Below are 115,343 nucleotides of genomic sequence, written 5' to 3'. Positions count from 1 at the left end.
TACGGCGGCGGTCACGCCCGGCAGGCGCTCGTCCGCTATCTGGAGCACGAGGCCGAGCCGATGCTGCGGGGCCTGTACGGGGAGACCACCGGGCGCAGACTCTTCGCCGCCGCGGCGGATCTGACCCGGCTGGCGGGCTGGACCTCGTACGACATCGCCGCCCACGGCCTCGCCCAGCGCTACTTCGTCCAGGCCCTTCGGCTCTCCCAGGCGGCGGGCGACCGCGCGTACGGTTCGTACGTCCTGACCACCATGAGCCGTCAGGCGGTCTACCTCGGCCACGGCCGGGAAGCCGTCCAGCTCGCCCGCGTCGCCCAGCAGGGCATCGGCGCGTCCGCACCCCCGGTCGTCCAGGCGCTGCTGCACTCCGCCGAGGCCCGGGGGCACGGCGTGCTCGGTGAGGTACGGGCCTGTACGGCCTCCCTCGTACGGGCGGAACGCGCCCTGGGTGCGGCACGCCCCGGCGACGACGTACCGCACTGGGCCCGCTTCTTCGACGAGGCGCAGCTCGCCGACGAGTTCGGGCATTGCCACCGCGATCTCCAGCAGTACCGCGCCGCCGTGCAGCACGCCGAACGCTCGCTCCAGCTGCGCTCCCCGGCGTTCGCGCGCAGCCGTCTCTTCTGCCGCGTCGTGCTCGCCTGCGGCCGTCTGGGCCTCGGCGAGCTCGACCAGGCGTGCCTGCTGGGCGCGGAGGCGGCGCAGCAGGCGACCGAGATGCGGTCGGCGCGGGCGGTGGAGTACGTACGGGACTTCGAACGGCGGCTGGAGCCGTACCGGGACGCGGCGGCCGTACGGAACTACCGCGAACGGGTCGCGGCGCTCGGCTGAACGGATCGGCGTCCGCCGGGACTTGAGCCGGTCCCGTCCGAGGTGAGTCGGCGCCCGGACGGGACCGGAGCCTTCGCGGTGCGTGGGTATGTGGGCGCGCGTCGGTTCGCCTTGGCCGGACTACGCCACCGCCGACAGCTGATCCGGTCCGTACGCGGGGCGTACGCCCAGGTCGCGCAGGATCGCGTGGGCGGCGCGGCGGCCCGAGAACAGTGCCCCCTGGACCGTGTTCGTATCGCGGTGATCGCCGCACACGTACAGCCCCGACAACAGCCGGACCGGGCGCCGCAGATCGTGCGGCGGAGACATCGCGGGCACCGCCTCCGGGTCGTGATGGACGGCCAGCAGCTCCCAGTCGTCGGTCGGCGTCCCGTAGAGCCGCGCGAGCTGCGCGCGGACCGTACGGTCGAGAACCGCGGCCGGGGGAGGGGGCCCCAGCACCGTCGACGAGATCAGTGCGCGGCCCTCCGGCGCGCGCGACGGGTCGACCGCGCTCATCACCGCCGTATGCGCCACCGGTCCGCTCCGGTCGGCGTCCAGCAGCAGCGCCGGATCGGTCAACGGGGCGGCGGGCGCGGTGTGGTGCAGCACCGTCACCGCGTGGAAGTCCGGCACCCGCAGGCCCGGCAGCAACTCGGCCGCGGCCCGCGCGCCGGTCGCCACCACGAGCGAGCGGCAGGTGATCTCGCCGTGCTCCTTGGTGGTGACGCCGGAGATCGACGCGTTCGTGACACACACATCCGTACGGACCGTGCCCTCCGGCAGCGTCCGCGCCAGCAGTTCGGGCAGTACGGAGGCGCCGCCCGCGGTGACACAGAGCCTGCCCCGGGCGAACGCGCGCAGCGCCAGGTCCGCGCACCGGCTCGACGTGGTCAGCTCCGGGTCGCAGAGCAGCGCGGACAGCAGCGGGCGGACAAAGCCGTTGACCGTACGTACGGGCAGTCCGCGGACCGACTGAGCCTCCCGCGCGGCCCGTTCGGGGCGGGCCAGCAGCCGGGAAGTGGGCGTGGCCGCGAGGCGGCCCAGGGCCGCGCCGAGCCGGGCCTGGTCGACCGCGCCGCCGAGCGGTGGACGGGGGGCGCTCGCCAGGGCGCGTGCCACTGTCAGTGCGCCACGCGCGCTCCCTATGGCCCCGGTCCGGTAGTTCCGCCCGTCGCTGTGCACGACCACACCCGGCGAGAACATCCGCAAGGCGGCGCCCTCCAGGCCCGGTGTACGGAGCAGCTCCGGATACGAGGTGGTGAGCAGCCGCCCACCCCGGTCGAGCCGGAAGCCGTCGACCCGGTCGGTGGCCATGCGACCGCCGACGTGGGGTGCGGCCTCCAGGACGCTGACTCTCACCCCTGCGCTGGTCAGATGATGAGCCGCGGCCAGACCCGCGAGGCCGGCTCCGATGATGACGACGTCTGCGTGGTGCGCGGTGCTGAGTGCGGTGCTGAGCACGTGCCCCTCCCCGAGGTCGGCGCGGTTGGGTCGAGAGTAGGGAGGGAGGGGGCGGGGGGCGTCCGCGCGCGTGGGGGTCACCGATGCATGGGGGGCGGTCGCCGGTGTGCGGGTGCGGGTGTGGGTTGCGGTCGTTGTGGCTGGGCCGGGGGTCGGGGCACCCCGGCGACCTGGGAGGGGTTGGGGGCGGGTGCGGCAACCGGCCCGAGCCGAAAACGAACGCACCCCGCACCACGCCCCCCCGCCGGACGGCGTACCGCCTACGCCACCCGCACCGCCTCCTCGATCGTGGGGAACGCGAACCGGAACCCCGACTCCAGCAGCCGCGTCGGCACCACCCGTTGGCTCCCCAGAACCTCCGCCGACAGCTCGCCCAGCACCACCCGCAGCGCCACCGCCGGGACCGGGAACGGCGTCGGGCGGTGCAGGACGCGGCCCATCGCCGCCGTGATCTCGCGGTTCGTGGCCGGTTCCGGCGCGGTGAGGTTCACCGGGCCCTCCAGAGTTTCCGTGTCGATCAGATGCCGCAGCGCGGCCACCTCGTCATGGAGCGCGATGAAGCTCCAGTACTGGCGCCCCGAGCCGAGCCGTCCGCCCAGGCCCGCGCGGAACAGCGGGAAGAGCCGGCCCCAGGACCCGCCCCCGCGCGCGACCACGAGGCCCGTGCGCGCGAACACCGTTCGTACGCCCGCCTCTTCCGCCGCCACGGCCGCTTCCTCCCACGCCACGCAGAGCGAGGGGAGGAATCCGTCGCCGGGAGGCGCGCTCTCGTCCACCCTCCGGTCTCCGGTCTCGCCGTAGAAGCCGATGGCGGACCCGCACACCAGCACCCGTGGCGGCTGGTCGAGGGTGGCGACGGCCTCCGCGATCGTGGCGGTGCCGAGGACCCGGCTGTCGCGGAGTTCCTTCTTGTACGCCTCGGTCCAGCGGCGGTCGCCGATGCCCGCTCCGGCGAGATGGACCACCGCCTCGCAGCCGTTGAGGCGGTGGCCGTCGATCCGTTGCCGCAGCGGGTCCCACTCGACCTCGTCGGCCGTCCGGACGGGGCGCCGCACCAGGCGGACCACCTCGTGGCCGTCGGCGCGAAGGGAGCGTGCGAGTGCCGTACCGATGAGCCCGGTGGAACCGGTGATCGCGATCCTCATGGACCCATCCTGCCCGGGGAACGCCCCATGGCACAGTTGCGCCATGTCCGACGCACAGATACGTCCCGCACTCCCTTCCGACGACGGAATCCTGGGCGAGCTCGACCGGGCGACCTGGTCGTCGCTGCACGCCGTGTCACCGCGGCCGCGGCCGCCGTACGGTCCGTTCTTCGACGCGCGGCACCGGCCCGAGGACTTCCTGGTCGCCGAGGTCGACGACGAGCGGATCGCCGGCTACATCCGGGTGGCGCGGCCGACGCCGCTCGCCGGCAACGCGCATGTGCGGCAGATCCAGGGGCTCGCGGTCCACGAGTGGGCGCGCGGGCGCGGTGTGGGCCGCGCGCTGCTGCGTGCGGCGGCGCTGCACGCGCGCAACCAGGGCGCGCGGCGGCTGACGCTGCGGGTGCTCGGGCACAACGCGCCGGCCCGCGCGCTGTACGAGGCGGAGGGTTATGTCGTCGAGGGGGTTCTGCCCGGGGAGTTCTGCCTCGACGGCGTGTACGTGGACGATGTGCTGATGGGGATCTCGCTGACGGACTGAGCGCGGCCGGAGTCAGGCCCACTTGGAGGGCCTACTCGCCGCCGAAGCGCTCCGAGAGCCGGGGGAAGCGCTCCGCGAGCGCCGCCTCGTCCTCGAAGTCCAGGGGTGTGCCCTCCGGCTCGGTCGGCTGCGCGGCGATGCCCAGGGCGGGTGCCACCACCCCGGTCAGCTGCTCGTACGCCTCGTCCGCCGCGTACCCCAACTCCTCGCCGTCCCCGTCGATGTCCGGGTCGAAGTCGTCCAGCAACTCGGCCAGCGCGTCCGGATCGTGCAGCGCGCCCTCGAAGATCTCGCGGCCCTGGCCGATGAGCCAGCAGCGGAAGTAGTCGAAGGCGTCGTCGCTGACGCCGCCGAGCAGTACGGCGGCGGCGCCCCACAGGTCCCAGCGGTACGCGCGGTTGTAACGCGACTCGAAGTGGCGCGAGAAGTCCAGTACGGAGTCGGGGTCGAGCTGTAGCAGCCGCTCGACCAGCTGATCGGCCTGGTCCTCGGGGTCGCCCTCGGCGGCCTCGCGGGTGCTGTCGACGATCTCCCAGAACTCCGTCTCGTCCATCACGGGTCCAGCATCGTGCTTACGGGAGGGCGGCGCACGCGGAGCCACGGATTGTGAGCCGTTTCGTTGCCGGGTGTTCGGGTACGTCACCCCGGACAGCCGCCCGGTCACCCGTACAGCGTCCGCATCCGCCGTGCCGCCTCGGCGAAGCGGTCGCGCAGGGCGGCCGGGTGCAGGACCTCGACGTCCGGGCCGAGCGTGAGCAGCTGGGAGTACGCCACGTCCTCCGACTCCACCGGCAGCGCGAGCGTGAGCAGGCCCCGGTCGTCCGGCGGTTCCGCCGAGGCGAGCGCCTCGCGGGCGGCCACGCGGTCGACGGCGTACGGCAGCCGGTGGGCGCCGTCCGCCGAGAGCCGGATCACGACCTCCGTCCGCAGCAGCGAGCGCGCGAACTCCGAGGCGCGCTCCTCCCAGAACCCGGGCAGATCAAAGGACTCATCCCTGGAAAATCGTTCCTGCAAGGTCTCCGCCGAGGCGAACCGGTCCACCCGGTAGACCCGGAAGGCCCCCTGGGAGCAGGCGCAGACGTACCAGACACCGGCCTTGAGCACGAGACCGTACGGGGCGAGCTCCCGCTCCACCTCGGTGTCCTGGCGCCGGTAGCGCGCCGCGACCAGCCGGTCGCCCCAGACCGCCTCGGCGAGGACCGGCAGCAGCTCGGGCGTCTCCGGCTCCTGGTACCAGCCCGGCGCGTCCAGATGGAAGCGCCGCGCCACCGAGTCCGGGGCGTCCCGCAGCGACGGCAGCAGCGCCGCGGACACCTTCAGCCGGGCCGCCGACGAGACATCGTCGAGGCCCATCTCCCGCAGCGCGCCCGGCACTCCGGAGAGGAACAGCGCCTCGGCCTCGCCGCGCGCCAGCCCGGTCAGCCGGGTGCGGTAGCCGCCGACCAGCCGGTAGCCGCCGCTCCTGCCCCGGTCCGCGTAGACCGGGACCCCGGCCTCGGAGAGCGCCTGGGCGTCCCGGGTGATGGTCCGCTCGGACACTTCGAGCTCCCGGGCCAGTTCGCCCGCGGTCATGGACGGTCTGGACTGGAGCAGGAGAACCATCTTGATCAGCCGAGCAGCACGCATGGATCCATGATGCAGGGAGCCCCCGCCACAACGTGACAGGGGCTCCCGGGGCGTGACCGGGCCTCAGGCCGGGAACTCGACCGCCGGGGCTCAACCGCCAGGGGCTCGGCGGCCGGAGGCTCGGCGGTCCGGGCTCAGAGGCCGTAGCGCTCGCGGGCCTCCACGACCCGCTCCGGCTTGACCTCACCCCGGCGGGCGAGCTGCGCCAGCGCCGCGACCACGATCGACCGGGCGTCCACACCGAAATGACGGCGGGCCGCCTCGCGGGTGTCGGAGAGCCCGAAGCCGTCCGTACCGAGCGAGGTGTAGTCCTGCTCGACCCACTGGCTGATCTGGTCGGGGACCTGACGCATCCAGTCGCTGACCGCGAGGACCGGACCCGGCGCGCCGGACAGCGCGCGCGTCACATACGGCACCCGCTCCTCGCCGCGCAGCAGCGCCTCGTCGGCGTCCATCGCGTCCCGGCGCAGCTCGCCCCAGGACGTGGCGGACCAGACATCGGCCGTGACGCCCCAGTCCGCGGCGAGCAGTTCCTGTGCCTCCAGGGCCCAGTGGATCGCCGTACCGGACGCCAGCAGCTGGGTGCGGGGGGCGTCGGCCGAGGCCGGGGTGCCCTCCTTGAAGCGGTACAGGCCCTTGACGATGCCCTCCTCGACGCCTTCCGGCATCGCGGGCTGCGGCATCGGCTCGTTGTAGACCGTCAGGTAGTAGAAGACGTCCTCGGCCTCGGGGCCGTACATCCGCCGCAGGCCCTCCTTGACGATCACGGCGATCTCGTACGCGAACGCCGGGTCGTAGTTGAGCGCGGCCGGGTTGGTGGACGCGATCAGGTGCGAGTGGCCGTCGGCGTGCTGGAGACCCTCGCCGGTCAGGGTCGTACGGCCCGCGGTGGCGCCGACGATGAAGCCCTTGCCCAACTGGTCGGCGAGCTGCCACATCTGGTCGCCCGTGCGCTGCCAGCCGAACATCGAGTAGAAGATGTAGAACGGGATCATCGTCTCGCCGTGCGTCGCGTACGACGTCGCCGCGGCGATGAAGTCCGCCATCGAACCGGCCTCGGTGATCCCCTCGTTGAGGATCTGGCCGTCCTTGGCTTCCTTGTAGTACATGATCTGGTCGCGGTCCACCGGGTCGTACGTCTGCCCCAGCGGCGAGTAGATGCCGGCCGAGGGGAACAGCGCCTCCATACCGAAGGTGCGGGCCTCGTCCGGGACGATCGGGACCCAGCGCCTGCCGGTCTCCTTGTCCCGCATCAGGTCCTTCATCAGCCGGACGAACGCCATGGTGGTCGCCACCGACTGCTTGCCCGAGCCCTTGTAGACCGCCTGGAACGGCTTGTCCGACGGCTCGGGGAGGGCTACGGCGTGCACCCGGCGGGCCGGGGCGGGGCCGCCGAGCTCCGCGCGGCGCTCCTGGAGGTAGCGCACCTCGGGGGAGTCGGCGCCGGGGTGGCCGTACGGTACGAGGCTGTCGTCCAGCTTCGCGTCCGGGATCGGCAGGTCGAGGAGGTCCCGCATGGCGCGGAACTGGTCGCCCGAGAGCTTCTTCATCTGGTGGTTGGCGTTGCGCGACTCGAAGCCGGCGCCGAGCGTGTAGCCCTTCACCGTCTGCGCCAGGATCACGGTCGGGGCGCCCTTGTGCGCCAGGGCCGCGCGATAGGCCGCGTACACCTTGCGGGCCTCGTGGCCGCCGCGCGAGGTGTAGAAACACTCGGCGATCTTCGCGTCGGGCAGCAGCTTCGCGAGCGCGATGAGGGCCGGGTCCACGCCGAAGAAGTGGTCGCGGATGTACGCCACATCGCGGGTCGCGTACGTCTGGAACTGCGCGTCGGGCACCTGGCGCAGCCGGCGTACCAGCGCGCCCGTGGTGTCCAGGGCGAACAGCTCGTCCCAGGCCGAGCCCCACAGCGACTTGATGACATTCCAGCCGGCGCCGCGGAACTGGGCCTCCAGCTCCTGCACGATCTTGAAGTTGGCGCGGACGGGACCGTCGAGCCGCTGGAGGTTGCAGTTGATGACGAAGGTCAGATTGTCCAGCTGCTCACGGGACGCGAGCGCCAGGGCCGCCGTCGACTCGGGCTCGTCCATCTCGCCGTCGCCGAGGAACGCCCAGACGTGCGAGGCGGAGGTGTCCTTGATACCGCGGTTGGTCAGATAGCGGTTGAAGCGTGCCTGGTAGATCGCGGAGAGCGGACCGAGACCCATCGAGACGGTGGGGAACTCCCAGAGCCAGGGCAGCCGGCGCGGATGCGGGTACGAGGGCAGGCCCTTGCCGCCCGCCTCCTGGCGGAAGTGGTCGAGGTCCGACTCGGTCAGCCGGCCGTCGAGGAAGGCGCGGGCGTATATGCCGGGGGAGGCGTGGCCCTGGATGTAGAGCTGGTCGCCGGAGCCGGGGGACTCCTGGGATTCCTTGCCGCGGAAGAAGTGGTTGAAGCCGGTCTCGTACAGCCAGGCCGCCGACGCGAAGGTGGCGATATGGCCGCCGACGCCGAGGCGGGCGCCACGGGTGACCATGGCCGCCGCGTTCCAGCGGTTCCAGGCGGTGATCCGGGACTCCATCGCCTCGTCGCCGTCGAAGGCGGGCTCGGAGGCGGTGGGGATGGTGTTCACATAGTCGGTCTCCAGCAGCGCGGGCACGGGGACCCCGGCCGTTCCCGCGTGCTGGAGGGTGCGCCGCATCAGATACGCGGCGCGGTGCGGGCCGGCGTGCTCGGTCACGGCATCGAGCGAGGCCGCCCACTCGGCGGTCTCCTCGGCATCACGGTCCGGGAGCTGGTCAAGCTCGCTCGGAAGTTTGCCTACGGGGTCGGGCATGGTCGCCGCCTTCCGGACAGGAGGGGGGTGGAGAAGAGCCTTGTCTGGCAGGACAGGGCGGAGGACTGGGTGCAGTCCGTCTAAGACTGTAAATCGCTGATCGATGATCGATCAAAGGGTTGAAGGGCAAAACTTCTCGATCTGGAGGAATTGGCATTCCGTGCCGCAGAAAGGGGCACCGAGTGACGGAGAGTGAGTCAGGACAGAAGCGGCGAATCAGGCGTGCGGCGCACATCCGAGCACATGGTCCTTCACCAGTGCGCCAATGCCGGGATCCCTTCTGCGGAACGCCTCGACCAGCTCCTCGTGCTCCTCGGCGTACGACTTCTGCACCGTTCCCAGCCAGCGGATCGACAGCGCGGTGAAGACCTCGATGCCCAGCCCCTCCCAGGTGTGCAGCAACACACTGTTACCGGCGGCCTTCACCAGCTCCCGGTGGAAGGCCACGGTGTGCCGCACCTGGCCGGTCCCGTCGGCTCTTCGGTCCGCCTCGTACAGCGCCAGTACGTGCGGCTCCAGCGCCGAGCAGTCCACCGCGAGGCGCTCGGCGGCCAGCTCCGCGGCGATCTGCTCAAGCCCCGCCCGTACGGGATAGCTCTCCTCCAGATCGGCCGCGGTCAGATTCCGCACCCGTACGCCCTTGTTGGGCGCGGACTCGATCAGCCGCAGACTCTCCAGCTCGCGCAGCGCCTCGCGTACGGGCGTCTGACTGACCTGGAGTTCGGTCGCGATGCGCCGCTCCACGATCCGCTCACCCGGCTTCCAGCGGCCGCTGACGATCCCCTCCACGATGTGCTCGCGGATCTGTTCGCGCAGCGAGTGGATGACGGGCGGGGTCATGAAGCGCTCCTGGGGGACAGCGGTCTATGGATGAACGATACGGAGGCGTGCACCATACGGCGGCGCCCCCGCCCGGAGAAAGATCCGGGCGGGGGCGCCGTTGCCGTACGTATTTTTGGTGCTCGGTTTATGGGTGCTCGGTTCGCCTCCGCCTACAGGCCGAGTTCGACCTCGAACTCGCCGGCTTCCAGAATCGCCTTGACGGCCGTCAGGTAGCGGGCGGCGTCGGCGCCGTCCACCAGCCGGTGGTCGTAGGAGAGCGCGACGTACGTCATGTCGCGCACCGCGATCGTCTCGCCGAGGTCCGGGTGGTTGATGACCACGGGACGTCGGACGGTGGCGCCGATGCCCAGGATGGCGGCCTGGTTCGGCGGCACGATGATCGTGTCGAACAGCGCACCGCGCGAACCGGTGTTGCTGATGGTGAAGGTCGCGCCGGCCAGGTCGTCCGGGGTGATCCTGCTTGCCCGGACCGCCGCCGCCAGCTCCGCGGTCTTCTTGGAGATACCGGCGATGTTCAGATCGCCCGCACCCTTGATGACCGGGGTCATCAGACCCTTCTCGGAGTCCACGGCGATGCCGATGTTCTCCGAGTCGAAGTACGTGATCGTGCCCTCGTCCTCGTTGATCCGGGCGTTGATGACCGGGTGGGCCTTCAGCGCCTGGGCCGCCGCCTTGACGAAGAACGGCATCGGGGAGAGCTTGACGCCCTCACGGGCGGCGAAGGACTCCTTGGCCTGGGCGCGCAGCCGCATCAGCTTGGTGATGTCCACCTCGACCACGGAGGTCAGCTGGGCCTGCGTGTGCAGCGCCTTCATCATGTTGTCGCCGATGACCTTGCGCATGCGGGTCATCTTGACGGTCTGACCGCGCAGCGGCGACGCCTCCAGCGTGGGCGCCTTCGACGCGGCGGCGGGAGCGGCGGCCGGGGCCGGGGCCTGTGCGGCGGCCTTGGCGGCCTCCGCGGCGGCGATGACGTCCTGCTTGCGGATACGGCCACCGACGCCGGTGCCCTTGACCGTGCCCAGGTCGACACCGTTCTCGGCGGCGAGCTTGCGCACCAGCGGGGTGACATACGCGCCGTCGTCACCGGTGGTCGCGGCGGGCGCCGGGGTGACCGGGGCCGGGGCCACGGGTGCCGGAGCGGCCGGGGCCGGAGCGGCCGGAGCCGGAGCCGGAGGGGCGGCCTGGACCGGCACGGGCGCCGGAGCCGGGGCTGGAGCGGCGACGGGTGCCGGGGCGGGGACCGGGGCCGCCTGGACCGGCGCGGGGGCCGGAGCGGCCGGAGCCGGAGCCGCGGCCGGGGCGGCCCCCGGCGCACCGATGACGGCGAGCTTGGCGCCGACCTCGGCGGTCTCGTCCTCGGCGACCACGATCTCCAGCAGCACACCGGCGACCGGGGCGGGGATCTCGGTGTCGACCTTGTCGGTGGAGACCTCGAGCAGCGGCTCGTCCTCCGCGACCTCCTCGCCGACCTCCTTCAGCCAGCGGGTGACGGTGCCCTCGGTGACCGACTCGCCCAGCGCGGGCAGCGTGACGTCGGTGCCGGAGGCGCCACCGGCCGGGGCGGGGGCGGGCGCGGGCTGGGCAGCCGGAGCGGGGGCCGCGGGCGCCTCGGCCACCGGGGCCGGAGCGGGCTCGGTGACGGGCGCCGGAGCGGCCTCCGCCGGCTGGGCCGCCGCGAGGCCGCCCGTACCGTCGTCGATGATGGCCAGCTCGGCGCCGACCTCCACGGTCTCGTCCTCGGCCACCTTGATGGAGGCCAGCACACCGCCGGCCGGGGCCGGGATCTCGGTGTCGACCTTGTCGGTGGAGACCTCGAGCAGCGGCTCGTCGGCCTCGACGCGCTCGCCCTCGGCCTTCAGCCAGCGGGTGACAGTGCCCTCGGTGACGCTCTCGCCGAGCGCCGGCAGGGTTACGGAAACCGCCATGGTTTCAGTTGCTCCTAACGATGGGGTCTCCCCAGCTCGCGCGGAGCGCTGAGCGAGGGGAAGTGCGGTAGTGGTCGTCGCGCTCGGACTGAAGCATCAGTCGTGGGAGTGGAGGGGCTTGCCGGCCAGGGCCAGGTGGGCCTCGCCGAGAGCCTCGTTCTGGGTCGGGTGCGCGTGGATGAGCTGCGCGACCTCGGCCGGCAGGGCCTCCCAGTTGTAGATCAGCTGAGCTTCGCCGACCTGCTCGCCCATACGGTCACCGACCATGTGGACGCCGACCACAGCGCCGTCCTTGACCTGGACGAGCTTGATCTCGCCCGCGGTCTTGAGGATCTTGCTCTTTCCGTTGCCCGCGAGGTTGTACTTGAGGGCGACGACCTTGTCCGCGCCGTAGATCTCCTTGGCCTTGGCCTCGGTGATACCGACGGAGGCGACCTCGGGGTGGCAGTACGTCACCCGCGGCACGCCGTCGTAGTCGATCGGAACGGTCTTCAGACCGGCCAGCCGCTCGGCGACCAGGATGCCCTCGGCGAAGCCCACATGCGCGAGCTGGAGGGTCGGGACGAGGTCACCGACCGCCGAGATGGTCGCCACGTTCGTGCGCATGTACTCGTCGACGACGACATAGCCGCGGTCGGTCGCGACGCCCTGCTCCTCGTACCCGAGACCCTCGGAGACCGGACCGCGGCCGATCGCGACGAGCAGTATCTCCGCCTCGAAGGTCTTGCCGTCGGCCAGCGTCACCCGGACACCGTCCGGGGTGTACTCGGCCTTCTCGAAGAACGTACCGAGGTTGAACTTGATGCCGCGCTTGCGGAAGGCGCGCTCCAGCAGCTTGGAGCTGTTCTCGTCCTCGACCGGGACGAGGTGCTTGAGGCCCTCGACGACCGTGACGTCCGTGCCGAAGGACTTCCACGCGGAGGCGAACTCGACGCCGATGACACCGCCGCCCAGGATGATCGCGGACTGCGGGACCCGGTTCAGCGTCAACGCGTGGTCCGAGGAGATGATGCGGTCGCCGTCGATCACCAGACCCGGCAGCGACTTCGGTACGGAACCGGTCGCGAGGAGGACGTGACGGCCCTGGACACGCTGCCCGTTCACATCGACGGAGGTGGGGGAGGAGAGCCGGCCCGCGCCCTCGATGTAGGTCACCTTGCGGGAGGCGACCAGACCCTGGAGGCCCTTGTACAGGCCCGAGACGACCTCGTCCTTGTACTTGTGCACACCCTCGATGTCGACACCGTCGAAGGTGGTCCTGATGCCGAACTGCTCGCTCTCGCGTGCCTGGTCGGCGATCTCGCCGGCGTGCAGCAGGGCCTTCGTGGGGATGCAGCCGTTGTGCAGGCAGGTGCCGCCCAGCTTGTTCTTCTCGATCAGTGCGACGTCCAGGCCCAGCTGCGCTCCGCGCAGCGCCGCGGCGTAACCGCCGCTACCGCCGCCGAGGATCACTAGGTCGAAAACGGTGCTGGCGTCGTTCGCCACGTCACGTCCTCCATGCATGTGCGCCGGGCGCGGTCCGGTGACCGGGCGGCGGCTGGTCTTCGGCCGCTATGTCTTCGGCCCTGTGGTGGGGGCCCTGTCCTGCCGAGAACCCATCTTCGCACTTGTCGAAGCAAGACGGGACGCGGGGCCCCGGAGGTGAGACGGGCGACATAGTTCTACCGCCCGCACCCACATCCGGAGCCCCGGTCCGCCGGCCGCCGCGTGGTCCGCGGTCAGCCCAGGTCGCCCGCGGCGGTGCGCTCGGCCAGCTTCACGAGCGTCCGGATCGAGGCGCCCGTACCGCCCTTCGGCGTGTAGCCGTACGGCGCCCCCTCGTGGAACGCCGGGCCCGCGATGTCCAGATGGGCCCAGGTGATGCCCTCGCCGACGAACTCCTTCAGGAAGAGCCCGGCGACCAGGCCGCCACCCATCCGCTCGCCGATGTTCGCCATGTCGGCGGTGGGGGAGTCCATGCCCTTGCGCAGGTCCGCGGGGAGCGGCATCGGCCAGGACGCCTCGCCGGCCTCCTCCGCGATCCCGTGGATCGAGGTACGGAACGCCTCGTCGTTCGCCATGATCCCGAACGTCCGGCTGCCCAGCGCCACCACCATCGCGCCGGTCAGGGTCGCCACGTCGACGATCGCGTCCGGATTCTCCTCGGAGGCCCGGGTCAGCGCGTCGGCCAGCACGAGCCGGCCCTCGGCGTCGGTGTTGAGGACCTCGACGCTCTTGCCGCTGTACATGCGCAGCACGTCACCCGGGCGGGTGGCGGTGCCGGACGGCATGTTCTCCGCGAGGGCGAGCCAGCCGGTGACGTTGACGGCGAGACCGAGCCGGGCGGCCGTGACGACGGTGGCGAACACCGCGGCGGCGCCGCTCATGTCGCACTTCATGGTCTCGTTGTGACCGGCCGGCTTCAGCGAGATGCCGCCCGAGTCGTAGGTGATGCCCTTGCCGACGAGGGCGAGGGTCTTCACCGCGTCGGGGTGCGTGTAGGCGAGCTTCACCAGCCGCGGCGGGTTGGCCGAGCCCTGGCCGACCCCGAGGATGCCGCCGTAGCCGCCCTTGGCGAGCGCCTTCTCGTCGAGGACCTGCACCTTGATGCCGTTCTCCTTGCCGGCGGCGGTGGCCACGGCGGCGAAGGACTCGGGCGTGAGGTCGTTCGGCGGGGTGTTCACCAGATCGCGGGCGCGGTTGACCTCCTCGGTCAGCGCGATCGCGCGCTCGGCCGCGGCCTTGTGCGCCTTGTCGCGCGGCCTGGCGCCCAGCAGCGCGACCTCGCCGAGCGGCTGCTTCGGGCCGTTGTCACCCTTCTTGGCCTTCTTCTCGCCGCCCAGGTACGCGGTGAAGGCGTACGCGCCGAGCAGCGCGCCCTCGGCGACGGCCTCGACGGCCTCGGACGCCTCGATGGGCAGCGCGAACGCGGCCTTCTTCACGCCGGACAGAGCGCGCGCGGCGACCCCGGCGGCGCGGCGCAGCGGCTCGGTGCCGTACGTCGCGTCCTTCACCGGGACCGGGCCGAGCCCGACCGCGAGGACGACGGGTGCCTTCAGACCCGACAGCACGGGCAGCTTGGTCACCTCACCCTCGGCACCCGAGGCGCCGAGGGTCTCCAGGACGGAGGCGAGCTTTCCGTCGAACGCCTTGTCCACGGCCTCGGCGCCCGGCGCCACGACCGGCCCCTTGGCGCCCTTCGCGACGCCGACGACAATCGCGTCGGCGCGCAGCGTCGCCGCCCCGGCAGTACTGAGAGTGAGAGCAGTCACGGTGGTGAAATCTCGCTTCCGTTAGGTTCGTTGGCGGTCGAGGGGTGGGCCGACCGTGCCCGCCGCATCGTATAAGCGGGCGACAGGCCCTGCGCGCGGCGGGAATGAGCCTACGCTCAGTGATATTCGTCGCTCACGGGGGCGGCGGTTCCTTCGGCTGTGGGCGGCTTTCCCACCTTTGCGGCCCGCCGGAGCGCGCCCCGGGCAGCGGGTGTCAGGAGCCCAGCGTCAGCGCGACCAGCGCCACGGTCGCGGCCGTCTCCGCGAGGGCGCCGAAGACATCGCCGGTGACCCCGCCGAAGCGCCGTACGCAGTGCCGCAGCAGCAGGTGCGCCGCGAGCAGTCCGGCCACGGCCGCCAGCGCGTGCCGCACGGCGCCGGCGGGACCGAACAGCGCGCCCGCCGCCGCGCACGCCGCCGTGACGAGCAGCGCGGCGACCGCGGCGGACCGTACCGGCACCGCCTCCGCGACCGCCGCGCCCAGACCGTCGGGCCGGGCCGGCGGCACCCCGGTACGGCAGGCCAGGGTGAGCGCGAGCCGCGATGTCACCCCGGCGACGACCACCGCCACCGCGCCGCGCGCCGCGCTCTCCGCGTACAGACCGGCCACCGCCGCGACCTGCCCCAGCAGCACCAGCACCAGCGTGACCACCCCGAACGGGCCGATGTCCGACCGCTTCATGATCCGCAGCGCGTCCTCGGCGGGCCTGCCGCTGCCGAGACCGTCCGCGGTGTCGGCGAGACCGTCGAGATGGAGCGCGCGGGTGAGGACGGCGGGTACGGCCACCGCCGCCACCGCCGCGAGCAGCGGTGGCGCGCCCGCGAGGAGCGGCAGCGCGCCGGTGCCCGCGGCGCCGGCGCCCACGACCAGCCCGGCGGCCGGCGCGCTCAGCATTCCGGTACGGGCGGCGCCGCGATCCCAGCGCGTCAGCCGGACCGGGAGCACGGTGAGGGTGCCGAAGGCGAACCGTATGCCGTCGGCCACCGGGGCGCGTGCGGCGTCCACGCGTTCGCCGTCGACGCGTTCGCCGTCCATGGGGGTCATCGCGCGAGAGTAGCCCCCCTGGGCCCGGTCCGGCCGATCGTCACGGGCCCGCGACGCCGCGGTGATCCGCGAAGATCGACCGGACAGGACCTGGTCAGCGACGCGTCTGCAGCCTTCTGCGGTGCAGCCACCCCGGCAGCCCCGGCGCTTCCAGGAAGCCCTCGGCGCGGCCCGCCGCGAGCCCGATGCGCAGCAGATCGGCGCTCTTCTCGAAGAGCATGAAGCGCGGTTCCCAGATCGGCCGGTACTTGGCGTTGGCGCGGTACAGCGACTCGATCTGCCACCAGCGCGAGAAGAAACTGAGCAGCGAGCGCCACAGCCGGAGCACGGGGCCCGCGCCCAGCCTCGCGCCCCGCTCGAAGACCGACCGGAACATCGCGAAGTTCAGCGAGACCTGCGTGATCCCGATCTCCCCCGCGCGCCGCAGGAGTTCGATGACCATGAACTCCATCAGTCCGTTCTCGCTGTCCCGGTCACGGCGCATGAGATCGAGCGAGAGCCCCTTGGGCCCCCAGGGCACAAAGCTCAGCACCGCCCTCAGATCGCCGTTCCTGTCATGGCATTCGAGCATCACGCACCGGCCGTCGCCCGGGTCGCCCAGCCGTCCGAGCGCCATCGAGAAGCCGCGCTCGGTCGCGCCGTCGCGCCAGTCGTCGGCGCGGCGCAGCAGCACGGCCATCTCGTCGGCGGGGATGTCCTCGTGGCGTCTGATCGTGACGTGGTAGCCGGCCCGCGCGACCCGGTTGTACGCCTGGCGCACGGTCCGCATCGCCCGCCCCTCCAGGGTGAAGTCGGCGGTCTCGACCAGCGCCTCGTCGCCCAGTTCCAGCGCGTCCATGCCGTGCCGGGCGTAGATCGTGCCGGCTTCCTCGCTCGCGCCCATCACGGCGGGCAGCCAGCCGTGTTCCCGCGCCTCGGACAGCCACGGTTCGATCGCGCCGGGCCATGCCTCCGGATCACCGATCGGGTCGCCGGAGGCCAGCGACACCCCGCCCACCACGCGATACGTGATGGCGGCCTTGCCGGTCGGCGACCACTTCACGCTCTTGTCGCGGCGCAGCGCGAAGTAGCCGAGCGAGTCGCGCTCCCCGTGCTTCTCCAGGAGCAGCCGCAGCCTCGCCTCGTCGTCCCCGGTGATCGGGTCGACGGCACGGCGCGAGCGGAAGGCCGCGTACAGCACGGCGAGCAGCAGCAGCGTGGACAGGACGTTGATGGTGACATTGACCCAGCCCGGTGTGGTGATCCCCGGGAAACGGGACCCGTCGGCCGTCAGCGAGACCAGCCGTGCCGTGCCGTACCGCCAGCGCTCGGTGAACGACGAGGGCCCCCCGGCGGTGTTGGTGACGGTGACGAGCAGCGCGGCCAGCAGCGAGGTGGCCAGCAGCCCGCCGATCGCCACGGCCGCCGCCAGCCGCGGGTTGGAGCGGTCGCCCTTCGCGTAGAACTCCCGCCGCCCCAGCAGCAGTGCGCAGACGAAGGCGCCGGTCAGCCCCAGCGAGATCCAGTTCTGCGGATACCGCCTGATCTCCGGAAAGACCATCACGAACGCGAACAGCATCAGGAAGGACCCGGCGAGAACGAGATTGAGAATCCAGGCGGCACGCTTGCGTCGGCGCATGGTGATCGCGAGGAAGAGCGTGCAGACACCGGACGCGAAGCCCGCGGTGAGCAGATACGGGGTGAAGAAGTTGTCGACGTTGTGCCGCCGCAGATCCTGTCCGAACGAGACCCACACGGCGCTCAGGAAGTTGACGAAGGTGACGGCGCGCAAATACCAGACCGCGAACGCCGCGCCGCGCCGCGCACGTTCGCTGGTCCGGCTCGCCCCGGTCGCCCGGCCCAATGGATAGACGGCCATGCGGACTTCTCCCATAAAACACGATCATATGGGGCATCGTGCTTCATGCAGACTGATACGGCCGCCCGTGGTAGCGACCGCACCGATGCCTCACTCGGTGACGTACTCCGCGGAGCCCTCCGCCGGCTCCGTCCCGGTCCGCTCCGGCAGCTCGGCCGCGAGAGCGGCGGCGGCCCGGACGAGCGGCAGCGCGAGCAGCGCCCCGGATCCCTCACCTACGGTGACGCCCTGGTCCAGCAGCGGGTTGAGCGCCATCCTGTCCAGCGCCTTCGCCTGCGCGGGCTCCCCGCTCAACTGCCCCGCGAGCCACCAGTCGGGAGCGCGGAACGCCGCCCGCTGGCCGACCAGCGCGCAGGCCGCCGAGACCACACCGTCCAGGATCACCGGCATCCGCCGTACCGCGCTCTGCAACAGGAACCCGGTCATCGCGGCCAGATCCGCGCCACCCACCGTCGCCAGCAGCTCCAGCTGATCCCCCAGCACCGGCCGCGCCCGGCGCAGCGCGTCCCGCACCGCCGCGCACTTGCGCATCCAGGCCAGATCATCGATCCCCGCGCCACCGCGCCCGGTCACCACGGACGCGTCCGTACCGCACAGCGCGGCGATCAAGGTGGCCGCGGACGTCGTGCCGCCGACGCTCAGATCGCCCAGTACGACGAGATCCGTGCCCGAGTCCGCCTCCTCGTCCGCGATCGCCATCCCGAGCCGTACGGCCCGCTCGGCCTCCTCGACGGTCAGCGCGTCCTCGATGTCGATCCGCCCGGAGCCACGCCGCACCCGGTGCCGTACGACCTCGTCGGGCAGCAGCGCCGGATCGCAGTCGAGCCCGGCGTCCACGATCCGCACCGGCACCTCCGCCAGCCGGGCCAGCACGGCGACGGGGCTCTCGCCCTCCAGCACCGCGCGCACCAGCGACTGCGCGCTGCCTGCGGGCCGTCCCGAGACATCGAGCGCGGCGACGCCGTGATCACCCGCGAACAGCACGACGCGGGGCTGCCGGACGGCCTTGACCGGTACGGACCCCTGCGCGGCGGAGAGCCACTCGCCGAGCTCATCCAGGCGCCCCAGCGCCCCGCTCGGCACGGCCAGCCGCTCACGCCGTTCCTCGGCGTCGCGCCGCGTACCGCTGTCGGGGCGCTCGATCAGATCGGAGAAGTCATCGAGATTAAGCGAGCTCATTTCGCTGAGAGTACCGTCCGCCGGGAGCGAGGTCCGGGGCGCGTTCGTCTTTGGCTGTGGCCGGTTTTCATGAGCGGGTCCGCGCGGGTGGCGGGTGCGGGCAATCTCCCGCACCGGGCCCGCTCGGCCCTGCCGAGGCGGCGAGCAGCCGGGCCCACCGGGCGGCACCTACCCCCGGCACCAGGCACAACGACCGCGACCCGGCGACCGCCTCCCCCTCCCGCCCCGCACGGGCTACCGCAGCGTCACCGCCTGGCCCGCCACCACCAGCAGCACATGCTCACACTCCTCGGCCACCCCCGCGTTCAGCCTCCCCAGCTCGTCCCGGAACCGCCTCCCCGACACCGTCCCCGGCACCACCCCCGCCCCCACCTCGTTCGTCACCGCCACCACCGTGCGCCGCGTCCCCCGCACCGCCGCCACCAGCGCCTCCGTCCGCTCCCGCAGCGCCTTCTCGCCGCCCGCCGCCCATGCCGCGTCGTCCCACGCGTTCACCCGGTCCATCGCGTCCGTCAGCCACAGCGACAGGCAGTCGATCAGCAGCGGCGGCCCCTCCGCCGTGAGCAGCGGTACGAGGTCGCAGGTCTCCTCCGTGCGCCAGGATCCCGGCCGGCGCTCACGGTGTGCGCGGACCCGGGCGTCCCATTCCGGATCGCCCTCGCGGCCGCCGCCGGTCGCCACGTACAGCACGCCGGGAAAGGCCGCGAGCCGCCGTTCCGCTTCCCGGGACTTGCCCGAGCGTGCCCCGCCCGTCACCAGCGTGCGCCGTGGCACCTCGGGCATGGGGTGGTACGCGTCGATCGTCAGCGTCGTCCCATCGGGCACGGCCCGCGCGCCCGCCGCCGCCAGCCGCCGGTCCAGCTCCGCGCCCGGCGGCACATCGTGGTCGAGGTGGACGGCGAGGAGATCGGTGTCGGGCCCGATCGCCCCGGCCGCCCGCAGCCGCGCCACCGCGTCGGGCCGCCCCACCACATCGACGGCGGCCATGTCGTAGGGCGCCGCGGCCCGGCTGTTCTCGGGTGACAGACCCGCGGGCGCCCCGCCGGGCGGCAGATACAGCAACCGCTCGCCGTCGGGCGCCGTCACCTCGTACCCCGTACCCGGCGCGTCCATCGGCACCGCCCGTACCCGGTGCCCGCTGAGCAGCGTCAGCACCCGGCCGTCCGCCACCCGGCCCGCCGTGGGCAGTCCGGCGGGCAGTTCCACCGCGGGACCGTTGTGCGGATGGCTGAGCAGGACCTGCCGTACGCCCGTGAGGGAGTGCCCGGCGCGGGCCGCGGCGAGCGCGGCCCCCGGGGTGAGATCGAGCAGCAGGACGCCGTCCACCAGCAGGGCCGTCGCGGCGCGGGCGCGCTCGCCGCGCGCGGTCGCGCAGGCGGCGCAGGGGCAGTGGGGGCGGGGGAGTCCCGCGGGGGCTCCGGTGCCGAGCAGAGTCAGTTCCACGGGGTGATCCTCCCGTGTCACCGCTCACGGTGCGCGCCCGGCTACGCTGCGGGCAGGAAATTGATCAGTTCCGCGGGACCCGGGAGGCGCACATGGCGTGGATGTGGCGGTTCGAGAAGGCCGACGGGACGGAGGTCCCGCCGGCGGTGGAGCCGGAGGAGTTCACGACGCAGGGGGACGCCGAGTCGTGGGTCGGCGAGGCGTGGAAGGAGCTCCTCGACGGGGGCGCGGACCAGGTCACGCTGTTCGAGGACGGCGCCAAGATCTACGGTCCGATGAGTCTGCGGGCCGACGAGAGCTGACCGTACGCGCAGGGGCGTCCGCGGACCGGTCCGCGGACGCCCGTACGCGAGGGCGTGCGCGGCACTACATCTCGCCGAGCGTGACCTCCACGTTCTTCGTCGCGCCGGTGCGTGTGAAGGTCACCTTGATCTTCTGTCCCGGCTTGTCAGAGGCGAGTTCCTCGGACAGTGAGATGATCGTCGTGACCGGGGTGCCGTCGATTTTGGTGATGATGTCCCCGGGCTTGATTCCCGCCTCGGCCGCGGCGCCGCCCCTCGTGGCCGCGACGACCGCGACGCCGATCGGCTGGAAGTCGGGGCCGAGTACGGTACGGCCGGTGATGCCCAGGGCCGCCCGGCCCGAGTCGATGACCCGGCCGTTCTTGATGATCTGGTCGGCGATCGTCTTCACCGTCGACGCCGGGATCGCGAAGCCGATCCCGGGCGCCGCGCCGTTGCCCAGTTGCTGATCGATCGCGGCCAGCGTCGGGATGCCGATCACCTCGCTGTTCAGATTGACCAGCGCGCCCCCGCTGTTGCCCGGGTTGATCGCGGCCGACGTCTGCACCATGTTGGCGATGGTGGCGCCCGTACCGCCGCCCGACGAGCCCTCGCTGACGGTCCGTCCGACCGCCGAGACGATCCCCTGGGTGACGCTGCCCGACAGCCCCAGCGGTGACCCCATGGCCAGCACGATCTGACCGACCGCGATCGCTGAGGTCTCGCCGAACTTGGCGGCCTTCAGCCCGGCGGGGACCTTGTCGAGCTTGATCACGGCCAGATCCTGCTGGGGGAAGCTGAAGACGAGCTTGGCCCCGAGGGGCTGCTCGTTGTTGGCCACGGTGACCGAGAAGGTCCGCTGTTTGCCGACGACATGGGCGTTGGTGACGATGTGGCCCTGTCCGTCGTAGGCGACGCCCGACCCGAGACTGTCCCCGGACTGGATCTGGACGACCGAGGGCAGCACATTCCTGATCGCCGTCTCGTAGGCGGTCTGTAGATCGCTGCCGGCGCGCCGCACGGCCGCCGCCTGGGTCGTGATGTCGGGGTTCGACATGCGGGAGCCCGGGGTGGCGGCGCCGGCACAGCCGCCGGCCAGCGCCGCCACACAGATCGCGGCGGTCAGAGGCAGCAGCGGCCGGCGGGCGCGACGGCGGTGAAGGGAAACATCCATGCCCGGAGTATCCCGTTTGTCCTATCGGTGTGGCCTGCGGTGCACCGCCGATCAGGGGGCGCCCGGCCACCGCCTGGCGGAGACGCGCGGAGACAGCCGGAGACGGGGCGGAGAGCAGGTTGAGACACCGCCGGCGCACGGTGACAGGGGCTCAGCGCGCCGCCGCCAGGAACTGGGTGGCGGCCAGCTCCCCGTACAGCGGATCGTTCGCCACCAGCTCGTCGTGCGTGCCCACCGCCCGCACCTTGCCCGCGTCCATCACCACGATGCGGTCCGCGAGCGTCACCGTCGACAGCCGGTGCGCCACCACCAGCACCGTCACCTCCCGGGCCGCCTCCGCCACCGCGTCCCGCAGCGCCAGCTCGTTGACCGCGTCCAGCTGGGACGTCGCCTCGTCCAGGAGCAGCAGCCGGGGCCCGCGCAGCAGCGCCCGCGCGATCGCCACGCGCTGGCGCTCGCCGCCCGACAGCTTGGAGCCGCGGTGGCCGACCAGCGTCTCCAGGCCGTCCGGCAGCCGCTCCACGAGCCCGTCCAGCCTGGCCCGTACGAGCACTTCCCGGATCCGCTCGTCGGTGGCGTCGGGGGCGGCGAAGACCAGATTCTCGCGCAGCGTCCCGGCCAGCACGGGCGCGTCCTGCTCGACATAGCCGATCGTGGCGCGCAGCTCGGGGAGCGGCCAGTCGCGTACGTCCCTGCCGTCGACCAGGACCCGGCCGCCGGTGGCCTCGTAGAACCGTTCGATCAGCCCGAAGACGGTTGTCTTGCCGGCGCCCGAGGGGCCGACGAAGGCCGTCATCCCGGGGCCGGGGATCTCGAAGGAGACGCCGTGATGGACATACGGAAGCTCCTCGCGGTACCGGAAGGTGACGTCCTCGAAGGTCACGGTGGCCGGGCTCCCACCGGTGCGCCCGGCCGTCCCCGTCGGCACGGCGGAGGGCTCCAGGACCTCCGTCTCCAGCCGCTCCGCCTCCGCGATCCTGGCGACGGCCGCCGATCCCACCTGGTACTGCGTCACCGCCTGCACCAGCTTCGACACCGGATCCATCAGATAGAACAGGAACAGGAGAAACGCGATCAGCGTCGAGATGGAGATGGCCCCCGAGGCCACCCGCGCCCCGCCGATGCCCAGCACCGCCAGGAACGACACCTGTACGGCCAGTCCGACCGAGGACCCGGCCAGCGACTGCCACTTCGCGGCCCGCACACCGTGCCGCCACGCCTCCCGCGCCGCCGCCTCCACCACGGCGGCCTCGCGCTCCTCCGCGCCCGACGCCTTGACCGTACGGAACGCGCCGAAGGCCCGCTCCAGCACGGTGGATATATGGCCGACCGCCTCCTGCGACCGTCGCGTCGCCCGCGAGATCCTGGGCATGACCAGCGCCACGGCGGAGCCGATCACCACGATCACCCCCAGCGTCACCCCGAGCAGTACCGCGTCCATCACGCCCATCAGCGCGACGGTCGCCAGGAACGCGAGCCCGCCGGTGCCCGCCGAGACGATCGACTGGGTCGTCACCGCGCGCAGCAGGGTGGTGTCGGAGGTGACCCGGGACATCAGATCGCCCGGCTGGGTCCGCTCCACCTCGGGCAGCCGCAGCCGCAGCAGCCGCCCGATCAGGGTGCGGCGGGCGGCGAGGACGACGGACTCGGCGGTCCGCTCCAGGAGATACGAGGCGAGCGCCTCGATCGCCGTACCGAACACCACCAGCCCCGTGAGCACCAGCAGGATGCCGGTGATCGAACCGTCCTCGCCGAGCCGTTCGACCAGGGCCTTGGCGGCGAGCGGCTGGGCCAGTCCGCTCGCCGCGCCGATCAGCGCCAGGAAGGCGCCGAGGGCGACGATCCGGCGATGCGGCCGGAAGTGCCGGTACAGGGCCCGCCAGGTCTCCCCGGCGGAGAGCCGGGCCGTCTCGGGTGCGCCGGCTGTGCCGCCGCTCTCTCTGCTGCTCACGCTGCTGCTCACGACCGTGAGGACGCGTGCGGGCGCCCTTCACCTGACTGACTCCCCGCTCCGGTCATGTCCCGGGGCTCAGCCGCGCACGCCGCACAGATGCAGCAGCGCGGCGACCCTGCGGTACGGCTCGGTGCGCCCCGCCCGGTCCTCCAGGGCCAGCAGCCGTTCCAGTTCGTCCCCGGCCGGTGGTTCCGCGCCCCCAGCCGCACCGTCCGTGAAGACGCGTACGCCGTACCACGCGTGCAGCGGCGCGGCGATCCCCGCCAGCGTGGCGGTGAGCGCCTCCAGCCGGTCCGCGCGTACGAGCAGCCCCAGCCGGTTGACATAGCTGTCCGCGTCGAAGGAGTCCAGTGCCCCCGCCCAGTCCCCGGCGAGGCCGGGCCGCAGGGCCAGGGTGTCCCCGTTGCGTACGAGCAGCGACAGCAGGCCGCCCGGCGCCAGCATCCTGGCCAGCCCGGCGAGCAGCGCGTCCCGCTCGTCGCTGTACATCAGCACGCCATGGCAGAGGACCACGTCGAAGCTGCCGGGCAGGAAGTGCACCCCGGTCTCCAGGCCGTCGGCCTCTATCAGCCTGACCCGCTCACGTATGCCCGCGGGCTCGTCGGCCAGCGTCGCACGCGCCGTGGTGAGCAGCTCGGCGTCCGACTCCAGCCCGGTGACCGTGTGTCCGGCGCGCGCCAGGCGCAGCGCCTGGGTGCCCTGTCCCATGCCGACGTCCAGGACGCGCAGCCGCTGTCCCACCGGGAAGCGGCCGGCGATCTGCTCGTCGAGCTGGCGCGCGACGAGTTCCCGCCGGATGACATGGCGCAGCCCGCCGTGGCCGGTCGGCCGCTCGGCCTGGCCTTCCGCGCAGCCGGAGACGTCCGCGCTCAGGGCCGCTCTCCGCGCTTGACCTGCGGCTTCGGCAGCCGCAGTCGGCGCATCTGGAGCGTACGCATCAGGCCGTAGGCCACCGCACCGCGCTTCGGGGTGTCCGGGAAGCGCTCGGCGAGCTGCTTCTTCAGCCGGAACCAGAGCCCGATCGAGTCGATGACGATCAGCACGATCACACCGAGCCACAGCAGCAGCGCGATGTTCTGGAGGGCGCCGACCCTGATCATGCTCAGTACGAGGATCACCACCGCGAGCGGCAGGAAGAACTCGGCCATGCAGAAGCGTGAGTCGACGAAGTCGCGGACGAAGCGGCGTACCGGCCCCTTGTCACGGGCGGGCAGATAGCGCTCGTCACCACTCGCCAGCGCCTCGCGCTGCTTCGCCATATCCGCGCGGCGTGCCTCGCGCTGGCGCTTCATGGCCGTCTTGCGGTCGGTCGGCGTCGTGGAGGCGCGACGTCGCTGCGTCTGCGCGTCACTGCGCTTGGGAGTCGGGCGGCCCTTGGGGGCCTGCGGGTCGCGGGGCTGCGTGGAGAGGCCCGGTGTCACCTGGGTGGCGGGGGCCTTCTCTTCCTTGGAACGGCTTCGGAACACAAAACCCAAGGGTACGGGGTGTCGTGGTTGGACCCCACCCCCGCGGGGAACGATCCCGCAACAGCGAGCGTCTGTATGTGGACAGAGGGGGACTTTGTTCCCCTGTCCCTGACGGCCGTCTACTCCCTGCGCCTGACCGGGGCGCGGAGCAGTCGTCCTTGGGGAGGAGCGCATCCGCGCTCGAACAGTGCGGTAATAGAGGCAGGGCCCGTACTGTGGGTTCTGTTGGAGTGCTGGAGCTGTAGTCCGTCAGAAGGGGGCGCGCGAAGCCCATGAGCGGTGTCATGAAGCGTATGGGGATGATCTTCCGCGCGAAAGCCAACAAGGCCCTTGACCGGGCCGAGGATCCGCGCGAGACCCTTGACTACTCGTACCAGAAGCAGCTTGAGCTGCTGCAGAAGGTACGCCGCGGGGTCGCCGATGTGGCGACGTCGCGCAAGCGGCTGGAGTTGCAGCTGAATCAGCTGCAGGGCCAGTCGTCGAAGCTGGAGGACCAGGGCCGCAAGGCGCTGGCGCTCGGCCGGGAGGACCTGGCGCGCGAGGCGCTCTCCCGCCGTGCCTCGCTCCAGCAGCAGGTCACCGACCTGGAGACGCAGCACCAGACGCTGCAGGGCGAGGAGGAGAAGCTCACGCTCGCCGCGCAGCGCCTCCAGGCCAAGGTCGATGCCTTCCGTACGAAGAAGGAGACCATCAAGGCCACCTACACCGCGGCACAGGCGCAGACCCGGATCGGGGAGGCCTTCTCGGGCATCTCCGAGGAGATGGGCGACGTCGGTATGGCGATCCAGCGCGCGGAGGACAAGACCGCGCAGCTGCAGGCGCGCGCCGGCGCGATCGACGAGCTGCTGGCCTCCGGCGCCCTGGACGACCAGTCCGGGATGGCGAAGGACGACATCGCCGCCGAGCTGGACCGTATCTCCGGCGGTACGGACGTCGAGCTGGAGCTCCAGCGTATGAAGGCGGAGCTCGCGGGCGGCTCGGCTCCGAAGCAGGCGATCGAGGGCGGCACCCAGGACGCCCCGCCGACTTCGAACAAATTCGACAAGCAGTAGGGATTCGTCATGATCGTACGGATCATGGGGGAGGGCCAGGTGAAGCTGGCGGACAGCCACTTCACCGAACTCGACACGCTGGACGACGAGCTGCTGGCCGAGATCAGGAACGGCGACAGGGACGGCTTCCGCCGTACGTTCCACGCCCTCCTGGACAAGGTGCGCGAGCTCGGCGAGCCGCTGCCCGACGACTCCCTGGAGCCGTCCGAACTGATCCTGCCCGCTCCTGGCGCGACCCTGGAAGAGGTCCGCGAGATGCTGAACGACGAGGGTCTGATCCCGTCGGCCTGACCGGCTTCTCCCGCACTCCAGCACTCCCGCGTGCCCCGCGTCCCCGGCTCTGTCCGGCGGCTCGGGGCACGCGTATGTCTCGGGGCACGCGTATGTACGGTCGCGCGGGCACGCGTATGTACGGCCCGCGTCCGGGGTACGGCGCCCATGCGCGTGGGCGCCGCCATCCGTAACCCGTACCGTTGCTCCGTGACCCCTTCCGGATGCCCGACGTGACCTCCCTCGGAACAGCGCTCGTCCGCGCGCGGAACCGGGTGCGCGCGCATCCGCTCGCGTCCGACGGAGTGCTGGCCGCGGCCGTCCTCGCCGGCATGGTGCTCGGCTCGTTCGCCGAGAAGCACACCGGTCCCGGCGGCCCCACCTTCGGCACCCGCACCCCGGACCCGCTCGGCGTCGTACTCATGGTGCTCGCCGCGGGAGCGCTCGCCTTCCGCCGCCGCGCACCCATGCCCGTACTGCTGTGCACCGGCGGGCTGACCCTCCTCGATCTGTTCACGGGGCATCCCCCCGTGACCGTGGTGTTCAGCGCCGTCATCGCGCTCTACACCGTCGGCGCCCACACCGACCGGCCCACCACCTGGCGGGTCGGTCTCGCGACCATGGCCGTCCTCACCGCCGTCGCGATGTTGCTGAGTCCCGACCCCTGGTACTCCCAGCAGAATCTGTCGATATTCGCCTGGACCGGCATGGCGAGCGCCGCGGGAGACGCCGTACGCAGCCGCCGCGGCTTCATCGACGCCATGCGCGAACGCGCGGAACGCGCCGAACGCACCCGTGAGGAGGAGGCGCGCCGCCGCGTCGCCGAGGAACGGCTGCGCATCGCCCGCGATCTGCACGATGTGGTCGCCCACCACATCGCCCTGGTCAATGTGCAGGCCGGCGTCGCCTCGCACGTCATGGACAAGCGCCCCGACCAGGCCAAGGAAGCCCTCGCCCATGTACGGGAGGCCAGCCGCTCCGCGCTCAACGAACTGCGCGCCACCGTCGGGCTGCTGCGCCAGTCCGGCGACCCGGCGGCCCCCACCGAACCGGCCCCCGGTCTCGCCCACATCGACGGGCTCCTCGACACCTTCCGTAACGCGGGCCTGCCCGTGGAGTTCGTGGCGAACGGGGCGGGCGCCCCGGAGAGCCTCCTTCCCGCCGCCGTCGACCTCGCCGCGTACCGGATCATCCAGGAGTCCCTGACCAACGTAAGGAAGCACGCCGGGCAGGCGGCGAAGGCCGAGGTCAGCGTCGTACGCGTGGGCGCCACCATAGAGATCACCGTGCTGGACGACGGCCGGGGCACGGGCGAGCCCGCGGACGGCGGCGGCCATGGCCTCATCGGCATGCGCGAGCGCGTCACCGCTCTCGGCGGCAGCCTCACCGCGGGGCCCCGCTACGGCGGCGGCTTCCGCACCCAGGCGATACTGCCGGTCAAGAACCGCACGGGGGAGAACGTATGACGATCCGGGTCCTGCTCGCCGACGACCAGACGCTGCTGCGCAGCGCGTTCCGGGTACTGGTGGACTCCGAGCCGGACATGGAGGTCGTCGCGGAGGCCGCCGACGGCGCGCAGGCCGTGGCCCTCGCCCGCTCCGCCCGGCCCGATGTCGTCCTGATGGACATCAGGATGCCCGGCACGGACGGTCTCGCCGCCACCCGCATGATCAGCGCGGAGCCGGACCTCGCCGGGGTGCATGTCGTGATGCTGACCACTTTCGAGGTCGACGAGTACGTGGTGCAGTCGCTGCGCGCCGGGGCCTCCGGTTTCCTCGGCAAGGGCGCGGAGCCGGAGGAACTGCTCAACGCCATCCGGATCGCGGCGGCGGGCGAGGCGCTGCTGTCGCCCGTCGCGACGAAGGGCCTCATCGCCACCTTCCTCGCACAGGGCGCGAGTTCGGGCGAGCACGCGGACCCGGGGGTCAGCCCGGAGCGGCTGGACGCGCTCACGGGGCGCGAGCGCGAGGTGCTGGTGCTGGTCGCGGGCGGCCACTCCAATGACGAGATCGCGGAGCGCCTCCAGGTCAGTCCGCTGACGGTCAAGACCCATGTAAACCGCGCTATGGCAAAACTCGGGGCTCGTGACAGGGCCCAATTGGTAGTAATCGCCTACGAATCGGGCCTGGTCCGTCCAAGGGTGGAGTAGCACACCGCTCGCGCGTACTCCAGGCGCGGTACGCGCCGGACAAGGAACTCGACCTGCGGTCTACACATCGGCCCCCGCTGATGGCCGATCGTATAGAGGGGCCGTTGTGCCCATCCGCGGAGGCGCCGCAGTGCCCTCCGTGGCCGAGCCGCCGCGTCCACCTGCCGCGTACACCACAGAAGAGAGACACCCAATGTCCTGGCTGTCAAGATTCAGCCTCGCGCAACGGGCCCTGATAGGGCTGATGTCGATCATCGCGATCGTCTTCGGAGCCATCGCGATACCGCAGCTCAAGCAGCAGCTCCTGCCCACCATCGAACTCCCCATGGTGTCGGTGATCGCCCCCTACCAGGGCGCCTCTCCCGATGTGGTCGAGAAGCAAGTCGTCGAACCGCTCGAAAACTCCATCAAGGCTGTCGACGGCATCAGCGGCGTCACCTCCACGGCCAGCGAGGGCAGCGCCGTCGTCATGGCCAGCTTCGACTTCGGGGACGCTGACACCAAGCAGCTCGTCGCCGATGTCCAGCAGGCCGTCAACCGCGCGCGCTCCCAGCTCCCCACCGATGTCGACCCGCAGGTCGTGGCCGGCTCGACGGACGACCTTCCGACCGTCGTCCTCGCCGTCACCTCCGACAAGGACCAGCAGGCGCTGGCCGATCAGCTGGACCGTACGGTCGTCCCCGCCCTGGAGGACATCTCCGGCGTCGGCCAGGTCTCCGTCGACGGTGTCCGTGACCTCCAGGTCGCCGTCACCCCCGACGACAAGAAGCTCGCCGCGGCGGGCCTCACCACCATGTCGCTCTCCGAGGCGCTGAAGGCCGGCGGTGCCACCTTCCCCGCCGGTTCGTTCTCCGAGGACGGCAAGAGCCGTACGGTCCAGGTCGGCGGCGGATTCACCTCGCTGAAGCAGATCGAGGACCTGCGGGTACTGCCCCAGGCGGCCCCGGGCGGTTCTGCGAACGGCTCCGCGGGAACGCCCTCCCCGGTACGCGTCGGTGACATCGCCACCGTCGAGCAGAAGCCGGCCGCCGCGACCTCGCTGACCCGTACGAACGGCAAGCCCAGCCTCGCCGTCGCGGCCACCATGGACAACGACGGCAGCGCCGTCGCCATCTCGGACGCGGTCAAGGAAAAGCTGCCCGACCTCCGCAAGGACCTCGGCTCCGGCGCCACCCTCAGCGTCGTCAGCGACCAGGGCCCGGCCGTCTCCAAGTCGATCTCCGGACTGACCACCGAGGGCGCGCTCGGCCTCGTCTTCGCCGTGGTCGTGATCCTGGTCTTCCTGGCCTCGATCCGCTCCACCATCGTCACCGCCGTCTCCATCCCGCTCTCCATCGTCCTGGCGCTGATCGTGCTGTGGACGCGTGACCTGTCGCTCAACATGCTCACCCTCGGCGCGCTGACCATCGCGATCGGCCGGGTGGTCGACGACTCGATCGTCGTCCTGGAGAACATCAAGCGGCACCTGGGCTACGGCGAGGAGCGCGAGAGCGCCATCATCACCGCGGTCAAGGAGGTCGCGGGAGCGGTCACCGCCTCCACCCTCACCACTGTCGCGGTGTTCCTGCCGATCGGTCTGACCGGTGGCATGGTCGGCGAGCTGTTCGGCTCGTTCTCGCTGACGGTCACGGCGGCGCTGCTCGCCTCCCTGCTCGTCTCGCTGACCGTCGTGCCGGTGCTCTCGTACTGGTTCCTGCGCCCGCCGAAGGCCGCCCTCGGGGTCAGCCCCGACGAGGCCCGCCGCCAGGCCGAGGAGAAGGAGGGCCGCAGCAGGCTCCAGCGGCTGTACGTACCGGTGCTGCGCTTCGCGACCCGCCGCCGTATCACCAGCGTGGTCATCGCGATCGTCGTCCTGATCGGTACGTTCGGCATGGCGCCGCTGCTCAAGACCAACTTCTTCGACCAGGGCGAGCAGGAAGTCCTCTCCATCAAGCAGGAGTTGACCCCGGGCACCAGCCTGGAGGCGGCCGACGCCTCCGCGAAGAAGGTCGAGAAGGTCCTCTCCGGCATCGGGGAGATCAAGGAGTACCAGGTCACCGTCGGCTCCTCCGGCTTCGCGGCGGCGTTCGGCGGCGGTACGGGCGCCAACCAGGCGTCGTACCAGGTGACCCTGAAGGACTCCGCGTCGTACGAGAAGACGCAGGACCGCATCGAGAAGGAGCTGGCCGGGGTCGACGGCATCGGCGAGACGACGATCGGCGCGGGTGGCGGCTTCGGCAGCCAGGACCTGAGCGTCGTGGTCAAGGCGTCCGATGCGGACACCCTCCGCGAGGCCTCGGACGAGGTCCAGGCCACCGTCGCGAAGCTCGACGACGTCACCGACGTACAGAGCGACCTGTCGCAGTCCGTCCCGCGCATCTCGGTCAAGGCCAACGCCAAGGCCGCCGAGGCCGGGTTCAACGACACGACACTCGGTCTCGCGGTCGGCCAGGCGGTACGCGGCACCACCTCCGGCAAGGCGATCCTGGACGACACCGAGCGGGATGTCGTCGTCACCTCGGCCAAGCCGGCCAAGACGATCGCCGAGCTGAAGAACCTGTCCCTGGGCCCGGTGAAGCTCGGTCAGATCGCGGACGTGAAGCTGGTCCCCGGTCCGGTCTCGATGACCCGGATCGACGGCTCGCGGGCCGCGACGATCACGGCACGGCCGACCGGTGACAACACCGGCGCGGTCAGCGCCTCGCTCCAGTCGAAGATCGACGCCCTGGATCTGCCGGCGGGCGCGACCGCGACCATCGGCGGTGTCTCCGCGGACCAGGACGATGCCTTCGGGAAGCTGGCTCTCGCCATGCTGGCGGCCATCGCGATCGTCTTCATGCTCCTGGTCGCGACCTTCCGCTCGCTGATCCAGCCGCTGATCCTGCTGGTCTCCATCCCCTTCGCGGCCACCGGTGCGATCGGCCTGCTGGTCCTGACCGGTACGGCGATGGGCGTCCCGGCGATGATCGGCATGCTGATGCTGATCGGCATCGTGGTGACCAACGCGATCGTGTTGATCGACCTGATCAACCAGTACCGGTCGCAGGGTCTGGGCGTGGTGGAAGCGGTCATCGAGGGCGGCCGTCACCGGCTCCGCCCGATCCTGATGACGGCGCTGGCGACGATCTTCGCGCTGCTCCCGATGGCGCTGGGCATCACCGGCGAGGGCGGCTTCATCGCGCAGCCGCTCGCGGTCGTGGTGATCGGTGGCCTGGTGACGTCGACGCTGCTGACGCTGCTGCTCGTGCCGACGCTGTACGCGATGGTGGAGCTGCGGAAGGAACGCCGCGCGAAGAAGAAGGCGGCGAAGCGCCAGGCCAGGCGGAACGACACCCCGGCCGCGGAGTCGCCGCGCGAACCGGAACCGGCGAACGTCTGAGGTGCTGAGGTACTGAGGAACTGAGGTACTGACGGGGGATGCCCCGGGGTGGCCGCGAGAATCGGGCCGCCCCGGGGCATCGCCGTGTGCGGATACGGGCGCGGATACGGGTACGGGTACGGCTGCGGATGCGGGCCGTGGGTGGTCGGGGGTTACCCCTCGGACCGGACCCGGACCCGCGCCGGCACCCGCCCCGCCCGCCTCGCCGCTCCCACTGCCCCCACTGCCCCCGCGCCGCACACCGTCATCGCCGTGAACAAGGGCACCGCCGTGTCCGCTCCGCCGAGTCCCGCCAGTGTTGCCACCACCGCACCCAGCGCGCTCTGCGCCGTACCGAGCAGTGCCGAGCCCGTGCCCGCCGCGTCCGGGACCCGGGCGAGCGCCAGGGACGTCGCGTTCGTGAGGACCAGACCCAGGCCGCCGCACACCACCGCCATCGAGACCAGGCAGCCGGCCACCGTCAGTACCCCCGCCACGGCGGCGCCGAGCAGTGAGACCGTGCCGGCGAGGACAGTGCGCACCCCCGTACGCAACAGCCGCTCCGGGGCGATCCGCCCCACCAGCCACGCGCTCACCGCCCCGGCCAGCGCGGTGCAGACCGCACCGCCCGCGAACGTCATGGACGAGACGCCGACGCTCAGCCCCAGCACGTTCTGCAGCAGGAACGGTGACCCGGCGACGTAGCAGAACAGCGTCCCGAAGGCGAAGGCGTACGCGAGGGTGTAGCCGGCGTACGCGCCGTCGCCCGCGACCTCCCGTACCGTACGGAGCAGCTCCCCGCCGCTGCCCGTCCGCCGCCGCGACGGCGGCAGGCTTTCCGGTACGGCGACCACCACAGCCGCCGTGACCAGCAGCGCGACCCCGGCCAGCAGCCAGAACACGCCCCGCCATCCGGCCGCCCCGATCACGGCGCCGCCCGCGAGCGGCGCGAGCACCGGCGCCGTGCCGGACAGGGTCATCAGGACCCCGAACAGCCGTGCCGCCGAGGCTCCTTGGGCGACATCCGTGACCACGGCCCGTCCGATCACGACCCCCGCGGCCTCGCTGAACCCGGCCACGAAGCGCAGCACGACCAGCCAACCGAGCCCCGGTGCGACCGCGCACAGCGCGGTGGCCACGGCGCACACCGCCGTTCCCGCGAACAGCGGCCCCCGCCGCCCGTACCGGTCCGAGAGCGGACCGAAGACGAGATGGCCGGCCGTCATCCCGGCCAGGAACGAGGTCAGCGTCAGCTGCACCCCGGACGCGTCGGTCCGCAGCTCCGCGGTCATCCGGGGAAAGGCCGGCAGATACATGTCGGTCGACAGCGGACCGACGAAACAGAGCAGTACGAGCGCGACGGTGAGCCGGGAACGCGCGCGCGAGCGGGAGCGGTGTGGGCGGAGGCGGCTGGGGCGGGATCGGGGCATGGGGCGGCAACCTCTTCGGTCCGGTACGCGGGAGATGGTGGGTCGACCGGGAACACGAGGGATTGCTGGAGCGGGACGCCACGAGAGGAATCGGGACAGCTCCGGGAACCGGCCCTCGGGCGGAGCGCGGCGCGACGGCCGTGCTCAAGAACACCTGGGCGGCTGATGAACGTAGGAGACCGTAGACGACACCGGGGGCGCCCCGCAATCACGCGGGGCGCCCCCGGGCGCGGGTGGCGGCAAGGCCTACGGAAGCGCCAGCATCCGTTCCAGTGCCAGCTGCGCGAAGTCCGCGGTCTCCTTGTCGACCTGGATGCGGTTGACCTCGTTGCCCTCGGCCAGCGACTCCAGCGTCCACACCAGGTGCGGCAGATCGATCCGGTTCATCGTGGAGCAGAAGCAGACCGTGCGGTCGAGGAAGACGATCTCCTTGTCCTCGGTGGCGAAACGGTTCGCCAGCCGCTGTACGAGATTGAGCTCCGTGCCGATCGCCCACTTCGAGCCGGCCGGGGCCGCTTCCAGCGCCTTGATGATGTACTCCGTCGAGCCGACGTAGTCCGCCGCCGCCACGACCTCGTGCTTGCACTCCGGGTGCACCAGCACGTTCACGCCCGGGATCCGCTCCCGTACATCGCGGACTGAGTCCAGCGAGAAGCGTCCGTGCACTGAGCAGTGGCCGCGCCACAGGATCATCTTCGCGTCGCGCAGCTCCTGTTCCGTGAGGCCGCCGTTCGGCTTGTGTGGGTTGTACAGGACGCAGTCCTCCAGCGACATCCCCAGATCCCGCACCGCGGTATTGCGCCCCAGGTGCTGGTCGGGCAGGAAGAGCACCTTGTCGCCCTGCTCGAAGGCCCAGTTCAGGGCCCGCTCGGCGTTGGAGGACGTACAGATCGTGCCGCCGTGCTTGCCGGTGAAGGCCTTGATGTCGGCCGAGGAGTTCATGTACGAGACGGGGACGACCCGCTCGGCTATGCCGGCCGCGGCCAGTACGTCCCAGCACTCCGCGACCTGCTCGGCGGTGGCCATGTCGGCCATGGAGCAGCCCGCGGCCAGGTCGGGCAGGACGACCTTCTGGTCGTCGCCGGTCAGAATATCCGCGGACTCCGCCATGAAGTGCACGCCGCAGAAGACGATGTACTCGGCGTCGGGCCGCGCCGCCGCGTCCCTGGCCAGCTTGAAGGAGTCACCGGTGACATCGGCGAACTGAATGACCTCGTCACGCTGGTAGTGGTGGCCGAGGACGAAGACCTTGTCCCCGAGCTTCTCCTTCGCCGCGCGGGCGCGCTCCACCAGGTCCGGATCGGACGGGGAGGGCAGGTCGCCCGGACACTCCACGCCCCGCTCGCTGCGCGGGTCGGCCTCGCGGCCGAGCAGCAGCAGGGCGAGGGGCGTCGGCTGGACGGCGAGATCCTGACGGGGTTGGGCGGTGGTCACGTCACACACCCTTTCTTCTCTGCGGACGAGCCTTTTCGTCTAATTGACACTATCTATGATAACCGGTTCATGTCACTTTGACGATGGCGATAGTGTCGATGTGACGCATTCCCGGGCGGACTCCCCGCCGACTCCCCGCCGGAGTCGCGGCCGGAGTCTCCGCGGGAGTCCCGGGAGAGATCCACGAGAGCACCCGCTGCCGCATCGCGAGCCGTGTGCGAGCATGAAGGAGGGAAAGACACGCCATGGCCCGGAATGAATCCGCGGCCGAGCCGGTTCCACTGTCGGCAAGTAGTCCGTACAACCCGGGAGAGAAGCAGATGTCCGTATCGGACGAGACCACCACCGTGAGCGACGGCATCCTCCTGTCCGACGCCGCCGCGGGCAAGGTCAAGGCCCTGCTGGACCAGGAAGGCCGGGACGACCTCGCCCTGCGCGTCGCCGTACAGCCCGGCGGCTGTTCCGGCCTGCGTTACCAGCTGTTCTTCGACGAGCGCTCCCTCGACGGCGATGTCGTCAAGGACTTCGGCGGCGTCAAGGTCGTCACCGACCGGATGAGCGCCCCGTACCTGGGCGGCGCCTCCATCGACTTCGTCGACACCATCGAGAAGCAGGGCTTCACGATCGACAACCCGAACGCGACGGGCTCCTGCGCCTGCGGGGACTCCTTCAGCTAGGCCGTGTCTGACACATCCCGCCTGGCTCGCGGCGTCTGGCACGCGCGCTCGCTGCGTTGTCGGGCTCGTCCAGGTAGCTCCGCTACGAGGACGACCCTCCGCCTTGCGATCGCACGCACCAGATGCCGTGAGCCCCGCCCTCCGGGCGGACGGCGCTATGTGTCAGACACGCCCTAGGCCCTGTCCGGTCGGCAGAGCGTGCGAACGAAAGGCGGCGGCCCGGAGGATTCCGGGGCCGCCGCCTTTCGCGCGCGTCTGGAGGGCTGCGTCCAGGAGGCCGCGTCTCAGGACTTCAACGGCAGCGGGTCGCCCGTCGTCGCCTCCACCACCCGTCGCTCGCCCAGCGGCTTTTCCAGCGTCACGTTCGCCGTCTGGAACTTGGCCATCGCCACACAGACCGTCCCCGGCTCCGGGCTCGACTCGGTCAGCCTCACCTTCACCGCCGTACCGCTCTCGTCCGCCGACGCCGTGTACGTACCGCACACACCGCCCGAGAAGTGCAGCGTCAGGGTCCGCCCCTCGGTGCTGTACGAGGTGACCCGCTCGCCCGGCAGATCCTTGCTCGGCCGCGACTCCGGCCGCGACTCCGGCCGCGACTCCGGCCGCGACTCCGGCCGCGCCTGCGGAGGTGCCGGCTTCGGCTTCGGCTTCGCCAGGAACTCCGGAGCGACCGCGGGCTGGGTGACCGTGTACGCCATGGCGTCCCCGCCCGGCACCACCTCGAACAGCCAGGACGGTACGAGAGCCCCGTGGCCGTCCACCGACAGCATCGCCAGCCCGAAGACCGCCTTGTCGACCACCATCGGCTCGGCATCGGGAGCGTTCTCCGGCGTGCACGGAGCCGAGGGCTTTCCGCCCTCCGGCGACGTCCCGCCCTCCAGCGGCGCGGGGGTCGCGCAGCCGCCGATGCGACCACGGCCGGTGGTGTCGCCCGACGCGTTCAGCTCCTTCAGCGCCTCGTCCGCGCCGATCACCGGATACGAGTGGCTCTGCTCGGGTGCCTTCAACTGGCCGGTACCGGCCGTGACTTGCCCGTCGGCGCTCACCTGGATCCCGGTGGACCAGCCATAGGTGGGCAGCCCGCCGACCACCGGGTCCGCGTTCACCACCCGGATCGCGCCCATCAGCTGGCGGGCGTCCAGCGCGGCCTTGTCCTGGCCCAGCGCCTTCAGCACCGGGGCCGCCGCCCGCTTCGCCGCCGCCTCGCTCACGGCCTCACCCCCGACCCCGGCTCCGGGGCCGCCGCCTTCGCTCGGACAGCTCTTGCCCTTGAGGCAGTTGTCACTGGCCGAAGGGCCGTACCGGTCGAAGGTCCAGGTGCCCGGCGCCTGCTCGGCGACCCGGAGCAGCGGGCCCGAACCGTCCTTCTCCGTACCGACCTTCCAGGACGTCCCGTCCGACCGCGGCGCGCCCGGCACGCCCAGCGCTTCCGCCAGCCGGGCCACGTCCGCCGCCGCGACCTCTCCGTTCGTACGGTAGACAGGGGCCGTCGCGGGACCGTCGGGCAGCGAGCCCTTGGCGCGGTAGGTGACCCCGCTCGGATCCGGCTCGCCGGGCGCGATGCCGGGCGGCTCGGAGGGGCCGGTTCCGGAACCGGCCCCGGTCGCGCTCGCCGCGCTGTCGAGGGCCAGCGGCGGCGGCGCGCCGCTGTCGGCCGTACCGCTCCCGCCGCTCGTGCCGTCCGTACCGTCGCCGGAGGCGCTCGTGGCGAAGTACGCGCCACCGCCCCCGGCGATCAGTACCGCCGCCGCCACCGTGGCGACGGCGAGCGGGGAACGCCGCCGGCGCGGGCGTTCGGCGGTGTCGGCGCCTGCTGTGCTCTCCTGAGGCCGCTCCGTGCTGGTCACCGCTGCGCTCCTTCGACTGTGGATCGTCCCGGGTCGTCCCCTGACGCCGGTGGGACGGAGTGGAGGAGCGTGCGGTTCCCCGTAGTACGCCGAACGGGTGGCCCGGATCAGCCGCCTGGTTCGGCGTACCCGCGCCGTATGACCGTCCGACTCGCGAGGAAAGTTCTCCTATCCGATATTTCGTGAGCTTAGGAAGGCCGCCGCGGACCCGATAGCGTGAACTGTCAACCGTTCTCCTCATCAGGAGCGTTCACGCCGTGCGAATCGCAGTCACCGGCTCCATCGCCACCGACCATCTGATGACCTTCCCGGGCCGCTTCGCCGACCAGCTGGTCGCCGAGCAGCTCCACACGGTCTCTCTCTCTTTCCTGGTCGACAACCTCGATGTGCGCAGGGGCGGTGTCGGAGCGAACATCTGCTTCGGCATGGGCCAGCTGGGCACCGCTCCCATCCTGGTCGGCGCGGCCGGATCGGACTTCGACGAGTACCGCGCCTGGCTCGACCGCCACGGGGTCGACACCTTGTCGGTCCGGATCTCCGAGGTTCTGCACACGGCCCGCTTCGTCTGCACGACGGACGCCGACCACAACCAGATCGGCTCCTTCTACACGGGCGCGATGAGCGAGGCCCGGCTGATCGAGCTGAAGAAGGTCGCCGACCGCGTCGGCGGCCTGGACCTGGTGCTGATCGGCGCGGACGACCCCGAGGGCATGCTCCGCCACACCGAGGAGTGCCGTACGCGCGGGATCCCGTTCGCCGCCGACTTCTCGCAGCAGATCGCGCGCATGGGCTCGGAGGAGATCCGCACCCTGCTCGACGGCGCCACGTATCTCTTCTCGAACGAGTACGAGAAGGGGCTCATCGAGTCCAAGACCGGCTGGTCCGACGCCGAGATCCTCTCCCGGGTCGGCCACCGCGTCACGACGCTGGGCAAGAACGGCGTCCGTATCGACCGCGTGGGCGAGGAGCCGATCGTCGTCGGCTGTCCCGAGGAGGAGACCAAGGCCGACCCGACGGGCGTCGGCGACGCCTTCCGCGCCGGATTCCTCTCGGGCCTCTCCTGGGGCGTCGGCCTGGAGCGCGCGGCCCAGGTCGGCTGCATGCTCGCGACCCTCGTCATCGAGACCGTCGGCACCCAGGAGTACACCCTGCGCCGGACCCACTTCATGGAGCGCTTCACCAAGGCGTACGGCCATGACGCCGCCGCCGAGGTCCAGGCCCACCTGGCCTGACCCACGGCCCGCGCGCTACGACACCCGGCGGACCACATACGCGACACCGTGGTCCGCCGGCCGCTCGCCCACATACTCCTGGCCGCGCATCTCGCACCACGCCGGAATGTCCAGCCGCGCCGCCTCGTCGTCCGAGAGCACCGTCACCGTCCCGCCCACCGGTACGTCGCCGAACATCTTCGCCAGCTCGATCACCGGGATCGGACACCGCTTGCCGAGCGCGTCCACCACAAGCGACGGCCCCGAGTCCGCGGCCCCGGCGGCGGAGACCGGCGCGCCGAGCCGCTCGCGCACGCCGGACACCACCGAGGGCAGAACCTCCAGGAACCGGTCCACGTCCGCCTCCGGAGTGCCGAGGGGCAGCGAGACGCGGACATTCCCCTCCGACAGCACGCCCATCGCCCGCAGCACATGGCTCGGGGTCAGCGTGCTGCTCGTACAGGACGATCCGGAGGAGACGGAGAACCCCGCCCGGTCCAGCTCGTGCAGCAGCGCCTCTCCGTCGACATAGAGACAGGAGAAGGTGACGAGATGGGGGAGCCGGACGTCCGGATCGCCCACCACTTCCACATCGGGCACCAGCTCCGGCACCCGCGCCCTGATCCGGTCCACCAGTGCCCGCAGCCGCACCGCCTCGTCCGCCGCCTCCGCGCGTACCGCCCGCAGTGACGCCACCGCGGCCACGATCGCCGGAATGTTCTGGAACCCCGGCGCGCGCCCCGACTCCCGCTCGTCGGCCGGGCCCTGCGGGGAGAACCGGACACCCTTGCGCACGGCGAGCAGCCCGACGCCCGCCGGGCCGCCCCACTTGTGCGCGCTCCCCGTCAGCAGCGACCACGCGCCCTCCACCGGGCCCCAGCCCAGCGACTGCGCCGCGTCGACCAGCAGCGGCACGCCCCGGCTGCGGCACGCCTCGGCGACCGCCGCCACCGGCTGCTCCGTACCCACCTCGTGGTTGGCCGACTGGAGGCAGGCCAGCGCCGTGTCCTCGCGCAGCGCCCCGGCGTACGCGTCCGGCGACACCGCGCCGAGCCGGTCCACCGGCACCTCGGTCACCGTGCCGCCGGCCGCCGCCTCATGGGCCGCCGCCGCGTGGAGCACCGAGGAGTGCTCGACCGCGGACACCACCGCGTGCCGCCCGATACGCCGGCGCCCCGACAGCACGCCCGACATTCCGGAATGCACCGCATATGTCCCCGAAGGAGTGAAAACCAATTCGTCGGGGCGGCAACCGACGGCCTCGGCGGCGGCTTCGCGCGCCGCGTTCAGCAGCAGTACGGCCCGCCGGCCCTCGCGGTAGAGCCGGGCGGGGTCGGCCCAGCCCTCGTCGAGGGAAGCCTGGAGAGCCTGGCGGGCGACGGGGTGCAGCGGAGCGGAGGAAGCGACGTCGAAGTAGGCCACGCCCCACGCTAACGCGCGTACCCGGACGTGCGGGTTCCGCGTAACCGGAGGGAGCGTCAGAAGTGTCCCGGAAGCGGCCCCTCCAGGGGCCCCTGGGCGGTAAGTCCACCCCTTCGGGGAGCCGGGCGGCGCGTTGGGCACCCTCCCCGCACGGCCCTAAATCGCGTCCAGTAGGGTTTGGACCGCATAAACATCCAAACCCCTGCCCGCGTCAGGGTCGGCGACCGACCAGGAGACGGCCGCAGCCGGCCGCGCGGGCGAGACTCTCGGGAAGGCGCTACGTGAGTCCCAACGGCTCCGACCGCTCGTCGCGGCGCCCGATGCGGCGGAAGCTGCCGCAGGTGCTGACTGCGGGCCTGATCCTCGCGACCGCCACCGGTTGCACATACAAGGACTTCCCCCGCCTTGGAATGCCCACCCCAGTGACGGAGGAGGCTCCCCGGATCCTCTCCCTCTGGCAGGGCTCGTGGGCGGCAGCGCTCATCACGGGCATCCTGGTATGGGGTCTGATCCTGTGGAGCATCATCTTCCACCGACGCAGCCGCACCAAGGTGGAAGTACCTCCGCAGACCCGGTACAACATGCCCATCGAGGCGCTGTACACCGTGGTCCCGCTCATCATCGTCTCGGTGCTGTTCTACTTCACCGCCCGGGACGAGTCGAAGCTCCTCTCCCTCTCCGCCAAGCCGGCCCACACGGTGAACGTGGTCGGGTACCAGTGGAGCTGGGGCTTCAACTACGTCGAGAACGTGGACGGTAACCCCACCACGGGCAATGAGATCCCCTCGGAGCTCGACGCCATCCCGAGCCGGTTCACGGAGCAGTTCCCCGAAGGCGCCGAGGGCGTCTACGACGCCGGTGTCCCGGGTCAGACCAACCCCCAGACCGGCAACCCGGGTCCGACCCTGTGGCTCCCCAAGGGGGAGAAGGTCCGGTTCATCCTGACGTCACGTGATGTCATTCACGACTTCTGGGTGGTGCCGTTCCTGATGAAGCAGGACGTCATCCCGGGTCACACCAACTCCTTCGAGGTGACCCCGAACCAGGAGGGCACCTTCCTGGGCAAGTGCGCCGAGCTCTGTGGCGTCGACCACTCGCGGATGCTCTTCAACGTCAAGGTGGTCTCCCCGGAGCGCTACCAGCAGCACTTGGAGGAGCTGGCCAAGAAGGGCCAGAACGGCTACATCCCGTCGGGCATCGCGCAGACGGATCCGGCCAAGAACGCGGAGACGAACCAACTGTGAGCATCCTCAACGACCCCCAGGGTGCCGCCGCAGCAGCAGAGGACTCGTACGAGAACGAGCTGCCGGTACGGCGCAAGCAGCCAGGCAATGTCGTCGTGAAGTGGCTGACCACCACAGATCACAAGACGATCGGCACGATGTACCTGGTCACGTCGTTCGCGTTCTTCTGCATCGGCGGTCTGATGGCGCTCTTCATGCGCGCCGAACTGGCCCGTCCCGGTACGCAGATCATGTCGAACGAGCAGTTCAACCAGGCGTTCACGATGCACGGCACGATCATGCTGCTGATGTTCGCGACGCCGCTGTTCGCCGGATTTGCGAACTGGATCATGCCGTTGCAGATCGGCGCGCCCGATGTGGCGTTCCCGCGGCTGAACATGTTCGCGTACTGGCTCTACCTCTTCGGCTCGATCATCGCCGTGAGCGGTTTCATCACCCCCCAGGGCGCCGCGGACTTCGGCTGGTTCGCGTACTCGCCGCTGTCGGACGCGGTGCGTTCGCCGGGTATCGGCGCGGATCTGTGGATCATGGGTCTGGCCTTCTCCGGCTTCGGCACGATCCTCGGATCGGTCAACTTCATCACCACGATCATCTGCATGCGCGCGCCCGGCATGACGATGTTCCGGATGCCGATCTTCACCTGGAACGTGCTGCTGACCGGTGTGCTGGTCCTGCTGGCCTTCCCGGTGCTGGCCGCCGCGCTCTTCGCGCTGGAGGCGGACCGCAAATTCGGTGCGCACGTCTTCGACTCGGCCAATGGCGGGGCGTTGCTGTGGCAACACCTGTTCTGGTTCTTCGGGCATCCAGAGGTGTACATCATCGCCTTGCCGTTCTTCGGCATCGTCTCCGAAGTGATTCCGGTCTTCTCGCGCAAGCCGATGTTCGGTTACATCGGTCTGGTCGCGGCGACGATCGCGATCGCGGGCCTGTCGGTGACGGTGTGGGCGCACCATATGTACGTGACCGGCGGTGTGTTGTTGCCGTTCTTCTCGTTCATGACCTTCCTGATCGCGGTGCCCACCGGTGTGAAGTTCTTCAACTGGATCGGCACGATGTGGAAGGGCTCACTGTCCTTCGAGACACCCATGCTGTGGACCATCGGATTCCTGATCACCTTCGTGTTCGGTGGTCTGACCGGTGTGATCCTGGCGTCGCCGCCGATGGACTTCCATGTGTCCGACTCCTACTTCGTGGTGGCGCACTTCCACTACGTGGTGTTCGGCACGGTGGTGTTCGCGATGTTCGCCGGATTCCACTTCTGGTGGCCGAAGTTCACCGGCAAGATGCTGGACGAGCGGCTCGGGAAGATCACCTTCTGGACGCTGTTCATCGGCTTCCACGGCACCTTCCTCGTCCAGCACTGGCTGGGTGCGGAGGGCATGCCGCGCCGTTACGCGGACTATCTCGCCGCCGACGGTTTCACCGCGCTGAACACCATCTCCACGATCAGCTCGTTCGTCCTCGGTCTTTCCGTCCTGCCGTTCTTCTACAACGTCTGGAAGACCGCCAAGTACGGCAAGAAGATCGAGGTCGACGATCCGTGGGGCTACGGTCGTTCACTCGAATGGGCGACTTCCTGCCCGCCGCCGCGGCATAACTTCGTCACGCTGCCGCGGATCCGTTCCGAATCGCCGGCGTTCGATCTGCACCACCCCGAGATCGCCGCGCTGGAACACCTTGAGCTCGACGGCCAGAAGGACACCGCTCTGGCGGGCGGCAAGGAGGTCGGCAAGTGAAGATCCAAGGCAGGCTGTTCATCTGGTTGAGCGTCTTCATCCTGGCCACCGCCGTCGTCTACGGCGTCTGGTCGAAGGAGGCGGTCGGTACGACGGCGCTGTTCCTGGCCTTCGGCCTGACCGTCATGATCGGCTTCTATCTGGCCTTCACGGCTCGTCGGATGGACGCGCTGGCCCAGGACAACAAGGAGGCCGACGTCGCGGACGAGGCCGGCGAGGTGGGGTTCTTCGCCCCGCACAGCTGGCAGCCGTTCTCGCTCGCCGTCGGTGGTGCGCTGGGCTTCCTGGGTGTGGCGATCGGCTGGTGGCTGCTGTACTTTTCGCTGCCGCTGATCCTGGTCGGCCTCTGGGGCTGGGTCTTCGAGTTCTACCAAGGTGAGAACCGGAACCAGTAGCACGCTGAGTAAACCCGGGGCCCGAGCATTCCCATTCGGAGTGCTCGGGCCCCCCGTTTGCCTCTCTCACCGCGCGGAAAAGCCGCGAGTGTTCCTATCTTGTGATCATGAACCACACGCCACGCTTGCGTACTGTCCTGTGCTGCACCCTGCTGGTCGTGTCCCTCTGGGCGAGCGCGACCGCGTGCAGCAGCAGCGACGAGAAGCACCCGCTCTCCGCGAAGCCGGCTGACGCCACAGGCAAGGTCAACTTCAGCATGTCCGCGGGCAAGACCAAGGCCGACCCGGACAAGCCCCTCGAAGTCACCTCCACGGGGGCCGACGGCAAGATCACAGACGTCACCGCCGTCGACAAGACGGGCCACTACCTGGCCGGCGAACTCGCCGCCGACGGCTCACGCTGGCACTCCACGGCGCCCCTGGCCGCCGGGAGCCGCTACACCGTCAAGGTCTCCACGGAGAGCAAGAAGGGCGCCCCGGGCATCCGGACGCTCACCTTCGACACCCGCCCCGCCAAGAAGAAGCTCACGGTCGAGTTCGGCCCGGACTCCGGCGAGTACGGGGTCGGCCAGCCCATCACCGCCTCGCTCAGTGAGCCGGTCACCTCCAAGAAGGCCAGGGATGTGATCGAGCGGTCCCTGAAGGTCCGCTCCACGCCCGCCGCGGACGGCGGGGCCTGGCACTGGGTGGACGACAACGAGCTGCACTACCGCCCCAAGGACTACTGGCCCGCCAACGGGACCGTCACGGCGTCGAGCACGCTCGAAGGCGTGAAGATCAGCGACAAGCTGTACGGCGGCGCGGTCAAGCCGATCAAGATGAAGACCGGCGACCGGGTCGAGGCCATCGTCGACGCCAGCGCGCATTACATGACGGTCTATGTCAACGGGGAAGAGATCAACAGCATTCCGGTGACCACCGGCAAGCCGGGCTTCTCGACGCGGAACGGCATCAAGGTCGTCCTGGGCCAGGAGTACTTCGTACGGATGCGCGGCACCAGCGTCGGCATCGGCGGCGGCGAGGGCTACGACCTGCCCGTCTACTGGGCCACCCGCGTCACCTGGAGCGGGGAGTACGTACACGCCGCGCCGTGGTCCGTGGGCTCGCAGGGGGTGGCGAACGTCAGCCACGGCTGCGTGGGCATGTCCACCGGCAACGCCGCCTGGTTCTTCGAGACCGTCCAGGAAGGCGACATCGTCCAGGTCATCAACAGCGCCGGGGACTACATGGAGGACTTCGGCAACGGCTTCGGAGACTGGAACGTGGACTGGAAGGACTGGCGCGAGGGCAGCGTCCTCCAGGCAGGGACGAGGGAGGGCAGCAGCCCCGCCGACAAGGCGAGGCTCCGTCCCGTCGTCTGAGTCCCGTGAGTCCCGGGATTCGTACCGTGTGGTCCCCAGAGGGCCGTGGACGTCCGATGGCCGGCGTCCGCGGCCCTCAGGCGTTCACGGCCCTCAGGCGTCCACGGCGAGCCTGGCGCGCAGCAGAGAGGCCAGCGTCTCCGCGAAGCCGACCGGTTCGACCGGAAGGGTCACCGCGGCGTCCGCGCGGCTCCAGGTGGCCAGCCAGGCGTCCTGCGGGCGGCCGATCAGCAGCAGCACGGGCGGGCAGTTGAAGATCTCGTCCTTGATCTGCCGGCAGACCCCCATGCCGCCCGCGGGGACCGTCTCGCCGTCCAGCACACAGACGTCGATGCCGCCCTTGTCCAGATGCTTGAGCACCGCGGGCAGGGTGGCGCACTCCAGGAACTCGACCGGCGGTACGTCGGAGGCCGGCCTGCGTCCCGCTGCCAGCCGGACCTGCTCGCGGGTGTTCGCGTCGTCGCTGTAGACCAGCACCGTGGCGGTCGGCTGCATTGTTCCTCCGTGACATCAGTGTCTGCGAGGGCTTCAGGGCGTCATTGCCATGAACCGATGCCGCGGATGCTACTCCGTCGGACACCATGTCAGCACGGGTAATGACGCCCCTTCGATGGGCCGTTCGAGCTGGGCACATCGCATGGACACACCGAACGGCACCCCCCGGGGTCAGGGCGGGATAAGCGACCGACATAATGTCGGTCGTGGCGACAGCAACGACAGTAGAAACCGGGCACGCGCACCCGTCGGTCAATCGGCCGAACCTCACCAGCGTCGGAACCATCATTTGGCTGAGTTCCGAGCTGATGTTCTTCGCGGCCCTCTTCGCGATGTACTTCACCCTGCGATCGGTGATGGGAGCGGAGTACTGGAAGGAAATGGCTCATGCCCTGAACGTCCCGTTCTCGGCTACGAACACCACGATCCTGGTGCTCTCCTCGCTCACCTGCCAGCTCGGCGTCTTCGCCGCCGAGCGGGGTGACGTGAAGAAGCTCCGCACCTGGTTCGTGATCACCTTCGTGATGGGTGCGATCTTCATCGGCGGTCAGGTCTTCGAGTACACCGAGCTGGTCAAGAAGGACGGCATCTCGCTGTCCTCGGACCCGTACGGCTCGGTGTTCTATCTGACCACCGGCTTCCACGGTCTGCATGTGACGGGGGGGTTGATCGCGTTCCTGTTCGTCCTGGGCAGGACGTACGCGGCCAAGAGATTCACCCACGAGCAGGCAACCGCCGCCATCGTCGTGTCCTATTACTGGCACTTCGTCGATGTCGTCTGGATCGGCCTTTTCGCCACGATCTACTTGATCAAGTAGCCGGGCACGGCGCCCGAGCGCACACAGTCCAGAAGCACCGACGCTGAAGATCCTGACACCGGGGTAATCCGTGAAAAAGCTCTCCGCACGACGACGCCATCCGCTGGCGGCGGTCGTCGTCCTACTCCTCGCGCTGGCGGCCACCGGGGGGCTGTACACCGCGTTCGCGCCCGCGGGCACGGCACAGGCTGACGAAACCGCCCAGTCCCTCGCCATCGAGGAGGGCAAGAAGCTCTACTCCGTCGGCTGCGCCAGCTGCCACGGAGTCGGCGGTCAGGGATCCTCTGACGGCCCGAGCCTGGTCGGCGTCGGCTCCGCCGCCGTGGACTTCCAGGTCGGCACCGGCCGCATGCCGGCCATGGGGCCCGGCGCGCAGGTGCCGAAGAAGAAGGTCATCTATTCGCAGAAGGAGATCGATCAGCTCGCCGCGTATGTCGCGTCCCTCGGCGCCGGCCCGATCACGCCGACCGCGAAGCAGTACAGCCCGGCCGGTGCGGACATCGCCAAGGGTGGCGATCTGTTCCGTACCAACTGCACCCAGTGCCACAACTTCACCGGCGAGGGTGGCGCGCTGACAAATGGCAAGACCGCGCCGTCGCTTGAGGGCGTGGATCCGAAGCACATCTACGAGGCCATGCAGACCGGCCCGCAGAGCATGCCGTCCTTCCCCGACTCCACGATGCCGGAGCAGCAGAAGAGAGAGATCATCGCCTACGTCAAGGCGGTGAACGGTGAGGAGTCCGAGAGCCCCGGCGGTCTGAAGCTGGGCGGCCTCGGCCCCGTCAGCGAAGGACTCTTCGGCTGGATCTTCGGTCTGGGTGCTTTGATCGCAGTCGCCGTCTGGGTCGCGGCCCACACCGCTAAGGCCAAGAAGTCATGAGTAGCCAAGAAGAGATTCCAGAGAAGAACCTGCCGAGCGAGCAGGGGGCCGCGCACGGCGCGGTGGCGCGTACGGACGATCCGTTCGCCGACCCGGGACTGCCGGCCCACCGGCCGCGCGTGCAGGACATCGACGAGCGGGCGGCCAAGCGGTCCGAGCGCTCGGTCGCCCTGCTGTTCCTGCTGTCGATGGTCGCGACCGTCGCCTTCATCGCCTCGTACGTGGCGTTCCCGGTCGACAAGATCGTCTTCATCTTCCCGTTCGGCCACATCAGCATCCTGAACTTCTCGCTGGGCGTGACCCTGGGCATCGCGCTCTTCTGCATCGGCGCCGGCGCGGTCCACTGGGCGCGCACGCTGATGTCGGACGTGGAGACCGCCGACGACCGCCACCCGATCGAGGCGACGCCCGAGGTCAAGGCGAAGGTCCTGGAGGACTTCGCGGCGGGTGCGGCGGAGTCTGGCTTCGGTCGGCGCAAGCTGATCCGCAGCACGATGTTCGGCGCGCTGGCGCTGGTGCCGCTCTCCGGCGTGGTGCTCCTGCGCGACCTGGGCCCGCTGCCCGAGAAGAAGCTCCGCTCCACGCTGTGGCGCAAGGGCAAAGAGCTCATCAACATGAACACCAATGAGCCGCTGCGTCCCGAGGACGTCGTCGTGGGTTCACTGACCTTCGCCATGCCCGAGGGTCTCGACGAGCACAGCGAAGACTTCCAGAAGCAGATCGCCAAGGCGGCTCTGATGATCGTCCGGATCCAGCCGGACGAGATCAAGGACAAGCGCGAGCTCGAATGGTCCCACCAGGGGATCGTGGCGTACTCGAAGATCTGTACCCATGTCGGCTGCCCGATCAGCCTGTACGAGCAGCAGACGCACCATGTGCTGTGCCCGTGCCACCAGTCCACCTTCGACCTCTCCGACGGCGCCCGCGTCATCTTCGGCCCGGCCGGTCACCCCCTTCCGCAGCTGCGTATCGGTGTGAACGCTGAGGGCAACCTCGAAGCGCTCGGCGACTTCGACGAGCCCGTCGGCCCTGCCTTCTGGGAGCGCGGATGAGTACCGCTGACGACAAGAACCGCAAGGCACCCGCGGGCGAGCGGGTCGCCGACTGGGCGGACGGCCGGCTGGGCATCTACAGCCTGGCCAAGACCAACATGCGGAAGATTTTCCCGGACCACTGGTCCTTCATGCTCGGTGAGATCGCCCTCTACAGCTTCATCGTCATCATCCTCACGGGTGTGTATCTGACGCTGTTCTTCCACCCGTCGATGAACGAGGTGGAGTACCACGGCGGCTACGTCCCGCTCCAGGGCGTGATGATGTCGGAGGCGTTCGCCTCCACGCTGGACATCAGCTTCGACGTCCGCGGCGGTCTGCTGATCCGGCAGATCCACCACTGGGCCGCGCTGATCTTCCTCGCGGCCATGCTGGTCCACATGATGCGCGTCTTCTTCACGGGCGCGTTCCGCAAGCCGCGCGAGATCAACTGGCTGTTCGGCTTCCTGCTGTTCGTCCTGGGCATGTTCACCGGGTTCACCGGTTATTCGCTCCCGGACGACCTGCTCTCCGGCACCGGTGTCCGGTTCATGCAGGGCGCCATCCTGTCGGTGCCGGTCGTCGGAACGTATCTGTCGATGTTCCTGTTCGGCGGGGAGTTCCCCGGCGGCGACTTCGTGGCCCGGTTCTACTCGGTCCACATCCTGTTGCTGCCCGGCATCATGCTCGGCCTCGTGGTGGCCCACCTGATCCTGGTCTTCTACCACAAGCACACGCAGTTCGCGGGCCCCGGCCGTACGAACAAGAACGTCGTGGGCATGCCGCTGCTGCCGGTCTACATGGCGAAGGCGGGCGGTTTCTTCTTCCTGGTCTTCGGTGTGATCGTGATCGTCTCCGGGATCGCCACGATCAACCCGATCTGGGCCATCGGCCCGTACCGTCCCGACCAGGTGTCCACCGGCGCCCAGCCCGACTGGTACATGGGCTTCTCCGAGGGACTCATCCGTGTGATGCCCGGCTGGGAGATCGACTTCGCCGGACACACCCTGGTCCTGGGTGTCTTCATCCCGCTGGTGATCTTCCCGTTGGTGCTGGTCGCGATCGCGGTCTATCCGTTCGTCGAGTCCTGGGTCACCGGTGACAAGCGCGAGCACCACATCCTGGACCGCCCGCGCAACGCACCGACCCGTACGGGATTCGGTGTGGCCTGGCTGACCTGGTACTTCGTACTGCTCGTGGGTGGCGGTAACGACCTGTGGGCGACGCACTTCCATCTGTCGATCAACGCGATCACCTGGTTCGTCCGGATCGCCTTCTTTGTCGCACCGGTCGTCGCCTTCGTCGTCACCAAGCGGATCTGTATGGGTCTCCAGCGGCGCGACGCCGAGAAGGTGCTGCACGGACGCGAGTCCGGTGTCATCAAGCGGCTGCCGCACGGTGAGTTCATCGAGGTCCACGTCCCGCTGGAGCAGGGAGCCCTGCACAAGCTCACCGCGCACGAGCAGTACAAGCCGGCCGAGATCGGCCCCACGGTCGACGAGAACGGCGTGGAGCGCAAGGTGGGCCCCGGCGAGAAGGTCCGCTCGAAACTGAGCAAGGGCTACTACGGCGAAGGCAACCAGATTCCCAAGCCCACCGCCGAGGAGTACAAGGAGATCACCAGCGGCCACGGCCACCACTGATCCCGCCCGGCCTCACCAGGTCGCCACCACCGAGGGCCCCGGCCCGGTCTCCCGCGAGGGAACCGGCCGGGGCCCTCGGCGTACGTCCTGTTCCGGAGTACGGGCATCCGCCCTGCGGGCCGGTACGCGCCGATAGGCTGGCCACAGGCCGCACACAAGGCCCACGCGTCGGACCCGGACACCCAGGAGCGAGCATGAGCGCTGTGACCCCCGTCGGAGGCGACACCGCGGCGGCCCGCACCTGGCCGGGCGTACTGAACGCACTGCTGAGCGGCGCCGACCAGAGCGCGGACGCCACCGCCTGGGCGATGGACCGGATCATGAGCGGCGAGGCCACCGACGCCCAGATCGCCGGCTTCGCCGTCGCCCTGCGGGCCAAGGGCGAGACGGTCGCGGAGATCAGCGGCCTCGTACGCGCGATGTACGCGCACGCCAACCTGATCGAGGTGCCCGGCCGGACCGTCGACATCGTCGGCACCGGCGGCGACGGCGCCAAAACCGTCAATATCTCGACCATGTCGTCGATCGTGGTCGCCGGCACCGGCGCGAAAGTCGTCAAGCACGGCAACCGCGCCGCGTCCTCCGCGAGCGGAGCCTCCGACGTACTGGAGAAGCTCGGCGTCAACCTGGAACTGACCCCGCAGCGGGTCGCCGAGGTCGCCGAGGAAGCGGGGATCACCTTCTGCTTCGCGGTGAAGTTCCACCCCGCCCTGCGTCATGTGGCCGCCGCGCGAGGCGAGTTGGGCATCCGCACCACCTTCAACTTCCTGGGCCCCCTCACCAACCCGGCGAAGGTCCGCGCGCAGGCGACGGGCGTCGCCGACGCTCGGATGGCGCCGATCATCGCGGGCGTACTGGCCGAGCGCGGCTCCTCCGCGCTGGTCTTCCGCGGCGACGACGGCCTCGACGAGCTGACCACCACCGCGACGTCGCGGGTATGGGTCGTCCGGGACGGCAAGGTGACCGAGGAGGCGTTCGACCCGCGGGACGTGGGCCTGGAGCTGGTGCCCGTGGAGGCGCTGCGGGGCGCGGACGCCTCGTACAACGCGGATGTCGCGCGGCGGCTGCTGGCGGGGGAGACGGGGCCGGTGCGGGACGCGGTGGTGCTGAACTCGGCGGCGGCGCTGGTGGCGCTGGATCCGACGGGGGAGTCGCTGGCGGCGCAGTTGTCGGCGGGGATGGAGAGAGCGGCGGAGTCGATCGACTCGGGCGAAGCGGGGCGGGCTCTCGCCCGCTGGATCGCGTCGTCGCAGTCGTAGCGTTTCGCCTTCCGGCGGGGGCCGTTGTCCGGGGTGCGGTGCGATTTGGGTTGGGCCGGTTTCCGGGTGCGGGTTGTCGCCGGGTGTCGCTCCGGGGCTCGCGCCCTGGACGGCATGCTGTGCTTTTCCGGGGGACACCCCGGACCCCCGTACGGTGCGACTCTGGCCACAGTCGGGGCACGGGCGGTCGCGCGCCACACATCACGCTTTAGTGTCCCGGACACGACCCCTGCGCGCCCCCCTTCACCGCCCGCACAAACGGCCCGGCCGTGCGCGGGGCGGCAGCCACAGGGCGGCGAGTGGCGGAGTCCACCGGGCCGCATCCACACCCCCACCCCGCAGCTCCCTCCAGGTCGCGGGGTGCGGGGGCCCATCGGTACCAGCCACAACGACCGCACCCCGGCGCCCCTCGCCGCCACCCCTATGGCATACTCCTCGGCAAGGTCATGAGTGACAGCGATTAAGGCCCCGGCTCGCTGTCCGGCAACCCTCCGTCCGTGGCGGGGTGCCCCGGGTGAAGACCAGGCCGTAGGCAGCGAGGTCTGCGGCAAGCGCGGATCCCTGCCACCTTTGGGGTCCTGGTCCTCAAGGGAGCAGTCTCGTGAGCAAGCGAATGCGTTAGGGCTTTCACGCCCCTCTTCAACACACCTCCGCACGGCGACTCCGTGCGTCGAGGCACACCCCGCCAGCACCGCGGCACAGCCGCGCACCGCGGGGACTTGAAGCCGTTCCGACTTGTCCCGCCGGGAGATATCGCCATGTCCGCACGCCCGAACGCCGCCGTCACCACGACCCCCTCCGACGATCCCGCCTGCGCCGCGCCGCTGCCGGTGCTCGGGCGTGAGGTGACCGTCCCGCTCGTCACCGGCGGCGAGGTCACCTACGCCGCGCTCGACTACGCGGCCAGCGCCCCCGCCCTTCAGCGCGTGTGGGACGCCGTCGCCGCGTACGCCCCGTACTACGGCAGTGTCCACCGGGGTGCCGGTTATCTCTCGCAGCTTTCCACGGATCTGTTCGAGAACAGCCGCCGCACGGTCGCGGAGTTCCTCGGTTGCCGCCCCGGCGACCAGGTCGTCTTCACCCGCTCGACCACCGACTCGCTCAATCTGCTGGCGGCCGTGGTCCCCGCGGAGTGCGAGGTGTTCGTGTTCGAGACCGAGCACCACGCGTCCCTGCTGCCCTGGCGGGACGCGCGGGTGACCTATCTGAACGCTCCTCGGACGCCGGGCGAGGCCGTCGCGACGCTGGAGCGGGCGCTCGCCGGGCGCGGGTCCGAGGGGCCGGCGCTGGTCTGTGTGACCGGTGCGTCCAATGTGACCGGTGAGCTGTGGCCCGTACGGGAGTTGGCCGCCGCCGCACACGCGGGGGGCGCCCGTATCGTGCTGGACGCCGCTCAGCTCGCGCCGCACCACCCCGTGGACATCGCCGAGCTGGATGTCGACTGGGTGGCCTTCTCCGGGCACAAGCTGTACGCGCCGTTCGGTTCCGGGGTGCTCGCGGGGCGGGCCGACTGGCTCCGGGACGCGGAGCCGTATCTCGCCGGGGGTGGCGCCAGCCGCAAGGTGGCGCGTCGGGCCGACGGCGGGGTGGATGTCGAGTGGCACACCACGGCGGCCCGTCATGAGGCCGGTTCGCCCAATGTCATCGGGGTGTACGCGATCGCCTCGGCCTGCAAGACGCTCACGGACGCCGGGTTCGACGCGCTGGTGGCGCGCGAGCAGCGGCTCGTGGCGCGGGTGCGGGAGGGGCTGGCCGGGGTGCCCGAGGTGAAGGTGCTCTCGCTGTTCGGCGAGGACGCGCCGCGGGTCGGAGTGCTCTCGTTCGTGGTCGAGGGGTGGAACAGCTCGCACTTCGCCGCCGCGCTCTCCGCGGAGTACGGCATCGGCGTACGGGACGGGCTCTTCTGCGCCCACCCGCTGGTGCGGACGCTGCTGGACAGCGACCCGCAGGACCCGGGGGAGTGCGGTGCCCCGGAGGCCGAGCCGGGTGAGCGGTCGCTCAACGCGATCCGGGTCAGCTTCGGCGCCGGGACGCCGGACGAGCATGTTGACCGGTTCGTGCGGGCCGTGCGGGAGCTGGTGACCGACGGCGCGCGGTGGAACTACCGTACGGAGGACGGCCGCTGCGTCCCCGACCGCGGCTGACCGTCAGGCCGCGACGGGCGACTTCGGCCGGGATCTTGCCGCGTACGGTCTGGTGGTCGAGCGCGCCCTCGGCGGTGATCACCAGATCGGCGCGGGCCGGCCGGGCGTCGAGGTCGAGCCGGTCGAGCATCCCGTTGAAGGTCTCGGCGAGCGCCGCGATGTCGTCCCGGCCCTTGACGGGGATGCGGCGGGTGAGGTCCTGCTCGGTGAGTTGTGCCGCGGTGATCCGTACGACCCGTACGGGCGCGAGTATGCGGCCCGCGACTGCCCAGCCGATGCCGGTCGTCAGCAGCAGCGCCACCCCCGAGATGGCCAGCAGCGTACGGAACGTCTCGTCCGCGACGGCCCGTTCCCGGTCCGCGTGGAAGGCGACGACGCAGGCGCCGGGCGCCGTGTCGCCGGCGGGGGCGATCTCCACTTTCGCCCAGCGCGGCTCGCCCCGCGGGCGGTGCAGGGTGCCGGAGGCCGCCTCGGAGGCGAAGATCCGGGTCAGCGCGTCGTCGTCCCGCCACAGGGCGGTCCGCTCGGGGAGGTCGCGGCGCTGCCGGATCACCTGCGGTTTGGGCACGGCGGCCCGGATCAGGCTCGCCGGCGCCGGCGCCGGAACCGGCGGGAGACGGGGCCCTACGCGTCGAGTCCGATGGCGAAGGCGGCTTCGAGGTCGTGCTGGGAGTACGTACGGAACGCCACATGCGTGTCCGTGGCCTCGACGCCCTCGATCTTGCTGATCCGGCCGGGGATCACATCCGCCAGATCGTCGTGCTTGGAGACCCGGACCATGGCGATCAGGTCGTACGTACCGGTGACCGAGAAGACCTCGCTGACGCTGTCGAGGGCGGCGATCGACTCCGCGATCTCGGGGATCCGGTCGACGCTGGTCTTGATGAGCACGATCGCGGTGATCACGGTTGGCGTTCTCCCTCGGTGGCCGCGGTTTGGTCTTTCACTCTATCGGTACGCCAGTACCGCACCCAGGTGTAGAGGAAGCCCGTGCCGAACCCCACCACATGCGCGAGATAGGCGACCCCGGGACCGGCCTCCGCGCCCTGTGCCGCCGCCCACTGGAGCGCGAACCAGAAGATCAGCACCATCCAGGCGGGGAAGCGCAGCGGCAGGAAGAGCAGAAACGGGAAGAGGCTGGTGACCCGGGCTCTGGGGAAGAGGTAGAGGAAGGCGCCGAGCACCCCTGAGATCGCGCCCGAGGCCCCCACCAGCGTCTGGTCCGAGTCGGCGTTGGCCGCCGCGTACACGAACAGCGCGAAGTAGCCGACGGCGAGATAGAAGAGCGCGAACCGCGCCCGGCCCATCCGCTCCTCGGCCATCGCCCCGAAGACATACAGGAAGAGCATGTTCCCCAGCAGATGCAGCCAGCTGCCGTGGACGAAGAGCGCGGTGAGCGGGGTGAGCAGGGCGTGCGGGGTGCCGCGCAGCAGATTGACCGGGATGACGCCCCACCGTTCGAAATACGCGCTCTGGGTCGCGAGGAGCGTGTCCCCCTTCCCGTACCCCGGATTGAACCCCGACAGCGGGCTGACCAGGAAGACCAGACAGCAGAGGCCGATGAGTCCGTAGGTCACCACTGGGCCGCCGGCCGCCGTCCGCCACTTGATCATGGACAGAGCATTGCGTACCGGGACCCACTGGTACAGAGCGCCTCGCCGCCCCCTGCAGGGGCCGCCAGGCCGTAGGGTTGCTGGCATCACCTACGTGTTTCTGGATATCCGCGTTTCGACGGCGCACCGCGGGACACCGCACCGAGGATCGACGGAATCGACGGAATCGACGAAAAGAGGACGGCGACGATGACGACGGTTCCCCGGCCGACGGCCGCTACCCGGTGGCGCTGCACGCTGTGCGGCAATCTCACGCGCTTCGATGTGACCCGCTCCGCGAAGACCGTCGAGTACGTCCATCTGGACCTGGCAGGGGAGCCGAAGGTCGAGGAGCGCGAGGTGGTCAGTGAGACCATCGAGTCGGTGCGGTGCCGTTGGTGCAACGCCGTGGACCAGATCGAACTGGTGGACAGGCCGGGGGCCGGTTCCTGACGGAGCCGCCCGAAAGGGGTAGATGGGGTGACGGATCGTGGAGCAGCCCGCGAGCGGTGCTGAGCCGTCCGGTGCGGCCGGCGGTGACGCCGCGGAGGCGCTCGACCGCCCGCTCCCGGACGGAGTACGGCGCCGCGTCGTCGCGCTGGTCTCCGACGCCTTCGGCGGGCTGACCGTCACCGAACTCCCCGCGCCATTGCGGCAGTACGCCCGGTTCACCCCGAACAGACGGGCGAAGTTCGCGGGAAACGCGATGGCCGCCGCCCTGGAGAGCGACCCGGTGTTCCGGCAGCGGATCGGGGAGCGCATCGGCCAGTCCCAGCCCGAACTGGCCGCGGCCCTGGAGGCGGGCTCGCCGCCCGCCGCCGCCGATCCCGTCGATGTCGCCGCCGCCGCGTATGTCCTCAGACCCCCGGGGTGGGTGAAGCTGGTGGCCGCCGCGGGCGAGGAGGCCCAGCGGGCGGACGCCGAGCGGGCCGGCGTGGAGACCCGGCGCGAGCTGGAGCGGCTCCGTGAGGAGCTGGCCGTCGCCAGGGCCCTGACGAAGAGCGAGACCGAACGGCTGCGTACGGAGCTGGAGGCGGCCCGCAAGGAGACCGAATCGCTCCATCGCAAGCTGCGCAGCGCCCAGAGCGATGTGAAGCGGGGCGAGGCCGCGCTGCGCCGCGCGAACGCGGAGTCCGAGGCGTTCCGGGCCGAGTCCGCGGCGCAGGTGTCCGCCGCGGAGAGTGAGACGCGCCGGATCAGGGCGCGTCTCGGTGAGGCGGAGGCGGCCGTCGAGGCGAGCCGCCGGGCCGCCCGTGAGGGCCGCTCGGTGGAGGACATGCGGCTGCGGCTGCTGCTGGACACGGTGCTGGAGTCGGCGCAGGGGCTGCGGCGCGAGCTGGCGCTGCCGCCCGCTGCCGCCCGCCCCGCGGACACGGTCGACGCGGTCGAGCCCGGCCGTATGTCTCCCAAGGATGTGGCGGCCCGCGCGCTCTCCGAGACCGATCCCGCGCTGCTCGACCAGCTGCTCGCGCTGCCGCAGGCGCATCTGATCGTGGACGGCTACAACGTCACCAAGACCGGCTATCCGACGATGCCGCTGGAGAAGCAGCGGCTGCGGCTGCTGGGCGGGCTGGCCATGCTCGCGGCGCAGACGGGCGCGGAGATGACCTGTGTCTTCGACGGCGCCGAGCTGGCGGCGCCGGTGCTGCTCGCCCCGCCGCGCGGGGTGCGGGTGCTGTTCTCCAAAGCGGGCGTGACGGCGGACGAGTTGATCCGCCAGCTCGTCAGGGCCGAGCCGCCCGGCCGGCCCGTGGTCGTGGTCTCCACCGACCGGGAGGTCGCGGACGGGGTCGCCAGGGCCGGTGCCCGACCGGTCGCCTCCGCCTTGCTGCTGAAGCGGCTTTCGCGCGCCTGATCCCTCTTGTGACGCTGGTCAACTCGTGCGAACAATGACCGAATTGATCGCCTGTTGTCGCAGCGCAGCGTCAAATGTCCATGACTGCCTGTGTGGTGTCTGTAAATTATGTGCGTCCTGACGGACTTTTTCCTTGGAAGGATTTGAACTGATCACGAGAAGGTCACTAAGGTCAGGCCTCGAACCTTCGCGCGGTTGATCATCCATCCGGGGTGGCAGCGAAGGAACCGCCGATTTCGTGCAGTTCGGCCCGGTTCGGTCCAGTTCGCTGGAGGGGTCGACGCAGGAAGCCGGGGCTTCTACGTCCCCCATGGCCCGGTAGGCGGCTGAGGAAGAAGGAGCTCGCCTCCGTGGCGTCCCACCGTCGACCCAAGCAGCCGAGCCGCGCCCGTGTGACCGTGCTCACCGCTACCGCCGCCGCTGCCGTCGCTCTCAGCTCCCAGGCCGCCCAGGCCGCCGAGCCGAAGCCGAGCAAGGAAGACGTCAAGGAGAAGGTCGACAAGCTCTACGAGGACGCGGAGAAGGCCACCGAGAAGTACAACGGGGCCAAGGAGGCGCAGGGCAAGCTCGAAAAGCAGGTCGACGCCATCCAGGACAAGGTCGCCCGCGGCCAGGACGAGCTCAACAACCTGCGCGACGGCCTCGGTTCGATGGCCAGCGCCCAGTACCGCACCGGCGGCATCGACCCGGCCGTACAGCTGTTCCTCTCCTCGGACCCGGACAGCTACCTGGAGAAGGCGTCCACGCTCGACCAGATCAGCGCCAAGCAGGCCGACACGCTCCAGCAGATCCAGTCCAAGCAGCGGACCCTCGCGCAGCAGCGCCAGGAGGCCCAGGGCAAGGTCAAGGACCTCGCGGAAACCCGTAAGCAGCTCGGCGAGCAGAAGGACGCGGTCCGGGCCAAGCTCGCCGAGGCGCAGAAGCTGCTCAACACGCTCACCGCGCAGGAGCGCGCCGCGCTCGTCGCGGAGGACGAGTCCCGTGCCAGCCGCGACGGCGGCACCTCCTCGCGCCCCGACCTCGGCAACTCCGTGCCCGCCTCGCAGCGTGCCTCCGCCGCGTTCGCCGCCGCCCAGAGCAAGATCGGCACCCCGTACGTGTACGGCGCCAGCGGCCCCAGCTCGTTCGACTGCTCCGGACTGACCTCCTGGGCGTACGCGCAGGCCGGCGTCGGGATATCCCGCACCTCCCAGGCCCAGGCCAACGACGGCGCGCGCATCGGGATGAGCCAGCTCCAGCAGGGCGACCTGGTCTTCTTCTACGGCGACCTGCACCACGTCGGCTTCTACGCGGGCAACGGCCAGGTGCTGCACGCCCCCAAGCCCGGTGCCAGCGTGCGCTACGAGTCCATCAACAACATGCCCTTCCAGTTCGGTGTCCGGATCGGCTGACGGCCGCTGACACCCGCCCATTCGGGCGAATTCCCGCTACGCACGCTGACGCCGCGCCCCGCCGATGACCTTGTGGTCTCCGGCGGGGCGCCACTTTGTGTGCGCGGGGCGGTCGTTGGTCGCTCCGTGGTCGCACGGCTACTGTCTGCTGCGCGCAGCTCCGGCCAGCGGTCCGCCCGTCGGGCGGCAGGGGCTGCGTCAGTGCGTACAGCGGAAGGAAGTGCGGCTTCCTGTGGTGTCCCATCGCCGCCCCTCACAGCCCGGACTGGGCCTCGGCGCCCGCGGCAGCGCCATCGCAGTGTCCGCCGCGGCGGCCACTGCCGCGGCGGCGCTCGGAGCCGCCCCCGCGGGCGCGGACCCGCAGCAGACGCCGGAGGCCACTCGCGCCAAGGTCGACCGGCTCTACGAACAGGCCGAGAAGGCCACCGAGTTGTACAACAAGGCCAGTGAACAGGCGGGACGGCTGCGCGGCCTGGTCGACCAGGCGCAGGACAGCGCCGCCCGCGGCCAGCAGCGCGTCAACACGATGCGCGGAGCGCTCGGTTCACTCGCCGGCGCCCAGTACCGCTCGGGCGGCCTCGACCCGGCCCTCGCCCTGCTGCTCTCCTCCGACCCCGACAGCTATCTCGACAAGGCCTCCGTCCTGGACCGGGTCGGCGCCCGCCAGTCCGGCACCCTGAGAGAACTCCAGCAGGCCCAGCGGAGGCTGGGACAGGTGCGTATGGAAGCCGCCCACGACCTCACCGAGCTGGAGCGCAGCAGAGCCGCCGTATCCCGGCACAAGCGCACCGTCGAACGCAAACTCGCCGAGGCGCGGCGGCTGCTCGACTCGCTGCCCACCGCCGAGCGCGACTCCTACGACCGGGCCTCACGCTCCGACCGTGGCGAGGGCTCCGCGCTCTCCGGCGGCGCACCGGCCTCGGCGCGCGCCGCCGCGGCGGTGAACGCCGCCCAGAACGCGGTGGGCCGGCCCTACGTCTGGGGCGCCAACGGGCCCTCCGGCTTCGACTGTTCGGGGCTCACCCAGTGGTCGTACGCGCAGGCGGGCGTCGGACTGCCGCGCACCTCCCAGGCGCAGCGGTACGCGGGCCGGCAGGTCCCGCTCTCCGCCGCGCGCCCCGGTGACCTCGTGGCGTACCGCGACGACGCCAGCCACATCGGCATGTACGTGGGCAACGGTCAGGTGATCCACGCCCCGTACCCCGGAGCCTCGGTGCGCTACGACCCGGTCGGCATGATGCCGGTCTCGTCGGTCACGCGCGTCTGATCCGGACGAGGGCCTCGGGGCCACCCCGTACGATCGTCGGCGTGGCAGGTCGGGCGCGTACCGCGGCGGGACGGCACGGCGCGTGGGGACGTACGGCCGTGCCGTGGCTCCTCGCGCTGCTGCTGGCGGCGGGCTGCACGGCCCCCGAGAAGGCCCCCGACACCGCCACCGACGCGATCGGGCGGACCCTGGAGCGCCGGGCCGCGGCCGTGATGGACCGGGACGAGGACGCGTATCTCGCCGTCCTCGCCCCCTCCGCGCGGACCCTGCGCGCCACCGCGCGCGAGGAGTTCGAGAACCTCGCGGACGTGCCGCTCGGCTCCTGGACGTACGACCTCACCGACGTCGAACGCTCCGGCGACCGGGCCACCGTCCGGGCCGAACTGCGCCACCGCATCGCCGGCTACGACACCGCGCCGGTCTCCACCCCCCGCACGCTGACGCTGGAGGAGAGCGGGGGGCGCTGGTACGTGACCGGGGACCGGCCGGGCACGGGCGGCACCCCACAGCTCTGGCAGCAGGGCGAGGTACGGGCCCTACGCGGCGCCCGCAGCCTCGTCCTCGGCGTCGGGGCCGGTGAGGCGGCCGACGCGCGGCTGCGCGGGATCGCGGCCGCCGCGGACCGGGCCGTACCCGCCGTGGACGGCGCCTGGCCGGGCCCGTGGGCTGGCCGCGTGGTGCTGCTCGTGCCGGACTCCCTGGAATCCATGGCAGGGCTGCTGGGAGCGCCCGCGGCCGGATACCGGGGCATCGCGGCCGTCACCACCGGCGAGGTCGGCTCCCCGAGCGCGGCGCCCTCCGACCGGATCGTGGTGAACCCCGAGGCGTACGACGCCCTCAGCGCCCACGGTCAGCGGATCGTCCTCACCCACGAGACCACCCATGTCGCGACCCGCGCCGCCACCTCGGCCGCCACCCCGGCCTGGCTCTCGGAGGGCTTCGCCGACTGGGTCGCGTACCGGGGTACGGACCGGACGGCGGGCAAGATCGCCCCCGAACTCCAGCGTGCCGTCCGCCGCGGGGAGACGCCCGCACAGCTGCCGTCCGACGAGGAGTTCGCCTTCGGCGGCGACGCCGACCGGCTGGCCCGCTCCTACGAGGGCGGCTGGCTGGCCTGCGAGCTGATCGCCCGGGACTGGGGCGAGCGGCGGCTGACCGACTTCTACCGGGCGGTCGGCGCGCACCCGGGGCGCGCGGGAGCGGTGGAGGAGGCGGCCCACGACGTGCTGTCCACCACGCCGGAGGACCTCACGGCACGTTGGCGCGACTTTGTGCGTCAACGTCTGGCCTGACCGCGAGCGCGTCCCCGTCGCGCCGCCGGGGCCCGGCGACCGTACCCCGCCACAGCCGCACACAGGCGGTCAGGGTCGCCGCGACCAGCAGCCCGTTCCGTACGGCCAGCAACAGGATGCCCATCGGGTCGCCGGCCACCACATGCGAGAACAGCAGCGGGAATTCGAGCAGCGTCACGGCGGTCGCGGCCACCACCAGCCACGCGGGCAGGGCCATCCGGCTCGCCCGCAGCGTCAGACAGACGGCCGCGAGACCGACCAGCCAGAGCATGTACTGCGGACTGATCACCCGGCTCGTGGTGGTGAACAGCAGCACGGCGGCGAACGCCGCGTCGTACGGCGTGCCCGCGCCGAACCCGCGCGCCCTCAGCCGCCACACCAGCAGCCAGCCGAAGGCCAGTAGGGTCAGCGCCAGCGCGGCGTTGCTGACCAGCGGGACATACGGCCCGACGAATTCCACGGAACCGTAGTTGAGCAGAACGCTCCCCTTCCAGCCGTAATGCCTCGCCACCTGGAAGACCAGCGCGCCCAGCGACTCGACCTCGGTGCCCCGGTCGCGCTGGAAGGTGAGGAACGCCAGCGCCCCGGGCATCGCGGCGGTACAGACCACGACCAGCGCGGCCGCCACCGCCGTGGCCGTCGCCCAGGACCGCCGGGTGGCCCGGCCGCGCGGGGTGCCCACCAGCAGCAGGACCGGCCACACCTTCAGCAGCGCGCCGAACCCGGCGAGCGCCCCCATCAGCCGCGGCCTGCGCACCCCGGCGAGCAGGGCGGCGATCGCCACCGCCGTCACCATCAGGTCGTAACGCGCGTACGCCGTCGGACCCAGCAGCGGCACCCCCACCACCCACACCCACGCGCCCCCCATGGACCGGCCGGTCCGCCGGCCCGCGTACAGCAGCAGCCCGAAGGCCATCGCGTCACAGAGGAGCGCCAGCACGAAGAAGGCGGAGGCGTAGCCGAGGAACGGCAGTACCGCCGGCGAGAGGATCGCCAGCGCCGCGGCCGGCGGATACTGCCAGGTCACATCGTCCAGCGGATATGTGCCGGTCTTGAGCACCTCGTACCAGCCGTGGTAGATCACCGCGACATCGCCGGTGACGTCGGGCCCCGGCAGCGTGACGACCTTGAAGACGCAGAGCAGCAGCGCCGCTCTGGTGAGGGCCCACACCGCGACCGGGAACCGTGTGCCATGCGCGCCCGCCATGACCGCCTCATCCTCGTCCGAATCGTATGATCGCGGAAGTCATGATGCCGGGCGGGGCTGTGCGGGAGCCACAAGGCGGGGCCGCCGGTGCGTTGGGTACTGTCTGCGGCGATGCACAAGACATTGATCGTGACCAATGACTTTCCGCCCAGGCCGGGCGGCATCCAGGCGTTCCTGCACAACATGGCGCTCCGTCTGGACCCCGAGCGGCTCGTCGTCTACGCCTCCACCTGGAAGCGCGGGCGCGAGGGCGCGGAGGCGACGGCGGCGTTCGACGCGGAGCAGCCGTTCACCGTCGTACGCGACCGTACGACGATGCTGCTGCCGACCCCGCGCGTCACCCGCAGAGCCACCGGGCTGCTGCGCGAGCACGGCTGCGAGTCGGTCTGGTTCGGCGCGGCGGCCCCGCTCGGCCTGATGGCCCCCGCCCTGCGCGCGGCCGGCGCCCGGCGCCTGGTCGCCACCACGCACGGCCACGAGGCCGGCTGGGCCCAGCTGCCCGCCTCCCGGCAGCTGCTGCGGCGCATCGGCGAGGGCACGGACACGATCACCTACCTCGGTGAGTACACGCGCTCGCGCATAGCCGCCGCGCTCACCCCGGAGGCCGCCGCGCGCATGGTCCAACTGCCGCCCGGCGTCGACGAGAAGACCTTCCACCCGGGCTCGGGCGGCAAGGCCGTCCGCGAACGGCTCGGCCTCGCGGACCGGCCCGTGGTGGTCTGCGTCTCCCGGCTGGTCCCGCGCAAGGGCCAGGACACGTTGATCCTCGCGCTGCCCGCGATCCTGGCGCGGGTGCCGGACACCGTGCTGCTGATCGTGGGCGGCGGACCGTACGAGGGGACGCTGCGGAAGCTGGCGGCCGGCACGGGCGTGGCCGACTCCGTACGCTTCACCGGCGCCGTCCCCTGGTCGGAACTGCCCGCCCACTTCGGCGCGGGCGACGTCTTCGCGATGCCGTGCCGCACCCGGCGCGGCGGCCTCGACGTCGAGGGCCTGGGCATCGTCTACCTGGAGGCGTCGGCGACGGGGCTCCCGGTGATCGCGGGCGACTCGGGCGGGGCGCCGGACGCGGTGCTCGACGGGGAGACGGGATGGGTGGTGCGTGGCGGGCCGCGGGAGGTGGCGTCGGCGGAAACGGCGGAGCGGGTGGTGGCGCTGCTGGGGGACGCGGAGCTGAGGCGGCGGATGGGGGAGCGGGGGCGGGACTGGGTGGAGGAGAGGTGGCGCTGGGACCTGCTGGCGTCGCGGCTCCGTTCGTTGCTTTGACGCGGCGCGGCGCGGCGCTGTGCGGGTGCGGGTTGCGGTTTCGTACGGCTGGTGCCGGAGGCCCCGGCCCCCGGCACCACGACGGACCCGCACCCGGAAACCGGCCTCGGCCGAAGACCACGCGCGCACCCACACGGACCCGCACCCGACCACCGGCCCCCGCCGAAGACGACCGCACCCCTGACCACCGGCCCGCACCGGACCACCGGCCCCGGCCAAAACTCAGCCCCGATAAATCGCTTCGATTTCGTCGGCGAAATCCTTGGCCACTACGTTGCGCTTCAGCTTCAGTGACGGCGTGATGTGCCCCGCCTCCTCCGTGAACTGCCGCGTCAGCACCCGGAACTTCCGTACCGACTCCGCCTTCGACACCGCCGCGTTCCCCTCGTCCACCGCCCGCTGCACCTCCGCCAGCAGCTCCGGGTCCAGCCGCAGCGTCGCCGGTGTCGCGTCGGAGGGTTTGCCGTGGTCCCTGGCCCAGCGGGTCAGGAACTCCTCGTCCAGGGTGATCAGCGCGCCCACGAACGGGCGGCCGTCGCCGACGACCATGCACTCCGCGATCAGCGCGTGCGCCCTGATGCGGTCCTCGATCACGGCCGGGGCGACGTTCTTGCCGCCGGCGGTGACCAGGATCTCCTTCTTGCGGCCGGTGATCGAGAGATAGCCGTCCTCGTCGAGCGCGCCGATGTCGCCGGTGTGGAACCAGCCGTCGGCGAGGGCCTCGGCCGTCGCCTCGGGGTTGTTCCAGTAGCCGGTGAACAGGTGCTCGCCGTGGAGCAGGACCTCGCCGTCGTCGGCGATCCGGATGACCGAGCCCGGCAGGGGCTGGCCGACCGTGCCGATCTTCTGACGGTCCCACGGATTGAAGGCGGTGGCCGCGCAGGATTCGGTGAGGCCGTAACCCTCCAGCACCGTGAAGCCGATGCCCCGGTAGAAGTGGCCCAGCCGCTCGCCCAGCGGGGCGCCGCCGGAGATCGCGTACTCACCGCGTCCGCCGAGGACGGCGCGGAGTTTGCCGTAGACGAGCTTGTCGAAGATCTTGTGCCGGATCCTCAGGCCGAGGGACGGGCCCTGCGGGGTGGACAGCGCGCGGCTGTACGCGATCGCCGTGTGCGCGGCCTTGTCGAAGATCCGGCCCTTGCCGTCCGCCCGGGCCTTGGCGCGGGCGGAGTTGTAGACCTTCTCGAAGACGCGGGGGACTCCGAGGATCAGCGTCGGCCGGAAGGTCGCCAGGTCGTCGGTGAGGTTCTTGATGTCCGGCAGGCAGCCGAGCTTGATCGGTGCCATCACGGCCGCCACCTCGACGAGCCGCCCGAAGACATGCGCGGCGGGGAGGAAGAGCAGCACGGAGCACTCGCCCGTGCGGAAGAGGGGTTTGAGGCGTTCCACCGCGTTGCCGCACTCCGCGAAGAAGCTGCGGTGTGTCAGCACACAGCCCTTGGGGCGGCCGGTCGTGCCCGAGGTGTAGACGATGGTCGCCGGGTCGTCGGCCTTCGCGGTCGCGGCGCGCTCGTCGACGGTCGCTTCCGTGATCCCGGCGCCGGCGGCGGTCAGTTCCGCGACCGCGCCGTTGTCGATCTGCCAGACGTTCCGCAGACCGGGGAGGCCGTCCCGTACCGACTCCACCGCCGCGGCGTGCTCCGCGCTCTCCACGATCGCCGCGACGGCGCCCGAGTCGGCGAGGACCCACTGCACCTGCTCGGCCGAGCTGGTCTCGTACACCGGGACGGTGACCGCGCCGGCGCTCCAGATCGCGAAGTCGAGCTGGACCCATTCGAAGCGGGTACGGGACATCAGCGCGACCCGGTCGCCGGGCTGGATGCCCGCCCCGATCAGGCCCTTGGCGGCGGCCCGTACCTCGGCGAGGAACTGGGTGGCGGTGACGTCCGTCCAGGCGCCGGCCACCTTGCGGGCCAGGACGGCGACATCGGGGTGCTGCGCGGCATTGCGGCGGATGAGATCCGTCAGATTGCCGTCCGTAGGGACCTCGTACAGGGCCGGAAGGCTGAACTCGCGCAAGACTGCTGCTCCTCATCGGGCGCCGGCGCCGCGGCTGTGCGCGCGCCGGCTGCGGTCCAAGATCGGGCAGGTGCTCGGTGGGGCGAGCACGACTGGACTGCCCCGGACGTTACCCATCGGTACTGACGTACCGATAGAGGGTTCCGGCCAGATGTTCCGTGCGTCACACGTACTGTGCGGTACTTCGCGCAGAGTAGTCCACCCCGCCGACACCGCGGTCACCACGGAAGGAACCGCAGGTCGGGCCCTCTACCGAGGGCGGAATCGGAGTTCTAGGGTGATCGTCATGCGAGGTATGCGAGTCAATGTGATCAGTGATGTCCATGGGAACGCACGGGGTCTCGCGACGGCGGGTGACGGCGCGGACGCCCTGCTCTGCCTCGGTGACCTCGTCCTCTTCCTGGACTACGCGGACCACTCGCGCGGTATCTTCCCCGACCTCTTCGGCGTCGAGAACGCCGACAGGATCGTGGCGCTGCGCACCGCCCGCCGCTTCGACGAGGCCCGGGAGTTCGGCCGGGAGCTGTGGGCAGGGCTCGGGCTCGACCCGAGGACCGCGATCGAGCAGGGCGTGCGGCGCCAGTACGCCGAGTTGTTCGCGGCGTTCCCCGCCCCGACGTACGCGACGTACGGCAATGTCGACATCCCGGGTCTCTGGCGGGAGTACGCGCGGCCGGGCACCACCGTGCTGGACGGTGAGCGGGTGGAGCTGGGCGGCCGGGTCTTCGGCTTCGTCGGCGGCGGGCTGCGCACCCCCATGAGCACCCCGTACGAGATCTCCGACGAGGAGTACGCGGCCAAGGTCGAGGCGCTCGGCGAGGTGGATGTGCTGTGCTCGCACATTCCGCCCGACGTGCCCGAGCTGACGTACGACACGGTCGCCCGCCGCTTCGAGCGCGGCAGCACCGCGCTGCTGGACGCCATCCGCCGTACGAAGCCGCGGTTCTCGCTGTTCGGACATGTCCATCAGCCGCTGGCCCGCCGGATGCGTATCGGCGCCACGGAGTGCGTGAACGTGGGGCACTTCGCGTCGACCGGGCGGCCGTGGGCGATGGAATGGTGAGCGGCGCACTCGCGATAGCCTGCACCACACACATCCAGAAGCCGGGACAGCCCCAGCACCGGAGGAGCACGGCGATGGCGGAACACACCAGTTCGAGCATCACGATCGAGGCGGCACCGGCCGACGTCATGGGCGTGATCGCCGACTTCGACCGCTACCCCGACTGGACCGGCGAGGTGAAGGAGGCCGAGGTGCTGGCCACCGACAGCCGGGGCCGTGCCGAGCAGGTCAGGCTGGTGCTGGACGCCGGAGCGATCAAGGACGACCACACCCTCGCCTACACCTGGACCGGCGACAACGAGGTCAGCTGGACGCTGGTGAAGTCCCAGATGCTGCGCGCCCTCGACGGCTCGTACCTGCTGGCGCCGGCCGGCTCGGGCACCGAGGTCACCTACCGGCTGACCGTCGACGTCAAGATCCCGATGCTCGGCATGATCAAGCGCAAGGCCGAGAAGGTCATCATCGACCGGGCCCTCGCGGGCCTCAAGAAGCGCGTCGAATCCGTCCCCGGAGCCTGACGCCGATGCGTACGGTCCTCGTCACCGGCCCCGGCGGGGCGGGCCGTACGACCATCGCCGCCGCCACCGCGCTCGCCGCCGCCCGGCCCGGCGGACGTGTTCTGCTGCTCTCCGCCCACCCGCTCGGCGATCTTTTCGGAACGCCGGCCGGCCCGCCGGACGACCCCGCTCCGGTACGGGACGGCCTGTGGGCCGCGCGCGTCGACTCCGGCGCCCACTTCCGTACGGAGACGCTCTCCTTCCAGGAGCGGGCCGCCACCGCGCTCGAACTGCTCGGCGCCCGCAAGCTGGCCGGTGAGGAACTCACCGAACTGCCGGGCAGCGAACAGTCCGCCCTGCTGCACGCACTGCGCCGGGCCGCGGCCGGCGACTGGGACCTCCTCGTCGTCGACCTTCCGCCGCTGCGCGACGCCCTGGCCCTGCTCGCCCTGCCCGAGCAACTGCGCCGCTATCTGCGCCGGCTGCTGCCCCGGGAACGGCAGGCCGCCCGCGCGCTGCGCCCGGTGATGGCCCAGCTCGCCGGGATACCCATGCCCGTGCAGTGGCTGTACGAGACGGCCGCCCGGTGGGACGCCGAACTGGCCGCCGTCCAGTCGCTCGTCGAGGACCCCGGCACGACCCTGCGGCTGGTCGCCGAGCCGGGGCCCGCCGCGGCCGAGGCCCTGCGCGTCGCCCGCACCGGGATCGCGCTCCACGGACTGCGCGTCGACGCGCTCGTGGCCAACCGGATACTGCCCGGCGACGCCGCGGACCCCTGGCTCGCGACGCTCGTCGCCCAGCAGCGCAAGTGCCTGGACGCGTGGCACGAAGAATGGCCGCCCGGGACGCCCGTCCACCCGGTGGGTCATCTGGGCCGCGACCCGCGCGGCCCCGACGACCTCGCCCTTCTCGACAGCGCGCCGGAGGGCGCGACCGCCGGGAGCCCCGTCGAAGACCCCTGGCCGGTCGAGGACCGGCTCGCCGAGGAGAATCTGTTCGTCTGGTGCCTGCCACTGCCCGGAGCGGTCAAGAGCGAACTGGCGCTGGTACGCAGGGACGACGAACTCCTGCTCACCGTCGGCCCGTTCCGCCGAATCGTTCCGTTGCCGTCCGCGCTGCGCCGCTGCACGGTCACCGGCGCGGCCCTCACGGACGGCGTGCTGCGGGTGAGATTCACCCCCGACCCCGACCTGTGGCCGCGCGCACACTGAACGACGTACCTCCGTTCGGGTACCGTCGAAGGTACGAACCCTTCCGCTGTCCCGTGGCGGAAGACCCTGTCACTGACGCAGGAGTGCCGCATGAGCGATGCCACCGAGCGCCCCGCCGCCGACTCCGACGCCTGGGCCACGGCATGCGCCGAGGATCTGGAGGCCGAGAAGGAGCGCCGCCGCGCGACGTACGGGCCGCAGCCAGGCTCCGCCACCGAGGAACTGCGCAAGCTGGTCGACGCCGTCGCCGACAAGGTCTCCGCGCTGCCGGGCCCGCTGTTCGGCATGGCCGCGCAGGGCGCCGTACAGCAGTTCATCAACCAGGCCAAGGCAGCCGTCGAGCCGGTCATCGAGCGCAACCCCGGCGTCTTCGACCATCTCGCCGCCGCGGGCAATGAACTGCTCGCCGCCTACCGCTCCGCCGTCGAGTCCCAGGAAGCCCGCTGGACCCAGGGGACGCCTCCGCCGACCGGCGCCGTACGGGAGACGGAGAAGGCCGGCGATCCCACCGACCCGAGGGACGAAGGGCCTGGTCCGGACGGTCGGATCGACCTGGACTGATCACCGGAGCGACAGCGGTACCCACGGCAGGACCGGCCGGGCCGGCGCCCGCCCTCGGGTACGGTTGGCCCAAGCGGGGCTCGACCGAAAACTGAGGGACACATGGGACTCACCATCGGCGTCGACATCGGCGGCACGAAGATCGCGGCCGGCGTGGTCGACGAAGAGGGCACCATCCTGGAAACGCACAAGGTACCCACTCCGCCGACCGCCGAAGGCATCGTGGACGCGATCTGCGCCGCGGTCTCCGGTGCCGGCGAGGGGCACCAGATCGAGGCCGTCGGCATCGGCGCCGCCGGCTATGTCGATGACAAGCGCGCGACCGTCCTCTTCGCGCCGAACATCAACTGGCGTCACGAACCGCTCAAGGACAAGGTCGAGCAGCGGATCGGACTGCCGGTCGTCGTGGAGAACGACGCCAACGCCGCGGCCTGGGGCGAGTACAGGTTCGGCGCCGGGCAGGGCCACGACGACGTCATCTGCATCACGCTCGGCACGGGGCTCGGCGGCGGCATCATCATCGGCAACAAGCTGCGCCGCGGACGCTTCGGTGTGGCCGCCGAGTTCGGGCACATCCGGGTCGTCCCCGACGGGCTGCTGTGCGGTTGCGGCAGCCAGGGCTGCTGGGAGCAGTACGCGTCAGGGCGTGCTCTCGTCCGGTACGCCAGGCAGCGCGCCAACGCGACGCCGGAGAACGCCGGGACGCTGCTCGGTCTCGGCGACGGCACCCCGGAGGGTATCGAGGGCAGGCACATCAGCGCGGCGGCCCGCGCCGGTGACCCCGTCGCCATCGACTCCTTCCGCGAACTGGCCCGTTGGGCGGGTGCCGGTCTCGCCGATCTGGCCTCGCTCTTCGACCCGTCCGCGTTCATCGTCGGCGGCGGGGTGTCGGACGAGGGCGAGTTGGTCCTCGACCCGATCCGCAAGTCCTTCCGGCGCTGGCTGATCGGTGGTGAGTGGCGCCCGCACGCGCAGGTGCTCGCGGCCCAACTGGGCGGCGAGGCCGGGCTGGTGGGAGCCGCGGACCTGGCCCGACAGGGCTGACCGGGCCGTGTGCGAGAAGGAGCGCCGTCCGTCCCCAGGGCGGGCGGGACCTCTCGCACACGGCGAGCGCGCCCGTCGTCACCGTGTCCTCGGTGCGGCGGGCGCCGTCATGTCCGGGGGCCTTGCCGGTGTCGCCGCGTACGGCCGTCCCCGCCTGTCGATATCTTGGCGGCATGGCGATGCCCACGCTGCCCGACTCCCGTACCGAGCCGGATGGTTCGGCGGTGATCCGGGTGCTCAGCTACAACATCCGGTCCATGCGCGACGACAACGAGGCGCTGGCCCGGGTGATCAGGGCCTGTGCGCCCGATCTGGTCCTCGTCCAGGAGGCACCGCGGTTCTTCCGCTGGCGCAAACGCGCGGCCTGGCTGGCGGCGCACACCGATCTCGTGGTGCTCAGCGGCGGCGCCACCGCGGCGGGGCCGCTGCTGCTCTGCTCGCTGCGCGCGACGGTCGAGCGGACGGAGGACATCCTGCTGCCGCTCACCCCGGGTCTGCACCGGCGGGGTTTCGCGACGGCGGTGGTACGGATCGCGGGCGCCCGGATCGGGCTGCTCAGCTGCCATCTGAGCCTCAGGGCCGACGAGCGGCACGCGCAGGCGGGGATGGTGATCGACCGGCTCAAGGCCATGGACGTGCCGCACACGATCGTCGCCGGGGACCTCAACGACCGCCCCACCGGCCGCGGTTTCCGGCTGCTGGCCGGGGAACTCCAGGACTGCTGGACCCTCGCGCCATGGGGCGGCGAGTACACCTCGCCCGCCGAGCACCCGCTCCGGCGCATCGACGCGATCTTCGCCACGCACGGCATCGAGGTGCTCGGCTGCGGGGTGCCACACGGTCTGCCGGGCCTCGACGAGGCCGACCTCAGGGCGGCGACGGATCACCTTCCGGTGCTCGCCGCCCTCCGCGTACCGGCGTCCCCCGAGAGGGCCTGAACCGCCGGGGCCGTCAGACCACCGCACCCCGGCCCGGGTCGTCGCTCTCGTCGTCGTCCTGCTTCATCCGCGCCACCAACGTGACGAAACCGCCCAGGAAGCCGCCGATACAGATCGTGCTCAGCCACCACGTCATGTCCCACCGCAGCAGGACGGCGACCAGCATCAGCACCGGGCCGCCGATCACCGCGAGCCAGGCGAATCTGGCCGTCACGTCGGACTCGGGCAGCGGCGGCGGCTCCGGCGGGACGAAATGGCCCTCGTCGCTCTCGTCGAGGTCGTCCTCCCGCGGCTCGGCCAGCTGGTAGTCGCGCGGCCCGCCGACGCCGGGCGCGAAGACGACCGAACCGCCCAGCGCGGGCTTTCCGACCTCGGCCTCCGGATCCGGATCCGGCTCCTTCTCGGCCTTCGGCTCCGGCTTCTTCTCGGGGGGTTTGCCCAGCGTCTTGTCCGCAGCCGCGGATTCCGGCTCGGCACCCGGGCCCGTACTGTTCCGCTCGCTCTCCTTCAGGGCCTGATCGTCCACCGACTTGAACGGCTTGGCGCCCGGCGGATCCGCCGGCTCCTCGCCGTACCCGGCCACGATCGCCGCCCAGGCCGCGTCCTCGTCGATCGGCTGCGGCTCGCGGTCCGCGTCATGCTCAGCCACCGGTGGTGCTCCCCTTCTTCCCGACAGTCGGAGCGAGCCGGCCGATGAACGCGTGACTCTCCTCGAAAATCCGCTCCGCGTCATGGTCCAACGTCGCCACGTGGTAGCTCTGTTCCAACAAGACCTCACGGACATCCACCGACGAGACCCGGGACAGGATCCTGGCCGAGTCGGCGGGCGGCACCACATGGTCCTCGGCGCTGTGCAGCAGCAGCAACGGCTGGGTCACCTGCGGCAGCGCCGTGTCCACCAGCCGGAAGAAATTCCGCAGCGAGTACGCCGCGTGCAGCGGCACCCGGTCGTAACCCAGCTCCCGCGCACCCTCCTTGGCGATGTCGCTCGTCAGGCCCTTGGTCGTCGGGACCAGATGACGGATCACGGGCAGCGCGTGCGCCGCCGCTCCGTGCACCTTGATCCCGGGGTTGACCACCACGACCCCGCTGACCTCCCGGCCGTGCTTGGCCGCCAGCCGCAGCGCCAGCGCCCCGCCCATCGAGAGCCCCAGGACGAAGACCTGTGCGCACCGCTCCCGCAGCTCCCGCAGCGCCCGGTCCACCTCCGCGTACCAGTCCTGCCAGCCGGTGACCTGCATGTCCTGCCAGCGGGTGCCATGCCCGGGGAGCAGTGGCAGCGATACCGTCAGCCCTCGCTCCGCCAGGAATTCGGCCCACGGACGCAGCGACTGCGGGGAACCGGTGAATCCGTGACAGAGAAGGACGCCGATCTCGCCGCCCTCATGGCGGTACGGCTCGGCTCCGGGAAGGACCGGCACCGGGGTCTCCTGTTCGTGAGGATCGGACGATGTACTTCACCGTACGCGACCGGACCGACACCGACCAGATCCGTCGGGCACCCATGAAGGAGAGTGCGGCAGCCCCACGGGTTAAGGTCGGTGCGACAGCACACAGGAGGCATTCGAGTTGATCTACGGCGCCATGAAGTTCTCCATCGGAGGGTCGCTGAAGCTTGCCTTCAGGCCCTGGGTGGAGGGCCTGGAGAACATTCCCGCCGACGGTCCGGCGATCCTCGCGAGCAACCATCTCTCGTTCTCCGACTCGTTCTTCCTCCCTGCCGTGCTCGACCGCAAGGTCACCTTCATCGCCAAGGCCGAGTACTTCACATCGCCCGGAGTGAAGGGCAGGCTCACCGCCGCCTTCTTCAAGGGCGTGGGACAGCTGCCGGTGGACCGCTCGGGCGCGCGCGGCGCGGGCGAGGCCGCGATCCGGAGCGGCATCGAGGTCCTGGCGAAGGGCGAACTCTTCGGTATCTACCCGGAAGGCACCCGCTCGCCCGACGGCCGTCTCTACCGCGGCAAGCCCGGCGGCCTCGCACGCGTGGCGCTCGCCTCCGGCGCGCCGGTCATCCCGGTCGCCATGATCGACACGGAGAAGATCCAGCCGCCCGGCAAGGTCGTCCCGAAGCTGATGCGTCCCGGGATCAGGATCGGTGAGCCGCTGGACTTCAGCCGCTACCAGGGCATGGAGGGCGACCGGTTCATCCTGCGTTCGCTCACCGACCAGGTGATGTACGAGATCATGAAGCTCTCCGGCCAGGAGTATGTCGACATCTACGCGACGGCGGCCAAGCGTCAACTCGCGGAAGCGGCGAAGGCGGCGGGCACCGGCGGGGAGTGACCCGGCGAACGGGCCGCGGAGGAACAAGGGGGGCGAGTGGCCAGGCGCGAGCGCGTCGTACGGATGTCCGTGGAGCAACCGCTGTGGCGGGCGCTGACCGCGTACCGCGCGCTGACGATGGTCTACGCGGTCCTGATCTTCTTCTTCCAGCGCGATCGGTTCGAACACCCCTGGATCGCCGCCTGTTTCCTCGCGTTCCTGGCTGTATGGACCTTCGCCACGCTTCCCAGAGTGGCGAACGCCGTCAGCTGCACCAAGCGCTTCCTGGTCGCCGATCTGGCCGTCGCGGTCACCGGCATCCTGCTCACGCCGCTCGCCGACACCGATGCCCAGCGGATCGACGGCCCCACCCTGCCGTCGATATGGGCCGCGGGCTCGGTTCTCGCCTTCGCCGTCAAGGGCGGCTGGCGCTGGGCCGCGGTCGCCTCCTCCGTCGTCGCCGTCGCCAACCTCGTCGAGCGTGTGCACCCCAGCCGGGACACCCTCCACAACGTCCTGCTCGTCTGGGTCGCCTCCATCGCCATCGGATACGTCGTCGAGGTCGCCCGCGCCTCCGAACGCACCCTCGCCCGCGCCCTGGAGATCGAGGCCGCGACGCGGGAGCGCGAGCGGCTGGCCCGGGACATCCACGACAGCGTGCTCCAGGTGCTCGCGATGGTGCAGCGGCGCGGTACCGCGCTGGGCGGTGAGGCCGCCGAACTGGGCCGGCTGGCGGGGGAGCAGGAGATCGCCCTGCGCACGCTGGTCTCCAGCGGACTGGTGCCCGGCACCCGCGCGTCCCGGGACACGGTGGCCCGTACGGCCGGCCAGGACGACGAGCCGTGCGACCTGCGCACGCTCCTCGCGCCGTACGCCGGTTCGCGTATCACCTTCTCGGAACCGGGTGCTCCGGTACTGTTGCCGCCGGCCGCCGCCGAGGAACTGGCGGCCGCTGTCAGTGCCGCCCTGGACAATGTCCGCAGACACGCGGGCACCGACGCCCACGCCTGGATCCTGGTCGAGGAGTGGCCGGACGAAGTGATCGTGACCGTACGGGACGACGGCCCCGGCATCCCGGAGGGCCGCCTCGCCCAGGCCGAGGGGGAGGGCCGGCTCGGCGTCGCCCTCTCGATCCGCGGCCGGCTGAGGGACCTGGGCGGCACGGCCGAGCTGATCTCGGTGCCGGGACAGGGCACGGAAGTCGAGTTGAAGGTTCCACGGGGAGAGACACAGCGATGAGCGAACAGACGGACCCGATCAGGGTGATGGTGGTCGACGACCACCCGATGTGGCGCGACGCCGTCGCCCGCGATCTGGACGCGGCCGGTTTCGAGGTGGTCGCCACGGCCGAGGACGGCCCGCAGGCGGTGCGCCGCGCCAAGGCCACCACCCCGCGCGTGCTCGTCCTCGACCTCAATCTGCCCGGTATGCCGGGCGTCCAGGTCTGCAAGGAACTGGTCGGCTCCCACCCCGGACTCCGCGTCCTGGTGCTCTCCGCCAGCGGCGAGCACGCCGACGTCCTGGAAGCGGTGAAGTCCGGCGCCACCGGCTATCTGCTCAAGTCGGCCCGTACGGAAGACCTGATCGACGCCGTACACCGCACCGCCGCCGGCGACCCGGTCTTCACCCCCGGCCTCGCGGGCCTGGTGCTCGGTGAGTACCGCAGACTCGCCTCCGAGCCCCCGCCCGCCGCCCCCGACGAACCCAAGGCCCCGGAGCTGACCGAGCGCGAGACCGAGGTGCTGCGGCTGGTCGCCAAGGGCCTCTCGTACAAACAGATCGCCGAACGCCTGGTCATCTCGCACCGCACCGTGCAGAACCATGTGCAGAACACCCTCGGCAAGCTCCAACTCCACAATCGCGTCGAGCTGGTGCGGTACGCGATCGAACGCGGCCTCGACGACATCTGAGCCGGCCCGCCCCGCGGAGAATCCCCCCACAAGCCTTCATCCGCCCTCTGGTGTAACGCAATTGACCCTGCGCACCATGCCGGAGTGACCTGAGTCACCCTTCCTGTGGCCCGGGTACCCGATCGATGGCGAAGGGGAGTGTTTTCCATGCGCGTCGGAGTACTGACCGGGGGCGGCGACTGTCCCGGGCTCAACGCGGTCATCCGCGGCATCGTACGCAAGGGTGTCCAGGAATACGGCTACGAATTCACCGGGTTCAAGGACGGCTGGCGAGGACCGCTGGACGACGACACCCTACGGCTCGACATACCAGCGGTACGCGGCATACTGCCCCGCGGCGGCACCATCCTCGGCTCCTCACGCACCAACCCCCTCAAGGCCGAGGACGGCATCCACCGCATCAGGGAAACCCTCGCCGCGCACGGCGTCGACGCGCTGATCGTGATCGGCGGTGAAGACACCCTCGGGGTCGCGGCCCGGCTCTCCGACAGCCACGGCATCCCCTGCGTCGGCGTACCCAAGACCATCGACAACGACCTCTCGGCCACGGACTACACCTTCGGCTTCGACACCGCGGTCGGTATCGCCACCGAGGCCATCGACCGGCTGCACACCACCGCCGAATCCCATATGCGGGTCCTCGTCTGCGAGGTGATGGGCCGTCACGCGGGCTGGATCGCCCTGCACTCCGGCCTGGCCGGCGGCGCGAACGTCATCCTCATACCGGAGCAGCGCTTCGACGTCGACCAGGTCTGCGCCTGGGTGACCTCCCGGTTCAAGGCGTCGTACGCCCCGATCGTCGTCGTCGCGGAGGGCGCGATGCCGAAGGACGGCGACCTGGTCCTCAAGGACGGCACCCTGGACTCCTTCGGCCATGTCCGGCTGTCGGGAATCGGTGAATGGCTGGCCAAGGAGATCGAGCGCCGCACGGGCAAGGAGGCCAGGACGACGGTGCTCGGCCACGTCCAACGGGGCGGCACCCCAAGCGCCTTCGACCGCTGGCTGGCCACGCGCTTCGGCCTGCACGCGATTGAGGCGGTACGCGACGGCGACTACGGCAAGATGGTCGCGCTGCGCGGTACGGACATAGTCCGCGTCCCGATCTCCGAGGCCACGGCCCAACTCAAGACGGTCCAGCCGGAGCTGTACGACGAGGTCGGAGTGTTCTTCGGCTAGCCGAGAGCCTCGGCCCGCCGCGGGGCGGGCCGAGGTGCACCAGACAGACCTGAACGCGGACGGTTCCGCGCGGGTTTTTGAGGGCTCGGCCTGCCGTGGGGCGGGGTGGGGCGGGGTGCACAAGACAGACCTGAACGCCAACGTCTCCGCGCCGCCACGCGACCCCCTTTTTTTGAGGGCTCGGTTCGCCTCCGGGGCGCTTTGTGCCGACGTCGACGGTCGACCGTGCTCGATTCGCTCGTTCCTCACGAACCTCCGCGCGCTCTCCCTTTCGACGTCGACGCGCCCCTTCGGCTCACTCGCCGCCGGAAAGACCGCACCCGGAACGGATCGGCGGCCCACCCCAGCCAGCACCCCGAGCGTCAGGCTGGGCGGCCATCGGACCCGCGCCCGGCCCGGTCACCGTTGCCGGAGCGGCGAGTGGGAGCCGACCGCCGGGGGGAGGGGGTCGGGGTCGGAGGAGGTGCGTGTCCGGACGTAAGGCGTCGCAGCTCGCGCGGAGCGCGGTGAGGATAGCAGTCCGGACAGGGACCTCCGGAGGCCACGGGCCCCGGCAGCCGACCACGCACCCGCACCCTCCCCGCCGGAGGCGCCCCGTACCCCCCGCCGGAGGCGCCCCGTACCCCCCGCCGGAGGCGCCCCGTACCCCCCGCCGGACGGCGCCCCGCGCCACAGCTCAGCCCGCGTCCACCACCCCCCGCGAGGCGCCCCGCCGGGACCCCGTCACTCCCGCCAGCAACCCCGTCACCACCCCCGCCCCATTCAGCGTCAGCACCGACTCCGGGTGGAACTGCACCGACGCGAACCCGTCGCCCCTCAGCGCGTACACCTCCCCACCGGCCCCGTCCCGGCTCACCTCCACCCCGTGCGCCGCCAGTTCCTCCGCCGCCGCGTCGTCGCACCGCGCGGTGAAGCTGTTGTAGAAGCCGACCGTCTCCTCCCGGCCGAAGAGGTCGATCCGGGTCTGCGCGCCCTGGTACGGCACCCGTTTGCGTACGGTCTCCAGGCCCAGCTCGGCCGCGATCAGCTCATGCCCGAGGCAGACCCCGAGCAGCCCGTGGAGCGACCCGCGCCGATCATCCGGCCCGTGCCCCGCGAGTCGCTCCGCCGCCAGCACGCGCAGCACCCGCATCTTCGGGTCGGCCGTGTCCGCCGGGTCGCCGGGGCCGGGCCCCAGCACCACCGGACCCGCGTGCCCGCGCACGGCGGCGCGCAGATCCGGCTCGTCGTAGCGCCGCACCGTCACCTCCAGGCCCGACGACCGCAGCACATGCGCCAGCATCGCGGTGAAGGTGTCCTCGCCGTCGACGACCAGAGCGTGCCCGGTGAGCGTCGCGGACGCGGTCCGCATCCTCAGCCAGAACGGCGCGAGGTCCGCGCGTCGCGCGTCCAGTGCCGCCCGGACCCTCGGATCGTCGGCGAGCCGGGGGCGCGTGGACTCGTCGCGCGGCCGGCCCGGCCGTACGCCGAGCGCCGCCAGCACCCCCGCCGCCTTGGCGTGAGTCTCGGCGACCTCGCTCTCCGGGCGCGAATGACGTACGAGCGTCGCCCCGACCGGCACGCGCAGCCCGCCGTCGCGGTCGATGTCGGCGGTGCGGATCAGGATGGGGGAGTCGAGGGTCTGCGCCCCGCCCGCGTCCCGCCCGATGAGCGCGAGCGCGCCCCCGTAGTAGCCGCGCCCGCCGGCCTCATGGCGCTCGATGACCCGGCAGGCGTTCTGCACGGGCGAGCCGGTGACCGTCGCCGCGAACATCGTCTCCTTCAGCACCTCGCGCACATCGAGCGACGAACGGCCGCGCAACTCGTACTCGGTGTGCGCGAGATGGGCCATCTCCTTGAGGCGGGGGCCGACCACCACCCCGCCCCGGTTGCCGACGGTGCACATCATCTTCAGCTCCTCGTCCACGACCATGGAGAGCTCCTCCGTCTCCTTGCGGTCGCCCAGGAACTCCAGCAGCGCTTCCGGGGACGGGCCCTCCGGCGGATAGCGGAAGGTCCCGCTGATCGGGTTCATCACGACGGTCCCGCCGCTCATCCGGACATGGACCTCGGGACTGGCACCGACCAGGGTGCGTTCGCCGGTGTGGACGAGGAACGTCCAGTACGCGCCGCGCTCACCGGCGAGCAGCCGCCGGAAGAGGGCGAGGGCGTCGGCCCGTCCGAAGCCGGGGACACGGCCCGCGAAGGTCCGCCGGATGACGAAGTTCGCGCCCTCGCCCCGGCCGATCTCGTCCTCGATCACGCGCCGAACGATCTCCGCGTACCGCTCGTCGTCGATGTCGAACGCGCCGTCCTCGACCCGTACGTCATGGGCGGGCAGTTGGGCGAGGAGCTCCGCGAGCGGCAGTTCGTACGTCTCGTCCGCGACCAGCACGGCCAGCGGGGTTCCGTCGTCCCGTACGTCGAAGCCGCGCTCCCGGATCTGCCGGAACGGCACGAGGGCGAGCGAGGGGCCGGCGCCGTCCGGCAGCTCTGCCAGCCGGCCGGCCTCGTGCACGGATCCGATCAGCAGTTCCACGACGCCGTGGTCCCGGCCGGGGGTGCGGCGGCGGAGCAGGGCGAAGGGCGGACAGTCGTCGTTCAGGAGTCGTGCGACGAGCGTCCGCGGTGTTCCGTTGGACATCTGCGGTGTTCCTTCCGGATGGAGGGGGAGGAACGGCCCGCTTCCGGTCCGAAGCCCGGACCCGGAAAACACTGAAGGCCGCCCCTCGGGCGGCCTTCGCGATTCGTGGTGCGCGCGTGAATCAGTGGGCCGCCGAGCGAGCGGTCCACCACCAAGTCTGATTCGAATGCGCGAACATGGGCGGCACCTTAGCACCGGTGCGTTCCACACTGTGAGCGCCGCCTTTACCACAGCCCGCGACCACGTAATCTGGAGCGCGTGACAGTCAACGCTGAGAAGCCCGCGGCCCATGTGCCCTCCTGGCAAGATCTTCCCGCTGCCCAGCAGCCGGAGTATCCGGACCAGGAAGCCCTGCGCGAGGTCGTGGCCGAGCTGGGGACCTATCCTCCGCTCGTCTTCGCGGGCGAGTGCGACCAGCTGCGCGCCCGGATGGGAGCGGTCGCCAAGGGCGAGGCGTTCCTGCTCCAGGGCGGCGACTGCGCCGAGGCGTTCGACGCCGTCTCCGCGGATCACATCCGCAGCAAGCTGAAGACGCTTCTCCAGATGGGTGCCGTCCTCACCTACGCGGCGTCCGTGCCGGTGGTGAAGGTCGGCCGGATCGCCGGGCAGTACTCGAAGCCGCGCTCCAAGAGCACCGAGACGCGCGACGGCGTGACGCTGCCGACGTACCGCGGTGATTCCGTCAACGGCTTCGACTTCAATGAGAAGGCCCGGATCCCGGACCCCGAGCGGCTCAAGCGGATGTACCACGCGTCCGCCGCGACGCTCAATCTGGTCCGTGCCTTCACCACCGGCGGCTACGCCGATCTGCGTCAGGTGCACGCCTGGAACCAGGACTTCGTGAAGTCGTCCCCGTCGGGCCAGCGTTACGAGCAGCTCGCCCGTGAGATCGACAACGCGCTGAACTTCATGAAGGCCGCGGGCACGGACCCGGCCGAGTTCCGCACCGTCGAGTTCTTCTCCTCGCACGAGGCGCTGCTGCTGGACTACGAGTCGGCGCTGACCCGGGTCGACTCCCGCACCGGCCGGCTGTACGACGTCTCCGGCCACATGGTGTGGATCGGTGAGCGCACCCGCCAGCTGGACGGGGCGCACATCGAGTTCGCGTCGCAGATCAACAACCCGATCGGGATCAAGCTCGGCCCGACGACCACGGTCGACGAGGCGCTCACCTACATCGACCGGCTCGACCCCGACCGTGAGCCCGGCCGGCTGACCTTCATCGTCCGGATGGGCGCCGACAAGGTCCGGGACAAGCTCCCCGAGCTGGTCGAGAAGGTCACGGCCTCCGGCGCCACGGTGGCGTGGGTGACCGATCCGATGCACGGCAACACCTTCGAGGCGGCCTCCGGCCACAAGACCCGCCGCTTCGACGATGTGCTCGACGAGGTCAAGGGCTTCTTCGAGGTCCACAAGGGCCTCGGCACGCACCCGGGCGGTATCCATGTGGAGCTGACCGGCGACGATGTCACCGAGTGCGTGGGCGGCGGCGACGAGATCTTCGTCGACGATCTGCACCAGCGGTACGAGACGGCCTGCGACCCGCGGCTCAACCGCAGCCAGTCGCTCGACCTGGCCTTCCTGGTCGCCGAGATGTACCGCGACCAGTAGGGACGCGGGAGCGACGGCGGAACGCCACGATGGGGTACGGATCGATGTGATCCGTACCCCATCGGTGTTTCCCCGACTTTTGTCCGGCGGGGGCGGCAGGTAAGGTTAGGTTAGCCTCACCGGAACCCCGGGGTGGCCTGGACCGGCCAACCCTCCCGGAGGTGAACCGCGTGTACGTCTGCTCCTGCTTCGGCATTACCGAAACACAGGTGAAGGAACACGCGGCCGCCGGGGCGTGCACCCCCCGCCGGATAGCGTCGGTCAGCAAGGCCGGCACCGACTGCGGTTCGTGCGTACGCCGTATCCAGTCCCTTCTCGGCCGAGGCGGCTGCCCGCGCGGTGAGCTGCTCGACCAGGGTGCTCCCGCGCTCGCGGAGCTCGACGTGCCGGAGGGCACGGCTCCGCCCGCCCTCCGAAAAGCCGCGTAGACGGCGGTGATCCAAAGGCCCCTAGCTGTCGGGCTGCTTGATCTGCTGGGAGATGTACAGCGGCTCACCGAGCTTCTCGATCAGTTCCAGCTGGGTGTCGAGATAGTCGATGTGGTGCTCCTCGTCCTTGAGGATCGATTCGAAGATTCTCTTCGAGGTGTGGTCGGCCTTGTTCCGCATGACCTCGATTCCGCGCTTCAGCCGGTCGATGGCCTCGACCTCGACCTCCCGGTCCGCCCGGAACATCTCGGTCACCGTCTGCCCGACCCGCACATGGAACAGCCGCTGGTAGTTCGGCAGTCCCTCCAGAAAGAGCAGCCGGTCGGTGAGCAGCTCGGCGTGCCTCATCTCGTCGAAGGACTCGGCCCGGGTGTATTCCGCGAGCTTGGTCCATCCGTTGTTCTCCTGCATTTTGCTGTGCAGGAAGTATTGATTGATGGCGGTCAGTTCTGCGGTCAGCTGCTCATTGAGGAATTCGATGACCTCGGGGTCGCCCTGCATCGCGGAGGCTCCTTCCAGGCGGGTGACGGGGGCGGAATGCGCGCATCCTCGCACCGTCACCGGGGACCGTCCAGTAAGTGCATGTTCAGTATGTATTGTCCGATTGGGTCCGGGCCTGGTCATGACCACCCCTCGCGGTCTGTCACCATGGAAGGCATGGGTCAGCCGGAAAGCCGGGAACGTCAGGAGCCGGAACAGTCCGAGCTACCACCGGGGCAGCGTCTGCAGCGCGGCTGGCCGGTGACCCACTACGGGCCCGTACCGAAATTCCGGCAGGAACGCTGGGAGTTCCGGGTCTTCGGTGCCACCGCCGACGGCGACAAGCACTGCTGGAACCACGAGGAGTTCTCGGCGCTTCCGTTCTCCACGGTCGTCGGCGATCTGCATTGCGTCACGAAGTTCAGCATGGTGGGGGCCGAATGGGGCGGCGTCCCCGCCCGTACGATCATGGAACTCGCGCCCCCCGCGCCGAGCGTCACCCACGTCATGGTCTGGGCCGAGTACGGCTTCAGCTCCAATCTGCGGCTCGCCGACTTTCTCTCGGACCGCACGATATTCGCCACCCACAAGGACGGTGAATTGCTCACCGCCGAGCACGGCTTCCCCGTGCGGCTCGTGGTACCGCATCTGTACGCCTGGAAGGGGCCCAAGTGGGTCCGGGGCGTGGAGTACATGACCGCCGACCGCCGCGGCTTCTGGGAGGAACGCGGCTATCACAACGTCGGCGACCCCTGGGCCGAGCAGCGCTACTCCTATCAGGAGCTCCCCGGGGACGGCCCGGAGCTCTAGGTATCCGGCGTCAGCCGTCGCGCAGCTTCTTCAGCCGTGCCACATCCGCCGCGTGCCCCTCCTTGCCGCCCGGTGTCTCGATCACCAGCGGAACGTTCTCGGTCGCCGGATGCCGGAACAGCTCACGGAACGGCTCCTCGCCGATGTGTCCCGCGCCAATGTTCTCGTGACGGTCCTTGTGTGCGCCCGCCACATCCTTGGAGTCATTGGCATGGATCAGCTTGAGCCGCCCCTCGCCGACCGTGTCCACCAGCAGATCCAGCGTCTGCCGCATCCCGTGCGGTCCCGCCAGATCGTGCCCGGCCGCGAAAATATGGCAGGTGTCCAGACAGATGCCCAGCTTGGGGTGGGCGTCGAGCGCCTCGAAGTACGGGCCGAAGTCCCAGGTCCTCGAGCAGAGCGAGAAGCCCTGCCCCGCGGTCGACTCCAGCAGCAGGAACGGATCGTCGTCATGTGTCAGCTCGTCGAGAAGTGGCAGCATCAGCTCCCGTACCTGCGCGAGCGCCACCTCGCGGGGCCGTCCGCCGGTCGCCGAGCCCGTATGCACGACCACACCCAGCGCGCCGATCTCCCGGCCCCGGCGCAGGCTGTGCCGCAGCGACTCCACCGACTTCTCGGCGGTCGCCTCCGTGTGCGAGCCGAAGTTGATCAGATACGGCGCGTGCACATACGCGGGGATCTCCCCCGCCGCGCACTGCTCGCGGAACTGCTCGTCCTGCGCCGGATTGCCCGGGGGAGTCGCCCAGCCGCGCGGATTGGCCGCGAAGACCTGGACGGTCTCGGCTCCCAGCTCACGTGCGTAGGCCAGGCCGGTCGAGGCGAGGCCGCCGGCCACGGGGACATGGCCGCCGACGGGGTTGCGCATGGCTCCTAGAGTCCCTTGGTCGTGATGGTGATGGTGCTGCCCTCGGGGGCCTCCTGGCCGCCCTTGACCGACTGCTTGTTCACGGTGTCCCCCAGGAACGGGAAGCCCCGGTCCACGGTGACCTCGAAGCCCGCCTCCTCCAGCAGCTTCGTGGCCTCCTCGGTCGTCCTGCCGGTCACATCGGGTACGGAGATCATCCGCGGCCCCTTGGAGACCGTCAGCGTGACCGTATCGCCCCGGGCCAGCTGGGCGCCCTCGGCCGCGGACTGCCGGGCGACCGATCCCGCGTCCTCCTCGGAGTTCACGCGCTCGGCCGCGACCTTCACCTTGAGTCCCTCGTCCGTCAGCTCCGCGGTGGCGTCCCGCACGGACTCACCGGTCACATCGGGGACCTCGACCGGGCTGCCCTTGCTCACCACGAGCGCGACCCCGGAGTCGGGCCGTACCTCGCTCCCGGACGCCGGGGTCGAACTGATCACGGTGCCCTGCTGGATGCTGTCGTTGAACTCCCGCGTGACGACCCCGGCCGCCAGCCCCACCTTCTTCAGCTGCCGCCGGGCCTCGCCCAGCGGCATGCTCTCCAGATCGGGAACCTTCACGATCCGCGGGCCGCGCGAGATCACGACGGTCACCGAGCCGTTGCCGCGGATACGCGCGCGGGGCGCGGGGTCGCTGCCCGTGACCGTGCCGCGGTCGAAGGAGTCGCTGAAGTCCTTGGTGACCTTCACCTCCAGCCCTGCGTCGGAGAGCCGCTTCCTGGCCTCCTGCTCGCTCTGGCCGAGCAGCGAGGGGACGTGCGTGAACTGTCCGGAATTGATGTACCAGACGCCCGTGCCGATACCGAGCACCAGCAGTACGGCGACCACCGCCGCGACGACGCCCCGGCGGGGCATGACCAGGCGCCGGCCCGGCGCGTCCGACGGGGGCGCCATCTCCAGCCGGCTGGTGCGGTTCGGCGTCTCGTCCTCCGCCGGCTCGATGGGCCGGATGCGCGGAATCACCGTCGTACGGCTGTTGGCACCGGCCCCGTCCTCCGGCTCGGGCCTGGCCCGCGGCGGTACGGCGTCCAACTGTGCGTCGGTCAGCGCGGCCCGCGCCTCCCGCGTCAGCGCGAGCAGCGCCACCGCGTCCGCGGGCCGCGAATCGGGGTTACGGGCGGTCGCCGCCGCGACCAGCTCGTCCAGCTCCACGGCCAGCCCCGGCACGGTGGCCGACGGCGCGGGCACGTCCTCGTTCAGATGCCGGTAGAGCACCTGCGCGGGGGTGTCCCCGCCGTGCGGCTTCGCACCGGTCAGCATCTCGTGGAGGACGACCCCGCAGGCGTACACATCGACGCGGGTGTCGGACGTGCCGTCCTCGATCTGCTCGGGCGCCAGATACGACACCGTGCCGAGGACCGTCCCGGTGGTATTCGTGACATCGCCGACCGCCCGCACGAGTCCGAAGTCGGCGACCTTGACCCGGCCGTCGTCCCCTATCAGCACGTTCTCCGGCTTCATGTCCCGGTGCACGAACCCCGCCCGGTGCGCGGCCCCCAGCGCGGCGAGCACCGGCTCCAGAATGTCCAGCGCGGCCCGCGGCCGCAGCGCCCCGCGCTCCCGCACGACATCGCGCAGCGTGCACCCCGCGACGTACTCCATCGCCAGATAGACGTAGGCGCCCTCGGCGCCCTGGTCGAAGACCGCGACGACATTGGGATGCGACAGCCGGGCCACCGACTTGGCCTCACGGATGAAGCGCTCCACGAAGGTGGCGTCGGCGGCGAGGGCGGGGTGCATCACCTTGAGCGCGAGGACCCGGTCGAGCCGGGTGTCGACGGCCCGGTAGACCGTGGCCATACCGCCGACAGCGATCCGCGCGTCCACGCGGTAGCGGCCGTCGAGCACGTGCCCGACGATGGGGTCCTTGAGGGTCGTATCCACGGGCCCGAGTCTACGAGCCACGGTGCGCCGTCCGGCGGGGGCGCGGTGCGGGGTGCGTTTCGGCTGGGGCCGGTTTCCGGGTGCGGGTTGTTGCCGGGTGGCGCTCCGGGCCTCGCGCCCGGGACGGCATGATTTTTGGCGCGCAGCTGCCCACAGTCGGAGCACGGTCGTTCGTGCGCCACACATCACGCTTTAGTGTCCCGGACACGACCCCTGCGCGCCCCCTTCACCGCCCGCACAAGCGGGCCGTTCGTGCGCGAGGGCGGGCGGGGAGGCGCTGTGCCCGGCCAGTCGCGGCCCTGGGGGCCGGTGCGGGAGGGTGCCGCTGGACCGCACCCGCCCACTCACCCCCGCCGAGATGGCGAGTGGCGGGGCCCACCGGGCCGCACCCACCCCCATCCCCTCAGCCGGGCGGTGGGGGCAGGCGACCGCCGGGGGGAGGGGGTCGGGGTCGGAGGAGGTGCGTGTCCGGACGTAAGGCGTCGCAGCTCGCGCGGAGCGCGGTGAGGATAGCAGTCCGGACACGCACCGCCGGAGGCCCCGGGCCCCGGAACCAAGCCAGCGCACCCGCACCCCCGCCGGAGGCGCACCGCACCCCCCGCCCGCACCGCACCCCCCGCCGGAGGCGCACCGCACCCCCGCCGGAGGCGCACCGCACCCCCCGCCCGCACCGCACCCCCCGCCGGAGGCGCACCCGCACCGCCGGACGGCGCACCGCCACCGCTCAGGAGAACGCCGGCCTCTCCGGGTCCAGCGCCGCCACCCCCTCCACCGGCGACGACGCCCACGCGATCCGCCGCCGCGGCATCCGCCCCGCCCGCCACGCCAGCCGCCCCGCCGACACCGCGTACCGCATCGCCTCCGCCATCAGCACCGGCTCCCGCGCCCGCGTCACCGCCGACGCCAGCATCACCGCCGCGCACCCCAGCTCCATCGCGAGCGCCGCGTCCGACGCCGTCCCCGCCCCCGCGTCCAGGATCACCGGCACCCCCGCCCGCTCCACGATCAGCTCGAAGTTGTGCGGATTGCGGATACCGAGCCCGGAGCCGATCGGCGAGCCCAGCGGCATGATCGCCGCGCACCCCACGTCCTCCAGCTTCGCGGCGAGGACGGGATCGTCGTTGGTGTACGGGAGGACCGTGAAGCCGTCGTCGACCAGGGTCTCCGCCGCGTCGAGCAGCTCGATGGGGTCGGGCAGCAGCGTGCGCTCGTCCGCGACGACCTCCAGCTTGATCCAGTCCGTACCGAGCGCCTCGCGGGCGAGACGCGCCGTGAGTACCGCCTCACCGGCCGTGAAACAGCCCGCCGTGTTGGGCAGCGCGCGGATGCCGAGCGAGTCGAGTACGGACAGGACGGAGCCGTGCACCGTGGGGTCGAGGCGGCGCATCGCGACCGTGGTGAGTTCGGTGCCCGACGCGGCCAGGGACCGTTCCAGCACGTCGAGGCTGGGCGCGCCGCCCGTGCCCATGATCAGCCGGGAGCCGAACGTGGTGGAGCCGATGGTCAGCGGGTCGTCGGCCATGGTTCAGCCTCCCTGGACCGCGGTGAGGACTTCGACGCGGTCGCCCTCGTTGAGCGGTGTGCCGGACCAGCGGGTGCGTGGGACCACCGTCTCGTTGACGGCCGCGGCGACCCCCGAGGGCGCGGGGGTGAGCGTGGCGACCACGACGTCGAGGGTGGTGGCGGGCGCGAGCTCGTGGGGCTCGCCGTTCACGGAGATGTTCATACGGGCTGCTCCTGACGGATGGAGGCGACGGCCGCGACGGGCGAGGGGCGCGAGGAGAAACGCGACGGGGAGAAGGGGCGGGCTTCCGGGGGCAGTTCACCGGTCGTCAGCACCGCGGCCATCGCGTCGCCGGTGACGGGCGTGAGCAGCACCCCGTTGCGGTAGTGGCCGGTGGCCAGGGACAGCCCCGGCAGCGCGGTGGGTCCGAGCATCGGCGCGTTGTCCGGTGAGCCGGGGCGCAGCCCGGCGAGGGTTTCGGTGAGCGGCAGTTCCGTGATGCCGGGGACGAGTTCGTGCGCGTCCCGCAGCAGTTCGTAGACCCCGCCCGCCGTGACCGTGGTGTCCCAGCCGAGTTCCTCGCTGGTGGCGCCGACGACCAGTTCGCCGTTCTCGCGCGGCACCAGATAGACATGGCTGCCGCGCACCACGGCCCGTACCGTCCTGGAGAGGAAGGGCGCGTACGTACGGGGCACGGTCAGCCGCAGGACCTGGCCCTTGACGGGCCGTACCGGCGGCAGGACATCGGCCGGTACGCCGCCGAGCCGGCCGCTGAGGCTGCCGGCCGCCAGCACCACCTGGTCCGCGGTGAGTGCGCGGCCGTCGGCCAGGACGGCGCCGGTGGCCCGGTCGCGTACGACGGAGAGCCGGTCGGCGTGGGCGCGGTGGATGACCACCCCGGCCCGTTCGCACGCGGTCAGCAGGGCCGCCGCCAGCCGGCGGGGATCGATCTGGTGATCGCCGTCGACCCGCAGACCGCCGCGTACGCCCGGCGCGAGCATCGGCTCCAGGCGCCGGCATTCGCGGCCCGTGAGCCACTGGGATGTCAGCCCCGAACGCTGCTGGAGGGCGTGGAGTTCGCGCAACTGGGCGCGGTCGTCGGTGTCGAGGGCGACGGCGAGGGTGCCGCAGGCGCGGTAGCCGGTGTCCTGTCCGCTCGCCGCCTCCAGTTCGGCGACGAAGCCGGGGTAGCGCGCGGCGGAGGCGAGGTTGAGGCCGAGCAACGTCTCCTCGCCGTGGTGGAGTTCGGTGACGGCCGCGAGCATCCCCGCCGCGACCCGGGCCGCGCCGCCGCCGGGTTCGGGGTCGGTGACGGCGGTGCGCAGCCCGCGCTGCGCCGCCCGCCAGGCGGTGACCAGGCCGATGATCCCGCCCCCGATGACGAGCACGTCGGAGCCCGTACCTGTTTCTTCGTGGGGTGACTGCATGGGCGTCCAGCCCCTCCCTTCGCCGGCATGACCCGGATCAGGTTCGTACGGTCGGAGGCCGCCTCAGCCTCCCTCTCAGCCCGGTGCGCCGGACTCCCGCGAGGTAGTGTCGCCAGCCAGCCTAACGCCCTGTGCCCCGCGCTGTAAGGGAGCGATCACCGTGGCCCGTTCCCTGGACGGACTCGTCCTCTCCCCGGTCGCCGACCAGGCACCGGGGCAGGTGGGCACCGCCACCCGCTTCGTCTATCGGGAGGAGGACGGCCTGATCCGCGCCGAGTACGAGGGCGGTGACGTGGTCCGCGGATATCTCGTCGGGACCCGGGAGGGCGACCGGTTGGACTTCCGGTATGTACAGCTGAAGCGGGACGGCGCGACCTCTTCCGGGCACTGCGTCTCCACCGTGATCGACCTTCCCGACGGCCGGGTGCGGCTGGAGGAGACTTGGGAGTGGGAGTCCCAGGAGGGCAGCGGTACGAGCGTGGTGGAACAGCTTCCGTCCGGCGTTCCGTGAGCCTTCCGGGGCGGGCTGTCTAAGGTGATCGGGTGAGCGAGCGACAGCAGGAACAGCAGGAGACCGAACCGGCCGGGCAGCCGAGGGTGGTCGTCGTCGGCGCGGGCATGGCGGGGGTGCAGACCGCGGTGGCCCTGCGGGAGAAGGGCTTCGGCGGCCCGGTCACCGTGCTCGGCGCCGAGCCGCATCCGCCGTACGACCGGCCCCCCCTCTCCAAGGCGGTCCTGCTGGGCAAGGAGGAGAGCCCGGCCTTCGACATCGACTTCGCGGCGCTGTCCGTCCGGCTCCGGCTCGGCGTCGACGTGACCGGGCTGCGCCCCGGCGCGCGGGAACTGGACACCGCGCGCGGGCCCGTCCCGTACGACGTGCTGGTCATCGCGACCGGCGCGGAACCGATCACCCTGCCGGGCACCGAGTCGCTGCCCGGGGTCCATCTGCTGCGCACGCTGGACGACGCGGAGCGGCTGCGTCCGGTGCTCGGCCGCAGACAGCGGGTCGTGGTCGTCGGCGCCGGATGGATCGGCGCGGAGTTCACCACGGCCGCCCGGGAGGCGGGCTGCGCCGTGACGGTCGTCGAGGCGGCCGACCGGCCGCTCGCGGGCGTCCTGCCCGCCGAGGTCGCCGCTCCGATGACCGGCTGGTACGCGGAGAGCGGGGCCGAACTGCTGACGGGTGCCCGGGTGGCCGGTGTCGAACCGGGCGCGGTGATCCTCGCGGACGGCCGGCGGCTGGAGACCGACGCGGTGGTCGTGGGCATCGGCGCGCGGCCCGCGACGGGCTGGCTGGCCGGGTCGGGGATCGAGCTGGGCCCGGACGGCGCCATCGTGGCGGACGAGCGGCTGCGGACCTCGCTGCCGGAGGTGTACGCGGTCGGCGACTGCGCCTCGTTCCCCTCGGCCCGTTACGGACAGCGACTGCTCGTACATCACTGGGACAACGCGCTCCAGGGGCCGCGCACGGTCGCCGCGCAGGTGGTCGGCGAGACCGACGAGATCTACGACCCGGTGCCGTACTTCTGGTCCGAGCAGTTCGGCCGCTTCGCGCAGTACGCGGGCCACCACGAGGACGGCGACACCCTGGTCCGGCGCGGCGATCCCGCCGGGAGCGCCTGGTCGGTGGTGTGGCTGCGGGACGGGGCGCCGACGGCGCTGCTGGCGGTCGGCAGGCCCCGGGATCTCGCCCAGGGCCGCAAGCTGATCGAGGCGGGCGCGCGGCTGGACCCGGAGCGGACCGCGGACCCGTCCGTACCGCTGCGCGAGGCCGTGCTCTGAATCCCGCCCGGGAACCCGGCGCCCACCGGGGCGTCGGCCCGATTGGGGCTCCTCCGCTACCGTCTGTCAGTCCGGGATGGCACGCTTGTCCTTGTGACCGAGATTGACGCAAAGATCGATGCTCTCGTCCCCGCCTGGCTTCACCTGCCCGACATCGCGGAAAAGCTCGACGTCGAGGTGACGCGTGTGCGGCAGCTGGTGAAGGAAGGCCAGCTGATCGCGGTGCGCCGCGGCGAGAACAGGACGCTCCAGGTGCCCGCCGCATTCATCGACGGCAACAAGGTGGTCAAGGGGCTCGCGGGCACCCTGACGCTCCTGAGGGACGACAGTTTCACCGACGAAGAGATGCTCGAGTGGCTCTTCACCCCCGACCCCAGCCTGCCGGGCACGCCCGCGCAGGCGCTCAGTGAGAATCGCGGCACGGAGGTGAAGCGCCGGGCCCAGGCGCTCGCCGTCTGACGACATCACCATCCGCGGGGTGCGGCGGTCCCGTACGACCGTCCGCCGGTCGTCCGTCTGCCGCCGCACACCGCCGACCCAACATCACGGGGGGATCTTCCATGTCCACGGCTTCCGTTCCCGCGGCTTCCATGTCCGCGGCTTCCGCGTCGCTGTCCGACGCCCGGCTCTATCTGTGCACGGACGCCCGTAAGCGGCAGGGGGATCTCGCCGAGTTCCTCGACGCCGTGCTCGCGTCGGGCGTGGACATCGTGCAGCTGCGCGACAAGGGCATGGAGGCGGCCGAGGAGCTGGACCACCTCCGGGTCTTCGCGGACGCCTGCCGTCGGCACGGCCGGCTGCTCGCCGTGAACGACCGCGCGGATGTGGCCCATGCCATCGGTGCCGACGTGCTGCATCTGGGACAGGGCGATCTCCCCGTCCCCGCCGCGCGCGCGATCCTCGGGGACGGGCCGCTGATCGGCCGTTCCACCCATGCCGAGGCCGAGGTGGACGCGGCGGTCGCCGAGCCCGGCGTGGACTACTTCTGTACGGGCCCCTGCTGGCCCACCCCGACCAAGCCGGGCCGCCACGCGCCGGGGCTCGGTCTGGTGCGGTACGCCGCGTCCCGCGCCACGGAGCGTCCGTGGTTCGCGATCGGCGGGATCGACGCGGCCAATCTCGACGAGGTGCTGGACGCCGGTGCGCGCAGGGTCGTCGTGGTACGGGCGATCACCGAGGCCGACGACCCGGCGGCGGTGGCAGCGGCCCTGGCGAAGCGCGTGCGGGACCGTGCCGTATGACGGCGGTGCCGCGTACATGACGGCGGCGCGGCGCATGGATAACGGCAGTGCGACGCACGGATGACGGGAGTGCGGCGTACCGGAATCCGCCGTACGGGAGCGCGGCCACTTAACCGACAATCCGGGCGAAAGTCATTTGTCCGGTTGGGAGACCGCCACGCCCTCGATAACCTGCACATATGGCCCTAGGCACAGCTTCGACCAGATCGGATCACGCGCTGACCGTGCGTGATCTGCTCGCGACCGGTAAAACCTCGTTCTCGTTCGAGTTTTGGGCGCCCAAGACGGAGAAGGGCGATCGGAACCTCTGGAACGCACTGCGCCGGATCGAAGCGGTCGCCCCGAGCTTCGTCTCCGTGACCTATGGCGCCGGCGGCTCCACCCGAGCCGGCACGGTCAGGGCCACCGAACAGATCGCCGCCGACACCACGCTCACACCGGTCGCGCACCTCACGGCCGTCGGTCAGTCCGTCGCCGAACTGCGCAACATGGTCGGGCAGTACGCCGCCGCCGGGATCCGCAACATCCTCGCCGTGCGCGGCGATCCGCCCGGCGACCCCATGGGCGAGTGGATCAAGCACCCGGACGGTGTGCGCTACGCCGCCGAACTGGTCAGGCTGATCAAGGAGTCCGGGGACTTCTGCGTCGGAGTGGCGGCCTTCCCCGAGATGCATCCGCGCTCCACCGACTGGGACACCGACGTCAGACACTTCGTGGACAAGTGCCGCGTGGGCGCCGACTACGCGATCACGCAGATGTTCTTCGACCCCGAGGGCTATCTGCGACTGCGCGACCGCGTGGCCACCGCCGGTTGCGAGACGCCGATCATTCCGGAAATTATGCCGGTCACCAGTGTGAAGATGCTGGAGCGATTGCCGCAGCTCTCCACCGCGGTCTTCCCGCCCGAGCTGAAAGAGCGGATCCTCTCGGTCAAGGAGGATCCCGCCGCTGTACGCTCCATTGGCATCGAGTTCGCGACGGAGTTCTGCGCCGAACTGCTCTCCGAGGGTGTCCCCGGCTTGCACTTCATCACGCTCAACAACTCCACGGCGACGCTCGAAATCTACGAGAATCTCGGACTGCACGAGCAGTCGTGACCGGTCGTACCCGCCCTGTCCCCGGGCGGTGGGCCCAGGAGAGGGGCGGGCATGGGCTGGACGGTCCTCTACATCGCATTCGGCATCGTGGCCCTGTGGCTGCTCGGTGAGGTGCTGCTCCAGTACAAGGCGCGGCTGCGCTGGCGAGTGCTCGCCTTCACCGGGTTCATGGGCGTGGTCCTCGGCGTACTGATCCCCTCCATATTCGTCATCGCGCTGGGCGCGGTCGCGTTCGCGGTCGGCCAGACGTATGTGACGCTGTCCTTCCGCCGCGGCTTCTCCACGGGTTGGGCGATAGGCGGCAGTCCGGGCGCGAGCCGCCGCCGCAAGGCCGGGAGCCGGCAGGAGCAGGAGCGCGAGCCCGCGCTTGAGGTCTCGGACCTGGAGTACGAGCCGGTGGCGTACGAACCGCCCGCGTACGAGCCGGCGGAGCCGCCCGCGCCGGCCGCCGCGGTGTACGAGCCGGAGCCGCTGCCCGACGACACCGGGCAGTACGGGATATACGACGACGCGGCCCGTGAGGCGCATCAGCAGCCGCACGCGGGAGCGGGCGCGGCGGCCGGCGTCGGCGCGCATGAGTACGGCGGCGGATATGACGCGTATCCGGGGTACGGGCAGCAGCAGCCCGCGGGCCAGGACGGCTACGCACCCCAGGACGCCTACCACTCCGGTCAGGACATGTATCCCGGCCAGGACGTCTACGCGCAGCAGGACGTCTACGCGCAGCAGTACGGCTACGACGCCGGACAGCAGCAGTACGCCGCGTACACCGACCCGTACACCGGCTCGGCCAACAGCGGCCAGCAGTACGGCTCGTACGACAGTCCCGGCGGCCAGCAGCAGTACGCCGACCCGTACGGCGGTCAGCAGCAGTACGGCGGCGACACCCCGCCCGGCGGCGTGTGGATGCCGCAGCAGCGCGACCGCGACGGGGAGCAGTATCCGCCGATACCCCAGGAAGAGCCGCGCCGGCCGGGCTACCCGGACCCCGACTACAACGAGCAGCAGTACCGCTACTGACGGGCGTTGACGGTACGTCAGGAACGTTCGGCGGAGCGCCTGTTGACCGGGCGGGCACGGTGCGCCGAGCGGGCGCGGTGCGGTGGCGGTGCGCGTGGCTCACCGCGAGCCGCGGAAGTCTGCCCCTTCGACGATCAGTCCGGCGACCAGCGCCCCCGACATCCCGGCGTGCGCGAGCCCGCCGCCCGGATGCGCCCAGCCTCCCGCGCGGTACAGCCCGGACAGCCGGGTGGAGTTCCCCGGAAGCAGCAGCCGCCCCTCGGCCCCGGCCAGCGCGGGCGCCGGTACGGAACCGCCCGCGGCCCCCGTCAGCGCCGCCGTATCGGCCGGGGTACGTACCTCGCGCCATATGAGCCGCTCCGCGATCCCCGGCACGGCGGCCCCGGCAGCCGCCACCAGCACATCGGCGTACCGCTCGCGCAGCGCGGCGTCGGACCAGTCGACCGGGCCGTGCGGGGCGACTGTCGCGGTGAGCGTGACCGCCTCGTGGCCGTCGTCCGGGCGCGTCGCGGCGTCGTCGGGCCGCAGCACCGTGACCGTGGGCCGCGCCGCGGTCCGGCCCCCGAAGACCTCGGCCGCCTCGGCGCTTCCGTCGGGGGAGTGCACCACCGTCCGGTGCGCGGCGCCGGGTTCGCCGGCACCGCGCAGCGCCAGCAGCACCATGAACCGGCCAGGCGGCACGGCACCACCCGTGTCCGTGCCCGGCGGCCGTACGTCACCGTCCGCGTCGAGCCGCCACTCCACGAGAGGGCCGGGCGCGATTCCCGCCACCACCCGGTCGGCCTCCGCGACCGTGCCGTCCGCCAGCTCGATCCCCGTCGCCGCGCCGTCCTTCTCGACGATCCGGGTCACCTCGGCGCCGAAGACGAACTCCACCCGGCGGGCCAGGCACCGTTCGTACACCGCGCGGGCCAACTCCCGCATGCCGCCCCCGACATACCAGCTGCCGAAGGTCTGCTCCAGATACGGCAGCAGGGCGGCGCTCGCCGGGGCGTGCCGCGGGTCGAGCCCGTACGACAGGGCGTAACCGTCCAACAGCGCCGCCAGCCGCGGGTCGGCCAGCTCCCAGGCGCCGATCTCCGCGACCGTCGTGGCCTGCCGGGCGCCGCGGAGCAGCCGTCGCCGCCGTACGGCCGGATAAGGATCGCGGCCGAGCACCCGCCGGTCCGCCCACAGCGGCTCCTCCAGCAGCGGACGCCGCGAGCGGTCCCAGGCGTCCCGGGCCCGGCCGAGGAACTCCCCCCAGCGCTCCCCGGCACCCGCGCCCAGCGCCGCGTCCAGGGCGGAGACCACTCCGCCGCGCGAGGCGTTGGGCAGCCGTACGTCGGTGCCGTCGGCGAAGACATGCCGGCTCGCCGGATCCACCTGGCCGAGCCGGACGCGGCTCTCCAGCGGCTCCTTGCCGGTCTTGACGAACAGATCACGGTAGACGGCCGGCAGATGCAGCAGACCGGGCCCGGTGTCGAAGACGAACCCGTCCCGCTCGAACCGGCCCACCGACCCGCCGTACGTCGCCGCGCGTTCGTACACCGTCACCCGCTGACCCGCCACCGCGAGCCGGGCGGCCGCCGCCATGGCGCCCATCCCGGCGCCGATCACCGCAATCCGTGCCATGGCAGCGATTTTAGAGCGCCGGGGGAGCGCCGGTCGCCAGGCGTTTCTCCGCGCGACGCCGCGCCCTGCGGCGCAGGAAACCGCGGATCCTGGAGGCGAGGAAGGCCACGGTCACAATGCCGAGCACCAGCAGCGTGCCCGCGACGGCGGCGGCGGCGACCGGATGGAAGACGGCGAACACGATGATTCCCGCGACGCCCAGATCCTCGGCGGTACTCACGAGGATATTGCTGAACGGCTCGGGTGAGGTGTTGATCGCCATCCGGGCGCCCGCCTTGACCAGATGACTCACCAGCGCCGTCGAACCGCCCACCGCGCCCGCCGCGATCTCCGGCAGCGAGCCGCTCTGACCTGCCAGCAGCGCGCCGACGACCGCGCCCGACACCGGTCTGATGACGGTGTGCACGGAGTCCCAGACCGAGTCGACGTACGGGATCTTGTCCGCCACCGTGTCGCAGAGGAAGAGCGCCGCCGCGACGATCAGTACGTCGGTGCGCTGCAACGACTCGGGCACCTCGTCGGTCAGCCCGGTCGCGCCGAAGATGCCGAACAGCAGTACCACCGCATAGGCGTTGATGCCGCTGGCCCAGCCACTGGTGAAGATGAGGGGGAGTACGGACACCGACCGATCGTATCCAGGCCGCGCCCGCGCTGGGCGGGAGTACGCAGGACTGAGTACCGGTACCTAGTGGGCGAGATGAGTAGGCACGCGGATGGGCTCCGACCTGCGCGGACGGAAGAGTGGGGATCACGGAAGGGGCGCGGCGCCGGCACCGCCGACACGGGGTGGCGGAACGGCGCGGCTCCCCCGACGTAACGGGGGTGCAGACGGGGAGCCCGGCGACCACGACGGATCACGGGATCACGGGATCACGGGATCACGGAATCACGAGGAAGCGGGCTCTCCGGCATCACGGGGAACGGGGACAGGGGGATACGGGGGCACGGGGAAACGGGGGGTACGGGGGATTACGGGGTACGGGGGAACGCGCCGGTCCGGCGAGGCTCAGGGGGATGGAGCCTCACCGGACCGGCGCACGTGCGTACGCCGGTGCGCGCGCGGGCTTCAGCGTCCGCCGACCCGGCCGTGCAGCAGCCGCGAGAGCGCCGCGTGCACCTCGTCCATCGACCGCTCCGGCTGGAACGCCTGCCAGTCGAGCGCCGCCACGAGCACCATCCCGACCAGCGCCGCCGCCGTCAGCGGCACGTCGATCTCGTCGCTCAGCTCACCGCCCTCGACGGCCTCCCGGAGCACCCTCTCGACGACCGCGACGGCCTCCTGGCGTACCACCAACAGCGTCGACTGCCAGGCCCGGTTCGTCCGCCACAGCTCGGCGACATACAGCTGCGTGAAGGCGGGATAGCGGTCGATGAAGACCAGACCGGCTCCGATCATCGCGTCCAGCGCCTCGATCCTGCTGCCGCCGCGCTCCGCCGTGGTGTCGGCCGCCGTTCGCAGGGACGAGGCGAGCAGCCCGACGCCGTGCCGCAGCAACTCCTCGAAAAGCTCCGTCTTGCTCTTGAAGTTGTAGTAGACCGTGCCTTTGGCGACCCCGGCGCGTTCGGCGATCTCGTCCACCGTCGTCGCCGAGAAGCCCTGTTCGGCGATGAGGGTCACCGCGGCCTCGTAGAGCTTCTGCCGGGTGGCCTGGCGGCGGGTGCTGCTGCTGTCCATGGCGACGATTGTCACAGGTCCCCCGCGTGCGCTCACAGGCTCAGCTCGGGGTGGAGCCGGTCGAGCGTCCACACCTGCTTGCGCCGCGCGGACAGGGCGGTCAGCGCCAGCGCCCCCGCGGTGAAGGCGGCGAGCACGGCACAGCCCTGCCATACGGGGCCGAGTCCGCCGCCCGAGATGAGTCTGCGCAGCGCGTCGACCACGTAACTCATCGGCAGGAAGGGGTGGATGGCGCCGAAGAAGCCCGGACTGGTCTGGACGGGATAAGTGCCGCCCGCCGAGGTCAGCTGGAGCATCAGCAGCGCCAGTACGAGGATCCGGCCCGCGGGTCCGAAGCGGGCGTTGAGCCACTGGACGATCGCGGTGAAGCAGCAGGTGACCAGTGCCAGGAAGCCGACCGTGCCGGCGGCGCGCGCCATCTCCAGGCCGATGGCCCAGTGCAGCACCGAGATCAGCGCGCCGACCTGGAGCAGTCCGATCGCGGCGACCGGCAGCCAGCCCACGAGGGCGATCCGCCAGGCCGAGGCACCGGCGGCCAGCGCGCGCCGGTTCAGCGGCTGGATCAGCATGTACGCCACCATCGCGCCGACCCAGAGGGAGAGCGGGATGAAGTACGGGGCGAAGCCGGTGCCGTAGTTGGGCGCCGCGTGCAGCGAGCGCGAGGCGAGCTGGACGGGGTCGGCCATCACGTCCGTCCGCCGGTCACGGTCGGTCTTGTCGTAGTCGGGGATCTTCCCGACACCGTCGTTGAGCCCTCCGGCCAGCTCGGTCGATCCGTCGGCGAGCTTGAAGAGCCCGCCGTCGAGGGTGTCCGCGCCGGTACTGAGCTCGCCGACACCGGTGTTGAGGGTGGCGGAGCCCTTCTTGGCGTCGGTCAGCCCGGTGTGCAGCCGGCCCGCTCCTTCGGCGACCTTCCGCGCACCGGTGTTGAGAGCGTTGATCTTCGTGACGGCGGTCTCCAGGTCCTCGTCCAGCTTCGGCGCGTGCTCGGCGAGCGCCTCGGCCTGCTTCTGGAGCGTGGCGAGCCGGCCGTCCAGCGCCTTCAGATCGCCGTTGTTGTTCTTCACCAGGGTGTTGACGTCGTCGGCGACGGCGGCCACGTCCGCGGCGGCGGCCTTGGCGCGCTTGATGGACGGGCAGGCGCCGGGGTCAGGACCCGGGGCGGCGGTGCCGGTGTCGGCGCCGGGATCGGGATCGGGGGCGGGATCGGGGGCGGCGGGGGTGGCGTGGGCGGCGGGGGCGCTCTCGCAGCGTTCCGCGGAGAGGGAGTGCAGCTCGTCGGAGGCGAGCCGGGCCTTTGTCGCGGCGCTGGGCGCGGCCTTCACGAGCAGCCCGAGGTTGTCCCGTATCGACTGGGAGGAGTCCGCCACGAGCCGCGCCGCATCGCCGATCGTCTTCCCGTTGTCCTTGAGGTACGGACGTACATTCCCGGCCATTGAGTTGATCTTGTCGGCGAGCGACTGGGTGCCGACGGCGACCTGTTGGGCACCGGTGTCCAGATCGCTCGCGCCCGTGCCGAGCCTCTTCAGCCCGCCCGCCAGGTCACCGCTGCCCTCCTTGGCGGTCCTCAGCCCGTCCACGAGGTCCTTCGAACCCTTCCGGGCCTTTCCGATACCGCCCTTGAGCTCGTCGGCGCCCTTGGCGGCCTTCGCGGTGGCGTCATGGATGTCCGAGAAGGAGATGAAGATCCGGTCGAGGAAGGAGCGGGAGGCGTTGGTCGAGGCGGTGGTCCGTACCTCGGAGAACACGGTCCTGGAGATCTGCCCGACGATGTAGTTGTTGGCGTCGTTCGTACGCACCTGGAGCGCGCCGGTCTCGGGGGCGTCGCCGGAACTGGACGCGATCCGCTCGCTGAGGTCGGCCGGCATGGTCAGGGAGAGGTAGTACGAACCGTCCTCCACGCCTTCGCGTGCCTCGGCCGCGCTCACCTCGTGCCAGGCGAAGACCTTGCTGTCGCGCAGGCCCCGGGTGATCTCGTCACCGGCCGCGATCTTCCCGCCCGCCGAGGTGGCGCCCCTGTCGTCGTTGACGAGCGCGACGGGGATACGGTCGAGCTGTCCGTACGGATCCCAGAACGACCACAGATAGAGCGCGCCGTACAGCAGCGGCAGCAGCAGGACCGCGACGAGCGCGGCGCGCGGGAGCTTTCCCCTGCCGAAGCGCCTCAGCTCAAGCGCGGCCAGTTTCGGCGAGCGCATCGGCCGCCCCCTCCTCGTTGTCGTTCGTACGGATGACGGTGTTCGCGTCCTCGGGGGCCTGGCCGCACACGGCGAGCACGGTCGTGCCGTCCTCGGCGACGGACCGCAGCAGCCGCCAGGCAGCGGCGCGGTCGGCGTCGGAGAGCTTGAGGTCCAGATCGTCCACCGCCAGCAGCCGGGGCCGGCCGATCAGCGCGAGGGCGACCGAGAGGCGCAGCGCCTCCAGCCGCTCCAGATCGCGCACCGACGTGCGCTCTCCCTTGGGCAGGGCGGTCGTGTCGAGCCCGGCGGCTTTCAGCGCGGCGTCGATACGGCCCCGGGCCTCGGCCGTCCGCCGGGCGCGTGGCCACGGCAGGGCGCGCGGGGATCCGCCGAACCGGCGTTGCAGCAGCGCGCGTTCGCGCAGGTGCTCGGCGACGGTCAGCGCCGGATCGAGATCGCTGACGCCCGGGACGTGGCCGAGGCCGCTGATCCGGCGTACGGCCGCCATGGCGCGGGGCAGGGGCAGGCCGGCGATCTCGGCGCGGCCCTCGGTGGGGCGCATGCGGCCAGTGAGAGCGAGCAGCAGAGAGGTGCGCCCCGAACCCGAGGGGCCCTCGATCACGACGACCGTGCCGGGCGCGGCGCCGACGCGGACATGGTGGAACACCCAGCCGCGCGCGCCCTTGAGCCCGAATTCCTCGGCGACGACGGCCGCGCCGTGCGGATCGTCCCGTCGGCGGTCCGCGCGCTCCTGGCTGTCCACGCGTTCCCGGCCGCCTGCGCGTTCCCGGCTGTCCACGCGTTCCCGGCTGTCCACGGGGCGCCTCGATTTCTTTGTACTGACTGGTCAGTGCAAAAGCTACTCCGAACCGGTGTGCGAGGCAAAGTCGCAGGTCAGGGCCGATTGTCAGTGGTGCCCCTCACTATGGACACATACGGCTACAGCACCGTCACACGACGACAGGAGGTTCCGTCATGGCCAGCTCCTACGCCGGTGCCGCACGTCGGCGCCGTACAGACGGCCCTGCCCCTGCCCTGACCGGTCCGCCGAGCGATGTCCACCCCGTCCTGCGCAGGGCCACGGCCCCGCCGGCGGCCCTCGATCTCCTCGCCCAGGCGCATGCGGGCCTGGACGAGGCCGCCGCGCTGGACGCTCCGAACGAGCGCTATGCCACCGCCCATCTCGCCGCCCTGCGCACCGCCGCCGCGGTGCTGGCCGCCCGTGGCCGCCCGGAGACCACCCCGCAGCGGCGGCGGCGCATCCGGAGCGCCTGGGAGGTCCTCACCGAAATCGCGCCGGAGCTGTCCGAATGGAGTGCTCTCTTCGCCTCGGGCGCTCCGCGCAGGGCGCGCGCCGAGGCGGGCATACCCGGCGCGGCCACCGTCCGTGACGCGGACGATCTGCTGCGCGACGCCGGCATGTTCCTGAGGCTGGTCGAGCGGCTGCTCGTGCTCGAACCGGTCCTGCCCCGGCCCCGCGCCGAACACCCCCGGCAGGGCGATGCCGCTGGGTGACCGGGAGACACGCACCAGGCAATAGGGTGGGCGGAGCCTGCACCGTTCACGCCCCGCCGCAGGGGCGGCACCGCGCCGAGGAGTCAACTGCCGTGTCGGACCGTTCCCCTGTTACCGGTGGGGAGACGCCCTCCCGCCCCCGCGGCTCCCTGCGTACCGCCGTGGTCTGGGAGGTCCTCAAGGATGCCCTCGGCCGCCGCGCCAAGGTGGCGGGGACCGACGTTCTGGACGTGCTCGACACCGGCGGGGGTACGGGCAACTTCGCGGTGCCGGTCGCCCGTCTGGGTCATCACGTGACCGTGGTGGACCCCAGCCCGAACGCGCTCTTCGCGCTGGAGCGGCGGGCGGCCGAGGCCGGAGTGGCCCAGCGCGTCCGCGGGGTCCAGGGGGACATCCACGGCCTCTTCGACGTGGTCGGGCGCGGTGGCTTCGACGCGGTGCTCTGCCACGGCGTCCTGGAGTACGTGGACGATCCGGCCGAGGGCGTGCGGAACGCCGTGGACGCGCTGCGCCCGGCTGGGGCGCTCAGCCTGCTCGCCGCGGGTCTGGGCGGCGCCGTGCTCGCCAGGGCGCTCGCCGGGCACTTCATCGAGGCCCGGCAGGCACTCACGGACCCGGCGGGCCGCTGGGGCGAGGGCGACCCGGTGCCTCGGCGCTTCACCGCCGAGCAGCTCACGGAGCTGGCCGCCGGAGCCGGCCTCCGGATCAGCGCGGTGCACGGCGTACGGGTCTTCGCGGACCTGGTCCCGGGCGGGCTGGTGGACACCCAGCCGGGCGCCCTGGACGCGCTGCTCCAGCTGGAAGCGGCGGCGGCCGAGCTGCCGGCCTTCCACTCCATCGCCACCCAGCTGCACGTCCTGGGCGAGAAGCGGGACTGACGCGGAATCCGGCCCCGGAACCGTACGGGGCCGTTCTGGGCCGTCCGGAGTCCGTCCGGGACGCTGATCGCGTGGCTGATCAGCTACGCAGCCGTACATGGAGTACGCCACAGGCCCCCCAGTAGAGCGCCGGGCGCCGTATGATCGGGGTACACCATCCGGCATGACGGATCGATGGTTGGGGAATCAACGCCTCAGCGGCCGAGCCGACATGGCGGCCCGGAATGGAGAATTGGCGTTGAGGGCGGGTTTCACGGGGGCGATTCCCTGCCTATCCTTGAAGGAGCCGCATACCGGTCGCCCCCCGCGACCGACGACTAGGAGGACTCCGTGCCGCTCTCGGAGCACGAGCAGCGAATGCTCGAGCAAATGGAGCGAGCGCTGTACGCCGAAGATCCCAAGTTCGCGACAGCGCTTGAGGGAAGCGGGCTGCGTACGTACACCCGGCGACGGGTCTATCAGGCGGTCGCAGGCTTCCTGGTGGGTATCGCGCTCCTCATGGCCGGAATGGTCGCCCAGCAGATCTGGATCAGCGTGGTGGGGTTCCTCGTCATGCTGGGCTGCGCGGTCCTGGCGGTCACCGGCTGGCGCAAAGCGCCCAAACCAGGTCAGCAGCAGGCGGCGGGCAGCCCATCCGGCGGCCCCGCGCCCGCACAATCGAGACAGCGCCGCTCGATGATGAACCGCATCGAGCAGCGATGGCAGCGCCGCCGCGACGAACAGGGCCAGTGACGCGACGAACAGGGCCACTGAACAGACAGGGCCACTGAACAGTACGGCCGAGGGGCGAACGCGTAAGGCGTTCGCCCCTCAGCCGTTTCCGGAAGCCTTCGCGCCCCTCGGCGCCCGCGGCCCCTCGGCGCCCGCGGCCCCTCGGCGCCCGCGGCCCCTCGGCGCCCGCGCCGCTCAGCCGCGCTGACGCGAGGGGCGCCAGCGCGTGGTGGCCGCCCTGGTGGCCGCCGAGAGCCGCTGAGGGCTCCAGCGGGCGGTGAGGGAGGCCCAGTGCTCGGAGGCGGCCCAGACCACCCGTACGGACGAGCGGGGCGCGAGGAGTGCGCGCAGCCGGGTCCGGCGGCCGACCGAGGCGGCAAGACCCTCCCGGACCCGCCGGACGTCGTCGGCGAGGCCCGTGCCCGGCCGTGGCTCGGGCGCGTACAGCACCTGCTCCACGGAACCGGCCACCCGGTGCGCCGCCTCGGCCGCCGCTCCCTCCAGCCGGCCCAGACGTACGATGCGCTCCGCCGCCTTCCGAGGCGTCCGTGATTCGTCGGGCGGGACCCCGTGGTCCCAGGCCGTATCGGTGATCTCCCGCCAGGCCGCCAGCGTCCGCGCCGTCGCGTCCGCGGGGGTGCGCCCCCCTGAGCCCAGCCGCCGGGCCCTGATCCTGGTCCGCCAGAGCAGGGGCAGCAGCGGCACCGCCACCACCGCCAGCCCGCCCAGGACGATCCACACCACGGTCGTCAGCGGGAAACCGGAATCCGTCGGCGGCAGAGCGGCGCCGGGAGTGGCCGTGCCGCACTCGCCCAGCTGTCGCGACTGCGCCGGGCAGCTGTCCGAGGCGGACGGTTCCACGGACGGCGCGGCCGAGGTGCTCGTGTCGGGACTGGCCGCGTCGCTCGGCCCGTCGGACGGCGCGTCCTGCCGGGTGTAGTCGGGCGCGCTGCCCCGGCTCGGCGTCGGCTCGAACCGGGTCCACCCGACGCCCTCGAAGTACAGCTCGGGCCAGGCGTGCGCGTCACGCAGCCCGACGGACATGCTGCCGTCCGGCTGCGGCGTGCCCGGTGTGAAGCCCACCGCGACGCGCGCCGGGATGCCCAGCGTCCGGGCCATCGCGGCCATCGCGAAGGAGAAGTGGACGCAGAAGCCCTCTTTGTTCCTGAGGAACCGCGTGATCGCCGTGACGCCGGTGCCCGAGTCCACCTCGGTGTTGTACGTGAAGCCACCGTCCAGCGCGAACCAGTCCTGGAGCCTGACGGCCTTCTCGTAGTCGTTGGCCGTGCCCCTGGTGACATCGAGCGCCGTCGACTTCACCATGTCCGGCAGGACCGCCGGGACCTCGGTGTACTCCCGGCGCAGGGCCGACGGGGCCGGGGGCGCCGCCGCGAGCTGCTCCCGGGTCGGGTTCACCAGCAGGCTGCCGACCTCGTACTGCACGCCGCGCGTCGACTGCCCGCGGTCGCCCACCAGCGTCCTGCCCGCCGGCTCGAAGCGCCAGCGCCCCTCGATGTCCACCTGGGTCGCCGGATAGGGCATCGGAAGATAGTTCTGCCGGTACCAGCCGGCGGCCGAGATATTGGTCCTGATCTCGGTGGTGCTGACCCCGGGGCTCAGCCCCGGGGAGCCGGGCAGCCGGTCCGGTACGTCCTCGACCTCGCGCTGCGAGAACCGCCAGGACGTGCCGTCGAACTTGTCCAGCGCCATGATCCGCAGATACATGTCCTGGGTGTCCGGCGCGTTCGTCCGGTAACGCAGCGCCTCGCGGTCCTCCGGCTGGTTCAGATTGTCCTGGAGCGAGATCAGCGGGTTGACCGCGGAGATCGTGCCACCACCGCCCACGCCCGAGCCGTTCCCGCCGCCGGTGCCGGCCAACAGGCCGCCGTCCAGCGCGGGCAGGGCGGCCGGGATCACCAGCGCGACACCCAGCGCCACCACACCGATACGGCGTCCGGTACGGACCGGGGCGCGCCCGCCCGAGGCGTCCGGGCCGGACGGGAACCAGCCCGGCGTACGCGGCGCGCCACCGAACACCCGGCCCCACTGGGAGAGCCGGTCCCGGCCCTCCGCCAGCAGCAGCAGCAGATAGCCGGTGGCCGCGAGGAGGAACCACAGCCAGCCACCGGCGCCGCCGGAGAGGCCCGCGGCGACCGAGTAGAGCGCGAGCAGCGGCAGTCCGGCCGGGGCCGCGCCGCGGAAGGTCACCGCGATCGCGTCCACCGCGAGCCCGATGACCAGAACACCGCCGATCAGCATCAGGCTGATGCCGTCGGTCGCGGGCGCCGGTATCGCGAACCGGCTGACGTCGTCGCCGCCCTCGGTGAGCAGCCGGCCGAACTGCGCGAAGACCTCGGGGGTCGGCACGATGCCGATCAGCGCCTGGTCCGCGGCGAAGACCGCCGTGAGCATCAGCAGGGCGGCGAGGCCCTGGAGCGCCACGGTCAGCGTCCGGGCCAGCGGCACCCGCCGGGTCAGCGCGCCCACCCCGCCGACGACCGCCAACATGATCGCGGCCTGCAGCAGCCAGAGGGCCGGTTCGACCAGCGGCAGCAGGGCGCCCGCCGCCATCAGCGTGGCGGCGAAAGCGCACAGCGCCAGCCTTCCGCTACCGCTCATGACCAACCTCCGGAGAAGCCTGTCGTACCGCCCGTGACGGCCGATTCCGATCGCTGCCGCGCGGCCAGCTGCCACAGCTCGGGCAGCGTCGCCCCCGAGGGCACGGCGAGCGCGGTCCACCCGGCCTCGCGCAGCTGCCGCAGCCGGTCCTCGACGGGCCCGGCCGGTCCGGCGCCCTGCGTCCAGCCGGTGCTGTCCAGTACGAAGGCGACGGCCACGGCGCTGCGCTGCCGCATCCGGGCCGCCACCGCCGTCTGCTCCTCGTCCAGATCGCCGAAGAACGCGACGAGCAGTCCTTCGGTGCCGTCGCGCAGGACGGCGTACGCGGGGGAGAGGTCCGTGCCGTCGGAGTGCTCGACGACCGCGAGGGTGTCCATCATCAGCCCGGCCGAGTCGGCGGACTCCTGGGTCGCCCCCGCGTAGCCGTCGGCGCCCTCGCCGGGCATCGAGCTGCCGGTGTCCGTCAACAGCCGTACGGCGAAGCCGCGTTCCAGCAGATGCACCAGGGCGGAGGCCGCGCCGGACACCGCCCATTCGAAGGCGGAGTCGGGGCCCGCGCCCTGGTAGGCGCTTCGCCGGGTGTCCAGCAGTACCGTGCATCTGGCCCGCTGCGGCTGCTCCTCGCGGCGCACCATCAGCTCGCCGTAGCGGGCCGTCGAGCGCCAGTGCACCCGGCGCAGATCGTCGCCGTGCCGGTAGCCGCGGGGGATCACATCGTCCTCACCGGCCAGCGCCAGCGAGCGCTGCCGCCCCTCGCCGTACCCCGACGCCTCGCCGCCGAACCGTACCGGTGGCAGCGGTTCGGTGCGCGGGACGACGATCAGGGTGTCGTACGCGCTGAACGAGCGGGTCAGCTCGCACATCCCGAAGGGGTCGCTCAGCCGCAGCTGGAGCGGTCCGAGCGGATAACGCCCGCGCAGATCCGAGCGCACCCGGTAGGACACCTCGCGCCGTCCGCCCGGCTCGACCCGGTCGAGCACGAACCGGGGGCGCGGGCCGAGTACGTACGGCACATGGTCCTGGAGCATCAGCAGCCCGGTGGGCATCCGCGTCACGTTGTCCATCCGCAGCTGCACCCGCGCCTCGGAGCCCGCGGGGACCCGGGAGGGCGACAGCCGTCGGCTGCCCGCGACCCGGTAACGGGTGCGGTAGAGGACCGCCACGCAGATCAGCGGCAGCACGGCGAGCAGGAGCCCCACGCGCAGCAGATCCGACTGGCCCAGGACATAGGCGCAGACGGCCGCCGCGATCCCGGCCGCGAGGAACGACCGGCCGCGCGTGGTCAGTCCGGACAGCGCGGCCTTCACCCCGCCCTTCTCCTCGCCGCCCTCGGCCACCAGCCCCCCGGGCGCCATCACAGCCGCCGTACGCCGGGCTGCTGGCCGTAGAGCGGTGCGCCGTGCGACGCCTGGCGCCCGGGGCCCTGGCCGCCGCCCGCCGTCGGTACCGGGACGCGCTGGAGGATCTCCAGCACGACCTGCTCGGCGGTGCGGCGGTTCAGCTGCGCCTGGGCCGTGGGCAGCAGCCGGTGCGCGAGCACCGCCGTCGCCAGGGACTGCACGTCGTCCGGCAGCGCGTAGTCCCGTCCGCTCAGCGCCGCCGCGGCCTTCGCGGCACGCAGCAGATGGAGCGTCGCGCGCGGCGAGGCGCCGAGTCTGAGGTCGGGGTGGTTACGGGTCGCCCCGACCACCTCGACCGCGTACCGCCGCACGGACTCGGCGACATGGACCGTACGCACCGCGTCGATCAGCTTCACGATGTCGTGCGCGTGGGCCACCGGCTGGAGGTCGTCCAGCGGGGATATGCCGCCGTGCACGTCCAGCATCTGGAACTCGGCCTCCGCGCTCGGATAGCCGATCGAGACCCTGGCCATGAAGCGGTCGCGCTGCGCCTCGGGCAGGGGATACGTCCCCTCCATCTCCACCGGGTTCTGGGTGGCCACCACCATGAAGGGGCTGGGCAGTTCGTAGGTCTGCCCGTCGATGGTGACCTGACGCTCCTCCATGGACTCCAGCAGCGCCGACTGGGTCTTGGGCGAGGCGCGGTTGATCTCGTCGCCGATCACGATCTGGGCGAAGATCGCGCCCGGCTTGAACTCGAAGTCCCGCCGCTGCTGGTCGTAGATCGACACCCCGGTGATGTCCGAGGGCAGCAGGTCGGGCGTGAACTGAATACGCCGCACCGAACAGTCGATGGAGCGCGCGAGCGCTTTGGCCAGCATGGTCTTGCCCACGCCGGGGACATCCTCGATCAGAAGATGCCCCTCGGCGAGCAGCACGGTCAGCGAAAGCCGTACGACCTCTGGCTTGCCTTCGATCACAGCCTCCACCGACGCGCGCACCCGCTCCGCTGTGGTGGTCAGATCTGTAAGGCTCGCTCGATCGTCATAGGTCGTCACCCGGCCCTCCTCGGCCCTTTCCTCGGGCCGAAGCTCATCCGACGGCCCGGCCCTCCCCGAAACACGGACACCGTCTCCGGATGGTTCCGGAGCGGTGTCCCCCACGCATTCTTGTTGCCGTTACCGCTTCGTGTCATCCGCCTGTGGATAAGTGGGAGTGATATGTCGGCTTTGCTGTTTATCTCGCGGCGGCGTGTCCGGTGACGGCGCTCAGGCGTCGGCGTCGATCTCCCGCAGCAGGCCCGTCTTCACGTCGAAGACGAAACCGCGGACGTCGTCGGTGTGCGGCAGGAAGGGTGAGGTCCTTACTCGCCGTATCGACTGCCGTACGTCCTGATCGACATCGCGGAACGCCTCCACGGCCCAGGCGGGCCGCTGGCCGACCTCCATCTCCAGTTCGTGCCGGAACTCCTCGGTCAGGCTTTCCAGGCCGCAGCCGGTGTGATGGATGAGGGCGACGCTGCGTGTGCCCAGCGCCCGCTGGCTGATGGTGAGGGAGCGGATGACGTCGTCGGTGACGACACCGCCCGCGTTGCGGATGGTGTGACAGTCGCCCAGGGAGAGCCCGAGCGCGCCGTGCAGGTCGAGCCTGGCGTCCATGCAGGCGACCACGGCGACCCGAAGCACGGGGCGCGCGTCCATGCCGGGGTCGCCGAACCCGGCGGCGTAGAGGAGGTTGGCGTCGATGAGCCGGTCGGTGACCGTCCCGCCGGTGCGGGCCGCGCCGGCGGGAGCCTGGACGGGCTCTGCGGGGAGGTGTGCGGAAGTCGACATACCTATGACGGTAGTCGTCGCCGGGCGATGAAGCCCGCTGTGGGAGGGGACAAAGAGCGTCAACGTGGCTTGGTGTGACCTAACCCACATGGGTGAGTCCGGCAGGGCCGGGTGGGTGAATTGTGCGGTTTATGGTCTTGTGGTGAGTGACCCTTGCGACGCGCTGACCGGTTGATTGACCGGAAGGGCGAGTGGACTAAAGTGACGCGAAGTTCACGGACACATCCCGGACACATTCCGAACCCAGCACAATATTCCCGCATGTCGCGGCGTACGTGCGGCTCGGCCTCCTCCCGCTCGGCGGTCGGCCGACGCCTCTTCCGGCGCCGGCGGACCACCTCCCCTTCTGAGCGGGCGGGGACCCGGCGGTACGTACGGCCGCGCCGGATCTGAGAGGGCGCATGAGCGAGCGCAGCGAGCGAATCATGGAGAGCCGCGCGCCCGCGGAACGCCGTACGGACATCCCCCGCACCCCACCGGCCGGCGGCCTTCCCGAAGGGCGCGCACGCCGCGAGGGGCGCGCATGAATCAGGTCCGGCATGTTCCCGTCATGCTCCAGCGGTGCCTCGATCTGCTGGCCCCCGCCCTCGCCCGGCCCGGCGCGGTCGTGGTCGACTGCACCCTCGGTCTCGGCGGACACAGCGAGGCCCTGCTCTCCACCTTCCCCGCCGCGCGGCTGGTCGCGCTCGACCGCGACCAGGAGGCGCTGCGGCTCTCCGGCGAGCGGCTCGCCCCGTTCGGCGACCGCGCCACCCTCGTCCACGCCGTCTACGACGAACTGCCCGACGTCCTCGCCCGGCTGGGGATCCCCCGCGTCCAGGGCGTGCTCTTCGACCTCGGCGTCTCCTCGATGCAACTGGACGAGGCGGAGCGCGGCTTCGCCTACGCCCAGGACTCCCCCCTCGACATGCGCATGGACCAGTCGTCCGGAGTCAGCGCCGCCGAGGTCCTCAACACCTACCCGCCCGGCGAACTGGTGCGGATCCTGCGCGCGTACGGCGAGGAGAAGCAGGCCAAGCGGATCGTCTCCGCGGTCGTCAGGGAGCGTGACAAGGAGCCCTTCTCGCACAGCGCCCGGCTGGTCGAGCTGATCCGCGACGCCCTCCCGCAGGCCGCCAAGCGCACCGGCGGCAACCCCGCCAAGCGCACCTTCCAGGCCCTGCGCATCGAGGTCAACGGCGAACTGTCCGTCCTGGAGCGGGCCGTCCCGGCCGCCGTGGCGTCCCTCGCCGTCGGCGGCCGGATCGCCGTCCTCTCCTACCACTCGCTGGAGGACCGCCTCGTCAAGCAGGTCCTCGCGGCCGGGGCCACCAACACCGCGCCGCCCGGTCTGCCCGTCGTCCCCGAGCGCTACCAGCCCCGGCTGAAACTGCTCACCCGCGGCGCCGAACTCCCCACGGAGGAAGAGATCGCGGAGAACCGCCGCGCGGCCCCGGCGCGGCTGCGGGGGGCGGAGCGGATCCGGGAGGACGCTCCGTGAGCGGACCGGCCAAGCAGTTGAGGGGGCGGGCCGCGCGGCTCGCCCAGCTGATGCCCTCCGGATCCAGTTCGGCGGCGCGCACCCCCTTCGTCCTGCTGGTCGTGCTGCTCCTCGGTGGCGGTCTGATCACCCTGCTGCTGCTGAACTCCTCCCTCAACGAGGGCTCGTTCCAGCTGAGCGAGCTCAAGAAACGGACGACCGACCTCACCGACGAGGAGCAGGCCCTGCAACGGGACGTGGACGACCGCTCCGCGCCCTACGCCCTGGAGCGGCGGGCCCGTGAGCTCGGCATGGTGCCCGGCGGCAGCCCGGCCTTCCTCAACCCGGACGGTACGGTCCGCGGCGTGCCCGCCGCCGGGGCGTCGCCCTCCGCCCAGCTGTCGGCCCAGACGGCCGGCCGGCCCTCTCCCCTGGAGGAGGCCCTGCCCCTGCCCCTGGCGGACTCGTCGCCGTCTCCCGCGCTCTCCGCCCCGGAGTGGTCCCCGGGGTTCCCCTCCGCTTCCCCGTACCCCTCCGCCGACGCCCGCCAGACCCCCGGGCAGGCCCCCGCACCGGCATCCGGCACGCCGGCCCCGACCACCACCGGCAGGTGACCCAGTGCCCTCCCAGGAACCTCCGCGCCGCCGGGTGCCCAAGCCCGCGCGCTCCGGGAACGACGGACGGTCCCGCCCCGCGCCCCGGCCCGCCGCCCGCCGCCCGCACCCCGGGTCCCGTGCCCCGCGCCGGATCAGGCTCGGCAGCCCCCGCCCCCGGCTGCGGCTGGTCAGCCTCGGACTGACCCTCATCATGCTGGTGTTCGTCGTCCGGCTCCTCCAGGTGCAGGCGGTCGACGCCAGCGCGTACGCCGCCAAGGCGGAGAAGAGCCGCTATCTCAGCCACACGATCGCGGCCGAGCGCGGGAAGATCACCGACCGCTCCGGGATCGCCCTCGCCACCAGCGTCGACGCGTACGACATCACCGCCGACCCGTCGATGTTCACCGCCGACTTCACCAAGGTCCCGGACGCCCCCGAACAGGCCGCCGCCCTGCTCGCCCCGATCCTGGGGGCGGAGACCGCCGGCATCGTGAAGAAGCTCAGGACCCCCGACTCCCCCCGCTACACCGTGCTGGCACGCCGCCAGACCCCGCAGGTCTGGAACCAGATCAAGGACCTCAAGAGCGTTCTCGCCGAGAAGGCGAGCAAGGCGAGCAAGGCCGGCAAGGGCAAGGCCGCGGGCGCGGCCACCGTCAGCGTGCTGTCGGGCGTCCTCCAGGAGGCCAGCAGCAAGCGTGTGTACCCCAACGGCGATCTCGCCGCCGGGATACTGGGGTACGTCAACGCCGCGGGCCGCGGCGCGGGCGGTGTCGAATCCATGCTGGACAAGCAACTGGCCGGCGAGGACGGAAAGGTCTCCTACGCCCAGTCGGGAGGCCGCCGCGTCCCCACCGCCACCTCCCACGAGACCCCCGCCGTGCCCGGCTCCGACATCGAGCTGACCATCGACCGGGACATCCAGTGGGCCGCCCAGCAGGCCATCACCGACCAGGTGAGGGAGTCCGCGGCCGACCGCGGCTATGTGGTGGTCCAGAACACCAGGACGGGCGAGGTGCTCGCCATGGCCAACGCCCCGGGCTTCAATCCCAACGAAGTCTCCGCGGCCGACGCCGCCGCCCTGGGCAACGCGGCCCTCCAGGACGTGTACGAGCCCGGCTCCACCAGCAAGGTCATGTCGATGGCCGCCGTACTGGAGGAGAAGGTCGCCACCCCCGGCACCCATGTGGTCGTCCCGAACCGGCTGCACCGCGGGGACCGGCTCTTCAAGGACGACATCGACCACCCCACCTGGAACCTGACCCTCAACGGAGTCCTCGCCAAATCCAGCAACATCGGCACCATCCTGGCGACCGGCCAGCTCGGCAGGACACAGCCCGAGGCCAACAAGGTCCTCCACTCGTATCTGAGCAAGTTCGGCATCGGCCGGCCCACCGGTCTCGGCTACCCCGGCGAGACCCAGGGCATCCTGGCCGAGCCGCAGGACTGGTCCACCTCGCAGCAGTACACGATCCCCTTCGGCCAGGGCCTCTCCCTCAACGCGATGCAGGCCGCCTCGGTCTACTCGACCATCGCCAACGGCGGCGTACGGATCGAGCCCACCCTGATCCGCGGCACGCAGGGCCCCGACGGCCGGTTCACCGCCGCCCCCGCGCCCAAGAAGACCCGCGTGGTGAGCGAGGAGACCGCCAAGACGGTCGCCACCATGCTGGAGTCGGTCGTCGGCGACGAGGAGGGCACCGGCACCAAGGCCGCCATCCCCGGCTACCGCGTCGCGGGCAAGACGGGTACGGCCAACCGGGTCGACCCGAAGCTCGGCGTCTACAAGGGCTACACCGCCTCCTTCGCCGGCTTCGCGCCCGCCGACGACCCGCAGATCACCGTCTACTGCGCCATCCAGAACCCCACCAAGGGCAGCTACTTCGGCGGACAGATCTGCGGCCCCATCTACAAGAAGGTCATGGAGTTCGCTCTCAAGACCCTGCAGGTCGAACCGACCGGCAGTAAACCCGCCCGGCTGCCGGTCACCTTCAAACCCGGCGAGTGACCCCAGGGAAAGCCCCAGTGACAACCATCACCCCCGATTCCGGGAACCACCCGGAACCCCCCGCGCACCAGTCCCCCTCACGTGGCTCGCGGCCCGCGGAGCCCGGTACGCTCACCGCCGTGCCACAAGCTGATCAGTACCGAACCACCCCGAAGGACGCCCCTGTGAACCATCCGGGGACGCCCCGACCGGACCGGGTACGCCCGACCTCCCTCGCGGAGCTGGCGGCCCGGCTGGGCGCCGAGGCACCGGACCCGGGGGAGGTGAGGGGCTCCGGGGAGGCGACCGGCATCACCCACGACTCACGGGCCGTGCGCCCGGGGGACGTGTACGCGGCCCTGCCCGGCGCCCGTTTCCACGGCGCCGACTTCGCCGCCCAGGCCGCCGACCTCGGGGCCGCCGCGATCCTGACGGACCCGGCGGGCGCCGAGCGCGCCGCGACCACCGGCCTGCCCGTCCTGGTCGTCCCGGACCCGCGGGGCCGCATGGGGCAGCTCGCCGCCGAGATCTACGGACACCCGGGCAGGGATCTGCTCCAGATCGGGATCACCGGCACCTCCGGCAAGACCACCACCGCGTATCTCATCGAGGGCGGACTGCGCGGCGCCGGACACCGCACCGGCCTCATCGGCACCGTCGAGATGCGCATCGGCGACAAGCGCGTCAAGTCGGAGCGCACCACCCCCGAGGCCACCGATCTCCAGGCCCTCTTCGCCGTCATGCGCGAGCGGGGCGTCGAATCGGTCGCCATGGAGGTCTCCAGCCACGCCCTGGTGCTCGGGCGGGTCGACGGCTGTCTGTTCGATGTCGCCGTCTTCAACAACCTCAGCCCGGAGCACATGGAGTTCCACTCCGGAATGGAGGACTACTTCCAGGCGAAGGCGCGGCTCTTCACCCCGGAGCGCAGCAGGACCGGCGTCGTGAACTTCGACGACGAGTACGGCCGCCGGCTCGTCGCGGAGGCGACCGTCCCCGTCACCACCTTCTCCGCGGAGGGCCACCCGGACGCCGACTGGCACGCCGAGGATGTCGTGCTCGGCTCGCACGGCTCCACCTTCACCGCGATCGGCCCCGGGGGGGAGCGGGTCCGGGCCGAGGCGCCGCTGCCGGGACCGTTCAATGTCGCCAACACCCTGGCCGCGGTCGTCACCCTCGCCGTCGCCGGGATCGACCCGCACACCGCCGCCGAGGGCATCGCGGCGGTCCCCGGAGTGCCGGGGCGGCTGGAGCGGGTGGACGCCGGTCAGCCGTATCTCGCCGTCGTCGACTACGCCCACAAGACGGACGCCGTCGAATCGGTCCTGCGCTCCCTGCGCAAGGTCACCAAGGGCAAGGTGCACATCGTCCTCGGCTGCGGCGGCGACCGCGACAAGACCAAACGCGGCCCGATGGGCGCGGCGGCGGCGCGGCTGGCCGACACCGCCGTACTGACCTCCGACAACCCGCGTGGCGAGGACCCGCTCGCGATCCTCGCCACGATGCTCGCGGGCGCCGCCGAGGTGCCGGTCCATGAGCGCGGGGATGTCCTGGTCGACGCGGACCGTGCCTCTGCCATCGCCGCCGCGGTGGCCCTGGCCCAGGACGACGACACCGTACTCGTCGCGGGCAAGGGCCATGAGCAGGGCCAGGACATCGCCGGGGTGGTACGCGCCTTCGACGACCGTCAGGTCCTGCGTGAGGCCATCGAGCGCTCCCTCCGCCACGAGCCGGGCCACGAGCCGGGCCGCGAGCCCGGCCACGAGCACCATCACGAGAACAACAGTCAGGGATGACCCAGTGATCGCCCTCTCTCTCGCCGAGATCGCCGCCATCGTCGGCGGGCAGCCGCACGACATACCGGATCCGGCCGTCCGTGTCACCGGATCCGTCGTCTACGACTCCCGCGCGGTGGAGACCGGCAGCCTGTTCGCCGCCTTCGCCGGAGAGCGCGTCGACGGCCACGACTACGCGCGGCGTGCCGTCGAGGCGGGCGCGGTGGCCGTACTGGCCACCCGCCCCGTCGGTGTGCCCGCGATCGTCGTGGACGACGTCGTACGCGCCCTCGGCGCCCTCGCCCGCACCGTCGTGGAGCGCCTCGGTGCCACCGCCGTCGCGCTGACCGGCTCGGCCGGCAAGACCAGCACCAAGGATCTCATCGCACAGTTGCTCCAGCGCAGCGCGCCCACGGTCTGGCCGGAGGGCAATCTCAACAACGAGATCGGCCTGCCGGTGACCGCCCTGCGGGCCGTCGAGGACACCCGCTATCTCGTCCTCGAAATGGGCGCGCGCTACATCGGCGACATCCGCTACCTCACCGGACTCGTCCCGCCCCGGATCGGCCTCGTACTGAACGTCGGCACCGCCCACATCGGCGAGTTCGGCGGCCGGGAGCAGATCGCCCAGGCCAAGGGGGAACTGGTCGAGTCCCTGCCGTCCGCGGCCGAGGGCGGGGTGGCGGTGCTCAACGCCGACGATCCGCTCGTCCGCGCGATGGTCACCCGCACCAAGGCCCGTACCGTCCTGTTCGGAGAGTCCGACGAAGCAGACGTACGGGCAGAGAACGTCCGCCTCACCGAGACCGGACAGCCCGCTTTCCGGCTTCGAACACCCTCCGGGTGCAGCGACGTGACGCTGCGGCTGTACGGTGAGCACCACGTGTCGAACGCGCTCGCCGCGGCCGCCGTCGCCCATGAGTTGGGCATGTCCGTCGACGAGATCGCCGTGGCGCTCTCCGAGGCGGGAACCCTCTCCCGCTGGCGTATGGAGGTCACCGAGCGCGCGGACGGCGTGACGATCGTCAACGACGCCTACAACGCGAACCCCGAATCCATGAGAGCGGCGCTCCGCGCGCTGGTCGCCATGGGTGGTGCCTCACGGGCCACGGGGGGCCGTACGTGGGCGGTGCTCGGCCCGATGGCCGAGTTGGGTGACGAATCGCTCGCCGAGCACGACGCGGTCGGACGGCTCGCCGTCCGGCTCAACGTCAGCAAGCTCGTGGCAGTCGGGGGCAGGGAAGCGTCCTGGCTGCAACTGGGCGCTTACAACGAGGGTTCGTGGGGTGAGGAGTCGGTGCACGTGTCCGACGCGCAGGCGGCGGTCGACCTGTTGCGCAGTGAACTGCGTCCGGGAGACGTCGTGCTGGTGAAGGCTTCGAGGTCAGCAGGTCTTGAGCGGGTCGCCCTGGCACTGGTCGAGAACGCCACCGAGGGCGAGGTCGCCGGCCGATGAGGCAGATCCTCTTCGCGGGAGCCATCGGGCTCTTCCTGACCCTGATCGGCACCCCGCTGCTGATCAAGCTCCTGGCCCGCAAGGGATACGGGCAGTTCATCCGGGACGACGGCCCGCGCACGCACGGCAGCAAGAAGGGCACGCCCACCATGGGCGGCATCGCCTTCATCCTGGCCACGCTCATCGCCTACGCCCTGGCGAAGGTGATCACCGGCGAGGACCCGACCTTCTCGGGTGTGCTGGTGCTGTTCCTGATGGCCGGGATGGGGCTCGTCGGATTCCTCGACGACTACATCAAGATCGTGAAGCAGCGGTCGCTGGGCCTGCGGGCCAAGGCGAAGATGGCCGGCCAGCTGATCGTCGGTATCGCCTTCGCGGTGCTGTCGCTCCAGTTCGCCGACTACCGCGGCAACACCCCCGCCTCAACCAAGCTGTCGTTCGTCACGGACTTCGGCTGGTCGATCGGCCCGGTGCTGTTCGTGGTCTGGGCGCTGTTCATGATTCTCGCGATGTCCAACGGTGTGAACCTGACGGACGGTCTCGACGGTCTCGCCACCGGCGCCTCGGTGATGGTCTTCGGCGCGTACACCTTCATCGGTCTGTGGCAGTTCCAGGAGTCCTGTGCCAACGCGACGACCCTGACCAACCCCAACGCCTGTTTCGAGGTACGGGATCCGCTGGACCTCGCGGTCGTCGCCTCGGCGCTGATGGGCTCCTGCTTCGGCTTCCTGTGGTGGAACACCTCACCGGCCAAGATCTTCATGGGGGACACCGGCTCGCTCGCGCTCGGCGGCGCGCTCGCCGGTCTGGCGATCTGCTCCCGTACGGAGTTCCTGATGGCCATCCTCGGCGGCCTCTTCGTGATGATCACCATGTCCGTGGTCATCCAGGTCGGTTCGTTCAAGATGACCGGCAAGCGCGTTTTCCGGATGGCGCCACTCCAGCACCACTTCGAACTCAAGGGGTGGTCCGAAGTCCTTGTGGTGGTCCGCTTCTGGATCATCCAGGGTATGTGCGTCATTGTGGGTCTGGGGCTCTTCTACGCGGGCTGGGCGGCCGAGAAGTGAACTGGCAGGGCAAGCGGGTCACCGTCGCGGGTCTCGGGGTCTCCGGGATCCCGGCGGCCCGGGTACTGCGCGGACTCGGCGCGGAGGTCACCGTCGTCAATGACGGCGACGACGAGCGGGCCCGCGCCCAGGCCGCCGAGCTGGAGAAGCTGGGCGTCACGGTCCGCCTCGGCGACGGGGCGACCCTGCCCGAGGCCACCGAACTCGTCGTCACGGCCCCCGGCTGGAAGCCGGACAAGCCGCTCTTCCTGGCCGCCGAGGCGGCCGGGGTGGAGATCTGGGGCGATGTCGAGCTGGCCTGGCGGCTGCGCGGACCCGGCGCGGCCCCCTGGCTCGCCGTCACCGGCACCAACGGCAAGACGACGACCGTCAGGATGCTCGCCTCGATCCTGGCCGCCGCGGGGCTGCGTACGGCCGCCGTCGGCAATATCGGCGTCTCGCTGCTGGACGCGGTCACCGGCGAGGAGACGTACGACGTACTCGCCGTCGAGCTGTCCAGCTATCAGCTGCACTGGGCGCCTAGTCCGCGCGCCCACTCCGGCGCCGTGCTCAACCTCGCGCCCGACCATTTGGACTGGCACGGCTCCATGGCGGCGTACGCCGCCGACAAGGGCCGGATCTACGAGGG

The 115,343-nt window shown here is 71.2% G+C and carries 100 protein-coding genes, 1 pseudogene and 2 riboswitches (2 of these 103 running past the window's edge); of the genes and pseudogenes, 55 read left to right on the top strand and 46 right to left on the bottom strand.

Features of this window, described 5'->3' with window-relative positions:
* Window positions 1-831: the 3' portion of a regulator gene (locus tag ACIRQP_RS01920; RefSeq protein WP_403881837.1), read on the top strand. 621 nt of this gene lie to the left of the window's left edge; only the last 831 of its 1,452 coding nucleotides appear in the window; the start codon falls outside the window, past its left edge; it ends in the stop codon at window positions 829-831.
* Between the two features lie 120 nt (window positions 832-951).
* On the opposite strand, the gene ACIRQP_RS01915 is transcribed toward ACIRQP_RS01920, so the two are convergent.
* Together ACIRQP_RS01915 and ACIRQP_RS01910 are read right to left on the bottom strand one after the other, a co-directional pair.
* Window positions 952-2,274, bottom strand: a complete 1,323-nt coding sequence (locus ACIRQP_RS01915) for an NAD(P)/FAD-dependent oxidoreductase (protein ID WP_403881835.1) — start codon at window positions 2,272-2,274, stop codon at window positions 952-954.
* Between the two features lie 260 nt (window positions 2,275-2,534).
* Window positions 2,535-3,419 (bottom strand): TIGR01777 family oxidoreductase, encoded by an 885-nt coding sequence (locus ACIRQP_RS01910; protein ID WP_403881833.1) that lies wholly within the window; start codon window positions 3,417-3,419, stop codon window positions 2,535-2,537.
* Window positions 3,420-3,462: 43 nt separating this feature from the next.
* On the opposite strand from ACIRQP_RS01910, the gene ACIRQP_RS01905 reads away from it, so the two are divergent.
* On the top strand, window positions 3,463-3,960 hold the full coding sequence (locus ACIRQP_RS01905) for a GNAT family N-acetyltransferase (protein WP_403881830.1): 498 nt from the start codon (window positions 3,463-3,465) through the stop codon (window positions 3,958-3,960).
* A gap of 31 nt (window positions 3,961-3,991) precedes the next feature.
* Here the strand turns inward: ACIRQP_RS01905 and ACIRQP_RS01900 are convergent, their stop codons facing one another.
* The 11 genes from ACIRQP_RS01900 to ACIRQP_RS01850 form a co-directional block, all read right to left on the bottom strand.
* A complete protein-coding gene (locus ACIRQP_RS01900) occupies window positions 3,992-4,513 on the bottom strand; it encodes a DUF4240 domain-containing protein (RefSeq protein ID WP_403882133.1) in 522 nt (173 codons plus the stop codon).
* Between the two features lie 107 nt (window positions 4,514-4,620).
* Window positions 4,621-5,586, bottom strand: a complete 966-nt coding sequence (locus tag ACIRQP_RS01895; RefSeq protein ID WP_403881827.1) for a helix-turn-helix transcriptional regulator — start codon at window positions 5,584-5,586, stop codon at window positions 4,621-4,623.
* 134 nt (window positions 5,587-5,720) lie between these two features.
* Window positions 5,721-8,399: a pyruvate dehydrogenase (acetyl-transferring), homodimeric type gene (gene aceE / locus ACIRQP_RS01890; protein ID WP_403881825.1), complete on the bottom strand. Its 2,679-nt coding sequence runs from the start codon at window positions 8,397-8,399 to the stop codon at window positions 5,721-5,723.
* A 216-nt stretch (window positions 8,400-8,615) separates the two neighbouring features.
* On the bottom strand, window positions 8,616-9,239 hold the full coding sequence (locus tag ACIRQP_RS01885) for a GntR family transcriptional regulator (RefSeq protein ID WP_403881822.1): 624 nt from the start codon (window positions 9,237-9,239) through the stop codon (window positions 8,616-8,618).
* Window positions 9,240-9,391: 152 nt separating this feature from the next.
* Complete coding sequence (sucB, locus tag ACIRQP_RS01880) at window positions 9,392-11,170, bottom strand: 2-oxoglutarate dehydrogenase, E2 component, dihydrolipoamide succinyltransferase (RefSeq protein WP_403881819.1); 1,779 nt, start codon at window positions 11,168-11,170, stop codon at window positions 9,392-9,394.
* Between the two features lie 96 nt (window positions 11,171-11,266).
* Window positions 11,267-12,655 carry a dihydrolipoyl dehydrogenase gene (gene lpdA / locus ACIRQP_RS01875; protein WP_403881816.1) on the bottom strand — a complete coding sequence of 463 codons (1,389 nt, stop codon included), beginning with the start codon at window positions 12,653-12,655 and terminating at the stop codon, window positions 11,267-11,269.
* 233 nt (window positions 12,656-12,888) lie between these two features.
* A complete protein-coding gene (locus ACIRQP_RS01870) occupies window positions 12,889-14,421 on the bottom strand; it encodes a leucyl aminopeptidase (RefSeq protein WP_403881813.1) in 1,533 nt (510 codons plus the stop codon).
* A 214-nt stretch (window positions 14,422-14,635) separates the two neighbouring features.
* Window positions 14,636-15,457: an adenosylcobinamide-GDP ribazoletransferase gene (locus tag ACIRQP_RS01865; protein ID WP_403882130.1), complete on the bottom strand. Its 822-nt coding sequence runs from the start codon at window positions 15,455-15,457 to the stop codon at window positions 14,636-14,638.
* Between the two features lie 103 nt (window positions 15,458-15,560).
* Complete coding sequence (locus ACIRQP_RS01860; protein ID WP_403881810.1) at window positions 15,561-17,339, bottom strand: phosphatidylglycerol lysyltransferase domain-containing protein; 1,779 nt, start codon at window positions 17,337-17,339, stop codon at window positions 15,561-15,563.
* A gap of 75 nt (window positions 17,340-17,414) precedes the next feature.
* Window positions 17,415-18,503 (bottom strand): nicotinate-nucleotide--dimethylbenzimidazole phosphoribosyltransferase, encoded by a 1,089-nt coding sequence (gene cobT, locus ACIRQP_RS01855; protein WP_403881807.1) that lies wholly within the window; start codon window positions 18,501-18,503, stop codon window positions 17,415-17,417.
* A gap of 234 nt (window positions 18,504-18,737) precedes the next feature.
* On the bottom strand, window positions 18,738-19,946 hold the full coding sequence (locus tag ACIRQP_RS01850) for a bifunctional adenosylcobinamide kinase/adenosylcobinamide-phosphate guanylyltransferase (protein ID WP_403881805.1): 1,209 nt from the start codon (window positions 19,944-19,946) through the stop codon (window positions 18,738-18,740).
* A 92-nt stretch (window positions 19,947-20,038) separates the two neighbouring features.
* Between ACIRQP_RS01850 and ACIRQP_RS01845 the strand changes: the two genes are divergently transcribed.
* The gene (locus ACIRQP_RS01845) at window positions 20,039-20,248 is read left to right on the top strand and encodes a hypothetical protein (RefSeq protein ID WP_403881803.1); all 210 of its coding nucleotides are present in this window, start codon (window positions 20,039-20,041) and stop codon (window positions 20,246-20,248) included.
* Window positions 20,249-20,312: 64 nt separating this feature from the next.
* On the opposite strand, the gene ACIRQP_RS01840 is transcribed toward ACIRQP_RS01845, so the two are convergent.
* The 4 genes from ACIRQP_RS01840 to ACIRQP_RS01825 form a co-directional block, all read right to left on the bottom strand.
* The gene (locus ACIRQP_RS01840; protein ID WP_403881801.1) at window positions 20,313-21,401 is read right to left on the bottom strand and encodes a S1C family serine protease; all 1,089 of its coding nucleotides are present in this window, start codon (window positions 21,399-21,401) and stop codon (window positions 20,313-20,315) included.
* Between the two features lie 151 nt (window positions 21,402-21,552).
* Complete coding sequence (locus ACIRQP_RS01835; RefSeq protein WP_403882127.1) at window positions 21,553-23,352, bottom strand: ABC transporter ATP-binding protein; 1,800 nt, start codon at window positions 23,350-23,352, stop codon at window positions 21,553-21,555.
* 78 nt (window positions 23,353-23,430) lie between these two features.
* Entirely contained in the window at window positions 23,431-24,153 is a 723-nt protein-coding gene (locus tag ACIRQP_RS01830; protein ID WP_403882124.1) for a class I SAM-dependent methyltransferase, read from the bottom strand.
* A gap of 71 nt (window positions 24,154-24,224) precedes the next feature.
* On the bottom strand, window positions 24,225-24,821 hold the full coding sequence (locus ACIRQP_RS01825; RefSeq protein WP_403881799.1) for a DUF3043 domain-containing protein: 597 nt from the start codon (window positions 24,819-24,821) through the stop codon (window positions 24,225-24,227).
* A gap of 284 nt (window positions 24,822-25,105) precedes the next feature.
* Here ACIRQP_RS01825 and ACIRQP_RS01820 point away from each other — a divergent pair, with 284 nt between their 5' ends.
* The 5 genes from ACIRQP_RS01820 (at window position 25,106) to ACIRQP_RS01800 (ending at window position 31,650) form a co-directional block, all read left to right on the top strand.
* Complete coding sequence (locus ACIRQP_RS01820; protein WP_129769806.1) at window positions 25,106-25,873, top strand: PspA/IM30 family protein; 768 nt, start codon at window positions 25,106-25,108, stop codon at window positions 25,871-25,873.
* Window positions 25,874-25,882: 9 nt separating this feature from the next.
* Entirely contained in the window at window positions 25,883-26,164 is a 282-nt protein-coding gene (locus ACIRQP_RS01815; protein WP_403881797.1) for a hypothetical protein, read from the top strand.
* A gap of 203 nt (window positions 26,165-26,367) precedes the next feature.
* Window positions 26,368-27,609 carry a sensor histidine kinase gene (locus tag ACIRQP_RS01810; RefSeq protein ID WP_403881795.1) on the top strand — a complete coding sequence of 414 codons (1,242 nt, stop codon included), beginning with the start codon at window positions 26,368-26,370 and terminating at the stop codon, window positions 27,607-27,609.
* Window positions 27,606-28,292 carry a response regulator gene (locus ACIRQP_RS01805; RefSeq protein ID WP_403881792.1) on the top strand — a complete coding sequence of 229 codons (687 nt, stop codon included), beginning with the start codon at window positions 27,606-27,608 and terminating at the stop codon, window positions 28,290-28,292. Before ACIRQP_RS01810 ends, ACIRQP_RS01805 begins: the two co-directional genes overlap by 4 nt.
* Before the next feature lie 193 nt (window positions 28,293-28,485).
* Window positions 28,486-31,650 carry an efflux RND transporter permease subunit gene (locus ACIRQP_RS01800; protein WP_403881789.1) on the top strand — a complete coding sequence of 1,055 codons (3,165 nt, stop codon included), beginning with the start codon at window positions 28,486-28,488 and terminating at the stop codon, window positions 31,648-31,650.
* A gap of 152 nt (window positions 31,651-31,802) precedes the next feature.
* On the opposite strand, the gene ACIRQP_RS01795 is transcribed toward ACIRQP_RS01800, so the two are convergent.
* Window positions 31,803-33,059: a multidrug effflux MFS transporter gene (locus tag ACIRQP_RS01795; RefSeq protein WP_403881787.1), complete on the bottom strand. Its 1,257-nt coding sequence runs from the start codon at window positions 33,057-33,059 to the stop codon at window positions 31,803-31,805.
* A 246-nt stretch (window positions 33,060-33,305) separates the two neighbouring features.
* Window positions 33,306-34,493 carry a quinolinate synthase NadA gene (gene nadA / locus ACIRQP_RS01790; protein WP_403881784.1) on the bottom strand — a complete coding sequence of 396 codons (1,188 nt, stop codon included), beginning with the start codon at window positions 34,491-34,493 and terminating at the stop codon, window positions 33,306-33,308.
* Between the two features lie 320 nt (window positions 34,494-34,813).
* Between nadA and ACIRQP_RS01785 the strand changes: the two genes are divergently transcribed.
* The gene (locus ACIRQP_RS01785; protein ID WP_030355429.1) at window positions 34,814-35,170 is read left to right on the top strand and encodes an iron-sulfur cluster assembly accessory protein; all 357 of its coding nucleotides are present in this window, start codon (window positions 34,814-34,816) and stop codon (window positions 35,168-35,170) included.
* 284 nt (window positions 35,171-35,454) lie between these two features.
* Here ACIRQP_RS01785 and ACIRQP_RS01780 read toward each other — a convergent pair whose 3' ends face one another.
* Entirely contained in the window at window positions 35,455-37,017 is a 1,563-nt protein-coding gene (locus tag ACIRQP_RS01780) for a hypothetical protein (RefSeq protein WP_403881782.1), read from the bottom strand.
* A 257-nt stretch (window positions 37,018-37,274) separates the two neighbouring features.
* Between ACIRQP_RS01780 and ACIRQP_RS01775 the strand changes: the two genes are divergently transcribed.
* The gene (locus ACIRQP_RS01775; RefSeq protein WP_403881779.1) at window positions 37,275-38,249 is read left to right on the top strand and encodes a carbohydrate kinase family protein; all 975 of its coding nucleotides are present in this window, start codon (window positions 37,275-37,277) and stop codon (window positions 38,247-38,249) included.
* 15 nt (window positions 38,250-38,264) lie between these two features.
* Here ACIRQP_RS01775 and ACIRQP_RS01770 read toward each other — a convergent pair whose 3' ends face one another.
* Window positions 38,265-39,650 carry a cysteine desulfurase/sulfurtransferase TusA family protein gene (locus tag ACIRQP_RS01770; protein WP_403881776.1) on the bottom strand — a complete coding sequence of 462 codons (1,386 nt, stop codon included), beginning with the start codon at window positions 39,648-39,650 and terminating at the stop codon, window positions 38,265-38,267.
* A 281-nt stretch (window positions 39,651-39,931) separates the two neighbouring features.
* Here ACIRQP_RS01770 and coxB point away from each other — a divergent pair, with 281 nt between their 5' ends.
* The 4 genes from coxB to ACIRQP_RS01750 all read left to right on the top strand — a co-directional run bounded on the left by coxB (window position 39,932) and on the right by ACIRQP_RS01750 (window position 44,386).
* The gene (gene coxB / locus ACIRQP_RS01765; RefSeq protein ID WP_403881773.1) at window positions 39,932-40,894 is read left to right on the top strand and encodes a cytochrome c oxidase subunit II; all 963 of its coding nucleotides are present in this window, start codon (window positions 39,932-39,934) and stop codon (window positions 40,892-40,894) included.
* Window positions 40,891-42,630 carry a cytochrome c oxidase subunit I gene (gene ctaD / locus ACIRQP_RS01760; RefSeq protein WP_403881770.1) on the top strand — a complete coding sequence of 580 codons (1,740 nt, stop codon included), beginning with the start codon at window positions 40,891-40,893 and terminating at the stop codon, window positions 42,628-42,630. Before coxB ends, ctaD begins: the two co-directional genes overlap by 4 nt.
* Window positions 42,627-43,025, top strand: coding sequence for a cytochrome c oxidase subunit 4 (locus ACIRQP_RS01755; protein WP_403881768.1), 399 nt, complete (start codon window positions 42,627-42,629; stop codon window positions 43,023-43,025). Before ctaD ends, ACIRQP_RS01755 begins: the two co-directional genes overlap by 4 nt.
* A 107-nt stretch (window positions 43,026-43,132) precedes the next feature.
* On the top strand, window positions 43,133-44,386 hold the full coding sequence (locus ACIRQP_RS01750; RefSeq protein WP_403881765.1) for an Ig-like domain-containing protein: 1,254 nt from the start codon (window positions 43,133-43,135) through the stop codon (window positions 44,384-44,386).
* 93 nt (window positions 44,387-44,479) lie between these two features.
* On the opposite strand, the gene ACIRQP_RS01745 is transcribed toward ACIRQP_RS01750, so the two are convergent.
* Window positions 44,480-44,881, bottom strand: a complete 402-nt coding sequence (locus tag ACIRQP_RS01745; RefSeq protein ID WP_403881763.1) for a hypothetical protein — start codon at window positions 44,879-44,881, stop codon at window positions 44,480-44,482.
* A gap of 197 nt (window positions 44,882-45,078) precedes the next feature.
* On the opposite strand from ACIRQP_RS01745, the gene ACIRQP_RS01740 reads away from it, so the two are divergent.
* The 6 genes from ACIRQP_RS01740 to ACIRQP_RS01715 all read left to right on the top strand — a co-directional run bounded on the left by ACIRQP_RS01740 (window position 45,079) and on the right by ACIRQP_RS01715 (window position 52,656).
* Window positions 45,079-45,699, top strand: a complete 621-nt coding sequence (locus tag ACIRQP_RS01740) for a heme-copper oxidase subunit III (protein ID WP_403881760.1) — start codon at window positions 45,079-45,081, stop codon at window positions 45,697-45,699.
* A gap of 70 nt (window positions 45,700-45,769) precedes the next feature.
* Window positions 45,770-46,579, top strand: a complete 810-nt coding sequence (locus ACIRQP_RS01735; RefSeq protein ID WP_403881757.1) for a c-type cytochrome — start codon at window positions 45,770-45,772, stop codon at window positions 46,577-46,579.
* Window positions 46,576-47,631, top strand: a complete 1,056-nt coding sequence (locus ACIRQP_RS01730; protein WP_403881754.1) for a Rieske 2Fe-2S domain-containing protein — start codon at window positions 46,576-46,578, stop codon at window positions 47,629-47,631. Before ACIRQP_RS01735 ends, ACIRQP_RS01730 begins: the two co-directional genes overlap by 4 nt.
* Window positions 47,628-49,253 (top strand): cytochrome bc complex cytochrome b subunit, encoded by a 1,626-nt coding sequence (locus ACIRQP_RS01725; protein ID WP_403881751.1) that lies wholly within the window; start codon window positions 47,628-47,630, stop codon window positions 49,251-49,253. The genes ACIRQP_RS01730 and ACIRQP_RS01725 overlap by 4 nt, the downstream gene beginning before the upstream one ends.
* Before the next feature lie 194 nt (window positions 49,254-49,447).
* On the top strand, window positions 49,448-50,512 hold the full coding sequence (gene trpD, locus ACIRQP_RS01720) for an anthranilate phosphoribosyltransferase (protein WP_403881749.1): 1,065 nt from the start codon (window positions 49,448-49,450) through the stop codon (window positions 50,510-50,512).
* A gap of 442 nt (window positions 50,513-50,954) precedes the next feature.
* Window positions 50,955-51,072: riboswitch (SAM riboswitch) on the top strand.
* 198 nt (window positions 51,073-51,270) lie between these two features.
* Window positions 51,271-52,656, top strand: coding sequence for an aminotransferase class V-fold PLP-dependent enzyme (locus ACIRQP_RS01715; RefSeq protein WP_403881746.1), 1,386 nt, complete (start codon window positions 51,271-51,273; stop codon window positions 52,654-52,656).
* A 10-nt stretch (window positions 52,657-52,666) separates the two neighbouring features.
* On the opposite strand, the pseudogene ACIRQP_RS01710 reads toward ACIRQP_RS01715, so the two are convergent.
* From ACIRQP_RS01710 to ACIRQP_RS01700, 3 genes and pseudogenes are all read right to left on the bottom strand, one after another.
* Window positions 52,667-53,164: pseudogene (locus tag ACIRQP_RS01710) on the bottom strand (HAMP domain-containing protein); the annotation flags it as partial.
* Window positions 53,165-53,280: 116 nt separating this feature from the next.
* Window positions 53,281-53,562, bottom strand: a complete 282-nt coding sequence (locus ACIRQP_RS01705; RefSeq protein WP_403881743.1) for an Lrp/AsnC family transcriptional regulator — start codon at window positions 53,560-53,562, stop codon at window positions 53,281-53,283.
* The gene (locus ACIRQP_RS01700) at window positions 53,559-54,269 is read right to left on the bottom strand and encodes a rhomboid family intramembrane serine protease (protein WP_403881740.1); all 711 of its coding nucleotides are present in this window, start codon (window positions 54,267-54,269) and stop codon (window positions 53,559-53,561) included. The genes ACIRQP_RS01705 and ACIRQP_RS01700 overlap by 4 nt, the downstream gene beginning before the upstream one ends.
* Before the next feature lie 189 nt (window positions 54,270-54,458).
* Between ACIRQP_RS01700 and ACIRQP_RS01695 the strand changes: the two genes are divergently transcribed.
* The 5 genes from ACIRQP_RS01695 to ACIRQP_RS01675 all read left to right on the top strand — a co-directional run bounded on the left by ACIRQP_RS01695 (window position 54,459) and on the right by ACIRQP_RS01675 (window position 60,053).
* The gene (locus ACIRQP_RS01695; protein ID WP_403881737.1) at window positions 54,459-54,701 is read left to right on the top strand and encodes a hypothetical protein; all 243 of its coding nucleotides are present in this window, start codon (window positions 54,459-54,461) and stop codon (window positions 54,699-54,701) included.
* A gap of 37 nt (window positions 54,702-54,738) precedes the next feature.
* Window positions 54,739-56,103 (top strand): NYN domain-containing protein, encoded by a 1,365-nt coding sequence (locus tag ACIRQP_RS01690; protein ID WP_403881735.1) that lies wholly within the window; start codon window positions 54,739-54,741, stop codon window positions 56,101-56,103.
* Window positions 56,104-56,453: 350 nt separating this feature from the next.
* The gene (locus tag ACIRQP_RS01685) at window positions 56,454-57,494 is read left to right on the top strand and encodes an NlpC/P60 family protein (RefSeq protein ID WP_403881733.1); all 1,041 of its coding nucleotides are present in this window, start codon (window positions 56,454-56,456) and stop codon (window positions 57,492-57,494) included.
* Window positions 57,495-57,726: 232 nt separating this feature from the next.
* Window positions 57,727-58,761, top strand: coding sequence for an NlpC/P60 family protein (locus ACIRQP_RS01680; RefSeq protein ID WP_403881730.1), 1,035 nt, complete (start codon window positions 57,727-57,729; stop codon window positions 58,759-58,761).
* 41 nt (window positions 58,762-58,802) lie between these two features.
* Window positions 58,803-60,053: a hypothetical protein gene (locus ACIRQP_RS01675; protein ID WP_403881727.1), complete on the top strand. Its 1,251-nt coding sequence runs from the start codon at window positions 58,803-58,805 to the stop codon at window positions 60,051-60,053.
* Here the strand turns inward: ACIRQP_RS01675 and ACIRQP_RS01670 are convergent.
* Window positions 60,010-61,260 (bottom strand): glycosyltransferase 87 family protein, encoded by a 1,251-nt coding sequence (locus tag ACIRQP_RS01670; RefSeq protein WP_403881724.1) that lies wholly within the window; start codon window positions 61,258-61,260, stop codon window positions 60,010-60,012. The genes ACIRQP_RS01675 and ACIRQP_RS01670 overlap by 44 nt on opposite strands.
* A 111-nt stretch (window positions 61,261-61,371) precedes the next feature.
* Here ACIRQP_RS01670 and ACIRQP_RS01665 point away from each other — a divergent pair, with 111 nt between their 5' ends.
* The gene (locus ACIRQP_RS01665; RefSeq protein ID WP_403881721.1) at window positions 61,372-62,526 is read left to right on the top strand and encodes a glycosyltransferase family 4 protein; all 1,155 of its coding nucleotides are present in this window, start codon (window positions 61,372-61,374) and stop codon (window positions 62,524-62,526) included.
* Between the two features lie 222 nt (window positions 62,527-62,748).
* On the opposite strand, the gene ACIRQP_RS01660 is transcribed toward ACIRQP_RS01665, so the two are convergent.
* Window positions 62,749-64,545: an AMP-dependent synthetase/ligase gene (locus ACIRQP_RS01660; RefSeq protein ID WP_403881718.1), complete on the bottom strand. Its 1,797-nt coding sequence runs from the start codon at window positions 64,543-64,545 to the stop codon at window positions 62,749-62,751.
* A gap of 295 nt (window positions 64,546-64,840) precedes the next feature.
* On the opposite strand from ACIRQP_RS01660, the gene ACIRQP_RS01655 reads away from it, so the two are divergent.
* The 6 genes from ACIRQP_RS01655 (at window position 64,841) to ACIRQP_RS01630 (ending at window position 69,859) form a co-directional block, all read left to right on the top strand.
* A complete protein-coding gene (locus tag ACIRQP_RS01655) occupies window positions 64,841-65,608 on the top strand; it encodes a metallophosphoesterase (RefSeq protein ID WP_403882122.1) in 768 nt (255 codons plus the stop codon).
* A 74-nt stretch (window positions 65,609-65,682) separates the two neighbouring features.
* The gene (locus ACIRQP_RS01650; protein WP_403881715.1) at window positions 65,683-66,126 is read left to right on the top strand and encodes an SRPBCC family protein; all 444 of its coding nucleotides are present in this window, start codon (window positions 65,683-65,685) and stop codon (window positions 66,124-66,126) included.
* 5 nt (window positions 66,127-66,131) lie between these two features.
* Window positions 66,132-67,316 (top strand): ArsA family ATPase, encoded by a 1,185-nt coding sequence (locus tag ACIRQP_RS01645; RefSeq protein WP_403881712.1) that lies wholly within the window; start codon window positions 66,132-66,134, stop codon window positions 67,314-67,316.
* A 90-nt stretch (window positions 67,317-67,406) separates the two neighbouring features.
* Entirely contained in the window at window positions 67,407-67,877 is a 471-nt protein-coding gene (locus tag ACIRQP_RS01640) for a DUF5304 domain-containing protein (protein ID WP_403881709.1), read from the top strand.
* 102 nt (window positions 67,878-67,979) lie between these two features.
* On the top strand, window positions 67,980-68,921 hold the full coding sequence (locus ACIRQP_RS01635; protein WP_403881706.1) for an ROK family glucokinase: 942 nt from the start codon (window positions 67,980-67,982) through the stop codon (window positions 68,919-68,921).
* 173 nt (window positions 68,922-69,094) lie between these two features.
* Window positions 69,095-69,859, top strand: a complete 765-nt coding sequence (locus ACIRQP_RS01630; protein WP_403881703.1) for an endonuclease/exonuclease/phosphatase family protein — start codon at window positions 69,095-69,097, stop codon at window positions 69,857-69,859.
* Window positions 69,860-69,872: 13 nt separating this feature from the next.
* Here ACIRQP_RS01630 and ACIRQP_RS01625 read toward each other — a convergent pair whose 3' ends face one another.
* Window positions 69,873-70,508, bottom strand: coding sequence for a hypothetical protein (locus tag ACIRQP_RS01625; RefSeq protein WP_403881700.1), 636 nt, complete (start codon window positions 70,506-70,508; stop codon window positions 69,873-69,875).
* Window positions 70,501-71,280 carry an alpha/beta hydrolase gene (locus ACIRQP_RS01620; protein WP_403881698.1) on the bottom strand — a complete coding sequence of 260 codons (780 nt, stop codon included), beginning with the start codon at window positions 71,278-71,280 and terminating at the stop codon, window positions 70,501-70,503. Before ACIRQP_RS01620 ends, ACIRQP_RS01625 begins: the two co-directional genes overlap by 8 nt.
* 148 nt (window positions 71,281-71,428) lie before the next feature.
* Between ACIRQP_RS01620 and ACIRQP_RS01615 the strand changes: the two genes are divergently transcribed.
* The 4 genes from ACIRQP_RS01615 (at window position 71,429) to ACIRQP_RS01600 (ending at window position 75,207) form a co-directional block, all read left to right on the top strand.
* Window positions 71,429-72,142, top strand: a complete 714-nt coding sequence (locus tag ACIRQP_RS01615) for a lysophospholipid acyltransferase family protein (RefSeq protein ID WP_403881695.1) — start codon at window positions 71,429-71,431, stop codon at window positions 72,140-72,142.
* A 36-nt stretch (window positions 72,143-72,178) separates the two neighbouring features.
* Window positions 72,179-73,360, top strand: coding sequence for a MacS family sensor histidine kinase (macS, locus tag ACIRQP_RS01610; protein ID WP_403881693.1), 1,182 nt, complete (start codon window positions 72,179-72,181; stop codon window positions 73,358-73,360).
* Window positions 73,357-74,031, top strand: a complete 675-nt coding sequence (locus ACIRQP_RS01605; protein WP_403881690.1) for a response regulator — start codon at window positions 73,357-73,359, stop codon at window positions 74,029-74,031. Before macS ends, ACIRQP_RS01605 begins: the two co-directional genes overlap by 4 nt.
* Before the next feature lie 147 nt (window positions 74,032-74,178).
* Window positions 74,179-75,207: a 6-phosphofructokinase gene (locus ACIRQP_RS01600; RefSeq protein WP_403881687.1), complete on the top strand. Its 1,029-nt coding sequence runs from the start codon at window positions 74,179-74,181 to the stop codon at window positions 75,205-75,207.
* A gap of 676 nt (window positions 75,208-75,883) precedes the next feature.
* Here the strand turns inward: ACIRQP_RS01600 and ACIRQP_RS01595 are convergent.
* Both ACIRQP_RS01595 and ACIRQP_RS01590 read right to left on the bottom strand, forming a co-directional pair.
* Entirely contained in the window at window positions 75,884-77,830 is a 1,947-nt protein-coding gene (locus tag ACIRQP_RS01595) for an anthranilate synthase family protein (RefSeq protein WP_403881684.1), read from the bottom strand.
* A 121-nt stretch (window positions 77,831-77,951) separates the two neighbouring features.
* Complete coding sequence (locus tag ACIRQP_RS01590; protein ID WP_403882119.1) at window positions 77,952-78,008, bottom strand: trp operon leader peptide; 57 nt, start codon at window positions 78,006-78,008, stop codon at window positions 77,952-77,954.
* 71 nt (window positions 78,009-78,079) lie between these two features.
* Between ACIRQP_RS01590 and ACIRQP_RS01585 the strand changes: the two genes are divergently transcribed.
* Complete coding sequence (locus ACIRQP_RS01585; protein WP_403882116.1) at window positions 78,080-79,441, top strand: class II 3-deoxy-7-phosphoheptulonate synthase; 1,362 nt, start codon at window positions 78,080-78,082, stop codon at window positions 79,439-79,441.
* A gap of 161 nt (window positions 79,442-79,602) precedes the next feature.
* On the top strand, window positions 79,603-79,869 hold the full coding sequence (locus tag ACIRQP_RS01580) for a bacterioferritin-associated ferredoxin (protein ID WP_403881681.1): 267 nt from the start codon (window positions 79,603-79,605) through the stop codon (window positions 79,867-79,869).
* 21 nt (window positions 79,870-79,890) lie between these two features.
* Here ACIRQP_RS01580 and bfr read toward each other — a convergent pair whose 3' ends face one another.
* Window positions 79,891-80,370, bottom strand: coding sequence for a bacterioferritin (gene bfr, locus ACIRQP_RS01575; protein ID WP_403881678.1), 480 nt, complete (start codon window positions 80,368-80,370; stop codon window positions 79,891-79,893).
* A gap of 156 nt (window positions 80,371-80,526) precedes the next feature.
* Here bfr and ACIRQP_RS01570 point away from each other — a divergent pair, with 156 nt between their 5' ends.
* A complete protein-coding gene (locus ACIRQP_RS01570; protein ID WP_403881675.1) occupies window positions 80,527-81,159 on the top strand; it encodes a sulfite oxidase-like oxidoreductase in 633 nt (210 codons plus the stop codon).
* Window positions 81,160-81,169: 10 nt separating this feature from the next.
* Here ACIRQP_RS01570 and ACIRQP_RS01565 read toward each other — a convergent pair whose 3' ends face one another.
* From ACIRQP_RS01565 to thiO, 5 genes are all read right to left on the bottom strand, one after another.
* On the bottom strand, window positions 81,170-82,024 hold the full coding sequence (locus ACIRQP_RS01565) for a deoxyribonuclease IV (protein WP_403881672.1): 855 nt from the start codon (window positions 82,022-82,024) through the stop codon (window positions 81,170-81,172).
* 5 nt (window positions 82,025-82,029) lie between these two features.
* Complete coding sequence (pknB, locus tag ACIRQP_RS01560; protein WP_403881669.1) at window positions 82,030-83,946, bottom strand: Stk1 family PASTA domain-containing Ser/Thr kinase; 1,917 nt, start codon at window positions 83,944-83,946, stop codon at window positions 82,030-82,032.
* A 724-nt stretch (window positions 83,947-84,670) separates the two neighbouring features.
* Entirely contained in the window at window positions 84,671-85,468 is a 798-nt protein-coding gene (locus ACIRQP_RS01555) for a thiazole synthase (RefSeq protein ID WP_403881666.1), read from the bottom strand.
* A 3-nt stretch (window positions 85,469-85,471) separates the two neighbouring features.
* Window positions 85,472-85,672, bottom strand: a complete 201-nt coding sequence (gene thiS, locus ACIRQP_RS01550; RefSeq protein WP_403881663.1) for a sulfur carrier protein ThiS — start codon at window positions 85,670-85,672, stop codon at window positions 85,472-85,474.
* On the bottom strand, window positions 85,669-86,877 hold the full coding sequence (gene thiO / locus ACIRQP_RS01545) for a glycine oxidase ThiO (protein ID WP_403881660.1): 1,209 nt from the start codon (window positions 86,875-86,877) through the stop codon (window positions 85,669-85,671). Before thiO ends, thiS begins: the two co-directional genes overlap by 4 nt.
* Window positions 86,875-86,987: riboswitch (TPP riboswitch) on the bottom strand. (Overlaps the previous gene by 3 nt.)
* Before the next feature lie 50 nt (window positions 86,988-87,037).
* Between thiO and ACIRQP_RS01540 the strand changes: the two genes are divergently transcribed.
* From ACIRQP_RS01540 to ACIRQP_RS01515, 6 genes are all read left to right on the top strand, one after another.
* Entirely contained in the window at window positions 87,038-87,388 is a 351-nt protein-coding gene (locus ACIRQP_RS01540) for a hypothetical protein (protein ID WP_403881657.1), read from the top strand.
* Between the two features lie 32 nt (window positions 87,389-87,420).
* Window positions 87,421-88,659, top strand: a complete 1,239-nt coding sequence (locus tag ACIRQP_RS01535) for an NAD(P)/FAD-dependent oxidoreductase (protein WP_403881654.1) — start codon at window positions 87,421-87,423, stop codon at window positions 88,657-88,659.
* 93 nt (window positions 88,660-88,752) lie between these two features.
* A complete protein-coding gene (locus ACIRQP_RS01530) occupies window positions 88,753-89,118 on the top strand; it encodes an Rv2175c family DNA-binding protein (protein ID WP_129769749.1) in 366 nt (121 codons plus the stop codon).
* Between the two features lie 101 nt (window positions 89,119-89,219).
* Window positions 89,220-89,900: a thiamine phosphate synthase gene (thiE, locus tag ACIRQP_RS01525; RefSeq protein ID WP_403881651.1), complete on the top strand. Its 681-nt coding sequence runs from the start codon at window positions 89,220-89,222 to the stop codon at window positions 89,898-89,900.
* Window positions 89,901-90,079: 179 nt separating this feature from the next.
* Complete coding sequence (gene metF, locus ACIRQP_RS01520) at window positions 90,080-90,997, top strand: methylenetetrahydrofolate reductase [NAD(P)H] (protein WP_403881649.1); 918 nt, start codon at window positions 90,080-90,082, stop codon at window positions 90,995-90,997.
* A 51-nt stretch (window positions 90,998-91,048) separates the two neighbouring features.
* Entirely contained in the window at window positions 91,049-92,017 is a 969-nt protein-coding gene (locus ACIRQP_RS01515; RefSeq protein WP_403881646.1) for a hypothetical protein, read from the top strand.
* A 99-nt stretch (window positions 92,018-92,116) separates the two neighbouring features.
* On the opposite strand, the gene ACIRQP_RS01510 is transcribed toward ACIRQP_RS01515, so the two are convergent.
* From ACIRQP_RS01510 to ACIRQP_RS01490, 5 genes are all read right to left on the bottom strand, one after another.
* Entirely contained in the window at window positions 92,117-93,631 is a 1,515-nt protein-coding gene (locus tag ACIRQP_RS01510) for a phytoene desaturase family protein (RefSeq protein ID WP_403881643.1), read from the bottom strand.
* Between the two features lie 10 nt (window positions 93,632-93,641).
* Window positions 93,642-94,253: a DUF4126 domain-containing protein gene (locus ACIRQP_RS01505; RefSeq protein ID WP_403881640.1), complete on the bottom strand. Its 612-nt coding sequence runs from the start codon at window positions 94,251-94,253 to the stop codon at window positions 93,642-93,644.
* Window positions 94,254-94,697: 444 nt separating this feature from the next.
* The gene (locus ACIRQP_RS01500; RefSeq protein WP_390813436.1) at window positions 94,698-95,306 is read right to left on the bottom strand and encodes a TetR/AcrR family transcriptional regulator; all 609 of its coding nucleotides are present in this window, start codon (window positions 95,304-95,306) and stop codon (window positions 94,698-94,700) included.
* A gap of 32 nt (window positions 95,307-95,338) precedes the next feature.
* Window positions 95,339-97,504, bottom strand: coding sequence for a YhgE/Pip family protein (locus tag ACIRQP_RS01495; RefSeq protein ID WP_403881637.1), 2,166 nt, complete (start codon window positions 97,502-97,504; stop codon window positions 95,339-95,341).
* Window positions 97,476-98,249, bottom strand: coding sequence for an ATP-binding cassette domain-containing protein (locus ACIRQP_RS01490; protein WP_403882113.1), 774 nt, complete (start codon window positions 98,247-98,249; stop codon window positions 97,476-97,478). The genes ACIRQP_RS01495 and ACIRQP_RS01490 overlap by 29 nt, the downstream gene beginning before the upstream one ends.
* A gap of 212 nt (window positions 98,250-98,461) precedes the next feature.
* Here ACIRQP_RS01490 and ACIRQP_RS01485 point away from each other — a divergent pair, with 212 nt between their 5' ends.
* The 3 genes from ACIRQP_RS01485 to ACIRQP_RS01475 all read left to right on the top strand — a co-directional run bounded on the left by ACIRQP_RS01485 (window position 98,462) and on the right by ACIRQP_RS01475 (window position 100,611).
* Complete coding sequence (locus ACIRQP_RS01485; protein ID WP_403881633.1) at window positions 98,462-99,001, top strand: SAV_6107 family HEPN domain-containing protein; 540 nt, start codon at window positions 98,462-98,464, stop codon at window positions 98,999-99,001.
* 92 nt (window positions 99,002-99,093) lie between these two features.
* A complete protein-coding gene (locus ACIRQP_RS01480; RefSeq protein ID WP_403881630.1) occupies window positions 99,094-99,879 on the top strand; it encodes a methyltransferase in 786 nt (261 codons plus the stop codon).
* A gap of 330 nt (window positions 99,880-100,209) precedes the next feature.
* A complete protein-coding gene (locus ACIRQP_RS01475) occupies window positions 100,210-100,611 on the top strand; it encodes a DUF3040 domain-containing protein (protein WP_356507225.1) in 402 nt (133 codons plus the stop codon).
* Window positions 100,612-100,785: 174 nt separating this feature from the next.
* Here ACIRQP_RS01475 and ACIRQP_RS01470 read toward each other — a convergent pair whose 3' ends face one another.
* From ACIRQP_RS01470 to ACIRQP_RS01455, 4 genes are all read right to left on the bottom strand, one after another.
* Window positions 100,786-103,209 (bottom strand): DUF3488 and DUF4129 domain-containing transglutaminase family protein, encoded by a 2,424-nt coding sequence (locus ACIRQP_RS01470; protein WP_403881627.1) that lies wholly within the window; start codon window positions 103,207-103,209, stop codon window positions 100,786-100,788.
* On the bottom strand, window positions 103,206-104,564 hold the full coding sequence (locus ACIRQP_RS01465; RefSeq protein ID WP_403881624.1) for a DUF58 domain-containing protein: 1,359 nt from the start codon (window positions 104,562-104,564) through the stop codon (window positions 103,206-103,208). Before ACIRQP_RS01465 ends, ACIRQP_RS01470 begins: the two co-directional genes overlap by 4 nt.
* Window positions 104,564-105,607 (bottom strand): AAA family ATPase, encoded by a 1,044-nt coding sequence (locus ACIRQP_RS01460; RefSeq protein WP_403881620.1) that lies wholly within the window; start codon window positions 105,605-105,607, stop codon window positions 104,564-104,566. The genes ACIRQP_RS01465 and ACIRQP_RS01460 overlap by 1 nt, the downstream gene beginning before the upstream one ends.
* A 210-nt stretch (window positions 105,608-105,817) precedes the next feature.
* Window positions 105,818-106,444, bottom strand: a complete 627-nt coding sequence (locus tag ACIRQP_RS01455) for a beta-class carbonic anhydrase (protein ID WP_403881617.1) — start codon at window positions 106,442-106,444, stop codon at window positions 105,818-105,820.
* Between the two features lie 460 nt (window positions 106,445-106,904).
* Between ACIRQP_RS01455 and rsmH the strand changes: the two genes are divergently transcribed.
* The 7 genes in view from rsmH to murD are tightly spaced (at most 17 nt apart) and all read left to right on the top strand, a layout consistent with a single transcriptional unit that may run on beyond the window.
* On the top strand, window positions 106,905-107,861 hold the full coding sequence (gene rsmH / locus ACIRQP_RS01450) for a 16S rRNA (cytosine(1402)-N(4))-methyltransferase RsmH (protein WP_403881614.1): 957 nt from the start codon (window positions 106,905-106,907) through the stop codon (window positions 107,859-107,861).
* Window positions 107,858-108,454 (top strand): hypothetical protein, encoded by a 597-nt coding sequence (locus ACIRQP_RS01445; RefSeq protein WP_403881611.1) that lies wholly within the window; start codon window positions 107,858-107,860, stop codon window positions 108,452-108,454. The genes rsmH and ACIRQP_RS01445 overlap by 4 nt, the downstream gene beginning before the upstream one ends.
* 4 nt (window positions 108,455-108,458) lie before the next feature.
* Window positions 108,459-110,441: a peptidoglycan D,D-transpeptidase FtsI family protein gene (locus tag ACIRQP_RS01440; protein ID WP_403881608.1), complete on the top strand. Its 1,983-nt coding sequence runs from the start codon at window positions 108,459-108,461 to the stop codon at window positions 110,439-110,441.
* A 17-nt stretch (window positions 110,442-110,458) separates the two neighbouring features.
* Window positions 110,459-112,213, top strand: coding sequence for a UDP-N-acetylmuramoyl-L-alanyl-D-glutamate--2,6-diaminopimelate ligase (locus tag ACIRQP_RS01435; RefSeq protein WP_403881605.1), 1,755 nt, complete (start codon window positions 110,459-110,461; stop codon window positions 112,211-112,213).
* 4 nt (window positions 112,214-112,217) lie between these two features.
* Window positions 112,218-113,648 (top strand): UDP-N-acetylmuramoyl-tripeptide--D-alanyl-D-alanine ligase, encoded by a 1,431-nt coding sequence (gene murF / locus ACIRQP_RS01430; RefSeq protein ID WP_403881602.1) that lies wholly within the window; start codon window positions 112,218-112,220, stop codon window positions 113,646-113,648.
* Window positions 113,645-114,715, top strand: a complete 1,071-nt coding sequence (gene mraY, locus ACIRQP_RS01425; protein WP_030353508.1) for a phospho-N-acetylmuramoyl-pentapeptide-transferase — start codon at window positions 113,645-113,647, stop codon at window positions 114,713-114,715. Before murF ends, mraY begins: the two co-directional genes overlap by 4 nt.
* A protein-coding gene (gene murD / locus ACIRQP_RS01420; RefSeq protein WP_403881598.1) for a UDP-N-acetylmuramoyl-L-alanine--D-glutamate ligase crosses the window boundary here: on the top strand, window positions 114,712-115,343 show its 5' end (the start). 778 nt of this gene lie beyond the right edge of the window; the window shows 632 of its 1,410 coding nt (coding positions 1-632); the start codon lies at window positions 114,712-114,714; its stop codon lies beyond the right edge, outside the window. The genes mraY and murD overlap by 4 nt, the downstream gene beginning before the upstream one ends.

The sequence above is a fragment of the Streptomyces sp. NPDC102274 genome, from assembly GCF_044766385.1.
Taxonomy (GTDB): Bacteria; Actinomycetota; Actinomycetes; order Streptomycetales; family Streptomycetaceae; genus Streptomyces.
Note: the sequence above shows the minus strand (reverse complement) of the source record. Positions and strands in the feature narration are given on the sequence as shown.

Coding starts and splice junctions, on each gene's coding strand:
- ACIRQP_RS01910 (WP_403881833.1), bottom strand. CDS start 3,419: ATGAGGATCGCGATCACCGGTTCCACCGGGCTCATCGGTACGGCACTC.
- ACIRQP_RS01905 (WP_403881830.1), top strand. CDS start 3,463: ATGTCCGACGCACAGATACGTCCCGCACTCCCTTCCGACGACGGAATC.
- ACIRQP_RS01900 (WP_403882133.1), bottom strand. CDS start 4,513: ATGGACGAGACGGAGTTCTGGGAGATCGTCGACAGCACCCGCGAGGCC.
- ACIRQP_RS01895 (WP_403881827.1), bottom strand. CDS start 5,586: ATGCGTGCTGCTCGGCTGATCAAGATGGTTCTCCTGCTCCAGTCCAGA.
- aceE (WP_403881825.1), bottom strand. CDS start 8,399: ATGCCCGACCCCGTAGGCAAACTTCCGAGCGAGCTTGACCAGCTCCCG.
- ACIRQP_RS01885 (WP_403881822.1), bottom strand. CDS start 9,239: ATGACCCCGCCCGTCATCCACTCGCTGCGCGAACAGATCCGCGAGCAC.
- sucB (WP_403881819.1), bottom strand. CDS start 11,170: ATGGCGGTTTCCGTAACCCTGCCGGCGCTCGGCGAGAGCGTCACCGAG.
- ACIRQP_RS01865 (WP_403882130.1), bottom strand. CDS start 15,457: ATGGACGGCGAACGCGTCGACGGCGAACGCGTGGACGCCGCACGCGCC.
- ACIRQP_RS01860 (WP_403881810.1), bottom strand. CDS start 17,339: ATGGGAGAAGTCCGCATGGCCGTCTATCCATTGGGCCGGGCGACCGGG.
- cobT (WP_403881807.1), bottom strand. CDS start 18,503: ATGAGCTCGCTTAATCTCGATGACTTCTCCGATCTGATCGAGCGCCCC.
- ACIRQP_RS01845 (WP_403881803.1), top strand. CDS start 20,039: ATGGCGTGGATGTGGCGGTTCGAGAAGGCCGACGGGACGGAGGTCCCG.
- ACIRQP_RS01840 (WP_403881801.1), bottom strand. CDS start 21,401: ATGGATGTTTCCCTTCACCGCCGTCGCGCCCGCCGGCCGCTGCTGCCT.
- ACIRQP_RS01820 (WP_129769806.1), top strand. CDS start 25,106: ATGAAGCGTATGGGGATGATCTTCCGCGCGAAAGCCAACAAGGCCCTT.
- ACIRQP_RS01815 (WP_403881797.1), top strand. CDS start 25,883: ATGATCGTACGGATCATGGGGGAGGGCCAGGTGAAGCTGGCGGACAGC.
- ACIRQP_RS01810 (WP_403881795.1), top strand. CDS start 26,368: ATGCCCGACGTGACCTCCCTCGGAACAGCGCTCGTCCGCGCGCGGAAC.
- ACIRQP_RS01805 (WP_403881792.1), top strand. CDS start 27,606: ATGACGATCCGGGTCCTGCTCGCCGACGACCAGACGCTGCTGCGCAGC.
- ACIRQP_RS01800 (WP_403881789.1), top strand. CDS start 28,486: ATGTCCTGGCTGTCAAGATTCAGCCTCGCGCAACGGGCCCTGATAGGG.
- ACIRQP_RS01795 (WP_403881787.1), bottom strand. CDS start 33,059: ATGCCCCGATCCCGCCCCAGCCGCCTCCGCCCACACCGCTCCCGCTCG.
- ACIRQP_RS01785 (WP_030355429.1), top strand. CDS start 34,814: ATGTCCGTATCGGACGAGACCACCACCGTGAGCGACGGCATCCTCCTG.
- ACIRQP_RS01750 (WP_403881765.1), top strand. CDS start 43,133: ATGAACCACACGCCACGCTTGCGTACTGTCCTGTGCTGCACCCTGCTG.
- ACIRQP_RS01745 (WP_403881763.1), bottom strand. CDS start 44,881: ATGCAGCCGACCGCCACGGTGCTGGTCTACAGCGACGACGCGAACACC.
- ACIRQP_RS01740 (WP_403881760.1), top strand. CDS start 45,079: ATGTCGGTCGTGGCGACAGCAACGACAGTAGAAACCGGGCACGCGCAC.
- ACIRQP_RS01730 (WP_403881754.1), top strand. CDS start 46,576: ATGAGTAGCCAAGAAGAGATTCCAGAGAAGAACCTGCCGAGCGAGCAG.
- ACIRQP_RS01725 (WP_403881751.1), top strand. CDS start 47,628: ATGAGTACCGCTGACGACAAGAACCGCAAGGCACCCGCGGGCGAGCGG.
- trpD (WP_403881749.1), top strand. CDS start 49,448: ATGAGCGCTGTGACCCCCGTCGGAGGCGACACCGCGGCGGCCCGCACC.
- ACIRQP_RS01715 (WP_403881746.1), top strand. CDS start 51,271: ATGTCCGCACGCCCGAACGCCGCCGTCACCACGACCCCCTCCGACGAT.
- ACIRQP_RS01700 (WP_403881740.1), bottom strand. CDS start 54,269: ATGATCAAGTGGCGGACGGCGGCCGGCGGCCCAGTGGTGACCTACGGA.
- ACIRQP_RS01695 (WP_403881737.1), top strand. CDS start 54,459: ATGACGACGGTTCCCCGGCCGACGGCCGCTACCCGGTGGCGCTGCACG.
- ACIRQP_RS01670 (WP_403881724.1), bottom strand. CDS start 61,260: ATGGCGGGCGCGCATGGCACACGGTTCCCGGTCGCGGTGTGGGCCCTC.
- ACIRQP_RS01665 (WP_403881721.1), top strand. CDS start 61,372: ATGCACAAGACATTGATCGTGACCAATGACTTTCCGCCCAGGCCGGGC.
- ACIRQP_RS01655 (WP_403882122.1), top strand. CDS start 64,841: ATGCGAGTCAATGTGATCAGTGATGTCCATGGGAACGCACGGGGTCTC.
- ACIRQP_RS01650 (WP_403881715.1), top strand. CDS start 65,683: ATGGCGGAACACACCAGTTCGAGCATCACGATCGAGGCGGCACCGGCC.
- ACIRQP_RS01645 (WP_403881712.1), top strand. CDS start 66,132: ATGCGTACGGTCCTCGTCACCGGCCCCGGCGGGGCGGGCCGTACGACC.
- ACIRQP_RS01640 (WP_403881709.1), top strand. CDS start 67,407: ATGAGCGATGCCACCGAGCGCCCCGCCGCCGACTCCGACGCCTGGGCC.
- ACIRQP_RS01635 (WP_403881706.1), top strand. CDS start 67,980: ATGGGACTCACCATCGGCGTCGACATCGGCGGCACGAAGATCGCGGCC.
- ACIRQP_RS01630 (WP_403881703.1), top strand. CDS start 69,095: ATGGCGATGCCCACGCTGCCCGACTCCCGTACCGAGCCGGATGGTTCG.
- ACIRQP_RS01605 (WP_403881690.1), top strand. CDS start 73,357: ATGAGCGAACAGACGGACCCGATCAGGGTGATGGTGGTCGACGACCAC.
- ACIRQP_RS01600 (WP_403881687.1), top strand. CDS start 74,179: ATGCGCGTCGGAGTACTGACCGGGGGCGGCGACTGTCCCGGGCTCAAC.
- ACIRQP_RS01595 (WP_403881684.1), bottom strand. CDS start 77,830: ATGTCCAACGGAACACCGCGGACGCTCGTCGCACGACTCCTGAACGAC.
- bfr (WP_403881678.1), bottom strand. CDS start 80,370: ATGCAGGGCGACCCCGAGGTCATCGAATTCCTCAATGAGCAGCTGACC.
- ACIRQP_RS01570 (WP_403881675.1), top strand. CDS start 80,527: ATGGGTCAGCCGGAAAGCCGGGAACGTCAGGAGCCGGAACAGTCCGAG.
- ACIRQP_RS01565 (WP_403881672.1), bottom strand. CDS start 82,024: ATGCGCAACCCCGTCGGCGGCCATGTCCCCGTGGCCGGCGGCCTCGCC.
- ACIRQP_RS01555 (WP_403881666.1), bottom strand. CDS start 85,468: ATGGCCGACGACCCGCTGACCATCGGCTCCACCACGTTCGGCTCCCGG.
- thiS (WP_403881663.1), bottom strand. CDS start 85,672: ATGAACATCTCCGTGAACGGCGAGCCCCACGAGCTCGCGCCCGCCACC.
- thiO (WP_403881660.1), bottom strand. CDS start 86,877: ATGCAGTCACCCCACGAAGAAACAGGTACGGGCTCCGACGTGCTCGTC.
- thiE (WP_403881651.1), top strand. CDS start 89,220: ATGTCCACGGCTTCCGTTCCCGCGGCTTCCATGTCCGCGGCTTCCGCG.
- metF (WP_403881649.1), top strand. CDS start 90,080: ATGGCCCTAGGCACAGCTTCGACCAGATCGGATCACGCGCTGACCGTG.
- ACIRQP_RS01515 (WP_403881646.1), top strand. CDS start 91,049: ATGGGCTGGACGGTCCTCTACATCGCATTCGGCATCGTGGCCCTGTGG.
- ACIRQP_RS01510 (WP_403881643.1), bottom strand. CDS start 93,631: ATGGCACGGATTGCGGTGATCGGCGCCGGGATGGGCGCCATGGCGGCG.
- ACIRQP_RS01500 (WP_390813436.1), bottom strand. CDS start 95,306: ATGGACAGCAGCAGCACCCGCCGCCAGGCCACCCGGCAGAAGCTCTAC.
- ACIRQP_RS01495 (WP_403881637.1), bottom strand. CDS start 97,504: ATGCGCTCGCCGAAACTGGCCGCGCTTGAGCTGAGGCGCTTCGGCAGG.
- ACIRQP_RS01485 (WP_403881633.1), top strand. CDS start 98,462: ATGGCCAGCTCCTACGCCGGTGCCGCACGTCGGCGCCGTACAGACGGC.
- ACIRQP_RS01470 (WP_403881627.1), bottom strand. CDS start 103,209: ATGAGCGGTAGCGGAAGGCTGGCGCTGTGCGCTTTCGCCGCCACGCTG.
- ACIRQP_RS01465 (WP_403881624.1), bottom strand. CDS start 104,564: ATGGCGCCCGGGGGGCTGGTGGCCGAGGGCGGCGAGGAGAAGGGCGGG.
- rsmH (WP_403881614.1), top strand. CDS start 106,905: ATGAATCAGGTCCGGCATGTTCCCGTCATGCTCCAGCGGTGCCTCGAT.
- mraY (WP_030353508.1), top strand. CDS start 113,645: ATGAGGCAGATCCTCTTCGCGGGAGCCATCGGGCTCTTCCTGACCCTG.